General features: G+C 59.9%; 72 protein-coding genes, 3 pseudogenes and 1 riboswitch (1 of these 76 running past the window's edge). Of the genes and pseudogenes, 32 read left to right on the top strand and 43 right to left on the bottom strand.

The features are described from left to right. The 5 genes from yegD to K5R89_RS15650 form a co-directional block, all read left to right on the top strand. Positions 1–1,273 carry the 3' portion of a molecular chaperone gene (yegD, locus tag K5R89_RS15630; protein WP_217259312.1) on the top strand. The gene continues 80 nt to the left of window position 1, outside the view, so only the last 1,273 of its 1,353 coding nucleotides appear in the window; its start codon lies off the left edge, out of view; its stop codon occupies positions 1,271–1,273. A gap of 289 nt (positions 1,274–1,562) precedes the next feature. Further along, positions 1,563–3,419, top strand: a complete 1,857-nt coding sequence (locus K5R89_RS15635) for a sensor histidine kinase (RefSeq protein ID WP_217259319.1) — start codon at positions 1,563–1,565, stop codon at positions 3,417–3,419. 14 nt (positions 3,420–3,433) lie between these two features. Beyond that, a complete protein-coding gene (locus tag K5R89_RS15640) occupies positions 3,434–4,138 on the top strand; it encodes a response regulator transcription factor (RefSeq protein WP_217259313.1) in 705 nt (234 codons plus the stop codon). A 237-nt stretch (positions 4,139–4,375) separates the two neighbouring features. Then, entirely contained in the window at positions 4,376–4,516 is a 141-nt protein-coding gene (locus K5R89_RS15645) for a small membrane protein (RefSeq protein WP_048297885.1), read from the top strand. Positions 4,517–4,632: 116 nt separating this feature from the next. After that, positions 4,633–5,244 (top strand): transcriptional regulator, encoded by a 612-nt coding sequence (locus K5R89_RS15650; protein WP_023290390.1) that lies wholly within the window; start codon positions 4,633–4,635, stop codon positions 5,242–5,244. A gap of 274 nt (positions 5,245–5,518) precedes the next feature. Here the strand turns inward: K5R89_RS15650 and K5R89_RS15655 are convergent, their stop codons facing one another. Beyond that, on the bottom strand, positions 5,519–6,793 hold the full coding sequence (locus K5R89_RS15655) for a dicarboxylate/amino acid:cation symporter (RefSeq protein ID WP_032453470.1): 1,275 nt from the start codon (positions 6,791–6,793) through the stop codon (positions 5,519–5,521). Positions 6,794–7,093: 300 nt separating this feature from the next. Between K5R89_RS15655 and K5R89_RS15660 the strand changes: the two genes are divergently transcribed. From K5R89_RS15660 to yegS, 8 genes are all read left to right on the top strand, one after another. Beyond that, the gene (locus K5R89_RS15660) at positions 7,094–8,332 is read left to right on the top strand and encodes an MdtA/MuxA family multidrug efflux RND transporter periplasmic adaptor subunit (RefSeq protein WP_217259314.1); all 1,239 of its coding nucleotides are present in this window, start codon (positions 7,094–7,096) and stop codon (positions 8,330–8,332) included. Beyond that, positions 8,332–11,454: an MdtB/MuxB family multidrug efflux RND transporter permease subunit gene (locus tag K5R89_RS15665; RefSeq protein ID WP_023290393.1), complete on the top strand. Its 3,123-nt coding sequence runs from the start codon at positions 8,332–8,334 to the stop codon at positions 11,452–11,454. Before K5R89_RS15660 ends, K5R89_RS15665 begins: the two co-directional genes overlap by 1 nt. After that, a complete protein-coding gene (gene mdtC, locus K5R89_RS15670; RefSeq protein WP_112201383.1) occupies positions 11,455–14,532 on the top strand; it encodes a multidrug efflux RND transporter permease subunit MdtC in 3,078 nt (1,025 codons plus the stop codon). A gap of 1 nt (position 14,533) precedes the next feature. After that, entirely contained in the window at positions 14,534–15,949 is a 1,416-nt protein-coding gene (locus K5R89_RS15675) for an MFS transporter (RefSeq protein ID WP_060589978.1), read from the top strand. Beyond that, complete coding sequence (gene baeS, locus K5R89_RS15680; RefSeq protein WP_044524172.1) at positions 15,946–17,442, top strand: two-component system sensor histidine kinase BaeS; 1,497 nt, start codon at positions 15,946–15,948, stop codon at positions 17,440–17,442. Before K5R89_RS15675 ends, baeS begins: the two co-directional genes overlap by 4 nt. Continuing rightward, positions 17,439–18,161 carry a two-component system response regulator BaeR gene (gene baeR / locus K5R89_RS15685; protein WP_023290397.1) on the top strand — a complete coding sequence of 241 codons (723 nt, stop codon included), beginning with the start codon at positions 17,439–17,441 and terminating at the stop codon, positions 18,159–18,161. The genes baeS and baeR overlap by 4 nt, the downstream gene beginning before the upstream one ends. A gap of 320 nt (positions 18,162–18,481) precedes the next feature. Continuing rightward, positions 18,482–19,843: a tRNA 5-hydroxyuridine modification protein YegQ gene (yegQ, locus tag K5R89_RS15690; RefSeq protein ID WP_048983268.1), complete on the top strand. Its 1,362-nt coding sequence runs from the start codon at positions 18,482–18,484 to the stop codon at positions 19,841–19,843. A gap of 242 nt (positions 19,844–20,085) precedes the next feature. Then, on the top strand, positions 20,086–20,982 hold the full coding sequence (gene yegS / locus K5R89_RS15695; protein ID WP_072413722.1) for a lipid kinase YegS: 897 nt from the start codon (positions 20,086–20,088) through the stop codon (positions 20,980–20,982). On the opposite strand, the gene K5R89_RS15700 is transcribed toward yegS, so the two are convergent. The 12 genes and pseudogenes from K5R89_RS15700 to dalD all read right to left on the bottom strand — a co-directional run bounded on the left by K5R89_RS15700 (position 20,983) and on the right by dalD (position 34,204). Next, complete coding sequence (locus K5R89_RS15700) at positions 20,983–21,453, bottom strand: hypothetical protein (RefSeq protein ID WP_165457861.1); 471 nt, start codon at positions 21,451–21,453, stop codon at positions 20,983–20,985. It abuts the gene before it with no gap. Continuing rightward, positions 21,440–22,247 (bottom strand): annotated as a pseudogene (locus tag K5R89_RS27790) (transcriptional regulator). The gene K5R89_RS15700 and the pseudogene K5R89_RS27790 overlap by 14 nt, the downstream one beginning before the upstream one ends. 418 nt (positions 22,248–22,665) lie before the next feature. Then, the gene (locus tag K5R89_RS15710; RefSeq protein WP_023321305.1) at positions 22,666–23,439 is read right to left on the bottom strand and encodes an ABC transporter ATP-binding protein; all 774 of its coding nucleotides are present in this window, start codon (positions 23,437–23,439) and stop codon (positions 22,666–22,668) included. Between the two features lie 10 nt (positions 23,440–23,449). Next, a complete protein-coding gene (locus tag K5R89_RS15715) occupies positions 23,450–24,313 on the bottom strand; it encodes an ABC transporter ATP-binding protein (RefSeq protein WP_217259320.1) in 864 nt (287 codons plus the stop codon). After that, complete coding sequence (locus K5R89_RS15720) at positions 24,285–25,190, bottom strand: ABC transporter permease (RefSeq protein ID WP_004103766.1); 906 nt, start codon at positions 25,188–25,190, stop codon at positions 24,285–24,287. The genes K5R89_RS15715 and K5R89_RS15720 overlap by 29 nt, the downstream gene beginning before the upstream one ends. After that, positions 25,187–26,224, bottom strand: a complete 1,038-nt coding sequence (locus tag K5R89_RS15725) for an ABC transporter permease (RefSeq protein ID WP_049592941.1) — start codon at positions 26,222–26,224, stop codon at positions 25,187–25,189. The genes K5R89_RS15720 and K5R89_RS15725 overlap by 4 nt, the downstream gene beginning before the upstream one ends. Beyond that, positions 26,221–27,843 (bottom strand): ABC transporter substrate-binding protein, encoded by a 1,623-nt coding sequence (locus tag K5R89_RS15730; protein ID WP_087849491.1) that lies wholly within the window; start codon positions 27,841–27,843, stop codon positions 26,221–26,223. The genes K5R89_RS15725 and K5R89_RS15730 overlap by 4 nt, the downstream gene beginning before the upstream one ends. Positions 27,844–27,962: 119 nt before the next feature. After that, the gene (locus K5R89_RS15735) at positions 27,963–29,117 is read right to left on the bottom strand and encodes a mandelate racemase family protein (protein ID WP_032728516.1); all 1,155 of its coding nucleotides are present in this window, start codon (positions 29,115–29,117) and stop codon (positions 27,963–27,965) included. A 234-nt stretch (positions 29,118–29,351) separates the two neighbouring features. Then, positions 29,352–30,014 carry an HAD family phosphatase gene (locus K5R89_RS15740; protein ID WP_217259315.1) on the bottom strand — a complete coding sequence of 221 codons (663 nt, stop codon included), beginning with the start codon at positions 30,012–30,014 and terminating at the stop codon, positions 29,352–29,354. 48 nt (positions 30,015–30,062) lie between these two features. Further along, positions 30,063–31,340: a D-arabinitol transporter gene (gene dalT, locus K5R89_RS15745; RefSeq protein ID WP_048336184.1), complete on the bottom strand. Its 1,278-nt coding sequence runs from the start codon at positions 31,338–31,340 to the stop codon at positions 30,063–30,065. Between the two features lie 69 nt (positions 31,341–31,409). After that, positions 31,410–32,827 (bottom strand): annotated as a pseudogene (gene xylB, locus K5R89_RS15750) (xylulokinase). 9 nt (positions 32,828–32,836) lie between these two features. Next, entirely contained in the window at positions 32,837–34,204 is a 1,368-nt protein-coding gene (dalD, locus tag K5R89_RS15755; protein WP_072422118.1) for a D-arabinitol 4-dehydrogenase, read from the bottom strand. A 206-nt stretch (positions 34,205–34,410) separates the two neighbouring features. On the opposite strand from dalD, the gene K5R89_RS15760 reads away from it, so the two are divergent. After that, positions 34,411–35,352, top strand: a complete 942-nt coding sequence (locus K5R89_RS15760; protein WP_044524179.1) for a sugar-binding transcriptional regulator — start codon at positions 34,411–34,413, stop codon at positions 35,350–35,352. 81 nt (positions 35,353–35,433) lie between these two features. Here the strand turns inward: K5R89_RS15760 and fbaB are convergent, their stop codons facing one another. The 3 genes from fbaB to thiM form a co-directional block, all read right to left on the bottom strand. Beyond that, positions 35,434–36,486, bottom strand: coding sequence for a class I fructose-bisphosphate aldolase (gene fbaB, locus K5R89_RS15765; protein ID WP_004201578.1), 1,053 nt, complete (start codon positions 36,484–36,486; stop codon positions 35,434–35,436). A 147-nt stretch (positions 36,487–36,633) separates the two neighbouring features. Then, entirely contained in the window at positions 36,634–37,434 is an 801-nt protein-coding gene (thiD, locus tag K5R89_RS15770; protein WP_009307429.1) for a bifunctional hydroxymethylpyrimidine kinase/phosphomethylpyrimidine kinase, read from the bottom strand. Beyond that, positions 37,431–38,204, bottom strand: a complete 774-nt coding sequence (thiM, locus tag K5R89_RS15775; protein ID WP_217259316.1) for a hydroxyethylthiazole kinase — start codon at positions 38,202–38,204, stop codon at positions 37,431–37,433. The genes thiD and thiM overlap by 4 nt, the downstream gene beginning before the upstream one ends. Positions 38,205–38,238: 34 nt before the next feature. Next, a riboswitch (TPP riboswitch) is annotated at positions 38,239–38,336 on the bottom strand. 238 nt (positions 38,337–38,574) lie between these two features. On the opposite strand from thiM, the gene K5R89_RS15780 reads away from it, so the two are divergent. Next, on the top strand, positions 38,575–40,551 hold the full coding sequence (locus tag K5R89_RS15780; RefSeq protein ID WP_023290409.1) for an alkyl/aryl-sulfatase: 1,977 nt from the start codon (positions 38,575–38,577) through the stop codon (positions 40,549–40,551). A gap of 65 nt (positions 40,552–40,616) precedes the next feature. Here the strand turns inward: K5R89_RS15780 and K5R89_RS15785 are convergent, their stop codons facing one another. Continuing rightward, on the bottom strand, positions 40,617–41,252 hold the full coding sequence (locus K5R89_RS15785; RefSeq protein WP_044524189.1) for a helix-turn-helix domain-containing protein: 636 nt from the start codon (positions 41,250–41,252) through the stop codon (positions 40,617–40,619). Between the two features lie 201 nt (positions 41,253–41,453). Here K5R89_RS15785 and K5R89_RS15790 point away from each other — a divergent pair, with 201 nt between their 5' ends. Both K5R89_RS15790 and K5R89_RS15795 read left to right on the top strand, forming a co-directional pair. After that, entirely contained in the window at positions 41,454–43,430 is a 1,977-nt protein-coding gene (locus tag K5R89_RS15790) for an alkyl/aryl-sulfatase (protein ID WP_217259321.1), read from the top strand. 139 nt (positions 43,431–43,569) lie between these two features. Next, positions 43,570–43,992 (top strand): universal stress protein, encoded by a 423-nt coding sequence (locus K5R89_RS15795; RefSeq protein WP_023290412.1) that lies wholly within the window; start codon positions 43,570–43,572, stop codon positions 43,990–43,992. Here K5R89_RS15795 and K5R89_RS15800 read toward each other — a convergent pair. Further along, positions 43,989–44,903, bottom strand: coding sequence for a LysR family transcriptional regulator (locus K5R89_RS15800; RefSeq protein WP_044524193.1), 915 nt, complete (start codon positions 44,901–44,903; stop codon positions 43,989–43,991). The two genes, K5R89_RS15795 and K5R89_RS15800, sit on opposite strands and share 4 nt — an antisense overlap. 120 nt (positions 44,904–45,023) lie before the next feature. On the opposite strand from K5R89_RS15800, the gene K5R89_RS15805 reads away from it, so the two are divergent. Together K5R89_RS15805 and K5R89_RS15810 are read left to right on the top strand one after the other, a co-directional pair. Then, entirely contained in the window at positions 45,024–46,835 is a 1,812-nt protein-coding gene (locus K5R89_RS15805; protein ID WP_023290414.1) for an adenine deaminase, read from the top strand. A gap of 2 nt (positions 46,836–46,837) precedes the next feature. Then, positions 46,838–48,181: an NCS2 family permease gene (locus K5R89_RS15810; RefSeq protein WP_023290415.1), complete on the top strand. Its 1,344-nt coding sequence runs from the start codon at positions 46,838–46,840 to the stop codon at positions 48,179–48,181. On the opposite strand, the gene K5R89_RS15815 is transcribed toward K5R89_RS15810, so the two are convergent. After that, on the bottom strand, positions 48,171–49,070 hold the full coding sequence (locus K5R89_RS15815; RefSeq protein WP_032453496.1) for a LysR family transcriptional regulator: 900 nt from the start codon (positions 49,068–49,070) through the stop codon (positions 48,171–48,173). The genes K5R89_RS15810 and K5R89_RS15815 overlap by 11 nt on opposite strands. Before the next feature lie 183 nt (positions 49,071–49,253). Here K5R89_RS15815 and K5R89_RS15820 point away from each other — a divergent pair, with 183 nt between their 5' ends. Together K5R89_RS15820 and K5R89_RS15825 are read left to right on the top strand one after the other, a co-directional pair. Next, the gene (locus K5R89_RS15820) at positions 49,254–49,571 is read left to right on the top strand and encodes an RcnB family protein (protein ID WP_004201590.1); all 318 of its coding nucleotides are present in this window, start codon (positions 49,254–49,256) and stop codon (positions 49,569–49,571) included. Beyond that, entirely contained in the window at positions 49,546–50,007 is a 462-nt protein-coding gene (locus K5R89_RS15825) for a GNAT family N-acetyltransferase (RefSeq protein WP_048336190.1), read from the top strand. The genes K5R89_RS15820 and K5R89_RS15825 overlap by 26 nt, the downstream gene beginning before the upstream one ends. Here K5R89_RS15825 and apbC read toward each other — a convergent pair. Then, positions 50,004–51,113 (bottom strand): iron-sulfur cluster carrier protein ApbC, encoded by a 1,110-nt coding sequence (gene apbC / locus K5R89_RS15830; protein WP_023290418.1) that lies wholly within the window; start codon positions 51,111–51,113, stop codon positions 50,004–50,006. The two genes, K5R89_RS15825 and apbC, sit on opposite strands and share 4 nt — an antisense overlap. Positions 51,114–51,266: 153 nt before the next feature. Here apbC and metG point away from each other — a divergent pair, with 153 nt between their 5' ends. Next, positions 51,267–53,300: a methionine--tRNA ligase gene (gene metG, locus K5R89_RS15835; RefSeq protein WP_087824210.1), complete on the top strand. Its 2,034-nt coding sequence runs from the start codon at positions 51,267–51,269 to the stop codon at positions 53,298–53,300. 110 nt (positions 53,301–53,410) lie between these two features. Here metG and K5R89_RS15840 read toward each other — a convergent pair whose 3' ends face one another. Genes K5R89_RS15840 through K5R89_RS15850 form a run of 3 tightly spaced genes read right to left on the bottom strand, consistent with a single transcriptional unit; the run spans position 53,411 to position 56,330 of the window. Beyond that, on the bottom strand, positions 53,411–53,881 hold the full coding sequence (locus K5R89_RS15840; RefSeq protein ID WP_023290420.1) for a DUF1456 family protein: 471 nt from the start codon (positions 53,879–53,881) through the stop codon (positions 53,411–53,413). Between the two features lie 47 nt (positions 53,882–53,928). Further along, positions 53,929–54,648 carry a two-component system response regulator BtsR gene (gene btsR / locus K5R89_RS15845; protein ID WP_023290421.1) on the bottom strand — a complete coding sequence of 240 codons (720 nt, stop codon included), beginning with the start codon at positions 54,646–54,648 and terminating at the stop codon, positions 53,929–53,931. Then, on the bottom strand, positions 54,642–56,330 hold the full coding sequence (locus K5R89_RS15850; RefSeq protein WP_004189065.1) for a sensor histidine kinase: 1,689 nt from the start codon (positions 56,328–56,330) through the stop codon (positions 54,642–54,644). The genes btsR and K5R89_RS15850 overlap by 7 nt, the downstream gene beginning before the upstream one ends. A gap of 229 nt (positions 56,331–56,559) precedes the next feature. On the opposite strand from K5R89_RS15850, the gene K5R89_RS15855 reads away from it, so the two are divergent. Beyond that, entirely contained in the window at positions 56,560–56,673 is a 114-nt protein-coding gene (locus K5R89_RS15855; RefSeq protein ID WP_002912762.1) for a protein YohO, read from the top strand. Here the strand turns inward: K5R89_RS15855 and K5R89_RS15860 are convergent. The 5 genes from K5R89_RS15860 to bglX form a co-directional block, all read right to left on the bottom strand. Then, positions 56,648–57,385 (bottom strand): ABC transporter permease, encoded by a 738-nt coding sequence (locus tag K5R89_RS15860; protein WP_087827399.1) that lies wholly within the window; start codon positions 57,383–57,385, stop codon positions 56,648–56,650. The genes K5R89_RS15855 and K5R89_RS15860 overlap by 26 nt on opposite strands. Next, positions 57,369–58,316 carry an ABC transporter ATP-binding protein gene (locus K5R89_RS15865; RefSeq protein WP_087827400.1) on the bottom strand — a complete coding sequence of 316 codons (948 nt, stop codon included), beginning with the start codon at positions 58,314–58,316 and terminating at the stop codon, positions 57,369–57,371. The genes K5R89_RS15860 and K5R89_RS15865 overlap by 17 nt, the downstream gene beginning before the upstream one ends. Continuing rightward, positions 58,309–59,466 (bottom strand): ABC transporter permease, encoded by a 1,158-nt coding sequence (locus tag K5R89_RS15870; protein WP_044524199.1) that lies wholly within the window; start codon positions 59,464–59,466, stop codon positions 58,309–58,311. The genes K5R89_RS15865 and K5R89_RS15870 overlap by 8 nt, the downstream gene beginning before the upstream one ends. A gap of 7 nt (positions 59,467–59,473) precedes the next feature. Next, complete coding sequence (locus tag K5R89_RS15875) at positions 59,474–60,391, bottom strand: ABC transporter substrate-binding protein (protein ID WP_023290425.1); 918 nt, start codon at positions 60,389–60,391, stop codon at positions 59,474–59,476. A 136-nt stretch (positions 60,392–60,527) separates the two neighbouring features. Next, positions 60,528–62,825 (bottom strand): beta-glucosidase BglX, encoded by a 2,298-nt coding sequence (gene bglX / locus K5R89_RS15880; RefSeq protein WP_065812293.1) that lies wholly within the window; start codon positions 62,823–62,825, stop codon positions 60,528–60,530. A gap of 194 nt (positions 62,826–63,019) precedes the next feature. Here bglX and dld point away from each other — a divergent pair, with 194 nt between their 5' ends. Both dld and K5R89_RS15890 read left to right on the top strand, forming a co-directional pair. Further along, complete coding sequence (gene dld, locus K5R89_RS15885) at positions 63,020–64,765, top strand: D-lactate dehydrogenase (RefSeq protein WP_023290427.1); 1,746 nt, start codon at positions 63,020–63,022, stop codon at positions 64,763–64,765. A gap of 85 nt (positions 64,766–64,850) precedes the next feature. Next, positions 64,851–65,405 (top strand): GNAT family N-acetyltransferase, encoded by a 555-nt coding sequence (locus tag K5R89_RS15890; protein WP_002912829.1) that lies wholly within the window; start codon positions 64,851–64,853, stop codon positions 65,403–65,405. Between the two features lie 1,082 nt (positions 65,406–66,487). Here the strand turns inward: K5R89_RS15890 and pbpG are convergent. Next, positions 66,488–67,438 (bottom strand): D-alanyl-D-alanine endopeptidase, encoded by a 951-nt coding sequence (pbpG, locus tag K5R89_RS15895; RefSeq protein WP_074194602.1) that lies wholly within the window; start codon positions 67,436–67,438, stop codon positions 66,488–66,490. Positions 67,439–67,626: 188 nt separating this feature from the next. After that, positions 67,627–68,214: a Yip1 family protein gene (locus K5R89_RS15900; protein WP_032453512.1), complete on the bottom strand. Its 588-nt coding sequence runs from the start codon at positions 68,212–68,214 to the stop codon at positions 67,627–67,629. A gap of 153 nt (positions 68,215–68,367) precedes the next feature. Between K5R89_RS15900 and K5R89_RS15905 the strand changes: the two genes are divergently transcribed. Next, the gene (locus K5R89_RS15905) at positions 68,368–68,937 is read left to right on the top strand and encodes a DedA family protein (RefSeq protein ID WP_023290430.1); all 570 of its coding nucleotides are present in this window, start codon (positions 68,368–68,370) and stop codon (positions 68,935–68,937) included. Positions 68,938–68,969: 32 nt separating this feature from the next. Here K5R89_RS15905 and mdtQ read toward each other — a convergent pair whose 3' ends face one another. Then, on the bottom strand, positions 68,970–70,409 hold the full coding sequence (gene mdtQ, locus K5R89_RS15910) for a multidrug resistance outer membrane protein MdtQ (protein WP_080901712.1): 1,440 nt from the start codon (positions 70,407–70,409) through the stop codon (positions 68,970–68,972). Between the two features lie 128 nt (positions 70,410–70,537). On the opposite strand from mdtQ, the gene K5R89_RS15915 reads away from it, so the two are divergent. Then, a complete protein-coding gene (locus K5R89_RS15915) occupies positions 70,538–71,272 on the top strand; it encodes a bifunctional 2-polyprenyl-6-hydroxyphenol methylase/3-demethylubiquinol 3-O-methyltransferase UbiG (RefSeq protein ID WP_102004377.1) in 735 nt (244 codons plus the stop codon). Positions 71,273–71,305: 33 nt separating this feature from the next. Here K5R89_RS15915 and K5R89_RS15920 read toward each other — a convergent pair whose 3' ends face one another. From K5R89_RS15920 to dusC, 5 genes and pseudogenes are all read right to left on the bottom strand, one after another. Next, positions 71,306–72,700, bottom strand: coding sequence for a glycoside hydrolase family 1 protein (locus tag K5R89_RS15920; RefSeq protein ID WP_048297900.1), 1,395 nt, complete (start codon positions 72,698–72,700; stop codon positions 71,306–71,308). Between the two features lie 15 nt (positions 72,701–72,715). Continuing rightward, positions 72,716–74,687 (bottom strand): annotated as a pseudogene (gene bglF, locus K5R89_RS15925) (PTS beta-glucoside transporter subunit IIABC). 29 nt (positions 74,688–74,716) lie between these two features. Next, positions 74,717–75,550 (bottom strand): transcriptional antiterminator BglG, encoded by an 834-nt coding sequence (gene bglG / locus K5R89_RS15930; RefSeq protein WP_048336199.1) that lies wholly within the window; start codon positions 75,548–75,550, stop codon positions 74,717–74,719. Between the two features lie 155 nt (positions 75,551–75,705). Beyond that, positions 75,706–77,070 (bottom strand): carbohydrate porin, encoded by a 1,365-nt coding sequence (locus K5R89_RS15935; protein ID WP_032453519.1) that lies wholly within the window; start codon positions 77,068–77,070, stop codon positions 75,706–75,708. 355 nt (positions 77,071–77,425) lie between these two features. Then, positions 77,426–78,358, bottom strand: a complete 933-nt coding sequence (gene dusC / locus K5R89_RS15940) for a tRNA dihydrouridine(16) synthase DusC (protein ID WP_023290437.1) — start codon at positions 78,356–78,358, stop codon at positions 77,426–77,428. A 358-nt stretch (positions 78,359–78,716) separates the two neighbouring features. Between dusC and K5R89_RS15945 the strand changes: the two genes are divergently transcribed. The 4 genes from K5R89_RS15945 (at position 78,717) to sanA (ending at position 81,882) form a co-directional block, all read left to right on the top strand. Further along, positions 78,717–79,121 carry a CidA/LrgA family protein gene (locus K5R89_RS15945; RefSeq protein ID WP_023290438.1) on the top strand — a complete coding sequence of 135 codons (405 nt, stop codon included), beginning with the start codon at positions 78,717–78,719 and terminating at the stop codon, positions 79,119–79,121. After that, positions 79,111–79,806: a CidB/LrgB family autolysis modulator gene (locus tag K5R89_RS15950; RefSeq protein ID WP_004201621.1), complete on the top strand. Its 696-nt coding sequence runs from the start codon at positions 79,111–79,113 to the stop codon at positions 79,804–79,806. Before K5R89_RS15945 ends, K5R89_RS15950 begins: the two co-directional genes overlap by 11 nt. Positions 79,807–79,934: 128 nt before the next feature. Further along, entirely contained in the window at positions 79,935–80,819 is an 885-nt protein-coding gene (cdd, locus tag K5R89_RS15955) for a cytidine deaminase (RefSeq protein WP_217259318.1), read from the top strand. A gap of 346 nt (positions 80,820–81,165) precedes the next feature. Further along, complete coding sequence (gene sanA, locus K5R89_RS15960) at positions 81,166–81,882, top strand: outer membrane permeability protein SanA (RefSeq protein ID WP_004201624.1); 717 nt, start codon at positions 81,166–81,168, stop codon at positions 81,880–81,882. A gap of 70 nt (positions 81,883–81,952) precedes the next feature. Here the strand turns inward: sanA and mglC are convergent, their stop codons facing one another. The 6 genes from mglC to folE all read right to left on the bottom strand — a co-directional run bounded on the left by mglC (position 81,953) and on the right by folE (position 88,932). Beyond that, the gene (gene mglC / locus K5R89_RS15965; RefSeq protein WP_002912871.1) at positions 81,953–82,963 is read right to left on the bottom strand and encodes a galactose/methyl galactoside ABC transporter permease MglC; all 1,011 of its coding nucleotides are present in this window, start codon (positions 82,961–82,963) and stop codon (positions 81,953–81,955) included. A gap of 15 nt (positions 82,964–82,978) precedes the next feature. Further along, the gene (mglA, locus tag K5R89_RS15970) at positions 82,979–84,499 is read right to left on the bottom strand and encodes a galactose/methyl galactoside ABC transporter ATP-binding protein MglA (RefSeq protein WP_002912876.1); all 1,521 of its coding nucleotides are present in this window, start codon (positions 84,497–84,499) and stop codon (positions 82,979–82,981) included. A 118-nt stretch (positions 84,500–84,617) separates the two neighbouring features. Continuing rightward, positions 84,618–85,616: a galactose/glucose ABC transporter substrate-binding protein MglB gene (gene mglB / locus K5R89_RS15975; protein ID WP_023290441.1), complete on the bottom strand. Its 999-nt coding sequence runs from the start codon at positions 85,614–85,616 to the stop codon at positions 84,618–84,620. A 296-nt stretch (positions 85,617–85,912) separates the two neighbouring features. Beyond that, on the bottom strand, positions 85,913–86,935 hold the full coding sequence (gene galS, locus K5R89_RS15980; RefSeq protein ID WP_023290442.1) for an HTH-type transcriptional regulator GalS: 1,023 nt from the start codon (positions 86,933–86,935) through the stop codon (positions 85,913–85,915). Between the two features lie 155 nt (positions 86,936–87,090). Next, positions 87,091–88,248, bottom strand: coding sequence for a DUF418 domain-containing protein YeiB (gene yeiB, locus K5R89_RS15985; RefSeq protein WP_044524213.1), 1,158 nt, complete (start codon positions 88,246–88,248; stop codon positions 87,091–87,093). 15 nt (positions 88,249–88,263) lie between these two features. After that, positions 88,264–88,932: a GTP cyclohydrolase I FolE gene (folE, locus tag K5R89_RS15990; protein ID WP_023290444.1), complete on the bottom strand. Its 669-nt coding sequence runs from the start codon at positions 88,930–88,932 to the stop codon at positions 88,264–88,266. A gap of 360 nt (positions 88,933–89,292) precedes the next feature. Here folE and fghA point away from each other — a divergent pair, with 360 nt between their 5' ends. After that, complete coding sequence (gene fghA, locus K5R89_RS15995) at positions 89,293–90,126, top strand: S-formylglutathione hydrolase (protein WP_072413739.1); 834 nt, start codon at positions 89,293–89,295, stop codon at positions 90,124–90,126. Positions 90,127–90,183: 57 nt separating this feature from the next. Here the strand turns inward: fghA and cirA are convergent, their stop codons facing one another. Then, complete coding sequence (gene cirA, locus K5R89_RS16000) at positions 90,184–92,157, bottom strand: catecholate siderophore receptor CirA (protein ID WP_023290446.1); 1,974 nt, start codon at positions 92,155–92,157, stop codon at positions 90,184–90,186. Positions 92,158–92,674: the final 517 nt, after the last annotated feature.

Genomic DNA, 92,674 nt, shown 5'->3' on the forward strand with positions numbered 1-92,674 from the left:
GGAAAACGGCAGCGCGCTGCTGCCCTCCATGCTCTGCGCGCCGACGCGCGAAGCGGTCAGCGAGTGGCTCTATCGCCATCACGAGGTGCCGACCCACAGCGACGCAAACCAGGCGCTGCTGCGCCGGGCCATCGCCGCCAACCGCGACGAAGACATCGAGGTGCTGCGCAACAGCGTGCAGTTCGGCCTCGCCTCCCTGCATCAGTATGTTGAAGATCCGGAAGAGGTCTACTTCGTCAAATCGCCAAAGTCCTTCCTCGGCGCCAGCGGCCTCAAGCCGCAGCAGGTGGCCCTGTTTGAAGACCTGGTCTGCGCCATGATGTTGCACATCAAGCTGCAGGCGGAAAGCCAGCTGCCCGAGCAGATCGACCAGGCGGTGATAGGCCGGCCGATCAACTTCCAGGGCCTCGGCGGCGACGAAGCCAACGCCCAAGCGCAGGGGATCCTTGAGCGGGCCGCCCTTCGCGCCGGTTTCCGCGATGTGGTCTTCCAGTTTGAACCGGTGGCCGCCGGGCTGGATTTCGAAGCCACCCTCAGTGAAGAGAAGCGGGTGCTGGTCGTCGATATCGGCGGCGGGACCACCGACTGCTCCCTGCTGCTGATGGGCCCGCAGTGGCGGGAGCGCGCCGACCGCCAGCAGAGCCTGCTCGGCCACAGCGGCTGCCGCATCGGCGGTAACGACCTCGATATTGCCCTGGCCTTCAAATGCCTGATGCCCCTGCTCGGCATGGGCGGCGAAACGGAAAAAGGCACCGCGCTGCCGATCCTTCCGTGGTGGAACGCGGTGGCGATCAACGACGTCCCGGCGCAGAGCGACTTCTACAGCACCGCCAACGGCCGTCTGCTTAACGACCTGCTGCGCAGCGCCCGGGATGCCGATAAAGTGGCCCTGCTGCTGAAGGTCTGGCGTCAGCGCCTGAGCTATCGTCTGGTGCGCAGCGCCGAAGAGAGCAAAATCGCTCTCTCCAGCGCGGACAGCGTCGAGACCGCGCTGCCGTTTATTCAGGACGAGCTGGCCACCGCCATCGCCCGGCAGGGGCTGGAAGCGGCGCTGGATCAACCGCTGAGCCGCATTATGGAACAGGTGCAGCTTGCCCTCGACAGCAGCCAGACCACCCCGGACGTGATCTATCTGACCGGCGGTAGCGCCCGCTCACCGCTGATCAAAAAGGCGCTGGCGGCCAAGCTCCCGGGTATTCCGCTGGCCGGTGGGGATGATTTTGGCTCAGTAACCGCCGGGCTGGCCCGCTGGGCGCAGGTGGTTTTCCGCTAGCCCTTGCCCGGCGCTGCCGCGCAGCAGGTCTGTCCTGATCGCGGCGTTGCAGATTACGCTGGAATATTCCTGGTCTCCCACGCAAAATGGCCTGTTCGTCCGGACAGGCCTGTCCACTTTCCTCCGCTTCCGGGGGCGTATTATCCATACCGTAGCCAGTCGTCTGCGGTCAGTAATCTTTGCATGCCGCAAGGGGGCGTGATTGAAAAGGGTGTCTGCGATCTTCGCAGCGGTCCGGCGTTGCCGGCCGCGGTTCCTGGCAGGCTGGCTGGTCAGCTGCGGATTGCTCTTGCTGCTGATCGCCCCGCAGGCGCAGTCGGCGCCCCGACAACTGGGAACAGATATCCCCGTCGAGTGGTACGCGGACGACAGCGGCCAGATGACCATCGATCGCTTTGCCGACCTGCCCGTGGACCAGCTCGCCACCACCCGGCAAATCCCCTCCTTCGGCTATTCACGCAAAACCCTGTGGCTGCGCAGCGAGCTGCCGGGTGATTGGTTTGCCGGCGAGTCGCGCTGGCTGCAGATTGGTCCCTCTTTCGTCGACCACCTGACTCTCTATTACCGGCCACTGGGCAGCGACGCGCCGTGGACCGCGCGGACCTTTGGCGACCGTGACATCGCCCGGGAGAGCGATCTCCACTATCGGGAAAGCGTGCTGATCCTCCCTCCGCCGCCCACCGCCGCCGGCTATGAGATGGTCTTTCGCCTGCAAAGCACCAGCACCCTGATCCTGCTGGCCTCCCTCTCTTCTCCGCAGGCCTATCTGCAGCGGGCCACCGCCGACACCGCCTTCTGGAGCTTCTATTTTGGCCTGGCGGCGGTCGCCAGCGGCGTGGCGCTGTGGCTGGCCATGGCCCTGCGCCGGCGTCTGCTGTGGGGCATCTGCTTCTTCTCGCTCAATTATCCGCTGGTGGCCGCCCTGCACGGCTTCCCGGAGTGGTTCTTCGGCCGCGCCGCGCTGCCCTTCCAGGACTTTATGATCAGCAGCCTCTCCCTGTTCAGCTATGCCACCGCCCTGTGGCTGCACAGCGAGATATTTGATTTGAAGAAAAATATGCCGCGGCTTTACCGGCTGCTGATCGCCGCCGTGGCGCTCAACCTGCTGCTGCAGGTCAGCATTCCGCTGGGGTTTTACGGCCTCGCCATGCAGATTGAAGGGGTGATCTTTATCATTATCACTCCGGTGCTGCTGTTCACCTCCTGGTGGCTGTGGCGCAAAAAAGCTATCGACCGCAACACCCTCCTGCTGGGGCTCCTGCCGCCGTTCTATGTCGCCGCCGCGGTGCTGGTGCAGCTGTCGATCCACGGTATTATCCCGTTTCATATGGCGATCTATTCCCTCTGGCAGTATGCGCTGATCGTCCACATCATTACGGTGCTGATCATTGCCATCCTGCGGGTGCGCGCTGAAAACCGCCAGCTGGAGCAGAAGCAGCGCCTGGCGCGCGAGCTGCAGATCGAGCGCGAGGCCAGCTTCCACCAGCGGCAGTTTATGGGCATGGTGGCGCATGAATTCCGCACCCCGCTGGCGGTGATCCAGGCCGCGCTGGAGAATCTCCGCCTCTCGGCGGCGTCGGCCAGCCAGGAGGCGCGCTTCGATCGCATCGGCCGCGCCGCCACCCGTCTGGTGCAGCTCACCGATAACTGCCTCGCCGACGCCCGCCTCGCTTCCCACGATCTGCACGTCGACCGCCAGCAGACCGCCCTGCTGACGGTGATCACTATGGCGGCCTCGGTAGTGGCTATCTCTCACGACCATTACCTGAACATTCGCCATCACGGCGCGGTGGAAAGCCCGCAGCTACAAGCCGACGCCGGCCTGCTGTGCATCGCCATCGCCAACCTGCTGGATAACGCGGTCAAGTATTCGCCGCCGGGCGAAATCACCATCGATATTCACGCCGATGCCGGGCAAACAGAGCTGCGCATTCGCGACTACGGTCCTGGCCTCCCCACCGGACAGGCGGAACTGATCTTTGAGCGCTATCGCCGCGGGGAACATACGTCGCCGGTGCCGGGCGGCACCGGTCTCGGACTGTATGTTGCGCGTCAGATCGTGCAGGCTCATGATGGCAAACTGTGGCTGGCCGAGCATGGCCCGGACGGCTGCACCTTTATTCTCACCCTCCCCACAGTTGCTTAAGAGGAGAACGACGCATGGCTTTACGGCTGGCGATAATTGAAGATAACCCCGATCTGCTGGATGAACTGCTGGCCTGGTTGGGCTATCGCGGCTTCGAGGTATGGGGGACGCGGAGCGCTGAGGCCTTCTGGCGGCAGCTGCACAGCCATCCGGTGGACATCGTGCTGATTGATATCGGTCTGCCCGGCGAGGATGGCTTCAGCGTGCTGAGCTACCTGCACGAGCTGGGGCACTACGGTCTGGTGGTGGTCAGCGCCCGCGGCCAGCAGCAGGATAAACTGCAGGCGCTGAGCCTCGGGGCCGATGCCTATCTGATCAAGCCGGTTAACTTCGCCCATCTCGCGGAGACCCTGACCGCCCTCGGCGCCCGCCTGCAACAGGATCGCCCGGCGGCCTCCCCGTCGCCGGAGACGGCCAGCGCCGTCTCTCCCCCCGCCACCGGGCTGTGGCGTCTGCACGAAGATAAACTGATCTCACCCGACGCCCGGACGCTGGAGTTAACCCAGCAGGAATATCGCCTGGTGGAGCTCTTAATGCGCAATCGCAACGAAGTGTGCAGCAAGCTGGATCTCCATGACTGCCTGTTCGCCCATGAAAGCGAGCCTGACCTGCACCGCATCGACGTGGTGGTTAGCCGCCTGCGCCACAAGGCTCGCCAGCAGGGGATCCACCTGCCCGTACGCGCCATCTTTGGTAAGGGGCTGGCCTTTATCTCCTGATGGACGGGGTATGTCGGCGGCCATGCTGGATATGAATGACTCGCAAGTGTTAATTTTTCTCATTTTCTGAGAGAAATGAGAGGAATGAGACTGACGATGACCTTAAGAACTTTCTTATAGTGCTACCACATAAGGATGATGACGTATGATTTTCAGCGGACAGAAAAACATATAACAAAACGTATTAGCCGTTCGCGGCAAATTCTGACACCATGCAACACAAACAAGGTATAAACAATGGCCATGCAAACGTGGTTAGTTTTATTGCTATGCATTTTTTTCTTCAGCATCTCTGTATACAGTTTTATTTCCTATCTGAAAGACAGGAGACGGCAGAAATTTACCTTTAACGATAAGCGTTCGACGCGTCGTAAATAATTCACTTTAGAATAATAAAAACATATTGCAGGTACTTTAATACAGTCAACACACCGCATACGCCCGGAGGATGTATCACAGCATGGCGTTATGTTTTTGCGTAAGGAAATAACGCCATGAGAAACATTAATGTCACCATCAATACCCGTAACACCTTTGTCCGTGAATCGCTGGTCGCCATGGTCAATGACCTCACCCGGGGCGATCAGCGGGCACGCTTTTCCTGGCGGAATAATGACCTGTCAGGGGAAGACATCATCATTTGCGAAGTGATCCCCGGCGAAATCTACCTGTGCAATACGCTGATTAAAAACAGGAAAAAAGGCAGTTCGCTGATTATCCTCCACAGCTACGACCAGCTTCCGGAAGAGGATTTCATGATTAACTGCCTGAAAGGGGTCATTTTTGTCTCGCTCAAGACGGCCAGTATTCCGCAACTGCTGACGATTATTAAAAGCGAGCTCCAGCATTGTATGGCGCCTTCGGCCACCGACGACGCGGGCCGGGAGCTCAGCTGCGCCAGCTGCCCCCATCGCGTGCTGTCGCGATCCCAGACCGCCGTGGTGCACGGTATTCTCGAAGGTCTCGATATGAGTAAAATCGCCGCCCTGCAGCGCGTCAGCCCCCGCACCGCCGCTTATCATAAGAATAAGATAATGGAAAAATACAGCCTGAATAATAACCACGACTTTTTCCAGTTTATGAATCTGTTACGTGAGCGCTGGTAGGCAAATAGCGTGCAGAAGAAAATAAGATTTTCACCTGGCTATATTGTCGGAAATCTGAAAATAGCCGCTGAATGCTAAAAAAGCGCCAGCGCTGCCAGACATAACGTTAAACTCTGACGCTTCCTCGGTATAAAGACGTTACCGCGCGCCTTTATATAAGAAAAAAGACTATTTACGAGGAAAACTGATACTTCGTCACATTGCCCCTGACGTGCCTGTCAGGGGTCTTTTTTTCCATGTGGAATGGCGCCCTCTGCGCGAGGGCGCGGCAGGATCAGGCTTCCACTTTCTCCGCTTCCCAGTCCGGCTGCGCTTCCTCGTCGGTGAGCAGACCTTCGTTTTTCGACAGCATGGCGGTGGCGATGCCGTTGCCCAGCACGTTGATGGCGGAGCGACCCATATCGAGGAAGTGGTCGATGCCCATCAGCAGCAGGATCCCGGCAACCGGAATATGGAAGCTGGGAATGGTGGCCGCCAGCACCACCAGCGCCGAGCGCGGCACCCCGGCGATGCCTTTTGAGGCCAGCATCAGGGTCAGCATCATGACCGTCATCTCGCTGAAGCTCAGCGACACGTTATAGGCCTGAGCGATAAACATCGCGGCGAAGGAGCAGTAAACCATCGAGCCGACGAGGTTAAATGAGTAACCAATCGGCAGGACGAACGAGACGATATTTCGCGAACAGCCAAACTTCACCAGCCGCTCGAGGGTCTTCGGATAGGCCGCTTCCGAGCTGCTGGTGGTAAAAGCCACCAGCACCGGATCTTTCAGCATGTTCAGCAGGCGGAAGACCTCTTTCTTGAGCACCATATAGCCGACGGCAATCAGCACCGCGCTGGTCAGCAGCACCGCCAGGTAATAACCGCCAATGAACGAAGCGTAGTTGAGCAAAATTCCCAGCCCCTGCGAGGCAATCACCGACGAGATGGCGGCGAAGATGGCCAGCGGCGCAACGTACATCACATAGCCCGTCACCTTCAGCATAATGTGCGACACCACGTTAAGGGCCGCCACCAGCGGCGCATTAAACTTCTCCCCCAGCGACGCGCCGGCGATGCCAAAGAACATCGAGAACACCACAATCTGCAGGATCTCGTTGTTGGCCATCGCCTCGGTGATGCTGGTGGGAATGGTATGCGACAGGAACCCTTTCAGGGTCATGCCGCTGACCGCCAGGCCGGTATCCACCGCCTCTTTCGGTACCGTCAGGTTTAGCCCGGCGCCCGGGTGCTGGAAGGTGACGATCACCAGCCCGACGAGAATGGACAATACCGACGAGGTGATAAACCACACCATCGCCTTACCGCCCACCCGACCAATGGTCGCCGTCTCGCCGAGGCGCATAATACCGACCGTCAGGGTGCTGAACACCAACGGCGCGATGACCATTTTGATTAAGCGCAGAAACAGATCGGTCAGCAGCGTGATGTTGTCTGCCCATGCGGAGATGGTGGTCGGCGTCGCGTAGGCATGGATAGCCGCGCCGGAGAGGATCCCCATCAGCATAAAAATGACGATGAAGAGCGTGAGTTTGTTTGCGTTTGCCACAGCAATGCCCCCTGATTATTCAACATGTTGATTTTTAAGTACATATTTTATTATTATGGAAATGCACTGATTTATTCACCGCATAAATCTAATTAAAGCCCTTGCGGATACAACTATTTTTTACTTTTTTAAACTAAAAGTTGATATCACCCCGGAAATCGGCGGCGAGACCGCCCGCCATCGCCGCCGTTATCCAGACATTTCTCAACCTTCTTTTCATAATTCCTCCATTTTTACGGCCCCTTCCCTCACTAAACTAGTATCATTCAGCGAAACGCTTCAGGATGAGACCGTAAACTAATGAAAGGCAGTAACATACGTCGTTGGGGCGCCGCGCTGGCGGTAGTGATTATCGCCGGGGCCGCCTACTGGTTCTGGCACGATCGTGGAACGAGCGGCAGCGGGACGCCCGCCGCCGGGCAGGGTCCGCAGGGGCCGGGCGGCGCGCGCCATGGTCGCTTTGGCGGCGCGCTGGCGCCGGTGCAGGCCGCCACCGCGACCGAACAAACGGTGCCGCGCTATCTTACCGGGCTGGGTACCGTGACGGCGGCCAATACCGTCACCGTCCGCAGCCGGGTCGACGGCCAGCTGCTGAGCCTTCACTTCCAGGAGGGGCAGCAGGTCAAAGCCGGCGATCTGCTGGCGCAGATCGACCCCAGCCAGTTTAAGGTGGCCCTCGCCCAGGCGCAGGGTCAGCTGGCGAAAGATAACGCCACCCTGGCCAACGCCCGCCGCGATCTGGCCCGTTACCAGCAGCTGGTGAAAACCAACCTCGTCTCCCGCCAGGAGCTCGACACCCAGCAGTCGCTGGTGGTGGAATCCGCCGGCACCGTGAAGGCCGATGAAGCGGCCGTCGCCAGCGCCCAGCTGCAGCTCGACTGGACGCGCATCACCGCGCCGATTGACGGCCGCGTCGGCTTAAAGCAGGTGGATATCGGCAACCAGATTTCCAGCGGGGATACCACCGGGATTGTGGTTCTCACCCAGACGCACCCGATCGACGTGGTCTTTACCCTGCCGGAAAGCACCATCGCCACGGTGGTGCAGGCGCAGAAAGCGGGCAAAGCGCTCAGCGTCGAAGCCTGGGACCGCACCAATAAGCAGAAAATCAGCGTCGGGGAGCTGCTGAGCCTCGACAACCAGATCGATGCAACCACCGGGACCATCAAGCTGAAGGCGCGCTTTAGCAATCTGGACGACGCCCTGTTCCCCAACCAGTTCGTTAACGCCCGCCTGCTGGTGGATACCCAGCAGAACGCGGTGGTGATCCCTGCCGCCGCCCTGCAGATGGGCAACGAAGGGCATTTTGTATGGGTGCTGAACGATGAGAATAAGGTCAGCAAACACAGCGTCACTCCGGGGATTCAGGACAGCCAGAAAGTGGTGATCAGCGCCGGGCTTTCCGCCGGGGATCGCGTGGTCACCGACGGGATTGACCGCCTGACCGAAGGGGCGAAAGTGGAAGTTGTCACCGCCAGCAGCGGCGAGCAGGCGCAGCCCGCCCCGCGCCAGAGCGGTAAACACGGAGCGCGTTCCTGATGCAGGTGTTACCCCCAGGCCGCACCGGCGGCCCGTCCCGGCTATTTATTATGCGTCCGGTGGCCACCACGCTGCTGATGGTGGCGATCCTGCTGGCCGGGATCATCGGCTACCGTTTTCTGCCGGTCTCCGCCCTGCCGGAGGTCGATTACCCGACCATCCAGGTGGTCACCCTCTATCCGGGCGCCAGCCCGGACGTGGTGACCTCCGCCATCACCGCCCCGCTGGAGCGCCAGTTCGGCCAGATGTCCGGCCTTAAGCAGATGTCCTCCCAAAGCTCCGGCGGCGCCTCGGTCGTCACGCTCCAGTTCCAGCTGACCCTGCCGCTGGACGTCGCCGAGCAGGAAGTGCAGGCGGCCATTAACGCCGCCACCAACCTGCTGCCGAGCGATCTGCCCAACCCGCCGGTCTACAGCAAGGTCAACCCGGCGGATCCGCCGATCATGACCCTCGCCGTCACCTCCTCGGCCATTCCGATGACCCAGGTGGAGGATATGGTGGAGACCCGGGTGGCGCAGAAGATCTCCCAGGTTTCCGGCGTCGGTCTGGTGACCCTCGCCGGCGGCCAACGCCCGGCGGTGCGGGTCAAGCTGAACGCCCAGGCCATCGCCGCCCTCGGCCTGACCAGCGAAACCGTGCGCACCGCCATCACCAGCGCCAACGTTAACTCCGCGAAAGGCAGCCTCGACGGCCCGGCCCGCGCGGTGACGCTTTCCGCTAACGATCAGATGCAGTCCGCTGAGGATTACCGTCGGCTGATTATCGCTTATCAGAACGGGGCGCCGATCCGCCTTGGCGATGTCGCCAGCGTCGAACAAGGCGCTGAGAACAGCTGGCTGGGGGCGTGGGCCAACCAGCAGCGGGCCATCGTGATGAACGTCCAGCGTCAGCCGGGGGCCAACATTATCGACACCGCCGACAGCATTCGCCAGATGCTGCCGCAGCTCACCGAGAGCCTGCCAAAATCGGTGAAGGTGCAGGTTCTTTCCGACCGGACCACCAACATTCGCGCCTCGGTGCGCGACACGCAGTTTGAGCTGATGCTGGCCATCGCCCTGGTGGTGATGATCATCTATCTGTTCCTGCGCAACGTCCCGGCGACCATTATTCCCGGCGTCGCGGTGCCGCTGTCGCTGGTGGGCACCTTCGCGGTGATGGTGTTCCTTGATTTCTCCATCAACAACCTGACGCTGATGGCCCTGACCATCGCCACCGGCTTTGTGGTGGATGACGCCATCGTGGTGATCGAGAACATCTCGCGCTATATCGAAAAAGGCGAGAAACCGCTGGCCGCCGCGCTGAAAGGCGCAGGGGAAATTGGCTTCACCATTATCTCCCTCACCTTCTCGCTGATCGCGGTGCTGATCCCGCTGCTGTTTATGGGCGATATCGTCGGCCGCCTGTTCCGCGAATTCGCTGTCACCCTTGCCGTCGCTATTCTTATCTCGGCGGTGGTCTCCCTGACCCTGACGCCGATGATGTGCGCCCGCATGTTAAGCCACGAATCGCTGCGAAAGCAGAACCGCTTCTCGCGGGCCAGCGAGCGCTTCTTTGACCGGGTGATCGCCGTCTATGGCCGCTGGCTGAGCCGGGTGCTGAACCATCCGTGGCTGACGCTCGGCGTCGCCCTGAGCACCCTGGCGCTGTCGATCCTGCTGTGGATCTTTATTCCCAAAGGCTTCTTCCCGATCCAGGATAACGGCATTATCCAGGGCACCCTCCAGGCGCCGCAGTCGGTCTCCTTCGCCAGCATGGCCCAGCGCCAGCAGCAGGTTTCCGACATTATCCTCAAGGATCCGGCGGTGGAGAGCCTGACCTCGTTTGTCGGCGTCGACGGCACCAACCCGGCGCTGAACAGCGCCCGCCTGCAGATCAACCTCAAGCCGCTGGATGAACGCGACGACCGCGTTCAGACGGTGATTAGCCGTCTGCAGCAGGCGGTGGCCGGCGTCCCCGGCGTGGCGCTCTATCTGCAGCCGACCCAGGATCTGACCATCGACACCACGGTGAGCCGCACCCAGTACCAGTTCACACTGCAGGCGAACTCCCTCGAGGCGCTGAGCACCTGGGTGCCGCCGCTGCTCAGCCGCCTGCAGGCTCAGCCGCAGCTGGCCGACGTCAGTAGCGACTGGCAGGACAAAGGCCTGGCCGCCTACATCAAGGTGGACCGGGACAGCGCCAGCCGCCTCGGCATCTCGATGGCGGACGTCGATAACGCGCTGTACAACGCCTTCGGCCAGCGGCTGATCTCCACCATTTACACCCAGGCGAATCAGTATCGCGTGGTGCTTGAGCAGGATACCGAAGCGACGCCGGGCCTGGCGGCGCTGGATAATATCCGCCTGACCAGCAGCGACGGCGGCATTGTGCCGCTGACCGCCATCGCCACGGTGGAGCAGCGCTTTACCCCGCTGTCGGTGAACCACCTCGATCAGTTCCCGGTGACCACCATCTCGTTTAACGTGCCGGACAACTATTCGCTCGGCGAAGCGGTGGAGGCGATCCTCGCCGCCGAACAGTCGCTGGATTTCCCGACCGATATCCGCACCCAGTTCCAGGGCAGCTCGCTGGCCTTCCAGTCGGCGCTGGGCAGCACCGTCTGGCTGGTCGTGGCCGCGGTGGTGGCGATGTATATCGTGCTGGGGGTGCTGTATGAGAGCTTTATCCATCCGATCACCATTCTCTCCACCCTGCCCACCGCCGGGGTCGGGGCGCTGCTGGCGCTGTGGCTGGCGGGCAGCGAGCTGGACGTGATCGCCATCATCGGCATTATTCTGCTGATCGGCATCGTGAAGAAGAACGCCATCATGATGATCGACTTCGCGCTGGCCGCCGAGCGCGAGCAGGGTATGCCGCCGCGGGAGGCGATCTATCAGGCCTGTCTGCTGCGTTTTCGCCCGATCCTGATGACCACCCTGGCCGCCCTGCTCGGCGCCCTGCCGCTGATGTTGAGCACCGGCGTCGGCGCCGAGCTGCGGCGTCCGCTGGGGATCGGCATGGTCGGCGGTCTGATGCTCAGCCAGGTGCTGACCCTGTTCACCACCCCGGTGATCTACCTGCTGTTCGACCGCCTGTCGCTGCATCTGAAGCGCCGCTTCCCGCGTCAGGAAGAGGAGGCGTAAGTGAAGTTTTTCGCCCTCTTCATTTACCGCCCGGTGGCGACGATCCTTATCTCGCTGGCCATCACCCTGTGCGGCATTCTCGGCTTCCGGCTGCTGCCGGTAGCCCCGTTGCCGCAGGTGGATTTCCCGGTGATCATGGTCAGCGCCTCGCTGCCGGGGGCCTCGCCGGAGACCATGGCTTCGTCGGTGGCCACCCCGCTGGAGCGCTCCCTGGGGCGGATTGCCGGGGTCAATGAGATGACCTCCTCCAGCTCGCTGGGCAGCACCCGCATCATTCTCGAGTTTAACTTCGACCGCGATATCAACGGCGCGGCGCGCGACGTCCAGGCGGCGATCAACGCCGCGCAAAGCCTGCTGCCGAGCGGGATGCCCAGCCGGCCGACCTACCGCAAAGCCAACCCGTCGGATGCGCCGATCATGATCCTGACGCTGACCTCGGACACCTACTCCCAGGGTGAGCTGTATGATTTCGCCTCCACCCAGCTGGCGCAGACCATCGCGCAGATCGACGGCGTCGGCGATGTCGACGTCGGCGGCAGCTCTCTGCCGGCGGTGCGCGTCGATCTCAACCCGCAGGCGCTGTTTAACCAGGGCGTGTCGCTGGACGCGGTGCGCACCGCCATCAGCGACGCTAACGTGCGCAAACCGCAGGGGGCGCTGGAGGACAGCGCCCACCGCTGGCAGGTGCAGACCAACGATGAGCTGAAGACCGCCGCCGACTATCAGCCGCTGATCGTCCACTACCAGAACGGCGCCGCGGTGCGGCTGGGGGATGTCGCCACCGTCTCGGATTCGGTGCAGGATGTGCGCAACGCCGGGATGACCAACGCCAAACCGGCGATCCTGCTGATGATTCGCAAACTGCCGGAAGCCAATATCATCCAGACGGTGGACAGCATCCGCGCCCGCCTGCCGGAGCTGCAGCAGACCATTCCGGCGGCCATCGATCTGCAGATCGCCCAGGACCGCTCGCCGACTATTCGCGCCTCGCTGGAGGAGGTGGAGCAGACGCTGGTGATTTCGGTGGCGCTGGTGATCCTGGTGGTCTTCCTCTTCCTGCGATCCGGGCGCGCGACGCTGATCCCGGCGGTGGCGGTTCCGGTTTCGCTGATCGGTACCTTCGCCGCCATGTACCTGTGCGGCTTCAGCCTTAACAACCTGTCGCTGATGGCGCTGACCATCGCCACCGGCTTCGTGGTGGATGACGCCATCGTGGTGCTGGAGAATATCTCCCGCCATCTGGAGGCGGGGATGAAACCGCTGCAGGCGGCGCTGCAGGGGAGCCGCGAGGTCGGCTTTACTGTCCTGTCGATGAGCCTGTCGCTGGTGGCGGTGTTTTTGCCGCTGCTGCTGATGGGCGGCCTGCCCGGCCGCCTGCTGCGCGAGTTCGCCGTCACCCTGTCGGTGGCGATCGGCATCTCGCTGGCGGTCTCCCTTACCCTGACGCCGATGATGTGCGGCTGGCTGCTGAAAAGCGGCAAACCCCACCAGCCGACGCGCAACCGCGGCTTTGGCCGCCTGCTGGTGGCCATGCAGGGCGGCTATGGTAAGTCGTTAAAATGGGTGCTGAAGCACAGCCGCCTGACCGGCCTGGTGCTGCTGGGCACCATCGCCCTCAGCGTCTGGCTCTATATCTCGATCCCGAAAACCTTCTTCCCGGAGCAGGACACCGGGGTGCTGATGGGCGGCATTCAGGCCGACCAGAGCATCTCCTTTCAGGCGATGCGCGGCAAGCTGCAGGACTTTATGCAGATCATTCGCGAAGATCCGGCGGTGGATAACGTCACCGGGTTTACCGGCGGCTCGCGGGTCAACAGCGGGATGATGTTTATCACCCTCAAACCGCGCGACCAGCGCCACGAGACGGCGCAGCAGGTGATCGACCGGCTGCGCAAAAAGCTGGCCAACGAGCCCGGGGCCAATCTGTTCCTGATGGCGGTGCAGGATATCCGCGTCGGCGGCCGGCAGTCGAACGCCAGCTATCAGTACACCCTGCTGTCCGATGACCTGTCGGCGCTGCGCGAATGGGAGCCGAAGATCCGCAAAGCGCTGGCGGCGCTGCCTGAGCTGGCGGACGTCAACTCGGATCAGCAGGATAATGGCGCCGAAATGGACCTGGTCTATGACCGGGATACCATGTCGCGCCTTGGCATCAGCGTTCAGGACGCCAACAACCTGCTGAACAACGCCTTCGGCCAGCGGCAGATCTCCACCATCTACCAGCCGCTGAACCAGTATAAAGTGGTGATGCAGGTCGACCCGGCCTATACCCAGGACGTCAGCGCCCTGGATAAGATGTTTGTCATCAACAGCGAGGGCAAGCCGATCCCGCTGGCCTACTTCGCCAAATGGCAGCCGGCCAACGCCCCGCTGTCGGTGAACCACCAGGGGCTGTCGGCGGCGTCCACTATCTCCTTTAACCTGCCCACCGGCCGCTCGCTGTCGGAAGCCAGCGAGGCGATTAACCGCGCGATGACCCAGCTCGGGGTGCCGTCCACCGTACGCGGCTCCTTTGCCGGTACCGCTCAGGTGTTCCAGCAGACCATGAACGCGCAGGTGATCCTGATCCTCGCGGCCATCGCCACGGTCTATATCGTGCTGGGGATGCTCTACGAGAGCTATGTGCATCCGTTGACCATCCTTTCGACGCTGCCCTCCGCCGGGGTGGGCGCGCTGCTGGCGCTGGAGATATTCGATGCCCCGTTCAGCCTCATCGCCCTTATCGGGATCATGTTATTAATTGGCATCGTGAAGAAAAACGCCATCATGATGGTTGATTTTGCCCTTGAGGCGCAGCGCACCGGCAACCTGACGCCGGAAGAGGCGATTTTCCAGGCCTGCCTGCTGCGTTTCCGACCGATTATGATGACCACCCTCGCCGCGCTGTTCGGCGCCCTGCCGCTGGTGCTCTCCGGCGGCGACGGCTCCGAGCTGCGCCAGCCGCTGGGGATCACCATCGTCGGCGGTCTGGTGATGAGCCAGCTGTTAACGCTCTACACCACGCCGGTGGTCTATCTTTTCTTTGACCGTTTGCGGCTGCGTTTTTCGCGTCATTCCACTCAACCGGTAAGCGAATAAGATGACAGACCTCCCGGCCAGCGTGCGCTGGCAGCTATGGATAGTGGCGTTCGGCTTCTTTATGCAGTCGCTGGACACCACCATCGTCAACACCGCCCTCCCCTCGATGGCCAAAAGCCTCGGGGAGAGTCCGCTGCATATGCATATGATCATCGTCTCCTATGTCCTGACGGTGGCGGTGATGCTCCCGGCCAGCGGCTGGCTGGCCGACCGGGTCGGGGTGCGCAATATTTTCTTTACCGCCATCGTGCTGTTTACCGCCGGATCACTGTTTTGCGCCCAGGCCAGCACCCTCGACCAGCTGGTAATGGCCCGGGTGCTGCAGGGGGTCGGCGGCGCAATGATGGTGCCGGTCGGCCGCCTGACGGTGATGAAGATCGTCCCGCGCGATCAGTACATGGCGGCGATGACCTTCGTTACTCTGCCGGGGCAGGTCGGCCCCCTGCTCGGCCCGGCGCTGGGCGGGGTGCTGGTGGAGTACGCCTCCTGGCACTGGATCTTCCTTATTAACATTCCGGTGGGGATCGTCGGGGCCATCGCCACCCTCTGCCTGATGCCCAACTACACCATGCAGACCCGGCGCTTCGATCTCGCCGGCTTTGCGCTGCTGGCGGCCGGGATGGCGACCCTGACCCTGGCCCTGGACGGCCAGAAAGGGCTCGGCATATCGACACGCTGGCTGGCGGGACTGGTGGCCATCGGCCTCGCCGCCCTGCTGCTGTACCTGTGGCATGCCCGCGGTAACGCCCGGGCGCTGTTCAGCCTCAACCTGTTTCGCAACCGCACCTTCTCCCTTGGCCTCGGCGGCAGCTTCGCCGGGCGCATCGGCAGCGGCATGCTGCCGTTTATGACCCCGGTGTTTCTGCAGATCGGCCTCGGCTTTAGCCCCTTCCACGCCGGGCTGATGATGATCCCGATGGTGCTCGGCAGCATGGGGATGAAGCGGATCGTGGTCCAGGTGGTCAACCGCTTCGGCTATCGTCGGGTGCTGGTCGCCAGCACTCTGGGCCTGGCGGCGGTCAGCCTGCTGTTTATGTTTAGCGCCCTGGCGGGCTGGTATTATGTGCTGCCGCTGATCCTGTTTCTGCAGGGGATGATCAACGCCAGCCGCTTCTCCTCGATGAATACCCTGACCCTGAAAGATCTCCCCGACGATCTGGCCAGCAGCGGCAACAGTCTGCTGTCGATGGTGATGCAGTTGTCGATGAGTATTGGCGTGACCATCGCCGGGCTGCTGCTGGGGCTGTACGGCCAGCAGCATCTGAGCCTCGACGCCGCCGGCACCCATCAGGTCTTTCTCTATACCTATCTGAGCATGGCGGCGATCATCGCCCTGCCAGCGCTCATCTTTTCCCGGGTACCGGATGACGTCGGCAGTAATACCGTCATTCGTCGACGCAACAGGAGTGGATCGTGAAATTTTGGCGCCCGGGCATTACCGGCAAGCTGTTCCTCGCTATTTTCGCCACCTGCATCGTGCTGCTGATCAGCATGCACTGGGCGGTGCGCATCAGTTTCGAACGCGGGTTTATCGATTACATCAAGCGCGGCAATGAGCAGCGGTTAACCATGCTCAGCGACGCGCTGAGCGAGCAGTATGCCCAGCACGGCAGCTGGGCGTTTCTGCGCAACAACGACCGCTTTATCTTCCAGCTGCTGCGCACCTTCGAACGGGATAATGACGACCGCTCGCCGCCGGGGCACGCCATGAAGCCGGGGGCGATGGACGCGCCGGACGCCGCTCCGGACGGGCCGCCGCCGGATGGCCCCCCTGACGGCCCGCGCCCGAGGCCGGAAATGCCGCCCCACGGCTGGCGCACCATGTTCTGGGTGGTCGATCAGTCTGGCCGCGTGCTGGTGGGCCCCCGCGAGCGCGTGCCGGAGGACGGCAGCCAGCGCAGCATTATGGTCAACGGCGTGGAGGTAGGCAGAGTGATCGCCTCGCCGGTGGAAAGGCTAACCCGCAATACCGACATTAACTTCGACCGGCAGCAGAAGCGCACCAGCTGGCTGATCGTTGCCCTTGCCACCCTGCTTGCCGCGCTGGCCACCTTCCCGCTGGCCCGCGGCCTGCTGGCGCCGGTGAAGCGGCTGGTGGAAGGCACCCATAAGCTGGCGGCGGGCGACTTTTCCACCCGCGTGACGGTGACCGGCGGCGATGAGCTCGGCCGCCTGGCGCAGGATTTTAACCAGCTCGCCAGCACCCTGGAGCGCAACCAGCAGATGCGTCGCGATCTGATGGCCGACATCTCCCATGAACTGCGTACCCCGCTGGCGGTGCTGCGCGGCGAGCTGGAGGCGATTCAGGACGGGGTCCGGCGCTTCACTCCTGAGTCCATTCCCTCCCTGCAGGCCGAGGTCGCCACCCTCACCAAGCTGGTGGACGACCTTCACCAGCTGTCGATGTCCGATGAGGGCGCGCTGGCCTACCAGAAAACCTCGCTGGATATCATCACCCTGCTGGAGGTGGCCGCAGGCGCGTTTCGCGAGCGCTTCGCCGGCCGGCAGCTGAGCATTCAGGTGTCGCTCCCGGAGCAGGCGATGATCTTCGGCGACCGCGACCGCCTGATGCAGCTCTTCAACAATCTGCTGGAGAACAGCCTGCGCTATACCGACAGCGGCGGCAGCCTGCACATTACCGCCCGCCGCAGCGGACGGATGCTGGTGATCGACTTCGCCGACAGCGCCCCCGGGGTCAGCGATGAGCAGCTGGCCCGCCTGTGCGAACGCTTTTATCGGGCGGAAGGATCGCGCAACCGCGCCAGCGGCGGCTCCGGCCTCGGGCTGGCGATTTGCCTCAATATCGTAGCGGCCCACGGCGGCGCCCTGCGCGCCGACCATTCGCCTTTTGGCGGGGTTAGCATTAAAGTTGAGTTACCTCTGGAACATGATTTACCGAGAGACGTATGACTGAATTGCCTGTAGATGAAAACACCCCGCGCATTCTGATCGTGGAAGATGAACCCAAGCTCGGCCAGCTGCTGATTGATTATCTGCAGGCCGCCGGCTATGCGCCTACGCTGATTAACCATGGCGATAAGGTCCTGCCCTACGTTCGGCAGACCCCGCCGGATCTGATCCTGCTGGATCTGATGCTGCCCGGCACCGACGGCCTGACGCTGTGCCGGGAAATCCGCCGCTTCTCCGACGTTCCGGTGGTGATGGTGACGGCGAAAATCGAAGAGATCGACCGCCTGCTGGGGCTGGAGATCGGCGCCGACGACTATATCTGCAAGCCCTACAGCCCGCGGGAAGTGGTCGCCCGGGTGAAAACCATTCTCCGCCGCTGCAAGCCGCAGCGCGACCTGCAGGCGCTGGACGCCCAGAGTCCGCTGATTGTCGACGAGGGGCGTTTTCAGGCCTCATGGCGCGACAAGCTGCTGGACCTCACCCCCGCCGAGTTCCGGCTGCTGAAAACCCTCTCCCAGGAGCCGGGGAAGGTCTTCTCCCGCGAACAGTTGCTCAACCATCTGTATGACGACTATCGGGTAGTGACCGACCGCACCATCGACAGCCACATCAAGAACCTGCGGCGCAAACTGGAGGCGCTGGACGCCGAACAGTCGTTTATCCGCGCCGTATACGGGGTTGGCTATCGCTGGGAAGCGGACGCCTGCCGGCTGGCGTAGTTAGCCTTTTCCCGGCTCGCGCTGCGCTTAGCCGGGCTACACGTTCACCGCCGTCTGCAATCCGCAGCCCGGGTAAGGCGTTTACGCCGCAACCCGGGGGAATTCCATAGAGCCTATCCCACCAGGCGTTATTAGTGCTGTCAGTATGAGCACTGCCCAGGTTCAAAATGGCAAACAAATTAGCCATGCTGAAAGATACCCAACTGATATTTACTCCCCTTCGCCGCGGCGCTACAATGCCCGCCCTTAATGTGGGGACACTCCCCCAACTCGCCGCACCGGGTGCGGCGAATCTGACCTGTCATCAGAACGAGAACACCATGTTTAAACCAGAACTCCTTTCCCCGGCGGGAACGCTGAAGAATATGCGTTACGCTTTCGCCTATGGCGCCGATGCCGTTTATGCCGGCCAGCCGCGCTACTCGCTGCGCGTGCGTAACAACGAATTCAATCACGAAAATCTGCAGCTCGGCATCAATGAAGCCCACGCGCTGGGTAAAAAATTCTATGTGGTGGTCAACATCGCCCCGCATAACGCCAAGCTGAAAACGTTTATTCGCGATCTGAAGCCGGTGGTGGAGATGGGTCCGGACGCGCTGATCATGTCCGATCCGGGTTTAATCATGCTGGTGCGGGAAAACTTTCCGGCTATGCCGATCCATCTTTCGGTGCAGGCCAACGCCGTCAACTGGGCGACGGTCAAATTCTGGCAGCAGATGGGCCTCACCCGCGTGATCCTGTCGCGTGAACTGTCGCTGGATGAAATCGAAGAAATTCGCCGCCAGGTGCCGGAGATGGAAATTGAGATTTTCGTCCACGGCGCGCTGTGCATGGCCTACTCCGGCCGCTGCCTGCTCTCCGGGTATATCAACAAGCGCGACCCGAACCAGGGCACCTGCACCAACGCCTGCCGCTGGGAATATAACGTGGCGGAAGGCAAAGAGGACGACGTCGGCAACATCGTCCACAAATATGAGCCGATCCCGGTGCAGACCGTGGAGCCAACCCTCGGCATCGGCGCGCCGACCGATAAAGTCTTTATGATCGAGGAAGCCAAACGCCCGGGCGAGTACATGACCGCCTTCGAGGACGAGCACGGCACCTACATCATGAACTCGAAAGATCTGCGGGCTATCGCCCACGTTGAGCGCCTGACCCAGATGGGCGTTCACTCGCTGAAGATCGAAGGCCGCACTAAATCCTTCTATTACTGCGCGCGCACCGCTCAGGTTTACCGCAAGGCGATCGACGACGCTGCCGCCGGCAAACCTTTCGATACCAGCCTGCTGGAAACGCTGGAAGGACTGGCCCATCGCGGGTACACCGAAGGCTTCCTGCGCCGCCATACCCATGACGATTATCAGAACTACGAGTACGGCTACTCCCTCTCCGAGCGCCAGCAGTTTGTCGGCGAATTTACCGGGGAGCGTAACGGCCCGCTGGCGGCTGTGGCGGTCAAAAATAAGTTCAGCGTTGGCGACAGTCTCGAACTGATGACCCCGCAGGGTAACGTCAACTTCACCCTCGAGCAGATGGAAAATGGCAAAGGCGAAGCCATGCCGGTGGCCCCGGGCGACGGCTATACCGTATGGTTGCCTGTGCCGGATGACCTGCCCCTGCAGTATGCGCTGCTGATGCGCAACTTTACTGGTCAGACAACCAGAAATCCGCACGGTAACTAGTTAATTTGCGTTATTTTTTCACGATGTAAGGATATTAGAATCGGATCACATACCGTTTCGATCGAAACAGGTATCATCCATTTCGCTGAAAAACATAACCCATAAATGCTAGTTGTACCAGGAACCACCTCCTTAGCCTGCGTAATCTCCCTTACGCGGGCTTATTTTTTTGTCTCTCCTCCGGCCTTCGCTGGCGTCATGCGGTACACTTTATGCAACATTGAGCAATAAAGGTTCCCTTGATGATGTCTACGTTTACTGCCAGCTTACTGATCCTTAACGGCAAAGGTGCCAATGAACCGCAGCTACGCGAGGCGGTTAACCTGTTGCGCGACGAAGGGATCGATATCCACGTCCGCGTCACCTGGGAAAAGGGCGATGCCGTACGGTTTATCGATGAAGCCCTGCAGCTGAACGTTGAAACGGTGATCGCCGGCGGCGGCGACGGCACCATTAATGAAGTGGCGACGGCGCTGGTGGAGCGCGGCAGCAGGATAGCGCTGGGGATTTTACCGCTGGGCACGGCCAACGACTTCGCCACCAGCGTCGGTATTCCGCAGGATCTGGCCAGCGCCCTGAAGCTGGCGATCGTCGGCCGCGATGTGCCGATAGATATCGCCCGGGTTAATGATAAGACCGGCTTTATTAATATGGCGACCGGCGGGTTCGGCACCCGGATCACCACCGAAACGCCGGAAAAACTCAAAGCCGCGCTCGGCGGTGTCTCTTATTTAATCCACGGCCTGATGCGCATGGATACCCTGAAGCCGGACCGCTGCGAGATCCGCGGGGAGAACTTTCACTGGCAGGGCGATGCGCTGGTCATCGGCATCGGCAACGGCCGCCAGGCGGGCGGCGGCCAGCAGCTGTGTCCGGAGGCGTTGATTAACGACGGCCTGCTGCATCTGCGCATTTTCACCGGCGAAGAGCTGATCCCTGCCCTCTTCAGCACCCTGGCGAATCCGGAAAACTCGCCGAATATTGTCGACGGCGTCTCCTCGTGGTTTGAGATCACCGCCCCCCATGAGATGACGTTTAACCTCGACGGCGAACCGCTGACCGGCAAAACTTTCCGCATGGAGCTGTTACCGGCGGCCCTGCGCTGCCGGCTGCCGCCCGACTGCCCGCTGCTACGTTGATCAGGTTTCGCAAAGCAAAGACGGCGCCCGGCTGGTATACAGCAGCCGGGTTCGTTGATTGAGCCGCTGAATATTAAGGTAAAACGGCACCTGCGGCTGCAGGAAAAACTTGGGCAGGATGTTGTTAATATGCTTCTCCTGCTCGGTTTCGCCGATGCTGACAGAGACGGCTTCCGATCGCAGGAAGTAGTGCTGGCCGTCGCGGGTAAAGCTAAACCAGATGTTCTGGTTGATGGTAAACGATTCACCCTGCGGCGGCGTAATCTCTCCCCGGACAATCACCAGCCCACGGGTGCTATCAAATACGAAGCGTAATGAAATATCGCCCTGATAACCTGAGTTTAATAGCCGCATCTCACCGCTGCACTGGAAATGATTGCGCTGCCAGTATTGCCAGGATTTTATCGTCATACCGCTTAATACTCCGATAAATACGATAGCGATTAACCATTTAATTTCACGCCGGCGCATTGACTACCTCCTTAATGTGATATTTGGTGAGGCATTGATTATCACGCCATTGACTAAATGGCTGACGGCAGCGAATCACCGACACCCGCGCTTGCCCGGGATAAAGCGTCAAATAAATCCATGGATATTCTTCGCATTCAAATTTACTGCGCTTGATAAAATTGACATGACGAACATGGTCAACTACGTCATTATTGGCAAAGAAGTGACATTGTTGCGAAAATTTAGCAATTATGGGCGAATAACTTTGCAAATAAGATTCGAATTCTGTTTGCCACGCAACAAATCCACAAACCAGACAACTCAGCAGCGCCGCAAGCCCCCACAAAAGAGAGCGTCGCGGCCTTAACCGCTTTTTTTCGGGCAAACTCGCAGCTGCGACCTCCTTATGAACAGGCTCGTCAACGGGCGCTTGTGGCTCCTCCGCCGTCGGTGCCTTCTACATCGCGCGGCTGAGATTCCGTAACCGTTAATGTTGCATCCAGCCTGACGCCTACCCTCGGCACCGTAATAATAATATCCTCGTCTACCCCCAGCTCCTTAAATGCCCGACGTAACAGGGAAATATTCTGGTAAAAACCGTTGCTGGTTACCTGGGCGCCATGCTTTATCCACACTTCCTCAAAAAAGGTTTCGCGGGCAACAGTATTGCCATCATGCTGAATAAGCAGTAATAAACAGCGGCTGGCCGGCATATTTAAGGAAACCGTTTTCGTCTCGTCAACAATAAGTATTAGAGCGCTACGCTGAGGAAAAAAGGCAATTCTTCCATTAATCGTATATATTTTTTCCATCCTGTTCTCTGAGAATAGTAATCACGTGGATGAGCGGCAGGGGGTACCCTACTATAAATAGGGTAATCCGCCATGACGTTGATGACATCTTAAGATTATTCGCAGGCGAGTTTACTCTATTACTCAGCAGATCTGGAGGCGTAATACGCAGTTTTTCCTAGTTATTAGCAAGGTTTAAATGAATTTACAGAACGGAATATTTTGTACTTCGAATTGAAATTGCCTATTTATTTCAAAAAAAACAATAAATACAAGTTATAATTCGTAAAAGATGCATTCACACAACAGATACTTTCATTTTAGATCTAAATACCACATTTACATTAATAGACGATATTTATAACTATAACTACATATCGTTTCAAAGTTTTATCTATAAAATGGGCGCATTTCCCGCGTGACAAATGCGCCATAAAGCTTAGTATGCCGCCACCTCGCGCGCCATTTCGCGCGTATATTGCCGACTGGCGTTGACCAGCATCTGCGTATAGGCCGTCCGCGCCTCGCCGCTGACCAGCGCATCGACCGTCAGGGTTTCAAGGATCTTCCCGTACTGCATCACCGCCACGGTCTGGCATAAATGGGCAATAACCCCGAGATCGTGAGTAACCATCAGGTAAGTGAGCTTAGCCTCCTGCTGCAATTCTGCCAGCAGATTGAGGATCTCCGCCTGCACCGACACATCCAGCGCCGACGTCGGCTCATCCAGCAGCAGTACCTGAGGCTCAAGAATCAGCGCTCTGGCTATCGCCACGCGCTGCCGCTGCCCGCCGGAGAGCTGATGCGGATAGCGCTCGCGAAAGGCACGGTTGAGGCCAACTTTGTCCAGCAGCGCATTGATCCGCCGGTCGCGGTCGTTGATACGATGGATCTGCAGCGGCTCTTCGAGGATATCGCCAATGGTGTGACGAGGATGCAGCGATCCGTAGGGGTCCTGAAATACCATTTGCACCTGACGGCAGCGCCTGCGGCTAATTTCATGCCCTAAGCGCTGACCATCGATGGCCAGCGCCCCCTGCCAGTGGGTAAACAGCCCCGCCAGGCACTTGAGCACCGTCGTTTTACCGGAGCCGGACTCGCCTACCAGACCGTAGATCTCGCCGGGCTTAACGTGGAAACTGACGTCATACAGCACCTGGTTACGCTTCTCCCCCTCGCCAAACGCGAGGTTGAGATGTTGAACTTCAATCATCATCCGCTCCTTATTCCGTTAACCAGCTGGCCTGACGCTGCAGCACCGGCAGTATCGGGCGACGATGCTGCATATCCGGCAGCGAGTTAATCAATCCCTGAGTATAGGGATGACGGGCGTTATCGAGATCTTTAGCAGCGATGGACTCCACTACCCGTCCGGCGTACATCACCAGTACGCGGTCGCAGAAGCTGCGCACCAGGTTGATATCGTGGCTGATAAAAATCAGCCCCAGCCCGCGCGACTGAACCAGGTCATCCAGCAGGCCCAGCACCTGCAGGCGCACCGACACATCCAGCGCGGAGGTCGGCTCATCGGCAATGATCAGCTCCGGGTCGGTAATCAGCATCATGGCGATCATGATGCGCTGCCCCTGTCCGCCGGATATTTCATGCGGATAAAGCTGATAAACGCGCTCCGGCTGGCGAATACGCACCACCTCCAGCACCTCCAGCGCCCTGGCTTTCGCCTCATCTTTGCGCCCGGGATGATGAGTAAGCCAGGCCTCGGCGATTTGCTTACCCACGCAGACCACCGGATTAAGCGAATATTTCGGGTCCTGCATAATCATAGAGATACGTTTGCCGCGTACGCCGCGCATTTGCGCTTCGCTAAGATGCTGCAGATCGAGGTCGGCAAACTGCATCCGGCTGGCGCTGATGCGGGCCTTTTTCGGATGCAGCTGCAGCAGCGCGCGCCCAACGGTGGACTTACCCGAACCGGACTCGCCGACAATCGCCAGCTTTTCGCGCCCCAGCTGGAAGGAGACGCCGCGCACGGCATAGGTCACCGCGCTGCCGTTAACAAAGTCGACGCACAGATCGCGCACGTCGAGCAGCGGAGCATTATTCACTGCGGGGATCGAGGATGTCACGTAGGCCATCTCCTAAGAAGTTGAACGCTAAGCTGTTGATCAGAATCGCCAGCCCCGGAATTGTTACGACCCACCAGCACTCCATCATATAAGTGCGCCCGCTGGAGATCATCGCTCCCCACTCCGGCTCCGGCGGCTGCGCGCCGAGCCCGAGAAAGCCGAGACCGGCCGCGGTCAGAATGATCCCGGCCATATTCATGGTGATACGGATAATGACCGAGGGCAGACACAGCGGCACGATATGGCGCCAGAGGACGCGGGACGATGAAGCGCCCTGCAGACGCACGGCGGAGATAAAATCGGCCTGGCGCAGAGAGAGCGTTTCGGCGCGCGCCAGACGGGCTATCGGCGGCCAGGCGGTAAGCGTGATGGCGATAACCACATGCTCCAGCCCCGGCCCTAAGGCGGCGACAAACGCCAGCGCCAGAACCAGACTCGGGAAGGAGATGAAAATATCGGTGACGCGCATCAGCACCATATCGACTTTACCGCCGAAATAGCCGGCGCTGACGCCCAGCAGCAGCCCGAGCGGACCGACGGTCACCGAGACCAGCAGCACGATATAGAGCGTGATGCGCGAGCCGTACACCAGGCGACTAAAGATATCCCGGCCAAACTCATCGGTGCCGAACCAGTGCTGCGCATTCGGCGCGACCAGCGCGCTGTTCAGGTCCTGCACCAGCGGGTTATAAGGCGCAATCAGCGGCGCGAAAATCGCCACCACCAGCAGCAGAAAGATAATTCCTCCGCCGATGGCCGTTAGCGGGTTGCGCGCCATTTTGCCGATAAACCCGACGGCCCGCGCCGCCGCGCGTTGCAGCCGCTGACGGCCTTCGCCCGCACCGCCCGAAAGCGGCGAATCCAGAGAAACGGTCATGATTTTGTCCTCGGGTCAAAGAATTGATACAGCATGTCGGAGAGCAGGTTGAGCATCACGAAGATCACTCCCACCAGCAGCACGCAGCCCATCACCGCATTCATATCGCCCAGCAGCAGGCTACCGGTAAGATAGGAGCCGAAACCCGGCCATGAGAAGACGGTTTCAATCAGCACCGCGCCTTCCAGCAGCGCGCCGTAGGCCAGCGCCACCACCGTCAGCAGCTGCACGAGGATGTTACGAAACGCATGGTTCCAGATAACCTGACGCTCGGTCAGCCCTTTCACCCTCGCGGTAATAATGAACTCCTGCGACAGCTGGGCCAGCATAAAGCTGCGGGTCATACGGCTGATATAAGCCAGCGAGTGAAAACCCAGCAGCGAGGCGGGAAGAATCAGATGATTAATGGCGTTCCAGAACACCTGTCCGTTTCCTGCCAGCAGCGCATCAACGGTCATCAGGCCGGTACGGCGCGGCACAATGCCGTCCAGACCGAGGTCTACCCGCCCGGCGCCGCCCACCCAGCCGAGCCAGGCATAGAAAACCAGCAGCCCCATCATTCCGACCCAGAAAATCGGCGTCGAGTAGCCCGCCAGGCTGATAATGCGTACCACATAATCGGAGAAGCTATTGCGTCGCGCCGCCGCCAGCACGCCCAGCGGAATTCCGAGACCCGCGCCGACGAGAATCGCCATCGTCGCCAGCTCCATGGTGGCCGGGAAGACGCGGATAATATCGTCCACCACCGGTTTCCCGGTCAGCAGCGCATTGCCCAGATCGCCGTGCAGCAGGTTGACGAAATAGATGCCAAACTGGGTGGCCAGCGATTTATCAAACCCCAGCTGCTGGTAAACCTGCTGATAGGTACTCTGGTCAGCATCCGGACCGACGATCGCCAGCACCGGGTCGATAGGCATGACGCGGCCAATGGTAAAGGTCAGCAGCAGCAGGCCGAACAGCGTAATCACCACCTGCAGCAGCCGTTTGGATAAGCGCCGGCCGCGTGAGCCGGGCGCAAGGATTGCGGTACTCATCCTTTCTCTCCTTCGCGGACTTTATAGACGTCACGCAGAAAAGTGGTGGCGGAGGGGTGCGGCTGATACTCTCGTACCTCGTTGCGCACCACCACGGAATCGACCATCTGCGAAAGCGGAATTAAAGCCGGAACCAGCTGGTCGTAGCGCGCCTGGATGGCCTGGTAGTCAGCCACCTGTTTTTGCGGATCGCGTTCCAGCAGGGCCTGGTCAATCATCGTATTGAGCTGCGGGTCGTAAAAACCGGTACGCCAGCCCTGAAAGTTGGTCAGACGCGCCTCATCGCTGTTATCCGGGTTATAGACCAGCGCGCGCAGGCTGGAGTGCGGATGCGGCTCCATTCCGCTGCCGCCGCGTCCCACCAGCAGGTCAAATTTACGCTCGCGCATGGCGCCGTAGATCTGGTTACCGGTGCCGGTGATGATTTTGGCGTTAATCCCCGCCTGCATCAGCGTCGACTGCACGGCGATAGCGATGTTAAGAAATGGCTGATCGGAGAGGACCCGCAGCGTGGTATCAAAGCCGTTGGGATAACCCGCTTCCGCCAGCAGCTTTTTCGCCCGCGCCACGTCCAGCTTATAGCCAGGGTCAGGCAGCGTAGACGGCATGCCCGCCTTAATCGGTCGCTGGTGCAGCACACCGTAGCCCGGCATCAGCGCTTTATTGATACCCTGGTAATCAATCAGATAGCGCACCGCTTCGCGCACTTTCGGTTGGGCGAAGTGCGCCTCTTTCATGCTCATCGCCACGTAGTACATGGTGCCGCGCTGCACCGCATCGACGGTCAGCTGCGGGTCGCTGCGCAGGGCGTTAATATCGGAAACCGCCATATTGTTGGCAATATCGAGGTCGCCTTTTTCGATCATCAGACGCAGGGTTTGCGACTCCTGGAAATGGCGCAGCACCACGCGGCTCATTTTCGCCTCGCCGCGCCAGTAGTCAGGATTGCGCTTCATGCGCAGCACATCTTTTGCCTGCCAGGTTTCCAGCGTAAACGGCCCGGAACCGGCTTCATGGGTGGTCAGCCAGCGGTTACCCCAGTCGTTATCCTGCTGGTGGCTTTGCACCGTTTTACTGTCCAGCACCCCGAGGTTGCCCAGCGCCGCCAGCGAGTAAATCACCAGCTGCGGATCGTTATCTTTGGGTAACTCGATTTGCACCGTGAAGCGGTCCGGCGCGCTGACCTGGCTGTCGATATTTTTCTTACTGAAGCCATAGGATTTCCATACCGAGGCCTGAGCCAGGTTGAGGTGCAGGATGCGCCGCATTGACCACACCACGTCAGCGGCGGTCAGCGGGTTGCCGGAGTGAAACTTAACGTCGTCGCGCAGATGAAAGGTCAGGGTTTTGCCGTCGGGGCTGATATCCCAGGATTTCGCCAGCGCGGGCCTAACGTCGGTGAGCTGTTCAGGGTCAAGCTCTACCAGCGAGTCGTAGAGGTTGACCACGATTCCCACCACTTCGTTACCGGTCATCGCCGCCGGGTCAAGGGTGAGCAGGTTATTCATATTCATGCCGATGATAAGCTGATCGGGCGGCGTTTTCGCCACCGCCGCCCCGCTTCCCATCGACACGGCGAGCGTGAATAAGCACGCTGCCAGTAGGGAGTTTTTTTTCATATCTCTGTTTGCCTGTACTGTAGGGTACATGTTGCCGGATGGCGGCATTTTCGCCTTATCCGGCCTACCGGGCCGCAGACCCGATAAGCGCAGCGCCATCGGGCATATATTTTTTTGAATCAGTCGTGGCTAACGGTATTGGCTTCGATATACGCAAAATTAATGTCTTCGCCGAGGCCCGGACGTTGTGACAAATGCACAAATCCCTGGTCATCCATCGGGTCAACAATGCTATTGAGATAAGCCGCCGGTTCATCGTAGTCGAGGAACGGATGCAGCAGGCCGCGCTCGTACCAGCGGCAGTTGCGGATCGCGCCGACCACCGCCAGGCTTGCCGCGCCGTTGCCGTGGACTTCGCAATCCATGCCGAAAGATTCCGCCAGCGCCGCGACCTTCATGGTCGGGGTAATACCGCCCACGCCGTTAGCGCCGGCGCGCAGAATGTCGCAGGCTCCGGCTTTCACCCATTCGGCGCGCATGTGGTGCTTGCCGCCGAAGCTCTCCGGCCCGACGATGGGGATCGACAGGTTTTCCGCCAGCCACGCGTAGGAGGACATCGAATCCTCCTCCATCGGCTCTTCAAACCAGGCGAAATTGAGTTTTTCCAGCTCTTTGCCGATCCACAGCGCCTCGGCGCGGCTGTACCAGTGATAGCCGTCAATCATCAGGTCAATATCCGGCCCCACCGCTTCGCGCACCGCCGCGCAGGCTTTAATGTCCATTTTGGGATTGGGCGCAAAAGAGATTGGCGGCATCCAGGTGTGCAGCTTGATGGCCTTGTAGCCGCGGGCGACCAGCTTTTCGGCAAAGGCGGCATACTCTTCCGGAGTCGACAGACCACCCGGCAGATCGTCGCCGCACATCGTGCTGCCGTAAGCCGGGACGGTGTCGCGATAGCCGCCGAGCAGCTTGTAAACCGGCATCTTAAGGCTGCGGCCTATCAGGTCCCACAGCGCCTGTTCAATAAACGACAGCGCGCGCTCCGTTAGCTGATGTGCACTACCGCGCTGCCAGTGGTTAAGATCCTGCCAGATACGCTCGCGGTTAAACGGGTCCTGCCCCACCAGCACTTTGCGGAAAAAAGTATTCACCACGAACGGGCGCACGACTTCCGGAGGCGCAAATGAAAAACCCTGCGCCCCATCATCAGCGGTGATGGTCAGCATCGCCATTTTGGCCATGCTTTCAGCCCCCGGATGGGAGTGCCCGGCGCTGTCGGAAACCCGACGTGTGGGATACTGGAAAACGGTGACATTCACAGATTCAATTTTCATGCTCAATCCTTATCACGGCCAAATCCGATCGATAGAAGCAAATCGGCAAAGTGGTTTCACATTATTGAAAATACGTTTCAATATCTAATCTAAGCACAATTACGTAGCAGTGCCTCGGACAAACACCGCTAAGCAAGGCAATAAATTTGGGCATTGGCACAACAAGACGTGACTGTTTTCACAAAAGATGAGTGAAATGTGAGGCGGATCGGCATGGAGAAAAAAGGGCGTGAGTTATGCGACCGCCTCTGGCTCGGCGGTAAGCGCTTCCAGCAGTTCAGGCAGCGCCCGGTAGCGGCCCACGGCGGCCTGAAAACGCGCGTGCTGGCTATCTTCGGCAATCACTATCGTGGCAATCCCCGCCGCCCGGGCCGCGCTAAAGCCGTTTAAGCTGTCTTCGATCACCAGGCACCGGCTGGCGTCGAGATTAAGCTTATCCAACGTCGTCAGATACACCGCCGGATGCGGCTTGCCCTGCGCTTCATCGTCCGCGCTGCAAATCACATCAAAATAGTGCCAGAGCGAGAGCTTGTTCAGCACGGCGGCGATAACCTGCCGGGACGAGGAGGTGGCGAGGGCAATGTTATAGCCGGCATGGCGAAAATAGCGTAACGCCTCATGCACCCCGCGCATCGGCTCGCCTTCGGCGGCGATCAGGCCGGTGATGCGCTGCAATATGGCGTCTTCCAGCAGCGACGGGGCAAGGTTAAGCTGAAAATAGCGGCACCAGGTGCCGGCGATCTCATCGAGGCGCTTGCCTTTGGTCAGGGTTTCACACTCAGCCACGCTCGCCGTTGCCCCCCACTGCGCGAGGGCGTCGATTTGCGCCTGCCGCCACAGGCTTTCGGAATCAATAATCACGCCATCCATGTCAAAAATCACTGCCTGAATACTCATCATTCACCTCATTAAGGCTGGCATGCCTGGCACGCCAGCCGCATCACCTTAAGAGAACTCCACCTGCTCGCTGGCCGGCGCTTCCTTGTGGGAAAATCCCGGCTGCTCGACGCGGATAAACGCACAGAGGAAAAAGGCCACCACGTACAATGCGGTATAGGCGATAACGACCCCAATGGTGCTGAAGAACGGCAGCAGCACCACGGCGATCGCCGGGGCGAGAAAGTTCGACATCCCCGCCGACAGGTTATACACCGAAATCGCCGCGCCTTTGTGCTTCGGCTCCAGCGCCGGGAACACGGCGGCCAGCGGCACGAAGGCGGCGACAAAGATCCCCAGGGCGATGGCCGGGATCAGCGCCATCGCAAAGCTGTGGCCGAAGTGCTGAGGGATGTAGTAAAACGCCAGGCTGGAGAGCGCCATCCCGATGCAGCCGAACCAGCGCACCACCTTCATCCAGCCCAGTTTTTCGCCCAGAATGCCCCACAGCACGTTAGAGAAAATGGTGGTGAAGAAGAAGACCGCCCACACCTGGAGCCATTCTGAGGTGGTGAAGCCCAGCTCATCGACGAACATCATCGGCATAATCACCGCAAAGCCGAACAGCGAGAGCGTATTGATAATTCGCACCATGCTCGACAGCAGAATATTGCGGTTGGTATAGAGCAGCGTCGCGGCGCGGCCCAGCTCGGCGAACTTCTCGCGGGTGGTCAGATTCTGCATATGCTGCGGCGTTTTAATATGGCGCAGGGAAGCCAGCGCAATCACGCCCCCGGTAACGCAGAAGGCCAGCGCCAGCCACAGGGTGCCCATTTCGCCAATGTGCGGAATGGTGAAACTCGGAATATAGCTGCCGAAGACGCCGATGCCGATGGAATAGACCGCCCAGAACCAGCCGATGGCCGAGCTGGCGTTGTCGCTTTTGACGTTATGGACAATCGCCACGATAAACGAGTAGAGGAATAGCGGATACGCGAAGCCGCGAATGCCGTAGAAAACCAGGATCAGCGCATAGTTGGCGTGACCGAGGCCGAAAACGAGGAACAGCACGTGGAATACGCACCACAGCACGAAGCCAATCATCATGGTTTTCAGCGGCGTAATAATTTCCGCCACCACGCCGGAGATCCATGCCGACAGCGCGGCGGCCAGGCCATAGAGGGTAAAGGCAAAGGAGGCCTCCGCCGGGGAGAATCCGAGCGCTTTGATATAGTGCGAGAGAAAGGCTAATTCAAAACCGTCGCCGGTCATAAATACGGCAATGGCGATGTATCCCCAGAGCAGGTTCAGGGGTAAACCGAGCCACTGTTTATTATTGATAGACATAATGACCTCGTTTTCAGGGTACAGGAGGCCGCTCCGGTTAGTTCACCGGAGCGGTTATGGTGATAAAAATTAATGCTGCCGATAGTGCAGATCGTTTAAATACAGGGCCTTAAACTGCGCGTAGCGTTGCATCAGGGTGTGGTGGCGAACGGGATCCGCACGCCAGGTCTGCCAGACTTCCGGTTTTTCACATACCGCGGCGCGCCGCCGGTCTCTCCGCCTTTGTGGGTCACCACCGGCATAGCGAGAATATCGGCCAGCAGCTGGGCCCAGAACGGACTGCGGGCGCCCCCGCCCACCAGCGAGCATTGCGCGATCGGCGTCCCGCTCTCTTTCAATACCTGCAGGCCGTCGTTGATGCCAAAGCTCACCCCTTCCAGCACCGCGTAGCCGAGCTGGGCGCGCAGGCTGGAGTGGGTCATGCCCCAGAACATGCCGCGAGCGTCAGGATCGTTATGCGGGGTACGTTCCCCGGAGAGATAGGGCAGGAAGAACGGCGCGTTGGCCTTCTCCTCTTCGCTTAGCTCGGCAATCTCCGCCAGCAGCGCCACCTCCGTGGTGCCGGTCAGGCGGCAGAACCACTGCAAACAGCTGGCGGCGCTGAGCATCACGCTCATCTGATGCCACAGGTTCGGCAGAACGTGACAAAACGCATGGACCGCCGACTGCGGCGCCGGACGATAGGCGTCGGTCACCACAAACAGCACCCCTGAGGTGCCGAGCGAAATAAACGCGTCCCCCGGCGAGACCGCGCCGACGCCAATGGCGCTGACCGCGTTATCGCCGCCGCCCCCGGCCACCACCACCGAGGCGTTCAGCCCCCAGCGTTCGGCCACTTTCGGATCAAGGGTGGCGGAAACCTCGCAGCCTTCCACCAGCGTCGGCATCTGGCTGCGCGACAGACCGCACTTGTCCAGCAGCGCATCGGACCAGTCGCGCTTCGCCACGTCCAGCCACAGCGTCCCGGCGGCGTCCGACATATCGGAGACTTTCTTCCCGGTCATCCGGTAGCGCAGATAATCCTTCGGCAGCAGCACCGTGGCGGTGCGCTGAAAGTTTTGCGGCTCGTGACGACGCACCCACAGCAGCTTCGGCGCGGTAAAGCCGGGCATCGCCAGGTTGCCCGCCACCTGATGCAGCTCCGGCGCCATCTCCTCCAGCTCCGCGCACTCTGCGGCGCAGCGGGTGTCGTTCCACAGAATGGCCGGACGGATCGTCTCCCCCTTTTCATCCAGCAACACCGCGCCGTGCATCTGTCCGGAGAGGCCAATCGCCTTGACGGCCGGCCAGTGCTGGGCGCATTTTTCCCGCAGCGTGGCCATCAGATACTCCGTCGCCTCCCACCATAACTCCGGTGATTGTTCTGACCAGTGCGGATGAGGCCGCTGAATGCTCAGCGGCGCGCTATGGCTGGCGATAACCTGATTGTTCTCATCAATGACCAGCGCTTTGACTTCCGATGTGCCAAGATCGATACCCAGATACATAGCCACCTCTTATTTAATCAGCGTGTAAACGGCGGCGACTTTCTCGCGCATCAGCGCCAGGAAATCCGCGTTGTCGGCCAGGTCACCAAACAGGGCTTTATCGCGGGCGAAGACAGCCAGCGGATCCTGAGCCTCATACATCTCATGCACCGCCTGCTCATCCAGGATGCCGTCCTGGTACTGATACGGCAGGGTTCCCTTATGCCACTGCTCCATAAAGACGAAGAACAGCGCCGGCAGCATGGCGGTGGCTTGCGGGCGGACGCCGCGCTGATAGCACTCCTGCAGGGTTGGGGCGATCATCGCCGGAATTTTCGAGAAACCGTCGGCGGCGACGCGCTGGTTGGTGTCCTGGATATGCGGGTTGGTAAAGCGCTTGAGCACCACATCGCGGTAGGTCGGCAAATCAATACCGTTATCGCCCAGGCATGGGATCACATCTTCCGTGACGTAGCGGTCGGCAATGGCGTAGATAACATCGGTGAGTGTGCTTTCGTGAATATACTGCTGGCCGATTAAGGTCCCCGCCCACGCAATGCAGCTGTGCGACGCGTTCAGGATGCGGATTTTCGCCTCTTCATACGGGATAACCGACTCGACCATCTCCACGCCGACCGCTTCCAGGTTCGGGCGGGCATCGCGGAAGTTGTTCTCCACCACCCACTGGATAAAGGTCTCGCCCATGACCGGCGCCTTATCGTCAATGCCGGTTTGCGCTTTGATACGGGCCGGCAGATCGGCCGCCGGACGCGGGGTGATGCGGTCCACCATGGTGTTCGGACAGGTGGTATTGGCCGCCATCCAGTCAATCACCGCCTGTTTGCCGGTGAGTTGCAGGAACTCCACCATCCCGTCGTGGAAGCGCTCGCCGTTATGACGCACGTTGTCGCAGTTGAGCAGGGTCAGCGGCCCGGCGTTGTCCGCCATGCGCTTTTCCAGAATTCGCGCGAGGGTGCCGTAAATAGTTTTGCATTCGCCTTTCAGGTCAGCCTGCAGGTCGGGGTTGCTGGTTTCCAGCTGATGGCGGGTATTCAGGTAGTACCCCCCTTCCGTCACGGTAAAGGCGATAACTTTGGTTTGCGGGTTGGCCCCTTCGTTAATCAGCGGCTGCAGCCCGGCCTGCCACGGCAGCAGTTTCTGAATTGAGGTGATCTCTTCATATTCACGCGCCCCTTCCGGGCTGACGGTCTCCAGGACGTAACGTCCGCCCTGCGCCGCCAGCGCCTGCACCACCTGCTCGGCGTCGTTGCGAATATTGCCCGCCGCGATGCGCCAGCGCTTATCGCCGGAAGCGATCAGACGATGCAGATACCACGCCTGATGCGCGCGATGAAAAGAACCCAGACCGATATGAAGCCATGTGAATTGATTGTTCATGTTCTGCTCTCCTTGAGTGGATGGCGCCACTGTAATTGATCATTTGACCAAAATAAGAGCCACGGATCACAAAAGAGCAATTACCCAATTAAATTACAAATGACCAGTAAAGAGCAAAAGCTTGCCAGTTATGGCAACCACGGCGAGAATGCGGATATTCGCCGGGCCAATTGCGTGCCCTGGCCAGCAACTTAGGGCGGGAAACCATGAGTAAAGAAGACGATATCCGGTTGGATCAGAAGGTGCGTGCCGCATGGATGTACTACATCGCCGGCCAGAATCAGAGCGAGATCGCCAGCCAGTTGGGCACCTCCAGACCGGTGGTGCAACGGCTGATCGCCGCCGCGAAAGAAGAAGGGATTGTGTCGATTAATCTGCACCATCCGGTGGCGAACTGCCTCGATTATGCGCAGTTGTTGCAGGAAAAGTACCGGCTTATCGAGTGCAATGTGGTCCCCGCCTTTAGCGAAGAGAGTACCCTCGACAGCGTGTCGTTTGGCTGCTATCAGCTGATGGCTCGCTATCTGCAGGATGATAAAGAGAAAATCATCGGCCTGGGCTCGGGCCTGACCCTGAAAAAAGCGCTGCAGCGCATCGATTTCGACAGCCTGAATACCCGCTGCGTGGCGCTGATCAGCGCCATGGACGCCGACGGGCAGTGCAACTATTACGATGACGTGCCCCTGCTGCTCACCCGCAAAATTAAGGCCAAGTACTATCAGTGGCCTGCGCCGCGCTACGCCCAGACCGCGGATGAGTATGAGATGTGGTGCACCAATCGCTTATTCCGCAGCGTCTCTGGCGTCGCCCGGGAGGCGGACGTCATTTTTGTCGGCATTGGTCCGCTGGGCACGCAAAGTCCCATCTTTAAAGACGGCTTTATCAATCAGGCGCAGATGGATGAGGTGACCGCCCGCGGCGGCATCGGGGAGATCCTCGGGCGGTTTATCGATGCAGAAGGCGAGGTGGTAGACAGCGAGATCAACCGCATGATCACCAGCTATGATATCCGCCAGAACCACTGCCCGCGGATTGCCGCGGCCTGTGGAGAATACAAACGACCGGCGATCCTGGCCGCCCTTAAAGGCGGCTGGATCAACGGTCTGGTGACCGATGAACATACCGCGCGCTGGCTGCTGACGCGCTAACGGCGCGGACTGAGGACACATACAAAACGGTAACCCCGGTGCGCGTCGCGCCACCGGGGAACCCAACGATACTGGTGCTTATCAGGCGATAGTCACTTTCCCGTCGAGATAGACATCCTGCACGGCATTGATCAGCTTCACGCCGTCGGCCATCGATTTCTTAAACGCTTTGCGGCCAAGGATCAGCCCCATGCCGCCGGCGCGTTTATTGATCACCGCCGTGCGCACCGCGTCGGCAAGGTCGGTCTCCCCGCCCGCCGCGCCGCCGGAGTTAATCAACCCGGCGCGGCCCATGTAGCAGTTGGCCAGCTGGTAGCGCACCAGATCGATGGGGTTATCGCTGGTCAGTTTGCTGTACACCCGGTCATCGGTATAGCCGAAGTTAACCGCTTTGTAGCCGCCGTTATTCTCCGCCATCTTTTGCTTGACGATATCGGCGCCGATGGTGGCCGCCAGGTGGTTGGCCTGACCGGTCAGGTCAGCGGAAACATGGTAGTCGACACCGTCTTTCTTGAATGCCGAATTGCGCAGATAGGCCCACAGCACGGTGACCAGGCCCAGCTCATGGGCCCGCTCAAAGGCCGCGGAGATCTCTTCTATCTGACGACGCGATTGTTCCGAGCCGAAATAGATCGTCGCGCCCACGGCCACCGCCCCCATATTGAACGCCTGCTCAACGCTGGCGTAGAGGGTCTGGTCGTACTCGGTGGGGTAGCTCAGCGTTTCGTTATGGTTGAGCTTCACCAGGAAAGGAATACGATGCGCGTAACGGCGCGACACCGAGGCCAGCACGCCGTAGGTCGATGCCACGCAGTTACAGCCGGCTTCGATCGCCAGCTCGACGATATTTTTCGGATCAAAGTACAGCGGGTTGGCGGCGAAGGAGGCCCCTGCCGAGTGCTCCACGCCCTGGTCGACCGGCAGAATGGACAGGTAGCCGGTCCCCCCCAGTCGTCCGGTGTTGTACAGGGTTTGCATATTGCGTAGCACCGCCGGCGGCCGGTTGTTATCCACCATCACCCGATCAACATAATCTGCGCCAGGCAGATACAGCTGGTCGGCCGGAATGGTTATACAACGGTGCTGCAAAAGGCTCTCGGCATCTTTGCCCAGCAACTGCGTAATATCAGTCATAGCAATCTCCCGTAAGGCCGGCCGGAGCCGGCATGCATTATCCCAACCCAATTATTTTGGGCAGGTTAAGCCTGGTACCGACTTAGCCTATTTTCCAGCCGGGAGGGCATTTTTTCAGGAGATTCTGCTGTCCCGTTACGCTGCCATTTACCACCAGGCGTGGAAATGGTGTACCGGCCCGATGCCGTGGCCCACCTCCAGGGAGTCGGCCTGCGCCAGGGCCGCCGACAGCCAGGCCTTGGCCTCGGTAACGGTGGCCGCCCAGTCGGCGTGACGCGGACGCAGCGCCGCCAGCGCCGCCGAGAGCGTGCAGCCGGTGCCGTGCGTGTTTTTGGTCTGTACTCGCGGCGCGGTAAATCGCTGTTCCCCTTCGCGGGTGAAGAGCCAGTCCGGGCTCTCGGCATCGTCGAGATGGCCGCCCTTCATCAATACCGCGCCGCAGCCCAGCGCCAGCAGCGCCCGCCCCTGCTCCAGCATTTCGCGCTCGTTGCGCGCATGGGGTGCATCAAGCAGGGCGGCCGCTTCCGGCAGGTTCGGGGTGATCAGCGACACCTGCGGCAACAATCGTTGACGCAGGGTCTCCACCGCCGAGGCCGACAGCAGCGGATCGCCGCTTTTCGCCAGCATGACGGTATCCAGCACCACGTTGGCCACCCGGTAGCGCGCCAGCCGCTCGGCCACGGCTTCCACAATATCGGTTTCCGCCAGCATGCCGATTTTGGTGGTATCGATGCGCACATCGCTGAACACCGAATCGAGCTGCGCCGCCACAAAGTCCGGTTCAATACGATAGACCGACTGCACGCCGCGGGTGTTCTGCGCCACCAGGGCGGTGATCGCCGAGCAGCCGTAGGCCCCCAGCGCGGAGAAGGTTTTCAGATCGGCCTGGATACCGGCCCCGCCGCTGGGATCGGTGCCGGCGATGGTCAGAGCATTGATGCGTTTCATGCGCGCACCTCCTGATACAGCGCGTCGAGAAACGCCGGAACAAAGCTCCCGGGCCCCCCGTGACGGGCAGCGATTTCCCCGGCCTGCTTCATGAGCCCGCAGGCGGCGGCCACGTTTTCCAGCCGGTCTCCCGGCAGCGCCGCGCTCGCCGCCACCACCGCCGACAGCGCGCAGCCGGTGCCCACCACCCGGGTCATCAGCGCACTGCCGCCCGCCACGCTGAGCACCCGCTCGCCGTCGGTGACGTAATCCACCTCACCGGTGACCGCCACGACGGTGGTCAACTGACGAGCCAGCGCCTGGGCCGCCGGCAGCGCCGCGGCGGCCGTATCGGTGGTATCCACCCCGCGCCCGCCGGCGCTCATCCCGGCCAGCGCCAGAATTTCGGAGGCATTCCCGCGAATGGCCGCCGGCTGGAAGGCCAGCAGCGCGTGACAAAAGGCCGTGCGCACGGTCAGGGCGCCGACCGCCACCGGATCCAGCGTCCAGGGCTTGCCGGCCTGGCGGGCCTGCTCCACTGCAGCACGCATGGCCACTGCGCGATCTTCGGTCAGGGTGCCGACGTTGATTAACAGCGCATCGGCGATGGCGGCGAACTGCGCCGCTTCGCGGGGATCGATCACCATCGCCGGCGAGGCGCCGACGGCCAGCAGGACATTGGCGGTAAAGGTCTGCACCACGTCATTGGTCATGCAGTGCACAAGGGGGGGATGGGCGCGCAGCAGATGGCGCAGGTGCGCGACAGGCGCGGGATTCAACAGCTCAGGCATGGTTTGCTCCCGCCAGACGAGGTAGAAGCAATGACCCTGCGGTCTCTGACTTCCCTACGCTGGCATTATCCAGATCAGGTGGTACGGGTATTTCTCAGCCTTCAACGAAGAAGGGCACCCCGAGTCATAAAAGCGGTACAACATTTTCCTGAAGCAGGATATGAAATGTGGCGGTGTAACACAAGCTGACCGGCTTTTTTCCCCGTCCGCCAGCTAATACAAAAGGCGTAATTTCTGATTAAAAATATGTTTTTTGCAAGCAAAACTGGATGAATGTAAATGTGTGGTTATATTTAAAAAATCTGTAACAAACAGTCACCTGCGTTAAATCGGTAAAACCGAACGAACCATGCAATAAATGAGGATTCCAATGAAATTAACCCCGATAGTGAAAGGGTTAGCGTTAGCGGGCATGTTGAGTAGTCTCGCTTTCGCCGCCTGGGCAGATACGTCAGCCAAAGAGGCAACCGAAGCGACCAAAAAAGCGAACGATGCCCTCTACAACCAACTCCCCTTCTCCGATAACACCGATTTCACCAATGCGCATAAAGGCTTTATTGCCGCCCTGCCGCCAGAGGTCATCAAAGGCGAACAGGGCAATGTCATCTGGGATCCGGGCCAGTACGCCTTCATTAAAGAAGGGGAAAAAGCGCCAGAAACCGTAAACCCGAGCCTGTGGCGCCAGTCGCAGCTGATCAACATCAGCGGCCTGTTTGAAGTCACCGACGGGGTCTACCAGATCCGCAACCTCGATCTCTCCAATATGACAATCATTGAGGGCAAAGAGGGGATCACCGTCGTAGACCCGCTGGTCTCTGCTGAAACCGCCAAAGTTGGCATGGATCTCTACTATAAAAACCGGGGTAAAAAACCGGTCGTCGCGGTGATCTACACCCACAGCCACGTTGACCATTACGGTGGCGTGCGCGGCGTGGTTGATGAAGCCGACGTCAAAGCGGGTAAAGTAAAAATCTACGCGCCGTCCGGCTTTATGGAAGCGGCGGTGGCGGAAAATATCATGGCCGGGAACGTCATGAGCCGCCGCGCCAGCTATATGTACGGCAACCTGCTGAAGCCGGACGCTAAAGGCCAGGTGGGCGCGGGCCTGGGGACGACCACCTCGGCAGGCACCGTCACCCTGATTGCGCCAACCAACATCATTGATAAGGATGGCCAGAAAGAGGTGATCGACGGCCTGACCTATGACTTCATGCTGGCGCCAGGCTCCGAAGCGCCGTCAGAAATGCTGTGGTATATCGAAGAGAAGAAATTGATCGAATCCGCAGAGGATGTCACCCACACTCTGCATAACACCTACTCGCTGCGCGGGGCGAAGATCCGTGAACCGCTGCCGTGGTCGAAATATATCAACCAGGCGATCGTTCGCTGGGGCGATAAGGCTGAGATCATTATGGCCCAGCACCACTGGCCGACCTGGGGCAACGAGAACGTGGTTAACCTGCTGAAGAGTCAGCGTGACCTGTATCGTTACATCAACGACCAGACCCTGCGGATGGCTAACGAAGGCCTGACCCGCGATGAAATCGCCGCTAACTTTAAGCTGCCGGACGGCCTCGCCAATACCTGGGCTAACCGCGGCTACTACGGCTCGGTCAGCCACGATGTGAAGGCCACCTACGTGCTGTATCTCGGCTGGTTCGACGGCAACCCGGCCACCCTTGACGAACTGCCGCCGGAAGAAGCGGCGAAGAAGTTCGTCGAGTACATGGGCGGCGCGGATGCCATCCTGAAGAAAGCGAAAGAGGATTACGACCAGGGTAACTACCGCTGGGTTGCTCAGGTGGTGAGCAAAGTCGTCTTCGCCGACCCTAACAACCAGCAGGCGCGTCATCTGGAAGCCGATGCCCTGGAGCAATTAGGCTATCAGGCGGAGTCCGGCCCGTGGCGTAATTTCTACCTTACCGGCGCCCAGGAACTGCGCAATGGCGTGGTGAAAGGTCCGACCCCGAACACCGCCAGCCCGGACACCGTCCGCGCCATGACCCCGGAAATGTTCTTTGATTATCTGGCGGTCCATATCAATGGCGAAAAAGCGGGCAATGCGAAGTCGGTCTTCAATATCGATCTGGGCAATGACGGCGGTAAATATAAACTGGAACTGGAAAACGGCGTGCTGAACCACACCGCGAATGCGCAAGCCAAAGAGGCGGATGCCACCCTGACGCTGGATCGCGCCACCCTGAATAAAATCATTCTCAAAGAAGAGACCCTGAAGCAGGCGGAAGATAAGGGGGAAGTTAAAATCAGCGGTAACGGGGCTAAACTCGATGAGATGTTAGGCTATATGGACCCGTTTGACTTCTGGTTTAACATCGTGACGCCGTAATGATTCGCTGACGGCTATCCTGGTAACAAGGCGGTGCTCCCGCCTTGTTACCCTCTCCTGCCCGGTCAGTACTCCGCAGGCAGCGGTCGATCGATAGAGATCAGTTTGCCACGTTTCATCGTGATATATCCCCCCGCCTTTAAGTCCGCCAGCACGCGAAACACATGAGTGCGCGAAAGATTGGTACGCCGGATGATAAATAACGCCAGCCCCTCATTTTCACCCTCATGCGTATGCTGCCGATACAAATAGCGATACAGCATCGGACGAATCGTCTGGTAGCTGGTGACCTGGCGACGTTCATTGTGCAGGTCGATGGTAAAGATACTCATGAACACCAACACCTTCGCCAGCGCCTCAATGCGCTGCGGGTGGGTTGCAATAAAAAGGCGATCAAAAGTGGCGTAGGAAATTTTACGCAGCGTCACGGTTGCGCTTCCGGTATATTCAAATTTCGCCAGCGGGCAATACCGTTCCATCAGGCCAATCGGCATATGCTCAATAGTATTACCGATATTCAACCCATCATCCGGCATTAATATGGATAGCGAACCCTCGGTACAAAAATAAATATACCCCGGTTGCGGGCACCATTTTTTATTGGCGGCGAGAATAACCTCTTCACCTTCCACGAGGATATCGGCAAAAAAGTCGGCTATGGCTAACGTCTTATAATAACTATGTATTTCCTGGAAATTCATTCTCTGCCCTCGCCTGCGCCGTTAGCGACAGTATAGCAGCCCTCGCCTGCTAAAGACGAGGAGATCCTTTAGCGGCGCCGCGCCAGTCCCATATGGGACTATTCAGCGGAATATTAGTCTTTAGAATAAACGACAAGCCATTCACTTTTTAAGCGGGAGATATTTTTTATTTCCGCATAATAAATTACCTGAGAGGTAGTGATGAATTTAAATCAGATAGCCAAAAATCTGGCGCTGGCCGGAATGTTATCGTCTTTGTCGGTAACCGCCTTTGCCGCCGCGCAACAACAGGATGCCACACCGGCCACGCGGGAGGCGAACCAGGCGCTATACCGTAAACTGCCGTTTGCGGATAAAACCGACTTTAACAACGCCCATCAGGGATTTATCGCGCCCCTGCCGCCGGCGATGCTCAAAGGTGACCAGGGAAATATTATCTGGGATCCGGCCAAATATAATTTCGTCAAAGAGGGCGAAAAGGCGCCGGACACCGTCAATCCCAGCCTGTGGCGACAGTCGCAGCTGCTTAATATCGGCGGTCTGTTCAAAGTCACCGACGGCGTTTACCAGATCCGTAATCTCGATCTTTCCAATATGACCATTATTGAAGGCAAAACCGGGATCACCATCATCGACCCGCTGCTAAGCGCCGAACCGGCCAAAGAGGCTCTGGCGCTCTATTTTGCCCACCGGCCGAAAAAACCGGTGGTGGCGGTGCTGTTTACCCACAGCCATGTGGACCACTACGGCGGTATCCGCGGGGTGGTGGATGAAGCCGATGTCAAAGCCGGAAAAGTGAAGATTTACGCCCCGGACGGCTTTATGGAAGAAGCGGTTTCCGAAAATATCATGGCCGGTACCGCAATGAGCCGCCGCGCCAGCTATATGTATGGCAACCTGCTGAAGCCGGACGCCAAAGGTCAGGTTGGCGCCGGTCTCGGCACCACCACCTCGGCGGGTACCGTCACGCTGATCCCGCCGACCAACTACATTACCCATACCGGTCAGCAGGAAGTGATCGACGGCCTGACCTATGACTTTATGATGGCGCCGGGCTCGGAAGCGCCGTCTGAGATGCTGTGGTATGTCAAAGAGAAGAAAATGATCGAGGCGGCAGAGGATGTCACCCATACCCTGCACAACACCTACTCGCTGCGCGGCGCCAAAATCCGCGATCCGCTGGCGTGGTCGAAATACATCAACGCCGCCATCGACCGCTGGGGCAACGATGCGGAAGTGATTATCGCGCAGCACCACTGGCCGACCTGGGGCAACGACAATATCGTTAAGCTGATGAAAGGTCAGCGCGATATGTATCGCTATATCAACGACCAGACTCTGCGGATGGCGAATTTGGGCATGACCCGCGATGAGATCGCCGCCAACTTCAAGCTGCCGGAGTCCCTTGAGAAACAGTGGTCCAGCCGCGGCTACTACGGTTCCGTCAGCCACGATGTGAAAGCGACCTACGTCTTCTACCTCGGCTGGTTCGACGGCAACCCGGCCACCCTCGACGAGCTGCCGCCAGAGCAGGCGGCGAAGAAGTTCGTGGAATATATGGGCGGCGCCGATGCCATCATGCAGAAAGCCAAAGCCGACTACCAGCAGGGGAACTACCGCTGGGTGGCGCAGGTGACCAGCAAAATCGTCTTCGCCGATCCGAACAATCAGCAGGCGCGTCATCTGGAAGCCGACGCCCTGGAGCAGCTCGGGTATCAGGCGGAAGCCGGGACCTGGCGCAACTTCTACCTCACCGGCGCTCAGGAGCTGCGTAACGGCGTGCAGAAACTGCCGACGCCGAACACCGCCAGCCCGGATACCGTGCGGGCGATGACGCCGGAAATGTTCTTCGATTACCTCGGGGTGCATATCAACGGCGAAAAAGCCGGGGCGGCTAAAGCGGTCTTTAACATCGACCTCGGTAAAGACGGCGGCAAGTACAAACTGGAGCTGGAAAACGGCGTGCTTAACCATACCGCCAATGCGGTAGCCGACAACGCAGACGCCAGCATCTCGCTCAGCCGCGACACCCTGAATAAGATCATCCTGAAACAGGAGACGCTGAAGCAGGCTCAGGCCAACGGCGAGGTTAACATTAGCGGCAATGGCGCTAAGCTCGACGAAATGCTGAGCTATATGGACACCTTTGCCTTCTGGTTCAACATCGTCACCCCGTAAGCGCAACGCGCCCCACGCTCCCCCGCCGCCTGCCAGGCCGCGGGGGAATTTTATCTTCAGGCAAACGCGCCGAGGGTTTGCCATCCCCCCGCCCGCGGCTCAAAATACGCTGAGGACAACTTTTTGCGCGGAGGTATTTATGGCGCTTTATCACCATGCGCTGGTACTGATTAACAGCAGTCAGGACGGCGTCCCGCTGCTCGAGCATGCCGCCAGAATGGCGGAAGAGAACGGCATGCGCATCACTATCGCCCACATCAGCACCGACTACCGGGCGCTGAACTATGTTTCCGACAGCCTGCGCGACGATCAGGTCTCGCAGGAGGTGATCCAGGCCAAAGCCCTGCTCAACGAGCTGGCCTGCACCGTCTCCCTGCCGGTGGATACCCTCTCGCTGGTGACCACCCGCCGCTTTGAAGATGTCGAAACCTGCGTTCGACAGCGGCAGATCGATTTAATTATTGCCGGACACCATAACCGGCTGCTGGGCGTCCTCTCCTCACACTCGCTGGAGTACATCAACCACTTAACCATAGACGTGCTGATCAAGCACCTGCCCTAGCGCAAGGCGGCCTGCAGCAGGGAAAAACAGTCTTCGATAAGCGGCGGCAGCGCCTGCGGCCCGCGCATCAGGGCCACCGTGCGGGTCAACGCCGGCTGCTGCAGCTGGGCGACCTTGAGCGCCGGGTCCTGCAGATGGGTGGTGTACAGCTCCGGCAGTATCGCCACGGCTAAGCGCGAGCGCACCAGGCCATACAGGGTTTCGATATAGTCCACCTGGTAGCGGGTGGTCAGCGTCAGGCGATGGCTCTCCACTAATGCCGCTACCAGCCGCTGAATATTGCCCTTCGAGAAGACGGCAATGTCCCGCCCCACCAGCTGTTTCCACGGCAGATGCGCCTGCGCGGCCAGCGGATCGTCGCGGTGCAGCACCGCCACGAAGGGATCGTCGCGCAGCGGATAGACCAGCAGTTCTGCGGGCAGTGAGCTGTCGATCGCCCCGATGCCGAAATCAATCTCGCCGCGCAACAGCGCCTGGATGAGCGCATCGTTAGTCTGATCGTGAAATTCAATACGCAGGCGGGGAAAGGCCTGGGCCAGGGTCTGCGGCAGCAGCGGAAACAGCAGCGAACTGACCGACGGCACCAGGCCGATGCGCACCGTCCCGTCGCCGCCCGCCTCGACGATCTGCTGCATATCGAAAAAGGCCGCCTGCGCCACGCTGAGGATCCGCTGGGCGTGGGGTAAAATCGCCGCCCCCAGTTCAGTCAGGGTGACCGCCGAAGCGGTGCGGTTGACCAGCTTGCCGCCGAGCACCGTTTCAATCTGCCGCAGAGCGCTGCTCAGCGCCGGCTGGCTAATCGCCAGCCGACTGGCGGTATCGGTAAAATGGCGCAGCTGGGCCAGGGTGACGAAATACTGAAGCTGTTTAAGAGAGAGCGCGGGCAGCCGCTGCCAGGGTTCGTTCATCATCGGGTTCGCTACGGTGGTCCTGCACAATAACCCGAGCTTATCGGGTGATAAATTTATTCATCTGGGCAAACGTTTGCTGTGCCCCTAGAGTATCCGCATTATCCTTGTGCCGGAGTGGTTATGTCCAGCAATGCTCAAGTCCGCCGTCGCGCCGTGCAGGCCGCGCGCGGCGAATCCCCGTTTGATCTGCTGTTGGTCGATGCGCAGATCGTCGATATGGCCACGGGCGAAATCCGCCCGGCTGACGTCGGTATCGTCGGCGAGATGATCGCCAGCGTCCACCCGCGCGGCAGCCGCGTCGACGCCCATGAAGTGCGTTCCCTGTCCGGCGGCTACCTGTCGCCCGGCCTGATGGACACCCACGTGCACCTTGAAAGCTCCCACCTGCCGCCCGAGCGCTACGCCGAAATCGTCCTCACTCAGGGCACCACCGCGGTGTTCTGGGATCCGCATGAGCTGGCCAATGTGCTCGGCGTCGAGGGCGTGCGTTACGCGGTAGACGCCAGCCGCCACCTGCCGCTGCAGGTGATGGTCGCCGCGCCGTCGAGCGTGCCCTCCACCCCCGGCCTCGAAATGTCTGGCGCCGATTTCGCCGGCGCGGAAATGGAGACCATGCTCGGCTGGCCGGAAGTGCGCGGCGTGGCGGAAGTGATGGATATGCATGGCGTGCTGCACGGTAGCGAGCGGATGCAGGAGATTGTCCAGGCCGGTCTCAACAGCGGAAAACTGATTGAAGGCCACGCCCGCGGGCTGAGCGGCGCCGACCTGCAGGCCTACCTCGCCGCCGGCGTCACCTCCGATCATGAACTGACCTCGGCGGACGACGCGCTGGAAAAACTGCGCGCCGGGCTGACGATTGAGATCCGCGGCTCGCACCCCTACCTGCTGCCGGATATCGTGGCGGCGTTGAAAACGCTGCCGCACCTCTCCTCGCAGATCACCGTCTGCACCGATGACGTGCCGCCGGATATGCTGCTGGAGAAAGGCGGGATCATCGCCCTGCTCAACCTGCTGATCGAGCATGGATTACCGGCGGTCGATGCGCTGCGTTTCGCCACCCTCAACGCCGCTATTCGCCTGCAGCGCCACGATCTCGGGCTGATTGCCGCCGGGCGTCGCGCCGACCTGGTGGTGTTTGATTCCCTGGAGAAACTGGCGGCCCGCGAAGTCTACGTTGGCGGGGAACGGCTGGCCCATGCCGGCCGCCTGCTGAAGCCGATCGCCCCGGCGCCGGGCGTGACGCCGCCGCGCGATACCTTGCAGATAGCCCCCCTCGCCGCCGATGACTTTATCCTGCGCATCAAGGGCATTCGCCACGGCGTCGCCCGCCTGCGCCATATCCGCGGCGCGCGCTTCACCCAGTGGGGCGAGGTCGAAGTGCAGATCCGAGACGGCCAGGTCCAGCTGCCCGCCGGCTTCAGCCTGATCTGGGTCAAGCACCGCCACGGCCGCCATCAGGCGACGCCGCAAATCGCCCTGCTTGAAGGCTGGGGCGAGCTGCGCGGCGCCATCGCCACCAGCTATTCCCACGATTCACACAATCTGGTGGTGCTCGGGCGCAATGCTGAGGATATGGCGCAGGCGGCCAACCAGCTTATCGCCTCCGGCGGCGGGATGGCGCTGGCGCAACGGGGCGAGATCCTCGCCCATGTGGCGATGCCGATTGCCGGCATGCTGTCGGATCTCCCGGCCGCCGAGCTGGCGCGTCAGTTCCGCGAGCTGCGCGATCTGAGCAGCAAAGTCGCCGACTGGGAGCCGCCGTACCGGGTCTTTAAGGCCATTGAAGGCACCTGTCTTGCCTGTAACGCCGGGCCGCATTTAACCGATTTGGGTCTGACCGACGGCGGCAGCCGCCAGATAGTCGACCCGTTGATAGCCTGCCGGGAAACCCCGGCGCCAACGCCTCACAACAATAATCCTCAGGGAGCCTGAGCATGGCCGATAACACACTTCACTCTTCCGCCCGCGATAACTGGCTGGAGCGCCGCTTTGCGCTGCGCTCGCGCGGCGGCACGCTGCGCAGCGAATGCCTGGCCGGGATCACCGGTTTTCTCGCCGCCGCCTATTTACTGGTGGTCATCCCGGGACTGCTGGCGATCGGCGGAATGGACAAAGGCGCCGCCACCACCGGCACCATTCTGGTCTTCGTCGTCGGCTCGCTGCTGATGGCGTTTTACGCCAACCTGCCGTTTATCGTCGGCCCGGGCATTGGCGGCTCGGTGCTGGTGGGGGTCACGCTGGCCGGTAGCGAGGGGATTGGCTGGCAGACAGGCCTCGGGATCGCCTGCTGGTCGGGGGTTCTCTTCTTCCTGCTGACCCGCTTTGGCCTGCGCGAAGTGGTCACCCGCTCGGTGCCGCAGTCGATCAAGCTGGGGCTGACGGCCTCCATCGGCCTGTTCGTCGCCGTCCTCGGCTTTCGCAACGCCGGGCTGGTGCTCGCCAATGCCAAAACCAACGCCCTGATGCTCGGCGACTTCCTCGCCCCCGGCGCGCTGGTGGCGCTGTGCGGCCTGTTCCTGGCGATAGCCCTGCAGGCGCGTAAGGTGCCGGGCGCCATTTTGTGGGCCATTCTGTGCGCTACCCTGGTGGGGATCCCGTTCGGCGTCACGAAACTGCCGACGCATTTTATCGATGTCCCCCACTCGCTGGCCCCGGTGCTGGGAGAGGTTGACCTGCTGGGGGCGTTAAACATCGCCTTCCTGCCGTTCCTGTTCGTCTTTTTCGCTTCTGAGTTTTTCTCCACCATGGGGACGACGCTGGCGGTGGGCGGCGAGGCGGGTCTGCTGGATGAAGAAGGCAACATGCCGCAGATTAATCGCCCGTTTATGGTCGATTCGATTGCCGCGGCGCTCGGCCCGTGGGTAGGTATTCCGGCGGCGACGGCGCTGATTGAGTCCTCGGCGGCGGCGGAAGCCGGCGGCAAAACCGGCCTCACCGCGCTGTCAGCGGCGGTGATGTTCCTGCTGATGCTGCTGTTCACGCCGGTGGCGCTGATGATCCCGAAGGAGGCCACCGCCCCGGCGCTGATCCTGATCGGCCTGAACATGTTCAGCGGCCTGCGCAAAGTGGATCTCGGCAACTTCACCGACGGCCTGCCGGTGCTGATGATGGTGATGATCACCCTCATCGCCAACAGCTTCGGCACCGGCATCGCCGGCGGGCTGCTGTTTTACATTGTGATCAAGGCCATCGCCGGCAAGTGGCGGGAAATCCCGATTGGCCTGTGGGTGCTGGCCGTCCCGCTGGTCTACTACTTCGCGACCTTAGTTAGACATTAAGCCCTTCACAATGTGATTTCACCTCTTCATATAACAAACGCACCGCGGCAGAGAGCTGTTTGCGGTGCGGACAAATCAGGTTCAACGGCACCACATCCCCCTGGTAACGCGGCAGCAGGCGCCGCAGGCGACCCGCCCGCAGATCGTCGCTGACGTCGAGCATCGATTTATAGGCAATGCCCTCCCCGGCCACCGCCAGCCGGCGGATCACCTCCGCGTCATCGCTCATCACCGTGCCGGAGACCTTCTGCTGCAGGACTTCGCCGTCGAGGCTCAGCGACCAGCGGTCGAACGGGCGGCCGCGCAATATGTAGATCAACGCATTGTGCTGGCCGAGCTCCTCAAGGGTCTGCGGCTCGCCGTGGCGGGCGATCCACTCGGGAGAGGCCACCAGCACCCGACGATTTTCCGGCGCCACCGGCAGCGAAATAAACGAGGCGTCATCGTTATTGCCATAGCGAAACGCGACGTCCACCGGATCTTTAAACACGTCGGTCAGCTGGTCGGAAAAGAGCAGCCGCAGGCGCAGCGCCGGGTGGCGTTGCCGAAAGTCGCGGAACAGGGTCAGGAGCAGGTTACGCCCGAGATCCGACGGCACGGCGATCTGCAGCATGCCGCGAATTTCATCGTCCGGGGTCTGGATCTTCTGCAGGCCGGCCTCGAGGGTATCGAGCATCTGGGTGGCATACGGCAGCCAGGTCTCCCCCTCCGGCGTCAGGCGCAGGCTGCGGGTCGAGCGGGCGAACAGGCGAATATTGAGGATCGTCTCCAGACGCTTAATCGCCGCGCTCACCTGCGCCGGTTGCTGCCCCGCCTCGCGCGCGGCGTCGCTAAAACTGCCCAGTGCCGCGGCGCGGACAAATAAGGTCAGATCTTCCAGCCTGAACATGCCGATTCTCCCCTGCTTCAGATTGCTCCCAAAATAGGCATCACCGTCGCTGCAACGCAAGCGGCGCAGGACTTGCGCCGTGTTTTGCTTACACTTTTTAAAAATCCAGTGCTTGCCATTTCAGCAACGCATCAGGAATGATACGAGGCTGCTATTTTGAGTCCAGGTAATATTGAGGAAACTATGCGTAAAACAAAAATGATGCTTCTGGGCGTACTCCTTGCCACCGCCGGCGCCAGCTGGACGGCTTCTGCCGCGGGGATCGATCAGTATGCGCTGAAAGAGTTCACCGCCGACTTCACCCAGTTCCACATTGGCGACACCGTTCCGGCGATGTACCTCACCCCCGAATACAACATCAAAGGGTGGCAGCAGCGTAATCTGCCCGCGCCGGACGCCGGCAGCCACTGGACCTATATGGGCGGTAACTACGTGCTGATCACCGACACCGAAGGCAAAATCCTCAAGGTGTACGATGGCGAGATCTTCTATCATCGCTGATCCGCTCAAACTCCGCATCCGCCCCGGCGAACCAGCGGACTCTCCGGCGCTGCGCCAGCTCTTTCTGCGGGCGCGCAGTATGTCGTGGACCTGGCTTCCCTCCACGACGTGGCGGCTGGAAGATTTCGATGCCGCCACCGCGGATGAACAGCTGTGGGTCGCGGAATACGACGGCCTGCCGGTGGGCTTTGCCGCCGTATGGACCGCCGATAACTTTCTTCACCATCTGTTCGTCGACCCGGACTGGCAGGGCAAGCATATCGGCAGCGCGCTGCTGGCGCAGGTCGAACGGACCTTTACCGCCAGCGGGACGCTGAAGTGCCTGATGGAAAATAAAAACGCCCTGCGCTTCTACCAGCGTCACGGCTGGACCATCGAAGCACAGGGCGCCTCGCCCGAGGGCGGATACTGGCTGATGCGCTCGCCGCGGCCTTAAACGGCGCGGAAGGCAATCTCACCCGGGATCACTTCTCCCTGCCAGTACATCTGGGCCGCCACCCGACCCGCCAGCTGGCGGTAGATGTCGGTAAATTCGCTTTCCGGACGCGCCACCACCGTCGGCGTGCCGTTATCCAGATCTTCCCGCAGCGTAATATGCAGCGGCAACTGGCCCAGCAGCTGGGTGTGGTATTTCTCGGCCAGTTTTTGCGCGCCGCCGGTGCCGAAGATCGGCTCATGGTGCCCGCAGTTGCTGCAGATATGCATGCTCATGTTTTCCACGATCCCCAGCACCGGCACTTCCACTTTTTCGAACATCACGATGCCTTTTTTGGCGTCGATCAGCGCGATATCCTGCGGCGTGGTGACTACCACCGCGCCGGTGACCGGAATGTTCTGCGCCAGCGTCAGCTGGATGTCGCCAGTGCCCGGCGGCATATCCAGCACCAGGTAGTCGAGATCCGGCCACAGGGTCTCCTGCAGCATCTGCATCAGCGCCTTGCTGGCCATCGGCCCGCGCCACACCATGGCGTTGTCGTCGGTCACCAGGTAGCCGATGGAGTTGGTGGCCAGACCGAACTTCATGATCGGCGCCATATGGGTACCGTCCGGCGAGGTCGGGCGGCTGTCTTCCGCGCCAAGCATGGTCGGAATCGACGGGCCGTAGATATCGGCATCCAGAATGCCCACCTTCGCCCCTTCCGCGGCGAGCGCCAGCGCCAGGTTTACGGCAGTAGAAGATTTACCGACGCCGCCTTTCCCGGAGCTGATGGCGATAATGTTCTTCACGCCGTTGATGCCGGGCTGGTTTTTCACGCGCTTGAGGGTCGCGATGCTGTGGGTCAGCTTCCAGTCGATGGCCTTCGCGCCAGTGATGCGCAACAGCTCGGCGCTGCACTGCTCTTTGAGCGCTTCGAAGGCGCTGCTCCAGACGAACGGCATTTGTAGCTCGATATGAACGGTATCGTCCAGCCAGGCGACATGGTGCAGCGCCTTGAGGGTGGTGAGATTATGCTTCAGGGTTGGGTGCTGGAAATTGGCCAGCGTCCCGGCGACCATCGCGCGGAGGCGCTCGGGGGATTTGGCCTGGGATTGCGAATTCATCCCGACTCCTTTGTTGTTTTGAGATGCTTTCAGTAATCACAGAGTTTATCACAGTAAAGGATTATCCATATATGGGCAGCCATTTATGGCGCACCCACAGCCCTTTTGGTAATATCGGAAGCCCTTTTTACAACAGAAGATGTAATGCTCACTATGACTCAAGTCGCGAAGAAAATTCTGGTAACGTGCGCCCTGCCGTACGCCAACGGCTCCATCCACCTCGGCCACATGCTGGAGCACATCCAGGCTGATGTCTGGGTCCGTTACCAGCGAATGCGCGGCCACGAGGTCAACTTCATCTGCGCCGACGACGCCCACGGCACGCCGATCATGCTCAAGGCGCAACAGCTCGGTATCACCCCGGAGCAGATGATTGGCGAGATGAGTCAGGAGCATCAGACCGATTTTGCCGGCTTCAACATCAGCTACGATAACTATCACTCGACGCACAGCGACGAGAACCGCGAGCTGTCGGAGCTTATCTACACCCGTCTGAAAGAGAACGGTTTTATCAAAAACCGCACCATCTCTCAGCTCTACGATCCGGAAAAAGGCATGTTCCTGCCGGACCGTTTTGTGAAAGGCACCTGTCCGAAGTGTAAATCTCCGGACCAGTACGGCGATAACTGCGAAGTGTGCGGCGCGACCTACAGCCCCACCGAACTGATCGACCCGAAATCGGTGGTCTCCGGCGCCACGCCGGTGATGCGTGACTCCGAACACTTCTTCTTCGACCTGCCGTCGTTCAGCGAAATGCTGCAGGCGTGGACCCGCAGCGGCGCGCTGCAGGAGCAGGTGGCGAACAAAATGCAGGAGTGGTTCGAATCCGGCCTGCAGCAGTGGGACATCTCCCGCGATGCGCCGTACTTCGGCTTCGAAATTCCGAACGCGCCGGGCAAATATTTCTACGTCTGGCTGGACGCGCCGATCGGCTACATGGGCTCTTTCAAGAACCTGTGCGACAAGCGCGGCGACACCACCAGCTTCGACGAATACTGGAAGAAAGACTCCACGGCCGAGCTGTATCACTTTATCGGCAAGGACATCGTCTACTTCCACAGCCTGTTCTGGCCGGCGATGCTGGAAGGCAGCCAGTTCCGTAAACCGACCAACCTGTTCGTGCATGGCTACGTGACGGTCAATGGCGCGAAGATGTCTAAGTCGCGCGGCACCTTCATTAAGGCCAGCACCTGGCTGAAGCACTTTGATGCCGACAGCCTGCGCTACTACTACACCGCCAAGCTCTCTTCGCGCATCGATGATATCGACCTCAACCTGGAAGACTTTATCCAGCGCGTTAACGCCGACATCGTCAACAAGGTGGTTAACCTCGCTTCGCGCAACGCCGGCTTTATCAGCAAGCGTTTTGACGGCGTGCTGGCCGCTGAGCTGGCCGACCCGGCGCTGTACAAAACCTTCACCGACGCGGCGGAAAGCATCGGCGAAGCGTGGGACAGCCGCGAGTTCGGTAAGGCCATCCGCGAAATCATGGCCCTCGCCGACGTGGCCAACCGCTATGTCGATGAGCAGGCGCCGTGGGTGGTGGCGAAACAGGAAGGCCGCGACGCCGACCTGCAGGCCATCTGCACCATGGGCCTGAATATGTTCCGCGTGCTGATGACCTGGCTGAAGCCGGTCCTGCCGCAGCTGGCCGCGCGCGCGGAAGCGTTCCTCAACAGCGAGCTGAGCTGGGACGCCATCCAGCAGCCGCTGCTGGCGCATAAGGTCAATCCGTTTAAGGCGCTGTACAACCGCATCGAGATGAAGCAGGTGGAAGCCCTGGTGGAAGCCTCTAAAGAAGAGGTGAAAGCCACCGCGGCGCCGGTCAGCGGCCCGCTGGCGGACGATCCGATTCAGGAAACCATCACCTTTGACGATTTCGCCAAAGTCGACCTGCGCGTGGCGCTGATTGAAAACGCGGAATTCGTCGAGGGCTCCGACAAGCTGCTGCGCCTGACGCTGGATCTTGGCGGCGAGAAGCGTAACGTCTTCTCCGGCATCCGCTCCGCTTATCCGGATCCGCAGCCGCTGATTGGCCGCCTGACGGTGATGGTCGCCAACCTGGCGCCGCGCAAAATGCGCTTCGGCATCTCGGAAGGGATGGTGATGGCCGCCGGCCCTGGCGGGAAGGATATCTTCCTGTTAAGCCCTGACGACGGCGCGAAGCCGGGTCAGCAGGTGAAATAATAAAAAAGCCGGAGAATATCTCCGGCTTTTTTTTGCCCGGCGGCGCTACCCTTGCACGGGCCGACGGGTTTTGTAGGCCGGGTAAGGCGAAGCCGCCCCCCGGCTAACCATCACGCCTTCGGGTTATGTACCCGCTGGGTCAGGCCGCGCAGGAAATTGCGCAGAAACTGGTCGCCGCACTCGCGGTAGTTTTTGTGGTCAGGCGACCGCATCATGGCGGTCACTTCCGGCACCGAAACGCGGTATTTCTGCTCGCTCATGATCGCCACAATATCGTCCGTTTTCAGCGAGAAGGCGATCCGCAGCTTTTTCAGCACCGTATTGTTATTCACCCGGCGCTCCAGCGCCAGCTCCGGCGCCGAATCGTCTTTACCGCGCTTGTCATAGATAAGGCCGTTGAGGAACCCCGACAGAATAATGTCCGGGCAGCGGACAAAGCCCTCTTCATCCTCTTTCGTCGTCCAGGTGTCGAAGCTGGCGGAGGTGGATTCCATATCGGATAGCGCAAGAATGCGCACCATATCGTTATTATTGACTTTCAGGGTGTAGCGCAGGCTACGAAGAATATCATTACTGAGCATGAGTGCCTTTTACTGTCGATGATGCAATGGGGCGCAGTGTAGCAGCTTTACAGGCCAATCGCCTCTTTCAGACTTTTTAAATAGCGCCGGCTCACCGGCACCGTTTGCCCGGCGCGCATCAGCAGCTCCGCCTGACCATTCTCCTCCAGGCGAATCTCCTTCAGGTGCGCCATATTCACCAGATACTGGCGATGACAGCGCAGCAGCGGCGTGCGGCTCTCAAGGGTGCGCAGGGTCAGCTCGGTAAACCCCTCCTTGCCCTCGCGGTCGGTCACGTAGATCCCGCTCATCCGGCTGCTGACGAAGGCCACATCCTCCATCTGCAGCAGCCAGATACGACTGTGTCCGGTACAGGGTATGTATTTCAGCGTCTGCCGGGCGTCATCCAGCAGCGACACATCCTGCAGATTACGCTCCTGGCGCAGACGGGCGAGGGTTTTCTCCAGCCGGGCAGCTTCAATCGGCTTGAGCAGATAGTCAAAGGCGTGCTCCTCAAAGGCTTTCACCGCGTATTCATCAAAGGCGGTGAGAAACACAATATAGGGGCGGTGCTCCGGGTCGAGCATCCCGACCATCTCCAGGCCGCTGATGCGCGGCATCTGGATGTCGAGAAACAACACGTCGGGACGCAGCTTATGGACCGCGCCAATCGCCTCCACCGCGTTGCCGCATTCGCCGACGATCTCGATATCGCGCTGAGTCTCCAGCAAAATACGCAGGTTTTCCCGCGCCAGCGGCTCATCATCGACGATCAATACTCTCAGCATGCATTCTCCTCCAGGGGCAAACGTAGGGTGACACGGGTAAAGCGCTCCGGTTCGCAGGTGACGCTGATACCGCAGTCGGCGCCAAAACGCGCCCGAAGCCGCCTGTCCACCAGATTCATCCCCAGCCCGCTGGCCTGAGGGTTGGCCCGGTACAGCCCGGCGTTATCTTCGATATCCAGCTGCAGCCAGCGATCGTCCTGGCTGGCGCGAATGGTAATTTCGCCGACGCCAAGATGTTGCGATGTGCCATGCTTAATGGCGTTCTCCACGATCGGCTGCAGGGTAAAGGCCGGCAGCTGGTGATGCGCCAGCCCTTCCGGCACCGCCATCTGGATCTGCAGGTTAGCCTGAAAGCGGGCCTTCTCAATCTGCAGGTAGGCGTTAACATGCTCGATCTCATCGGCGAGGGTGACGATTTCTGTCGGCCGCTTCAGGTTCTTGCGAAAGAAGGTCGACAGATACTGCACCAGCTGGCCGGCCTGCTCGCTGTCGCGACGGATCACCGCCTTCAGGGTGTTGAGCGCGTTAAACAGGAAGTGCGGGTTGACCTGGGCATGCAGAAGCTTGATTTCGGATTGCGTCAGCAGCGCCTTCTGCCGCTCGTACTGCCCGGCGAGGATCTGCGCCGACAGCAGCTGGGCAATCCCCTCCCCGAGGGTGCGGTTGATCGAACTGAACAGGCGGTTTTTCGCCTCATACAATTTGATGGTGCCGATCACCCGCTGGTTCTCGCCGCGCAAGGGGATCACCAGCGTCGACCCCAGCTTACAGTGCGGATGAATCGAGCAGCGGTAGGGCACCTCGTTGCCGTCGGCATACACCACCTCCCCGGTCTCTATCGCCCTTTGCGTATACGAGGAGGAGATAGGTTTGCCCGGCAGGTGATGGTCGTCGCCGATGCCGGTAAACGCCAGCAGCTTGTCGCGGTCGGTGATCGCCACCGCGCCGATATCCAGCTCCTGGATAAGCACCTGGGCCACCTTCATGCTGTTCTCTTCGTTGAACCCCTGACGCAGGATCCCCTCGGTGGACGCCGCCACCTTCAGCGCCGTGGCGGAAAAGGCGGAGGTGTACTTCTCGAACATCGCCCGCTTGTCCAGCAGAATGCGCATAAACAGCGCCGCACCGACGGTATTGGTCACCATCATCGGCGCGGCAATGCTCTGCACCAGATGCAGGGCGTCCTGGAACGGGCGGGCGATCAGCAGAATAATCATCATCTGCACCAGCTCGGCCACGAAGGTGATCGCCCCGGCGGTCAGCGGGCTAAAGACTTTGTCCGGCCGGCCGCGCTTGACCAGCACGCTGTGCACCAGACCGCCCAGCAGCCCCTCGACGATGGTGGAGACCATGCAGCTTAAGGCGGTCATCCCCCCCAGCGAGTAGCGGTGCAGGCCGCCGGTCAGCCCCACCAGCCCGCCGACCACCGGGCCGCCGAGCAGGCCGCCCATCACGGCGCCGATGGCGCGGGTGTTGGCGATAGAGTCTTCGATATGCAGACCAAAATAGGTCCCCATAATGCAGAAAATGGAGAAGGTGACGTAGCACAGCAGCTTGTGCGGCAGGCGAACGGTGACTTGCATCAGGGGGATAAACAGTCGGGTTTTGCTCATCAACCACGCGATGACCAAAAATACGCACATCTGCTGAAGCAGCAGCAACACCAGATCAAACTCGTACATACCCGCAAACCACACATTCCTGAAAGCGCGTACCTTACACTGCCTGGCGGAGACTTTCTTTGAAGCCCTGCATAAAAATGAAAAATGACGGGCAGGATCACACTTTTTTGCGGCGTGTGACGCAGCGAAAGCGGCAAAAAGCCCGGCGCGGCGCGCTAAACCGCAATTAATGTTTCATTAACACCTGTGCTTCACCGTATAATCCCCCTGTTAACATCAGGAGCCTATTATGAAGCCAGCGAAAATCGCGGTCGTCACTCTCTTCTTACTTATGGCCATCGGCGGGATCAGCGGCGTGATGCTGGCCGGCTATTCCTTTATTGTACGTGGCGGTGTCGGCTGAGCCAGCGGGCCAGGCGCTCAAATGCGCGGTCGACAATAATCGCCGCCAGCGCCACCAGCAGCGCCCCCTGCACGATATAGGCGGTATTAAACCCGCTCAGGCCGATGATGATCGGCGTCCCAAGCGTATTGGCCCCCACCGTCGAGGCTATCGTCGCAGTACCAATATTGACGATGACCGAGGTGCGGATCCCCGCCAGGATCACCGGGGCCGCCAGCGGCAGCTCCACCTTGCACAGACGCTGCCAGCCGGTCATGCCCATCCCTTCTGCCACATCTGACACGCCCGACGGTATCGTCCCCAGACCGGCCAGAGTCCCTTGCAGCACCGGCAGTATGCCATACAGCGCGAGGGCGATCAGCGCCGGCAGCCAGCCAAAGCCCAGCACCGGCACCGCCATCGCCAGCACCGCCACCGGCGGAAAGGTCTGCCCGATAGCGGCGATGGTCTCCACCAGCGGACGAAACGCGCTGCCCGCGGGCCGGGTGACCGCCACCCCTGCCCCCAGCCCGACAGCGGTCGCCGCGAGGCTGGACGCCGCCACCAGCCACCCGTGATCGACAGTGAGCGCCCAGAAGCTCTCCTGCTGGTAGACCGGCCGCGGCAGTTCCGGAAACAGCCGGCTGAACAGCGGCGCGCTGTAGGGCAGCCCCGCCAGCAGGCCGATAAACAGCGCGCTAAGCCACCACAGCGGCTCACGAAGCGCCTTCATGACTCGCCTCCTGGCGCAGCAGATCGGCAAAATGCAGCGTGCCGCAGGGGTGCCCCTCGGCATCCACCACCGGCAGCGCCTCGCAGCGCCGGGCGACAAACTGCGACAGCGCTTCCCGCAGGGTCATGGTGACGGTCAGCCCCTCGCCCGCCAGCCGCTCGTCGGGACGCAGATAGTCCCGCACCTCGCGCAGCGACAGCAGGCGCACGCCCAGCTCGCTGCGGCCAAAAAAGGTTTGCACAAAGCGATTCTCTGGCCGCAGGAGCATCTCCAGCGGCGCCCCCTGCTGGACCACCTCGCCGCCGTCCATCAGCACCAGGTGGTCCGCGAGACGCAGCGCTTCGTCAATATCATGGGTCACCAGGACAATCGTCCGCCCCAGCAGGCGATGGATGCGCAGCATCTCCTGCTGCAGCGCCTCACGGGTCACCGGGTCGAGGGCGCCGAAGGGCTCATCCATCAGCAGTACCTCCGGGTCTGCCGCCAGCGCCCGCGCCACCCCGACCCGCTGCTGCTGGCCGCCGGAGAGCTGATGAGGGTAGCGGTCGCGCAGCGTCGCCTCCAGCCCCAGCAGCGCCATCAGCTCGTCGACCCGGTCGGCGATCCTCCCCCGCGGCCATTTTTGCAGCTGCGGCACGGTGGCGATATTCTGCGCCACCGTCCAGTGGGGAAACAGGCCGATGGACTGGATGGCATAGCCCATCCGCCGCCGCAGGGTCAGGAGCGGCTGCTGGCGGATGTCTTCGCCGGCAAAGCGAATCATGCCCCGGTCCGGCTCCAGCAGGCGGTTGATCATTTTCAGCGTCGTCGACTTGCCCGAGCCGGAGGTTCCCACCAGCACCGAGAAAGCACCTTCGCGCAGCCGCAGGGTCAGGTCCTTCACCGCCGGATGACCGGCAAACGCTTTGCTGACCCCTTCAAATTCAATCATTGGCCTCTCCTTTCAGCCAGGCGCCCCACAGGGCGAACAGAGCATCCACGACCACCGCCAGGGCAATGGTCGGCACGACTCCGAGCAGCACCAGATCCAGCGCGCTGCTCAGCAGCCCCTGGAACACCAGCGCGCCAAAGCCGCCGGCGCCGATCAGCGCCGCCACCACCGCCATGCCGACGGTTTGCACGCTGACCACCCGCAGGCTGCGCAACAGCACCGGCATCGCCAGCGGGAGCTGCACCTGACGAAAACGCTGACCGGCGCTCATGCCCATCGCCGTCGCGCTCTCCAGCGCATCCCGCGGCACCTGCTGCAGGCCGGTCACCACCCCGCGCACCAGCGGCAGCAGCGCATACAACGTCAGGGCGATCAGGGCCGGCGCCACGCCGGTCCCGGAGACGCCCAGCTCGCCCAGCGCCGGGAAATAGCGCGCCAGACCGGCAAGCGGGGCAATCAGCAGGCCGAACAGCGCCACCGACGGGATAGTCTGGATCACATTGAGCACGGTGAAGGCCGGCGCCTGCCAGCGCGGACGCCGCCAGAGCCATACCCCCAGCGGCAGGCCAATGATCAGGCCCGGCAGCAGGGTGCCAAACAGCAGAAGCAGATGCTGGCGCAGGGCGTCGTCAAACACCTCCTGGCGGTTGGCATACTCCTTCAGCAGCGAGAGCTGATCGAGCGCCCCGGCGGCGAGCAGGATGATGGGCAGAAGCCAGACTTGCGCATTGAGCAGCCAGCGCCACAGCGGCCGGGCGGTAAGATGACGAATGGCCTCGCTGGCCAGCAGCAGGCAGAGCGCCAGCGACAGCCACAGACCGCTGCCGGGCGAGGTGCGCGCCAGCGGCGAGCCGTGCCGGGAGAGCTCAATCGCCGCCTGGCCGCTGCCCCAGATAAGCAGCGGGAAAAGCAGTTCGGCCAGCAGCAGATGGAGAAGCGGCGCAACCCTGCCCGGCAGCCAGCAGAGCAGGATCCCGGCGAGGGCTGCCGCCAGCTGAACGCCGGCGAGCCAGGGCATCACCTGCCACAGCCCGCGCCCTTCCCCGGAGAGTAAGCGATTCGGCGCGTAAGCGATAAACGGCAGCGCCAGCGTAACCAGCAGCAGGCCTGTCAGCAGCAGGCCGACGCGGTGAGTACAGCGAATGGTCACCGGTGGCTTACTTCAGCAGGCCTTTCTGCTGCAGATAATCTGCCGCCACGCGCTTAGCATCCTGGCCTTCCACCGCGATGCGGGCGTTGAGCTGCTGCAGGGTCTTTTCATCGAGGCTGGCGAAGACCGGCTTCAGCCAGTCGGCGATCTGCGGGTAGGCTTTAAGCACCGCCTCGCGCACCACCGGCGTCGGGGCGTAAATCGGCTGCACGCCCTGCGGGTCGCTCAGCGTCTGTAACCCCAGAGCCGCCACCGGGCCGTCGGTGCCGTAGGCCATCGCCGCGTTGACGCCGGAGGTCTGCTGCGCCGCCGCTTTGATGGTCACCGCCGTATCGCCCCCGGCCAGCGACAGCAGCTGGTTCTGGTTGAGTTTGAAGTCATACGCTTTTTCAAACGCTGGCAGCGCGTCCGGGCGTTCAATAAACTCCGCCGAGGCCGCCAGCTTAAATTCGCCGCCCTGCTGCAGATAGCGGCTGAGGTCGGCCAGCGAGGTCAGATGATTTTTCTCCGCCAGCTCCTGGCGCACGGCGATGGTCCAGGTGTTGTTAGCCGGCGCCGGGGTGAGCCATACCAGCTGATGTTTCTCCTGATCCAGGCGTTTCACCTTCTCATAGCCCTGCCGGGCATTCTTCCATGCCGGGTCGTTTTCATCTTTAAAGAAGAAAGCGCCATTGCCGGTATACTCCGGGTAGATATCCAGCTCGCCGGCGACAATCGCCCCGCGCACCACCGGCGTGGTGCCGAGCTGGATTTTATTAATCGTTTTGACGCCGTGGTTTTCCAGCACCTGCTGGATCATATTGCCCAGCAGCGCCCCTTCGGTATCAATTTTCGAGCCGACCTTCACCGGCTCCGCCGCCTGCAGCGGCACACTTATCAGGGCGGCCAGCGCCAGCGCGCCGGACCATTTCGTCGCCATCTTCATCCCGCTTCCCTCAGTTCTTTTGCGCTTCGCTTACAGAAGCTTAAGAGAAAAGCGTAGTCCATTTGCCAGCGATACGAAAAAGAAAAGGCCGATTAATCGGCCTTTAACGTGTGACGTTGGGCTTAAGGGCTCTGCCTTACAACAGCTCAAACTCGCTCTGCTGCACGCGGGCGGAGTCCACGCCGATAAAGACATTGAATTTGCCCGGCTCAGCGACGTATTTCATCTGCTGGTTCCAGAACTTCAGCGCGTCGACGTCGATCGGGAAGCTGACGGTTTGCGTTTCACCCGGCTTGAGGGTGACCTTTTTAAAGCCGCGCAGCATTTTCACCGGCCGGCTCATGGAGGCGGTGACGTCCTGCAGATACAGCTGAATGACCGTCGCCCCTTCGCGTTTGCCGGTGTTGGTCACCTGCACGCTGGCGGTCACGCTGCCGTCGCGCGGCAGGGTGGCCGACGACATGGTGACATCGGAGACGCTAAAGGTGGTGTAGCTCAGACCGTAGCCAAACGGGTACAGCGGGCCGTTGGCCTCATCGAAGTAACGCGAGGTGTACTTGTTCGGCTTCTCCGGATTATACGGCCGACCGGTATTCAGATGGCTGTAGTAGGTTGGGATCTGCCCCACCGAGCGCGGGAAGGACATCGGCAGCTTGCCCGACGGGTTATAGTCGCCAAACAGCACGTCGGCGATGGCATGCCCGCCTTCGGTGCCGGCAAACCAGGTCTCCAGCAGCGCATCGGCTTGCTGATCCTCTTTCACCAGCGCCAGCGGACGGCCGTTCATCAGCACCAGCACCAGCGGTTTGCCGGTGGCTTTGAGGGCGGCAATCAGATTGCGCTGGCTCTGCGGCAGGGTGATGTCGGTCCGGCTGGAGGCCTCATGGGCCATCCCCTGCGCCTCGCCCACTACGGCGACCACCACGTCGGCTTGCTTCGCCGCCGCGACGGCTTCGTCGATCATTTCCTGCGGCGAGCGCGGGTCAACCTGCACTGCTTTCTCATACAAATTGAGGAAATCGACAATGCCTTTGTCGTCGGTAACGTTCGCCCCTTTGGCGTAAATCACTTTGCCGTTATCGCCCAGCGCTTCTTTGATGCCGGTCAGGACGGTCACCGACTGATCGGCCACGCCCGCCGCCGACCAGCTGCCCATCATGTCGCGTTTGCTGTCCGCCAGCGCGCCCACCACCGCGATAGTGCCGGATTTTTTCAGCGGCAGCGTATCGAGACGGTTTTTCAGCAGCACCAGGCTCTCGCGGGCCACTTCGCGCGCCTCTTTACGATGCAGACGGCTTTCCGCGTTGGTGTCCTGCGGGTCAGAATCTTTTGGTCCCAGGTGGCTGTACGGATCGTTGAACAGCCCCATGTCATATTTGACGTTGAGCACGTGACGGGTGGCGTCATCCAGCTCAGCCATGGTCACCTTGCCGGATTTCACCAGCCCCGGCAGGTATTTGCTGTAATACTCGTCGCTCATGCTCATGTTGATGCCGGACTTCAGCGCCACGCGCACCGCGTCTTCCGGGTCGGAGGCCACCCCGTGCTTGATCAGCTCTTTGATGGCGCCGTGGTCGGAAACCGTGATGCCTTTAAAGCCCCACTGGTCGCGCAGGACATCTTTCAGCAGCCAGGAATCGGCGGTCGCCGGGGTGCCGTTCAGCGAATTCAGGGCCACCATCACCGCGCCGCTGCCGGCATCGAGTCCGGCTTTATACGGCGGCATATAGTCGTTGAACAGGCGCTGCGGGCTCATGTCGACCGTGTTGTACTCTTTCCCGCCCTCCACCGCGCCGTAGGCGGCGAAGTGCTTGACGCTGGTCATCACCGAATAGCGGTCAGCAGGGCTCTTGCCCTGCATCGACGCCACCATCGCCTGGCCCATCATCGTGGTCAGATACGTGTCTTCCCCGAAGCCTTCGGAAGCGCGTCCCCAGCGCGGGTCGCGGGAGACGTCGACCATCGGCGCCCAGGTCATGTTCAGCCCGTCATCGGCGGCTTCATAAGCTGACACGCGGCCCACGGTTTTCACCGCGTCGAGGTTAAACGACGAGGCCAGACCGAGGCTTATCGGGAAGACAGTGCGCTGGCCGTGCAGCACATCGTAGGCAAAGAACAGCGGGATCTTCAGGCGGCTAAGCTGCATCACCTGATCCTGCATGACGCGGATATCCGGACGGGTGACGGTGTTAAAAATCGCTCCCACCTGGCCCGCTTTGATCATCTCGCGGATCGCTTCTTTCGGGTTATCCGGGCCGACGCTTATCAGACGCAGCTGCCCGATTTTCTCGTCCACGGTCATTTTTTTCAGCAGGTCGGTAACAAAGGCATCCCGCGCCTGCGGGGTCAGGGGGTGGTTACCAAACAGTTCATCCGCCAGCGCGGGTTGCAGCGCCAGACTCACGGCGACGCCTACAGTGCAGAGCCATTTCATTGTTATCTCGCTTTTTCTCAGACGGGGACTTGGTAAAACATAATAAAAACCGCAGTTTGCCATATATATAAACAACGCGCCCGCAGAATGCTAAGGTTCTTCTCTGATTTTTGCGAAACATTCATGCATCAAATTGTCATACAAAGCGCTATGCTTATCCTCGATATTTCGCGCACCACCACAAGGAGTGGAACATGTCATCTGCACCCACTAACACCCATAAAACGTTTCTGGCTGACCTGGCGCGCCTGGTTGGCCCTTCGCATCTGCTGACCGACCCGGCAAAAACCCAGCGCTACCGCAAAGGCTTCCGCTCCGGCCAGGGCGAAGCGCTGGCGGTTGTCTTTCCCGGCACCCTGCTGGAACTCTGGCGCGTGCTCAACGCCTGCGTCGACGCCGATAAAATCATTTTGATGCAGGCGGCCAACACCGGCCTGACCGAAGGCTCCACCCCCAACGGCAATGATTACGATCGCGAGATCGTGATTATCAGCACCCTGCGCCTGGATAAGCTGCATCTGCTGGACAAAGGCGAGCAGGTGCTGGCCTGGCCCGGCACCACTCTCTATTCACTGGAAAAAGCGCTGAAACCGCTGGGGCGCGAGCCGCACTCGGTGATCGGCTCATCGTGCATCGGCGCGTCGGTGATCGGCGGGATCTGCAACAATTCCGGCGGCTCCCTGGTGCAGCGCGGGCCAGCCTATACCGAGATGTCGCTGTTCGCGCAGATTGACGCCGACGGTAAGCTGAAGCTGGTCAACCATCTGGGCATCGACCTCGGCAGTACGCCGGAGCAGATCCTCAGCCGACTCGACGACGAGCGGATCAGCGATAGCGATGTGCTGCACGATGGCCGTCACGCCCACGATCACGACTATGTTACCCGCGTGCGCGATGTCGATGCCGACACCCCGGCGCGCTACAACGCCGACCCGGACCGCCTGTTCGAATCCTCCGGCTGCGCCGGTAAACTGGCGGTTTTCGCCGCGCGTCTCGATACCTTCCCGGCGGAGAAGCGCCAGCAGGTGTTTTACATTGGCACCAATCAGCCGCAGGTATTGACCGAGATCCGCCGCCATATCCTCGCCGAGTTCCAGCATCTGCCGGTGGCCGGGGAATATATGCACCGCGATATTTACGATATCGCCGAGAAGTATGGCAAAGACACCTTCCTGATGATCGACAAGCTCGGCACCGACAAAATGCCGTTCTTCTTCACCATGAAGGGGCGCACCGACGCGATGCTGGAGAAAGTGTCGCTGTTTAAGCCGCACTTTACCGACCGCTTTATGCAGAAGCTCGGCCACGTCTTCCCGGCGCATTTACCGGAGCGGATGAAAACCTGGCGCGACAAATATGAACACCATCTGCTGCTGAAGATGGCCGGCGACGGCATCGAAGAAGCGCAGCGCTGGCTGACAGCGTACTTCCAACAGGCCGAGGGGGAGTTCTTCGCCTGCACGCCGGAGGAAGGCAGCAAAGCGTTCCTCCATCGCTTTGCCGCCGCGGGCGCGGCGATCCGCTATCAGGCGGTGCATGCTGACGAGGTGGAAGATATTCTGGCGCTGGATATCGCCCTGCGCCGCAACGATACCGAGTGGTTCGAACATCTGCCGCCGGAGATCGACAGCCAGCTGGTGCATAAGCTCTACTATGGCCACTTTATGTGCCATGTGTTCCATCAGGATTACATCGTCAAGAAAGGGGTCGACGCCCATGCGCTGAAGGAGCAGATGCTGGCGTTGCTGAAAGCCCGCGGCGCCCAGTACCCGGCGGAGCATAACGTGGGTCATCTGTATGAAGCGCCGGAGAGCCTGCAGCAGTTCTATCGCCAGAACGATCCGACCAACAGCATGAACCCGGGGATCGGCAAAACCAGCAAGCAGAAATACTGGGGTGAAGCGGCCCCGGCGCCAGTCTCCCCGACGGATCCGCAATAATCGGCGGCAGGACTATTCAGCCTGGCGCTTCTGTATTACGCTGCACGCCGGAGAATGTCTCTCCGGCAGATTCAGGAGCGCCGCCATGCCTGCAGAGGCCCCGTTACTCGACAGTGATTTAGAAATTCGTGAAGCGCTGCCCGACGATGCGCACGCCATCGCCGCGCTGTATGTCTGGCACGTGCTCAATGGCCGCGCCTCCTTCGAAGAGATCCCCCCCACCGTTGACGAAATGCGTAAACGGATCCAGACCGTGCGCGATAACGGGCTGCCCTGGCTGGTAGCGCTGTGGCGCGGGGCTATCGTCGGCTACTGCTACGCCACTTTCTATCGCCCGCGCCCGGCCTATCGCTACACCCTCGAAGAATCGATCTACGTGGAATCCGGAATGGGCGGGCGCGGCATCGGCAGCGCGCTGCTGTCGCGGCTGATCGCCGAATGCGAGAAAGGCCCATGGCGGCAGATGCTGGCGATCATCGGCGATGGCCATAACAATGCCGGCTCGCTGGCGATCCATAAAAAGTTCGGTTTTACCGTGGCAGGTCAGCTGCGCAGCGTCGGCTATAAGATGGGCGACTGGCGGGATACGTTGATTATGCAGCGCGCGCTGGGTGACGGCGACTGGACGCTGCCGGAGTAATATTCGGCGTCACATCCCGCGGCTCGCGGCATAAACGCCCCAGCCCGATTGCCCGGCGGCGCTGCGCTTGCCGGGCCTACTTAGGGGGCGAACCCGGCGCCAAATAATGTAGGCCGGATAAGGCGTTAGTCGCCATCCGGCACAACGCGGCACTCGGCGTGATTGCCCTGCGGCGCTGCGCTTGCCGGGCCTGGGAAGGGGCGGAACCCGGCGCCAAATAATGTAGGCCGGATAAGGCGTCCGCCGCCATCCGGCACAAACACGGCACGGTGCCGGGTATATTGCCCTGCGGCGCTGCGCTTGCCGGGCCTGCGAAGGAGGCGAACCCGGCGCCAAATAACGTAGGCCGGATAAGGCGTCAGCCGCCATCCGGCACAACGTGGCACAGTATATTGCCCGGCGGCGCTGCGCTTGCCGGGCCTACTAAGGGGCGGAACCCGACGCCAAATAATGTAGGCCGGATAAGGCGTCAGCCGCCATCCGGCACAAACGCGGCACGGTGCCGGGTATATTGCCCGGCGGCGCTGTGCTTGCCGGGCCTACTAAGGGGCCGAACCCGGCGCCAAATAACGTAGGCCGGATAAGGCGTCAGCCGCCATCCGGCACAAACGCGGCACGGTGCCGGGTATATTGCCCGGCGGCGCTGCGCTTGCCGGGCCTACTAAGGGGCGGAACCCGGCACCAAATAACGTAGGCCGGATAAGGCGCGAGCCGCCATCCGGCACAAACGCGACACTCGGCGTGATTGCCCGGCGGTGCTGCGCTTGCCGGGCCTACTTAGGGGGCGAACCCGGCGCAAAATAATGTAGGCCGGATAAGGCGCGAGCCGCCATCCGGCACAAACGCGACACTCGGCGTGATTGCCCGGCGGCGCTGCGCTTGCCGGGCCTGCGAAGGGGGCGAACCCGGCGCCAAATAATGTAGGCCGGATAAGGCGCGAGCCGCCATCCGGCACAAACGCGGCACTCGGCGTGATTGCCCGGCGGCGCTGCGCTTGCCGGGCCTGCGAAGGGGCCGAACCCGGCGGTAAATAATGTAGCCCGGATAAGGCGCAATGCGCCGTTATCCGGGGCATATGCAGATTAATCGTTCTGCGCGGTCTGGGCGCCGCCTTTCAGCATCGCCTCCGCCATCTGCGCTTCGCGCTGCTTTTTATAGCTCAGCGCCGAAGCCGGGACTGGCATCACCTTCCCGGTCTCGATCCACGTCCGCAAACGGCTGGCGTCGGCGAAGTGGGTATATTTGCCGAAGGCATCCATCACCACCAGCGCCACCGGACGTTGGTTAATCACCGTGCGCATAATCAGGCAGTGGCCGGCAGCGTTGGTGAAGCCGGTTTTGGTCAGCTGGATGTTCCAGTTGTCGCGATACACCAGATGGTTAGTGTTGCGGAACGGCAGGCTGTAGGCCGGATGGGCAAAGGTGGCGGTCTCTTCTTTGGTGGTGCTCAGCTGGCCAATCAGCGGGTACTGCTCGCTGGCGATCAGCAGTTTGGTCAGATCGCGGGCGGTGGAGACGTTATGCACCGACAGACCGGTGGGCTCCACATAGCGGGTATGGGTCATACCCAGCGCCTGCGCTTTGGCGTTCATCGCGCGAATAAAGGCGTCGTAGCCCCCCGGATAGTGATGCGCCAGGCTGGCGGCCGCGCGGTTCTCGGAAGACATCAGCGCCAGCAGCAGCATATCGCGGCGGCTGATCTGGCTATTGAGACGCACGCGGGAGTAAATCCCCTTCATTTCCGGAGTATGGCTGATATCCACCGTCAGCATTTCGTCCAGCGGCAGATGGGCATCGAGAACCACCATGGCGGTCATCACCTTGGTGATCGACGCCATCGGGCGCACCAGATCCGGCTGGCTGGCGTAGATGATTTTTTTGGTGGCCAGATCGACGATCATGGCGCTGCCGGAAGCGATGTCCGGCTGCGAGGCGGTTACCGCCGTCGGGGTTTTTGCTAACGCCTGGGGCGCAAAAGGCACAGCCAGCAGCAAGGTCAGGCTGAGCAAAGAGACTCGGAATTTCGGCATCATGGGCATTCTGAAAAGTATTTTTGCACGTTATGGAACGTACGCCGCGAGGTTAAGTGGGCAACTTCGCTGGCAAACGCCATCATACCGCGCCGTAAGGCCCTGTGCCTAATAAGAATCGTGAAGAAATGCTGCATTGCCGACATAAAATACATATTTGCCGGCAATGCATATTGACCCGTTTCGTCCGATCAGAACAGTCGGTAGCCATACCCCCATAGCACCACGGTGATCGCCAGCAGTACTTCCAGCACCAGCACCCCGATGGCCAGGGTCGAGCTGGCGAAACTGAGCCCCTCTTCCCGGTTAATGCTCAGGAAGGTCGGGATCCCGAGATAGAGCAGATAACCGGTATAGAACAGGGCAACGGTACCGATCAGCGCGCACAGCCAGACCAGCGGATAGAGCGCCACAATCCCGCTCAGGAACAGCGGCGTGGCCACATAGCCGGCAAAGACCATGCAGCGTTTCAGGGAAGGCTGCTGCGGATATTGCCTGGCCATCCACCAGATAACCCGCCCCATGATCGCCACCCCGGCCAGCATCACGGCATAAAACAGGACAGCCAGTGCCAGCCCGGTCCACATCGACAGTTTAATAATGGTGCCGTCACCGAAGTTCCAGCCCAGCTGCGTGGTGCCGATAAAGGCGCAAACCACCGGAACCGCCGCCATCAGCAGCACATGATGCGTATAGTGATGAGAAATGGTTTCATTCTCGCTCTTTATCACGCTCATCTCCCGATTGGGATGAGCGAAGAGCCCCCAGACATGGTTCATAGCGTCCCCCTTGTCACGGCTTCGTACTGCACTGATCCAAGTATAATTCACCCTGTAGATTATTTTGTGTACAGCACAAAAAATCTGCGTCGACGCGTTTTGGTCTGCAGGGTGTATGATTAACAGGTGATGAGGTAAGGAGATAAGCTGTTTATGGATATCAATCACCTGATTTCCCAGTATGGCTACGCGGCGCTGATCGTCGGCAGCATGGCGGAAGGTGAGACCATTACCCTGCTGGGCGGCGTCGCGGCGCATCAGGGACTACTGAAGTTTCCCCTGGTGGTGATCGCTGTCGCCCTCGGCGGGATGATTGGCGATCAGTTGCTCTATCTGCTTGGTCGCCGCTTCGGCGGGCGCATTCTGCGCCGTTTCGCCAGCCAGAAGGCGCGGATCAGGAAAGCCCAGCGCATGATCCAGCACCGGCCGTGGCTGTTTGTCATCGGCACCCGCTTTATGTACGGCTTCCGGGTGATCGGCCCCCTGCTGATCGGCGCCAGCCGCCTGCCGCCGCGCATTTTCCTGCCGCTGAATATTGCCGGGGCGCTGGTGTGGGCTCTGCTGTTTACCACCATAGGCTATCTTGGCGGCGAGGTGGTTGGCCCGTGGCTGCACCACCTCGACGCCCATCTGAAGCACTGGATCTGGCTGATCCTCGCGGTGGTGGTGGTCGTGGCCGCCCACTGGTGGTTCAGGCGGCGCGAAGGGAAGAAGAAAGACTGAGCGGCGCGCCCGCTAACGCGCCGGGTGGCCGGTTACTTCACCGCCTGGTGGTAGCCGCCGCCGAGAGCCGAGGTCAGCTGAATGCTGGCGTCAATCCACTGGCCGTGCAGGCGCAAGGCGGTGATACGCTCCTGCAGCGCCGGGAGCTTCGCCATACTGACCCGGGAGCCGGGCAAGATCCCCGCCGCCATCCGGGCCTGCGCCAGGTCCACCACCCGCTGGGCGTCTTTTTCAACCTGCTGCTGCTGTTGGCTCTTGGCCATCAGCGTCTCGACCTGGCTGGCGGTTTTCGCCACCTGGTTGACGGCGTCCACCACCGCTTTGTTGTACTGGGCGATGGACAGGCTGTTCTGCGCGCTGGCGATATCCAGATTGGCATTGAGGCGACCGCTGTCGAAGATCGGCAGCGTCAGTCCGGCGGTGACGCCCATCTGCTGCGCCGAATGGCGGAAAAGATCGCTTAAGTGCAGGGCATCCTGCTGCAGGAACGCCATCAGATTGATGTCCGGGTAAAACGCCGCCTTCGCCGCGTCCACTTCGCTCAGCGACGCCTCGATATACCAGTGAGCGACCTGCAGATCCGGGCGGCGCGCCAGCAGCTCATAGCCAAGGGTGTCCGGCAGCTGCGCGCTGACCGTCGGCAGGCTGGCGGGTTTGAGGTTTAGCGACTGGCTCTGGCTGTTGGTCAGGGCCATCAGCCGCGCTTCAATCTCTTTCATCGTGCCCGCCACGTCCGCCAGCTGCTGGTCGGTTTTGCTGACGTTAATATCGTTTTCCGCCCCTTCGGCGGAGTTGGTGATCCCGCGCTGATACAGGGCCTTGTCGACCGTCACGATATTATTTTGCTCGTTTTTCACCTGCTGCAGCACCGCTTTGATCGCCGCTTCCGTCTGCCACTGCCAGTACAGGCGCGCCACGCTGCCGGAGAGCAGCTCGCGGGTCTGAGCCTGCTCGGCCACCTGGGCTTTCAGCTCGCCGATGCGGGCTTTCACCAGCGCACGGTTTTTGCCCCACAGATCGAGATCCCAGCCGGCGGTCAGGCCGAAGGTACCGTTGGTGTACCACGGGCCGGTATTGCCGTCGGTGTCGGTGGCGAACGGCCCCATCAGGCCTTCGGCCGACATGCGTTGACGTTCGATGTCAGCGGAGAAATCCATCTCCGGGCCAAGATTCGCCTGCGACATTCTGGCCTGCGCTTCGGCAAGCCTGATGCGCTGTTCGGCAATCTGCATATCCGGTGCGTTGGCGAGCGCGCGCTGAATCAAATTATCCAGTTGGGCATCGTGGTAGTCTTTCCACCAGTCGGTCTGCGGCCAGCCGTTTTTGACGGCGGCGGGAAGATCCATGGCAACGTGGGAAGCCGGAATTTGCTGCTGCGGCGGACGAGCAACCTCATGGGAAGGCGCGCAGCCTACCAGCGCGATGGCCAGGGGCAAGGCCGCCAGCGCGCTATTATTTAATCTCAATTTCATTAGACAGGTCAGATAACATAATCAGGTGAGTGATCATAAGTTAATTGAATTAAACGCGTTTAGTAAAGCGTGTGACTAAATTATTAGTTTGCTAAAAATAAACAAACTTATCAATTCAAGGGATGAATATGAGCCAGAATATTTATGACGATCCGCACTTCTTCGCCGGCTATGCAACCCTCGATCGTTCGGTGAAAGGGCTGGATGGCGCACCGGAGTGGCCTGCCCTGCAACAAATGCTGCCGCCGCTAGCCGGTTTGCGGGTGGTGGATCTCGGCTGCGGCTACGGCTGGTTTTGCCGCTGGGCGCAGCAGCAGGGAGCCAGCCAGATAATGGGGTTTGATATCTCCCGGCGTATGCTGGCGCAGGCACGGGAAATGACCCGCGGGGATGAGATTGACTACCGCTGCGCCGATCTGCAAACCTTGACGCTGCCCGCCAACAGCTGCGATCTGATCTACAGCTCGCTGGCTCTGCATTATTTACCCGACATCGCCCCGCTCTTCTCCACCCTGCAGCAGGCGCTGGTCCCTGGCGGTATCCTGGTCTTTTCTGCCGAACATCCCATCTATACCGCGCCGCTGCAGCAGGGATGGCAGGTGAATGAACAGGGGCAAAAGAGCTGGCCGGTCAGCCACTATCAGCAGGAGGGGGAGCGCGTCAGCAACTGGTTTGCCGAGGGCGTCATTAAACAGCACCGCAAACTCTCGAGCTGGATAAACGCGCTTATCGCCGCCGGTTTTGTGCTGGAGCAGCTGGATGAGTGGGGACCAGGCGCCGAACAGATTGCTCAACAGCCCGCCCTGGAGGAAGAGAAAGAGCGGCCGATGATCTTTTTACTGCGCGCGCGTAAACCGGCTTAATCCCCCGCCCGACGATGGCCGGGCGGGGAAACGTTACGCTTTCAGGCTGGCGCCGCGGCTGGCAATCACCTCTTTATACCAGTCAAAGCTCTTCTTCTTACTGCGCGCCAGGGTGCCGGTGCCGTCATCATGGCGGTCGACATAGATAAAGCCGTAGCGCTTCGACAGCTCCGCCTTCGAGGCGCTCACCAGGTCAATCGGTCCCCAGCTGGTAAAGCCCATCAGCTCAACGCCATCGTCAATGGCCTCCCGCGCCTGCACCAGATGGTCGTTCAGGTAGCTGATGCGGTAGTCATCGTTAATGCTGCCGTCGGCTTCCACCTTATCTTTGGCGCCCAGACCGTTTTCCACGATAAACAGCGGCTTCTGATAGCGATCCCACAGCACGTTCAGCAGCGTACGCAGGCCCAGGGGGTCTATCTGCCAGCCCCACTCCGAGCTCGCCAGGTGCGGGTTCGGCACCATGCTGAGAATATTGCCGCGCGCCTGCTGGTTCAGCGCCTCATCGGCGGTGACGCACCCGGTCATGTAGTAGCTGAAGGAGATAAAATCGACGGTGGTTTTCAGCGTGTCGCGATCGGCCTCGGTGATGTCGAGCGTGATGCCGTTGTCGCGGAAAAAGCGCTGCATATAGCCCGGGTACGCCCCGCGCGCCTGCACGTCGCCGAAGAACTGCCAGCTGCGGTTCTCCTGCAGCGTCTCGAACACATCTTCCGGTTTGCAGCTCAAGGGATACATCAGCCCGCCGAGCAGCATATTGCCGATTTTGCCCTCGGGCACCAGCTCGTGACAGGCTTTGACCGCCAGGGCGCTGGCCACCAGCTGGTGGTGAATGGCCTGATATACCTCGCCTTTGCTGCTGCCGGCCGGCAGGCCGACGCCGGTCATCGGGGCATGCAGCGACATATTGATTTCGTTAAAGGTCAGCCACAGTTTGACCCTGTTTTTATAACGGCTGAACACCGTCCGGGCGTAGCGCTCAAAGAAGCCAATCACCTCCCGGCTACCCCAACCGCCGTAGTTTTTCACCAGCGCCCACGGCATTTCATAATGCGACAGCGTCACCAGCGGGGTGATGTTGTGCTTCGCCATCTCGTCGAACAACTTGTCGTAGAACACGAGTCCGGCTTCGTTCGGCTCGGCGTCATCGCCGTTGGGGTAGATACGGGTCCAGGCGATGGACACCCGCAGGCAGTTAAAGCCCATCTCGGCAAACAGGGCGATATCTTCCGGGTAACGATGGTAAAAATCGATCGCCACATCCTTAATCCCGCTGTCGCCGGGTACGCGCTCGACCACTTCGCCGAAGACGCCGTGCGGCTGCGCATCGGAGGTGGATAACCCTTTGCCATCTTCCAGGTAAGCCCCTTCCACCTGATTCGCCGCGGTCGCGCCGCCCCATAAAAAATCTGCCGGGAATGTTTTCATCTCTCTCTCCTGTGATTAATGGCTGACTGACAACAGCGGCTGACCGGCTTCGACGGCGCTGGGCGCCACCGTGTCGATCTCACGATAGTCATCGCTGTTGCTGATAATAATCGGGGTCGCCAGGTCGTAACCGGCGTCCAGAATTGCCTGACGATCGAACTCAATCAGCAGATCGCCGGCCTGTACTCTGTCGCCCTCTTTCACATGCGCGGTAAACGGCACGCCGTCGAGTTTGACCGTGTCGATGCCGACGTGGATCAGCAGCTCAATGCCGCTGTCGCTCTGCAGGCCGATGGCGTGTTTGGTCTGAAACAGAGAGGCCACTTCGCCGGTGAACGGGGCGATGACTTTGCCTACCGCCGGGATAATGGCGACCCCTTTCCCCAGCAGGCCGCTGGCGAAGGTGCTGTCCGGCACCTGATCGAGGACGATGACGCTGCCGCTTATCGGCGCCAGAATGTCGTTTGCCGAGACCGGCGCTACCGCCACGGCGCCCGGCGCGGCGCTGGCGCGCGGCAGGCCGGCGAAGAAAGTTAAGCCACAGGAGATAATCAACGCCGCGAAGATGCCCACTATGCCGCCCCAAACGGTGCTATCAAGCCCTTGGGGCGGGATCATTTGCGCCACGGTAAAGATGTTCCCGAAGCCGAATGAATAGACGTTGGCGTTACTGAAACCCACAATAGCGCCGCCGATGGCGCCCGCCACGCAGCCGAAGATAAACGGCCGGCGCAGCGGCAATGTTAAGCCATAGATAGCGGGCTCGGTAATGCCGAAGATGCCCGCTGAAAACGCAGAACCGGCCAGCACTTTCTGACGGGCATCGCGGGTTTTCAGCAAAATACCCAGCACCGCGCCGACCTGCCCCATAACGGCCGGCAGCAGCATGGGCAGCATGGAATCATGGCCAAGCACCGTCAGATTGTTAATCATCAGCGGAATCAGTCCCCAATGCAGGCCGAAGATCACACAAACCTGCCACAGCGCGCCCATCGCCGCTCCCGCCAGCCACGGCGCCACCGCGTAGATAATCTGATACCCCTGGGCCAACAGATGACTGAGCCAGGTCGCCAGAGGGCCAATCAGCAGAAACGTCAGCGGAACCACAACGGCGAGACAAATCGCCGGCGTAAAAAAGTTTTTCATCGATGACGGCAGCAGCGCGTTGCTCTTGCGCTCCAGCCAGCAGCAGACCCATGAGGCGAGAATAATCGGGATCACCGATGAGCTGTAATTAATAAAGGTCACCGGGATGCCGAGAAAGTGCTCCACCGCCGCGCCCGGCGCCTGGCTGGCCTCAAAGGCCTGAATCATCAGCGGGTGGGTTAACGCCCCGCCGATCACCATCGAGACAAACGGGTTACCGCCAAATTTTTTACCGGCGGTGTAGCCGAGAAACAGCGGGAAGAAAAAGAACAGCGCGTCGCTGGCGGCAAACCAGATTTTATAGGTTCCCTGTTGCGGGGTCAGCCAACCGCAGACGACCGCCAGCGCCAGCATCCCTTTCAGGATACCGGAGGCCGCCAGCACGCCGATAAACGGCGTGAAAATTCCCGACACGACATCGATGATCTGCCCCAGCAGCGACCCTTTTTCAACGCTTTCCGCCACCGGTTCGCTGTCGTCGCTTAACCCTGCCTCCTGACGCACCGCCAGCCAGACGTCGTGAACGTGGTTGCCAATCACCACCTGAAACTGGCCGCCGCTCTCCACCACCATAATGACGCCCGGGTTGGCCTTCAGCCCTTCGGCATCGGCTTTGCCGTTATCTTTCAGCTTAAAACGCAGACGTGTCGCACAGTGAACCAGACTCACAATGTTCTCTTTGCCGCCGACGCGGCGGAGAATGTCCTGCGCGAGTGCTTTATATTCCATGCTCTTTTCCTTACTGCCGCTGCCCGCAGACAACCGGCGACTGAGTAGTAAAAATAAAAAAAACCCGAGAACCACGCCGGTAGGCGTCGCGCTCAGGTTTTGCCTGCATCATGCAGTAACAATCCAGTTTTGTCGGGAGACTTAGCGTCCCTCTTTTCTTACCCGTTCAATATGAATGGCAAGAAACATAATTTCTTCGGTGGTCAGCGCCCGCTGATACTGCTTTTGCAGATGCGTCGCCACCGTTTCCGCGCACTTCCACGCTTTGGCGTAGTTGTCTTTCACCGCGCTGTGCAGCGAGACGTCGTCATCTTCCACCACCGTGCGGGTCAGCATCCGCTGGGCGAAAAACTTCAGGTGGGTGACGAAACGCTGATAGCTCAGCGACTCCTCGTCGTAATTCAGATGCAGCTGATACTTCACCAGCTGCAGGATCTCCTGCATCACCCGGGTCACGTGCATGACCTCCGGCATTTCGCTGTTGAGCTGCGCCGTCACCAGATGGAGGGCGATAAATCCGGCTTCATCCTCCGCCAGCGCCACGCCGAGCCGTTTGCCAATAATGGCCCTTGCCTCCTGGCCCAGCGCGAACTCCTTCGGATAGAGCCGCTTGATCTCCCACAGCAGCACGTTACGCAGTGCGATGCCCTTTTTCTGCCGCTCGATAGCAAAGTGACAGTGATCCGTTAACGTGATGTACAAACTTTCCTGTAACTTGCCCAACCGCCCGCGCGCCAGGTCGATAATGCGATCGCAGGTGGTCATCACTTCTAACGGAATCTGACTGAGCAGTTCACCTAAGCGGCCGACCAGTTCATCGCTTTGTAAGGCGAAGACTTTTTCAATTTTGCTGTCGTCCAGCGCGTCGCCCGGGCGTTTCTGAAAGGCCAGCCCTCGCCCCATCACCACCTGTTCGCGCTGGTGTTCGTCAAGAACCACCACCACATTGTTATTGAGTACTTTGGCGATTTGCATATTGACCCCAGAAACAAAAAAACCTGACCCCCGACGAAACGCCAGGTAATCAGGTTTTGCCTGCCACAGCAGTTGCAATCCAACGCCAGCACTGTAACAACTTCTGCTGCGTGCTCAACCTGACAAGTGAAAAAACGTGATTAAGATCGCGACTATCAGAAGGTGACGACGGTTTTCCACTCCACCACCCACGCGTCCTGGGTCTGCGCAACGCCGCCCGGACGGTGCCAGTACTGCAGGCCCGGCTGCAGCTCCAGCCAGGAGACCGGGCGGAAGCGATAATAGAGTTCGCCGTTCAGCGAGTGGCCGGCCACCGGCTGCCAGGCCGGATCGTTATAGTCGGCGGCGCCGCTGAGCTGGTTCATATAGCGCTGATTGCGCGCGTAGTGGCTGCTCATGTCGATCCACGTCAGGCCGAAGCCGATCCAGTCCTCCGGACGGGCGTCAAACAGCCCGCGGTAACGCATCGAGGCGGCGACGGCGGAGTGGATATAGTTGCTGCGCTGGTCGCTGAGGCTGCCGCTCAGCGAGACGCTCATTCCCCGCAGCGGATCGTCGGCGTGGCGGGTAATCTGCTGGTTCAGGCCGGCGTACATAAACCAGGTGCTGTCGTGCTCGGCGTAGCCCTGCGGGTCCGTCGCCCCGGCGCCGCCGGATTTGCCGCTGTAGAGGTCGCTTTGCGGCGCGTTAGTCCAGACCACGCCGAGGTTATAGGCTCCCGGCAGGCCATTCATCAGCGGACGGGTTTCGATCTCCATCGGCAGTAAAATGCCTTTGCTGCCCTTCGTCGACCAGCTCCAGGCATGGCTGCGCGAGGCGGCCTGCGGGTTTTGCTCCATCACCCCGCCTTTGAGGGTCACCGTCGGCGTCAGCTTGTACTCCAGGGTGGTGCCCCAGGTGTGGATGTTCCAGTTATTCCAGGTCAGCGAGTTGGCCGATTTGCCGCCGCACTGGGTCAACAGCTGGAAATCGCAGGGAATGATCTGGTCGAAGGTTTGCACCTTGTTCATCATGCCGATGCGCCAGGTCAGACGACGGTCGTCAAAGCTGCGGGCGAAGGTCAGCCAGCCGAGACGGGTGATCGACCCGCCGCCCCAGCTCTCCTGCGACAGATCGTTGAAGCTGACCCGCGGATCCTGCAGCCGTTTCGTGGTGAGGTTATCATCGTGGTTGCGGTTGACGATGTTGCCCTCGAGACGGGCGTCCGGTATGCCGGTCCAGCGCTCAAGATCCTGGGTAAAGGTCAACGACACCTGGTCAATATAGGCCAGATGTTTATCGTGGTTATAACCGCCGCCGGCGTTGTAGGCCATCTCGTTAAGATAGCCGAGATTATAATGAAAGCCGTTCTCTTCAAGGATTGGACGAATACCCAGCATATCGCCCAGCAGCCCTGGCTGTCCGGCTTCAAACCCCAGCACGCTGCCGTTCCACGCCGGGGTTTGCGCCGCGTTCACGACGGGCGCCATCGCCGCCAGCGCCGCGCCGATAAAAAGCTGATTTATTTTTTTGTTATACATTGTGATCTCCACCGTGACTGAATAAAAACAAAGGGGATCCCCAGGCTATTTATTTACCTGTTTTCTTTTTTAAAAAATGAATGGCAGGGGCCTCCTTCGGTAATAAAACCGCGACCGCGCCAGAGAAAAGATGAATGACAATCTCTTGTTTTACGTCATCATTTACCCACCGTTAAATTTTGGCCAAAAAAAAACCTAAGCACTTGCCGCCACGAATGACGGAAGTGCTTAGGTTTTGCCTGCGTTCAGTAGCAATCCTGAATTGATTGACCGCACAGTATCACTTTATTTCACTCATGCCTATCATCAATAGGCAGGCAAGTAATAATATGTGAAGCGAATAACAATATGGCGCTTAATAGCGGGCGATCGCCGCCGCTATTTCAGCAGAGGTTTGCAGGGCGCGAATTTCATTAAACAGCGTCAGCGCCTCGGTATATTCCTTGCGTAAATAGCCTAGCCACTGCTTAATTCTCGCCACATGATACAGGCCGGTATCGCCCTGCTTTTCCAGACGGGTATATTTTTGCAACAGCTGAACCACCTGCGGCCACGGCATGCGCGGTTCGTTGTATTTGATCACCCGGCTGAGGTTCGGTACGTTGAGCGCCCCGCGGCCAATCATCACCGAATCGCAGCCGGTGACGGCCATACAGTCCTGAGCGCTTTGCCAGTCCCAGATTTCGCCGTTGGCGACTACCGGAATGGTCAGGCGCCGGCGGATCTCGCCGATGGCCTGCCAGTTGATGCGCTCCGCTTTGTAGCCATCTTCTTTAGTGCGGCCGTGGACCACCAGCTCGCTGGCCCCCGCCTGCTGCACCGCGTCGGCGATTTCAAAGCGCCGTTCGCCGCTGTCCCAGCCGAGACGAACTTTCACCGTCACCGGCAGATGTCCGGGCACCGCCTCGCGCATCGCCTTCGCGCCGCGATAGATAAGCTCCGGATCTTTCAGCAGCGTCGCCCCGCCGCCGCTGCCGTTCACCAGCTTCGACGGACAGCCGCAGTTTAAATCGACGCCCCACGAGCCCAGCGCCACCGCGCGGGCGGCGTTTTCCGCCAGCCACTCGGGATATTGCCCCAGCAGCTGGACGCGCACGCGGGTACCGGACGGGGTGCGGCTTTGATGATGCAGTTCCGGGCACAGCCTGTAGAACGATTTAACCGGCAGCAGTTGATCCACCACCCGCAGAAACTCGGTGATGCACAGATCGTAATCGTTCACTTCGGTCAGCAGCTCGCGCACCAGCGAATCGAGCACGCCTTCCATCGGCGCCAGTAGTACACGCATATCGTTACCCGGAAAAAAAAGAGGCGCTATGGTAGCGCCTCCGGGCGTTGGTTGAAAGTGCTCAATGCGTCCCGCCTGCCGTACGCCATTCCCCATTCGGCGAATGCGGCAAAGCGAGGAGATAATCTCTATGCTTTACAGGAGTCTGCGGCATCTCATACCGCCTTCATTTGCCGCTTCTCTTCCAAAAAGGTAGCGTGGGACCCGATATACCCAAAGCTGCGAGCTGTCAGGTCCTGCCGGGAGAGGCTATTGTTCCCGTACGCTATCAGCGCTATGCATAGAATTCATGATGTGATCGGTAGCACATTTTAGGGATTAATTGTATGATGAATGCACTTCATCAAGGGTTATTACCATGAGTAAATCGCTGACTATTATCTGGCACTACCTGCGGGCTTTCGTCCTGATTTACGCCTGCTTATACGCCGGAATATTTATCGCCGGGCTGCTGCCCATCACCATCCCCGGCAGCATCATCGGCATGCTGATCCTCTTCGTGCTGCTGGCGCTGCAAATTATGCCGCCGCAGTGGGTCAACCCCGGCTGCAATATCCTGATCCGCTATATGGCGCTGCTGTTCGTGCCGATCGGCGTCGGCGTGATGCAGTACTGGGATCTGCTGCGCGCCCAGCTGGGGCCGGTCGTCATCTCCTGCGCCATCAGCACGCTGGTGGTGTTTGTGGTGGTGAGCTGGAGCTCTCACCTGGTGCATGGCGAACGCAAAGTGATTGGGCAAAAGGAAAAGAAAAATGATGCATGAAATCTGGTGGTCGCTGCCGCTAACCCTGATCGTCTTTTTCCTCGCCCGCAAACTGGCGGCCCGCTTTAAGTTCCCGCTACTCAACCCGCTGCTGGTGGCGATGGTAGTGATAATCCCGTTTCTGCTGCTGACCGGGATCTCCTATGAGCGTTACTTTGCCGGCAGCAAGATCCTGAACGATCTGCTGCAGCCAGCGGTGGTCGCGCTGGCTTTCCCGCTGTATGAACAGCTGCACCAGATCCGCGCGCGCTGGAAATCGATCATCACCATCTGCTTTATCGGCAGCTGCGTGGCGATGATCACTGGCACCACCGTGGCCCTGCTGATGGGCGCCACACCGCAGATCGCCGCCTCTGTTCTGCCCAAATCGGTGACCACGCCGATTGCCATGGCGGTAAGCGGCAGTATCGGCGGCATCCCGGCCATCAGCGCCGTGTGCGTGATTTTTGTCGGCATCCTTGGCGCGGTATTCGGCCATACCCTGCTCAACCTGATGCGTATTCGCACTAAAGCGTCGCGCGGCCTGTCGATGGGCACCGCCTCGCACGCCCTCGGTACCGCCCGCTGTGCGGAACTGGACTATCAGGAAGGGGCGTTCAGCTCGCTGGCGCTGGTGCTGTGCGGGATCATCACCTCGTTGATGGCGCCGTTTTTATTCCCGCTGATCCTTGCGGTAGTGGGATAAAATGTGACTCGTATCACATTTATTAATGCAACGATGAAAAGTTGCATTAGCAATGGGACGTAAATCACATTTGAAACCCCTTGACGCCCGTACACTGGTTTCCCATTACACTGTTATGAGGCAACGCTATGCACTCACGTTTTCAAGCTGCTTTGACGACTCTGGCAGCAGACCTGCAGGCGGCCATCGCCCCGATGCTCGCCGACCCGCACTTCCCGGCGCTGCTCGAGGCCGATCAGGTGGCGACGCTGCAACAGGCGACAGGTCTGGACGAAGACGCGCTGGCCTTTGCGCTACTGCCGCTGGCCGCCGCCTGCGCGCGCGCCGACCTTTCCCACTTTAACGTCGGGGCTATCGCCCGCGGCGTCAGCGGCCGCTGGTACTTTGGCGGCAACATGGAGTTTGTCGGCGCCACCATGCAGCAGACCGTCCATGCAGAGCAGAGCGCCATCAGCCACGCCTGGCTGCGCGGTGAAACCTCCCTGCGCGCTATCACGGTGAACTACACGCCGTGCGGCCATTGTCGTCAGTTTATGAACGAACTGAACAGCGGACTGGCGCTGCGCATTCATCTGCCCGGTCGCGAAGCCCATGCGCTGCAGCACTATCTGCCGGATGCCTTCGGCCCGAAAGACCTGGAGATCAAAACCCTGCTGATGGACCACCAGAACCACGGCTTCCCGGTCAGCGGCGATGCCCTGTCCCAGGCGGCGATTGAGGCCGCTAACCGCTGCCACGCGCCTTACAGCCACTCGCCTTCCGGCGTAGCGCTGGAGCTGAAAGGTGGCACCCTTTTCAGCGGCAGCTATGCGGAAAACGCGGCGTTCAACCCGACGCTGCCGCCGCTGCAGGGGGCGCTGAATCTCCTCAGCCTCAACGGCTATGATTATCCGGACATCCAGCGGGCGATCCTGGCGGAGAAAGCCGATGCGGCGCTGATTCAGTGGGACGCCACCGTCGCCACCCTGAAGGCGCTGGGCTGCCACAATATCGAGCGCGTGCTGTTAGGTTAATCAGCCTGCGCGCCTGAGCAGATGGCCGGATGGCGGTTTCGTCTAAATCCGGCCGACCTTTTATGCCGTTATGTTGTCGGGTGGCGCTCCGCTAACCCGACCTACCGTTCGCGCCATTGCGAGCTGAAGATCGCGATGGCTGCTGAAACTGCCGACCTGACAGCCTCAAAGTCGCTGAGACGTTCCCGGAGGGCCGGAGAACAGGTTGCGGCTACGCCTTACCCGGTCTGGGATCGGCGATCGGTCCATATTGCTGAAAATCCCCGCAATTAAACGCGGGTTTCTTGCGCTTACCCGGCGGGTAAAGTAGCCTGAAGACTCCGTTGTCTATTATTGAGCCAAGTTCATGTTAAAGCGTGTGTTCTACAGCCTGTTAGTCCTGCTCGGCCTGCTGCTGTTGACCGTGCTGGGTCTTGACCGCTGGATGAGCTGGAAAACCGCGCCCTATATCTATGACGAGCTGCAGGACCTCCCCTACCGCCAGGTCGGCGTGGTGCTGGGCACCGCTAAATACTACCGCACCGGGGTGATCAATCAGTATTACCGCTACCGCATCCAGGGCGCGCTCAACGCCTACAACAGCGGCAAGGTCAACTATCTGCTGCTGAGCGGGGATAACGCCCTGCAAAGCTACAATGAACCGATGACTATGCGCCGGGACCTGATTAAAGGCGGCGTCGATCCGGCGGATATCGTGCTGGACTATGCCGGTTTCCGCACGCTCGACTCGATCGTCCGCACCCGCAAAGTGTTCGACACCAACGACTTCATTATCATCACCCAACGCTTCCACTGCGAACGGGCGCTGTTTATCGCCCTGCATATGGGGATCCAGGCTCAGTGCTACGCGGTGCCGTCGCCGAAGGATATGTGGAGCGTGCGGCTGCGCGAATTCGGCGCCCGCTTCGGCGCGCTGGCGGACCTCTACATCTTCAAACGGGAACCGCGCTTCCTCGGTCCTTTAATTCCGATTCCGGCGCAGCAGCACGACGTGCCGGATGACGCCCAGTCCTACCCGGCGGTCACCCCGGAGCAGCTACTGGAGCTGCAGAAAGAAAAGTAGCCTCCATCAACGCATCCGTTTCAGGTATAAAAAAACCCGCGCCAGGCGCGGGTTTTTACTCAGGCAAAAATTACTTCTTACGGGCGTATTTCAGGGAATCCAGCGCCACGGCGAAGATAATGATCGCCCCCTTAATGATGTACTGCCAGTAAGGGTTAACGCCGATATAGGTCAGGCCGTAGTTGATCACGGTGAAGATAATCACCCCAGTCACCACGCCGAATACGGTCCCTACCCCGCCGCTGAACGATACGCCGCCCACCACGCAGGCGGCGATGGCGTCCAGTTCGTACATAAAGCCGAGGTTATTGGTCGCCGAGCCGATACGACCGGCTTCCAGCAGGCCGCCGAAGGCGTAGAACACGCCGGAGAGGGCGTAAATCATCAGCAGGTTCAACGCTACGTTGACCCCGGAGACCTTCGCCGCTTCCGGGTTACCGCCGATAGCGAAGATGTTTTTGCCAAAGCGCGTCTTGTTCCACAGGATCCAGACAAAGAAGACGGCAATCAGCGCGTAGAAGGTGATGTAGGACAGGCGGAACGAGCCCAGCGCCACAAACCCCTGCGCGAAATGGGAGAAATGGCTGTCGAAGCCGGAGATCGGCGACGCGCCCACGAAGTCGTAGTACAGCGAGTTAATGCCGTAGACGATGATCATGGTCCCAAGGGTGGTAATAAACGGCGTCACGTTCAGATAGGCAATGACGATCCCGTTAATCAGGCCGATGACCGCCCCGATGGCGCATACCAGCAGGATGACCAGCGGGATCGGCATGGTCGCCATATCCGGGAACACCTTGTTGGCATTATCCACCGCCTGCAGCATGGTCGCGGCAATCACCGCCGCCAGTCCCACCTGACGGCCGGCGGAGAGGTCGGTGCCCTGCGTGACGATCAGTCCGGCCACCCCGAGGGCAATAATAATACGCACCGAGGACTGGGTCAGAATATTACTCAGGTTGAGCAGACTTAAAAATGTCGGATCCTGGAAAATAATAATGGCCAACAGGACCAGAAGGACGACATATATCCCACCCTCTTTCAGGTAAGTGAGAAAACTCTTTTTATTTAACGCACTCATGTGAAGCCCCTGATCTTAAAGGTGCAATGACGCAAGACGCAGTATTTCGTTTTGCGTGGTGGTTTTAGTCTCAACAATGCCCGCGACCAGGCCGTTGCTCATCACCAGAATGCGGTCGGTAATCCCCAGCAGTTCCGGCATTTCGGAGGAAATAATAATGATCCCTTTATCTTTTTTAGCCAGCTCGGCAATCAGCTGATAGATCTCGAATTTGGCGCCGACGTCGATACCGCGCGTCGGCTCGTCCAGCATCAGGATCTCCGGCTGGGTCAGCAGCCAGCGGCCAATAATGACCTTTTGCTGGTTACCACCGGAAAGCGAACCAATCTGCGTATGCTGGCCGGGGGTTTTAACGCGCATAGAGTCAATGACCCATTGGGTATCGCTCTTCATCCGCGAGTTATCCAGCAAGCCGACGCTGTTTTTATATTTCTTAATATTGGAGATCAGCGAGTTAAAACCGATATCCAGATAGGCGTAAATCCCGGTGGAGCGCCGCTCCTCGGTCACCAGCGCAAAACCGTGGTTAATCGCCTCATTGGCGCTGTGGTTGTTGATCTTCTTCCCGTGCAGGGTGATGGTGCCGCTGGCCTTCTCACGGATCCCGAACAGGGTCTCCACGATGTCGGTCCGCTTCGCGCCCACCAGACCGGCGATACCGAGAATTTCGCCCTTATGCAGATCGAAGGAGACATCGCGAATGGACGGCTGGCGCAGGGAGGTGAGATTGCGCACCTGGAGGATCACTTCTCCCGGGGTGTTTTCGCGATCCGGAAAGCGCTGGTTGAGCGAACGCCCGACCATCATGGCGATGATCTTGTCCATATCCAGCCCTTCCAGCGGCTGGGTGGCGATCCACTGGCCGTCGCGAAGGATGGTAATTTCATCGCACAGCTGGAAAATCTCTTCCATTTTGTGCGAGATATAGACGATACCGCAGCCGCGATCTTTCAGCTTGCGGATAATCTTAAACAGATGGTTGACCTCTTTTTCCGTCAGCGACGACGTCGGCTCGTCCATGATGACGATTTTGGCGTCATAGGAAAACGCCTTGGCGATCTCAATCATCTGCATCTGGGATACCGATAAGGTACCGACGCGGGCGCGCGGGTCGATATCAATATCCAGCTCATCAAATATGGCCTTGGTGTCCCGGTACATTTTGTCCTGATCGACAAACATACCTTTAGTGGGATAACGCCCGAGCCACATGTTGTCCATGACCGAACGCTGTAAGACCAGGTTTAATTCCTGATGTACCATCGAAATACCGTTTTCCAGGGCTTCTTTCGCCGAATGGAAATCGATCTCTTTTCCCTGAAAAAGAATGCTGCCGGAATCTTTTTGATAGATCCCAAAAAGGCATTTTAATAATGTCGATTTACCGGCGCCGTTCTCACCCATTAACGCATGAATGGAGTGCGGACGAACCTTCAGGTTGACATTATCAAGAGCCTTGACGCCAGGAAACGATTTGTTGATGTTGCTCATCTCCAACAAATATTCGCCTGACCGTTCGCTATTATTGCTGACCATAGTTATACCTGGCTGCGTTCATGCACGCCCCGTCCGGCGCAATAACGCCAGCAGGAGTCTGGTTCTGTATCAGGAATAATCGGGCGTGGATAACCCACGCCCGCAACTCACATCACGATTATTTGCCGGTAAACTGGCTCAGGTTGTCTTTATCGACGCCCACATAGGGGACGCGAACAATCTTGTTGTCAATTTTCCAGTTGGTGCCTGCCGCAGCGTCTTTCCCGTCGGCCAGGTTTTTCGCCAGATCGAAGGTCGCTTTCGCCTGGTTGTTAGCATCGTTCAGCACGGTACCGGCCATCGCGCCGGATTTCACCAGCGCCAGGGCTTCCGGCAGCGCATCCACGCCGAACACCGGAATGCTGCTCTTGTTGTGCGCTTTCAGCGCTTCAACCGCGCCCATCGCCATGGCGTCGTTGTTAGCGATCACCACTTCAATCTTGTTCGCATTCGGGCCGGAGAGCCAGGCGTCCATTTTGTCTTTCGCCTGGGCGGTATCCCACATGGCGGTGTCCATCTGCAGCTGCTGGGTCTTCAGGCCTTTATCATTCAGCTCTTTGATAACGTAGGTGGTACGCGCTTCCGCATCCGGATGGCCCGGCTCGCCTTTCAGCAGGACGTACTGGATCTGGCCGTCTTTATTCAGATCCCAGTTCGGGTTGGCTTTCCAGTGCTTGGCGATCAGATCGCCCTGAATAATCCCGGACTCTTTCGAGTCGGTACCGACGTAATAAGCTTTGTCATAGCTATCCAGCGCTTTACGGGAAGGCTCTTTGTTGAAGAACACCACCGGAATGTTCTGCCCGCGCGCTTTTTCGATGACCGTTCCCGCCGCAGCCGGGTCAACCAGGTTGATCGCCAGGGCTTTCACGCCTTTCGCCAGCAGCACGTCAATCTGATCGTTTTGTTTCGACTGGTCGTTCTGCGAGTCATTCATCAGCAGCTGGACGTCAGGCGCGGATTTGCCATCTTTTTCAATCGCCTTACGCACCACCGACATAAAGTTGTCGTCATATTTATAAATCGTCACGCCGATACGGGTATCTGCTGCGTGTGCTGCGGCGCCAAATAACAGACCAGCCATTACAGCAGAGAGGGTAAACACCTTCTTATTCATGGAATCTCCGGTTTTATTATGCAGGGTCATTTTTGTGAAAAAGTGCGGGCGGGATTTGTTGCATTAGTGTTACCGCACAACGCATTTCACGACGAAAATTCGGTCTTCCGTGTCGGGTAACGCTCCAGAAAAATACGACTCTAATACTCGTTTAACGCCTTGTTCCTACTGAAGAAAGTGAGGATTTCCCATCACCTCGCGGTTCAGACTGGTAAACGCTGCCATCATAATCAGGTGAATGTTAATATACTGTGAATTTACTCACAAATTGAAAGCGGTTACATCCCGCCGCCGCTTCAGTTAGTGATCGGCCCCACAGTTTGCCGCTGGGCAACGGAGTGACGTCGCACCAGGGTGGGCATAAAGCAGTGCGTCGCCTCGCGATCCAACTTGCCGGCCGCCCCCAGCAGCGCCAGCTCGGTGGCCAGCTTCGCCATCGACATCACCGGATAGCGCACGGTGGTCAGCTGAGGATCGGTGTAACGGGAAATAGGAATATCATCAAAGCCAATCAGCGACAGATGCTGCGGCACGACAATGCCGTTGTCCTTCAGCGTGGTCAGCGCGCCGGCCGCCATGCTGTCGTTATAGGCGAACACCGCAGTGAGGCCGAGATTCCGCCCCAGCAGTTCGACCATCGCCGCTTCGCCGCCCTGCATGTCCGGGGAGCCGGAGCCGACCCAGCTGTCCGGGGCGATGATGCCCTGCTCCTGCAGCGCTTTGCTCCACCCTTCCCGCCGCATATCGTCGTCTTCAATGCCGTGATTGGAGGAGAGATAACCGATGCGCTGGTGGCCGTGATTGAGCAGCATGCGGGTAGCCATCAGCGCGCCGCTAACGTTGTCGAGGCCGACGCAGCGATGGGCAAAGCCCGGCACGATGCGGTTGATCAGCACCATCCCCGGGATATGTTGCATAAAGTCGCTCAGTTCAGCATCGCTGAGCGCTTTAGAATGGACGATCAGCGCCGAGCAGCGCTGGCGGATCAGCACCTCGATGGCATGGCGCTCTTTTTCCGCCTCGTGATAGCTGTTGCCGATCAGCACATACTTATGATGCTGCTGGGCGACGGTATCCACCGCTTTCACCAGCGCGCCGAAGAAGGCATCGGAGACGTCCATCACCACCACGCCGATGGTATCGCTGACCTGGGTGGCCAGCGCCTGGGCGTTGGCGTTGGGCCGGTAGCCCAGCTGGGTTACCGCTTTCATCACCACGTCGCGCGTATCCGGACTCACCAGCGCGCTATTGTTCAGCACCCGCGACACGGTGGCCACGGATACGCCCGCCTGGCGGGCGACATCACGAATGGTGATCATACTCAGCGACCTTAAGAGAATTACAGCACGTCACATTCACCTCCTGTGCTCAGCAAGGAGGCTATTCTGGCAGCGACCCGCGGTCCGCTACGTGAGTGAGGTCACACGGCTGGAAACGTTTACATCCGTTTTGTTAATGATTGTGATCGAGATCGTTATCTGGATGTGTCTTTCAATGATGTCCCTGACGCACGCAGGGTTAACTGACGCCACAGCCATTCCACCGGCCCCTGGCGGAAGCGGCGCAGCCAGAGTGATGACACGAGGAGGTTGACGGCCCAGATGGGGGGAACAAAGGCCAGCAGCTGCAGACGATCGAAGCGCATAAACAGCCCGAGATGATAAAACAGGGTGGTGCAGATCAGGGTCTGCAGCAGGTAGTTGCTCAGCGCCATGCGTCCGACGCAGGCGATAGCCCCCACCAGGCGGAAACGGCAGAGCTGCGGCCAGTAGCCCCAGGCCAGCGAGGCATAGCCGATAGCCTGCAGCGGGGCGCTCAGTTCACGCGGCGCCTGCAGTAAAAACGCGCACCAGCGATAGTCCCAGGCCAGATACCACTGGGCGACAATAGCCGGCACATTCACCGCCATCCCGGCTAGCACCAGCAGCGCGCCGGTGCGCCGATAGTGACGCTGGCTGAACTGCCCTTTCAGCCAGCCGCTGCGCATCAGCGCCGCGCCTATCAGCATCATCCCCGCCAGCTGCCAGCCATACTGCGCGCCGAGCGCCAACAGATTGTCCGACAGCATATCCGCCCGGTTGCTGACCGCCTCCATGCCGCCGTGCAGCTTCCAGTACTGCTCATACTGCAGATTGGCCGCGTCCGGGACCCAGGAGCGATTCGCGGCCGTCCCCGAGATAATCCCCAGCAGGACCAGCACCGCAATACCGGTGAGGTAGAGCACCACCCCGGTGTTAAACAGCGATTTAACATGCTGCGCCTCGCGCACCATGCGCCAGCTCACCAGCCCCACCAGGGCGTAGGCCAGCAGAATATCGCCATCCCAGAAGAAGAGACCGTGAATGAAACCAAGCAGCGCCAGCAGGGTCAGCCGCGACTGGATCCAGCGTTTGCCGCGGGGGAGCAGGAGCTGCAGACCGGCGCCAAACAGCAGCGCGAACAGGGTAAGAAACTTCACCTGCGCCAGCAGGTCAAGGATCGCCCAGGTCCAGGCGTCGCTGAGGGTCGCGCTTCCTGACCAGGCCGGATTGAGGTAAGCGGCCTTCGGCAAGCCGAAGGCGCTGATATTGAGAAGCAGGATACCGAGGATGGCGACGCCGCGGACAAAGTCCAGCGTGACATTTCTCTCCATGTACCCTGCTCCGTTTTAGTTGTGGTGACGTACTGCGCGCAGGAATTCCTGGCGGGTATTCTGGCTGGATTTGAACAGGCCACCGAGGGAGGTGGTGGTAGTGGCGCTGGTCGCGTCGCGGATGCCGCGCGCTTTCACGCAGTAATGCACCGCGTCAATGGATACCGCCACGTTGCTGGTGCCGAGCAGCGTCTGCAGCGCGATCAGGATCTGCTGCGTGAGACGCTCCTGGACCTGCGGGCGCTGGGCGAAGAACTGCACGATGCGGTTGATTTTCGACAGGCCGATCACCGAATCTTTCGGGATATAGGCTACCGTCGCTTTACCATCGATGGTGACAAAGTGGTGTTCGCAGGTGCTGGTCAGGGTGATATCGCGCACGGTGACCATTTCATCGACCTTCATTTTGTTTTCAATGACGGTGATTTTCGGGAAACGGGAGTAATCCAGTCCGGAGAAGATCTCATCGACATACATTTTGGCGATGCGATGCGGGGTCTCCATCAGACTGTCATCACTCAGATCCAGATTCAGCAGTTGCATAATCTCGGTCATATGACCGGTAATCAAACGCTTGCGTGTTTCGTTATCAATTTCTTGTACTGGCGCACGCATCGGCGTCTCCAGCCCACGAGCGACCAGCGCTTCATGAACGAGGACGGCTTCTTTACTCAGTGATGACATTTGGGTTTCTCCTGCAGGTGTGGCGCTCTTTGCTTTTTCTGGGGGCAAAGTTTGTATTCATTGTGCGTGAGGTGGCGCACAGAATCCAGTAGCCGTAACGATAATTATTGAAATTGGCGCTGCCTTTTATTAAGGCGCGAAGCCACGCCTCAGGCGCGACGCCAAATCCCTATCGCCGAATCCGGAATGATCCAACCGCTGTACGCATCCATAAGCGCCATCGCTACACCGGCATGTTGGCTATAAGTTGCATTAATGATGCAGTAAGTTCTCAAAAGGAGAAAGTGAAAGTTGCTCACCGGCTAATGAAATATCTGTATTATGAACGTTTACGCGCACATCCCTTCCGAGGAGCCTTGCATGGAACTGCTTGAAGAGCATCGCTGTTTTGACGGCCGGCAACAACGCTGGCGTCATCACTCCCCTGTCCTGAACTGCGCCATGACGTTCAGCATTTTTTTACCGCCTGAGCGCGAAACGCCGCCGCCGGTGCTGTACTGGCTGTCCGGGCTGACCTGTAACGATGAAAACTTTACCACCAAGGCGGGCGCTCAGCGCATTGCCGCCGCGCTGGGCATCGCGCTGGTGATGCCGGATACCAGCCCGCGCGGTGACGAGGTGGCCAACGATGACGGTTACGATCTGGGGCAAGGCGCTGGCTTCTACCTGAACGCCACCGAGGCGCCGTGGTCGGCGCACTACCGGATGTACGATTACCTGCGCGACGAACTGCCCGCGCTTATCCGCAGCGAGTTTACCGTCGGCGAACGCTGCGCCATCAGCGGCCACTCGATGGGCGGTCACGGCGCGCTTATCATGGCGCTCACCAATCCCGGCCGCTACGCCAGCGTCTCCGCCTTCGCGCCAATCGTCAATCCCTCCCAGGTGCCGTGGGGCAAGAAAGCGTTTACCGCCTATCTCGGCGCCGATGAATCGACATGGCGCGCCTGGGACAGCTGCGCCCTGATGCAGGCCAGCCAGCCGGCGGACGCGGTGCCGACGCTTATCGATCAGGGCGATAACGATCCATTCCTCGCCGGACAGCTGCAGCCCGCGGTGCTGGCGGAGGTCGCGCGACAGAAGGCCTGGCCGTTAACGCTGCGCATCCAGCCCGGTTACGATCATAGCTACTACTTTATTGCCTCGTTTATCGAAGACCATCTGCGTTTCCACGCGCAGCATCTCTTTAACTAAACGCAACCTGCGCCGTGACTCCACGTCGCGGCGCAGGCCATCGTTAAGCGCCAACGATCAGAAGCGATAATCCACGGCCATAAAGTAGCGACGGCCCTCTTCGGTATAGCTGTAGTCGTCCCGGTTGAGATCTTTATCGCCCACGTTCTGCACCCCGGAGCGCAGTTTCACATTTTTGGTGACCTGCCACGCCGCGCCGACGTCAAACAGGGTATAGCCGCCCGGCGTTTTGCCGGTGGCGCTCACCGCGCGCTGCTGGCCGGTATAGTTGGCCGTCACGTAGAAGGACCAGTCGTCCAGCGGTTTCCAGTCAAGCGTGCCGTTGGCGGTATGGAACGGCAGCGTCTGCAGCGGTTTATCGCCGCCGTTGCTCAGATCGCGACCATCGTTGTAGGTGTAGTTCACCGTCAGCTTCCACTCATCGCCGAACGGGATCTTCACCTCGGTCTCCACCCCTTTGATGCGCGCTTTGTTGACGTTGAAATAGCGGAAGATCGGCACGCGCTTACCGTTGACGGTTTTCCAGCCGACAAAGTTCGGGTAGCCCGGCGCTTCGCTGGCGCTGGAGGTGCGCAGAACATCAATCATATCGTCGACATTGTTCTGGAAGGTGGTGATGCTGCCTTCAACATCCTGCAGCCAGCCCTCTTCCCCACGATAGTAGAGACCAAGCTCGAAGCTTTCGCTGGTTTCCGGCTTCAGATCCGGGTTACCGATGATGCTGCACGAGCCGCGGCAGGAGTTGGTGGTCCAGTCGGGGTTAAGCTGCAGCAGCGACGGGGCTTTAAACGCCGTCGCCCAGCCGCCTTTGACGGTGACGGTATCGGTGGCGTTATACACCAGATAGGCGCGCGGGCTCCAGTGATCGCCATAGGTCTGATGGTCGTCCATACGAATGCCGGTGGTCAGCGCCAGCGGCTCGATGATGCGCCATTCGTCTTCAATAAACAGGGCGTACTGGCTGGCGGAGGTCGACTGGCCGCCGCTGCTCAGGTTGACCGGATCTTTCAGCTTGTCGTGGCGCCATTCGCCGCCGAAGGTCACCAGCTGGTTAATCATGTCCAGTGGCAGGACATACTTGCCGTCGATGGCATTGCTTTCCGAGGTGATGGTGCCGTTCTGCCCCGGATTTTTGTTATCCACCTTTTCGCCGTAAAACTTGAGCTCGCTGTTGCCCATCTCCCAACGGCCGTTATGGCTCAGAGAGTAGTTCTCACGCTCAAGGCGGTTGCGGTCAAGGGAATCGGAGTCGCGATCCTGGCGGTCAAAGCCATAGCCCGCGGTGAAATCGTGGTTGTCGTTCGGCGTCCAGGCGAATTCGACATTGCCATCGCGGCTGGTGAAGCCCTCGATGCGCGGCGTTTCGCCGGTGGCATTGCTGGAAGACTGCGGATCGTCCTTGGCGCGCTTCGCCAGGCTGCCGTAGGCCTTCATCCCGAGCACGCCGTCGATCAGCGGGCCGCTGGTGAAGAACTGGCCGTTCCAGGTATCGCCGCGGTCGCGGTGTTCCTGAATGGTGGTATCGGCGCTCAGCGTCCCGGTCCATTTCTGGCCGATTTTTTTGGTAATAATGTTGACCACGCCGCCGAGCGCATCGGAGCCGTACAGGGAGGACATCGGGCCGCGCACCACCTCGATACGTTCGATGGCATCCACCGGGATCCAGTTCAGGTCGAAGTCATTGTGGCGGAAGACGGCGTTCCGGGAGTTGACGCGTTTCCCGTCGACAAGGATCAGGGTATAGCTGCTGCTCAGACCGCGAATGCTGACGCCCTTGCGGTTATCCCCTTCGTTGGTGAGCTGGACCCCGGGCACATCGCGCAGTACGTCTTTCAGGTTCTGCACCGGTTTGCGCTGCAAATCCTGCTGGGTGATGACGCTGATGCTCGCCGGCGCGTCTTTGACGCTCTGTTCAGTGGCCGAGGCGGTCACCACCAGCGTTTCTTCATTCACATCGGCCAGGGCCGGAAACGCCAACGATACGACGGACGCAGACAATCCCGCCCGGATAAAAGGGTTTAACCTGAACATTCCAAATCTCCATGAGGTGTACAACCAAACAAACAAAAAAGGTGCTGCTCACACGCGCTGGCGGCCTGCCGCTCTGTCGGCGGTAGACTCGCGCTGTTTTCTCGTCGATGTGGCTGGTCGCCCGATGTCAGTCTGTACACATGGCAGAGACGGGGGGAGTGGCTTCATCCGTAATGGTCGGAAATGATAAAGATAATGATTTCTATTATCAATCTAATTATGAAGAATTGTGTCAGGCTGTAACCGTGTGGACATAAAAAAAGCCCTCTTTACAGAGGGCTTCCGGGTGATACAAACCTGTTTTCGTTATCGTACTCATCTGTCTGCCGGGTGGCGGCTTTCGCCTTACCCGGCCTACGAAAAATTGCAATATCAAACAGTTACGCAAATATCTGTAGGCCCGCGCAAGCAGCACCGCCGGGCAATTCCTGAAGATTGCGCCTGGCCAGCACGATGAAGCCCTCTTTTCAGAGGGCTTCCGGGTGATACAAACCTGTTTTCGTTATCGTACTCATCT

The organism is Klebsiella sp. TF21-TM (genome assembly GCF_019753495.1).
GTDB classification, from domain to species: domain Bacteria; phylum Pseudomonadota; class Gammaproteobacteria; order Enterobacterales; family Enterobacteriaceae; genus Klebsiella; species Klebsiella quasipneumoniae.

Coding starts and splice junctions, on each gene's coding strand:
- K5R89_RS15640 (WP_217259313.1), top strand. CDS start 3,434: ATGGCTTTACGGCTGGCGATAATTGAAGATAACCCCGATCTGCTGGAT.
- K5R89_RS15645 (WP_048297885.1), top strand. CDS start 4,376: ATGGCCATGCAAACGTGGTTAGTTTTATTGCTATGCATTTTTTTCTTC.
- K5R89_RS15650 (WP_023290390.1), top strand. CDS start 4,633: ATGAGAAACATTAATGTCACCATCAATACCCGTAACACCTTTGTCCGT.
- K5R89_RS15660 (WP_217259314.1), top strand. CDS start 7,094: ATGAAAGGCAGTAACATACGTCGTTGGGGCGCCGCGCTGGCGGTAGTG.
- K5R89_RS15665 (WP_023290393.1), top strand. CDS start 8,332: ATGCAGGTGTTACCCCCAGGCCGCACCGGCGGCCCGTCCCGGCTATTT.
- K5R89_RS15675 (WP_060589978.1), top strand. CDS start 14,534: ATGACAGACCTCCCGGCCAGCGTGCGCTGGCAGCTATGGATAGTGGCG.
- baeR (WP_023290397.1), top strand. CDS start 17,439: ATGACTGAATTGCCTGTAGATGAAAACACCCCGCGCATTCTGATCGTG.
- yegQ (WP_048983268.1), top strand. CDS start 18,482: ATGTTTAAACCAGAACTCCTTTCCCCGGCGGGAACGCTGAAGAATATG.
- yegS (WP_072413722.1), top strand. CDS start 20,086: ATGATGTCTACGTTTACTGCCAGCTTACTGATCCTTAACGGCAAAGGT.
- K5R89_RS15700 (WP_165457861.1), bottom strand. CDS start 21,453: ATGCGCCGGCGTGAAATTAAATGGTTAATCGCTATCGTATTTATCGGA.
- K5R89_RS15710 (WP_023321305.1), bottom strand. CDS start 23,439: ATGATTGAAGTTCAACATCTCAACCTCGCGTTTGGCGAGGGGGAGAAG.
- K5R89_RS15720 (WP_004103766.1), bottom strand. CDS start 25,190: ATGACCGTTTCTCTGGATTCGCCGCTTTCGGGCGGTGCGGGCGAAGGC.
- K5R89_RS15725 (WP_049592941.1), bottom strand. CDS start 26,224: ATGAGTACCGCAATCCTTGCGCCCGGCTCACGCGGCCGGCGCTTATCC.
- K5R89_RS15730 (WP_087849491.1), bottom strand. CDS start 27,843: ATGAAAAAAAACTCCCTACTGGCAGCGTGCTTATTCACGCTCGCCGTG.
- K5R89_RS15735 (WP_032728516.1), bottom strand. CDS start 29,117: ATGAAAATTGAATCTGTGAATGTCACCGTTTTCCAGTATCCCACACGT.
- K5R89_RS15740 (WP_217259315.1), bottom strand. CDS start 30,014: ATGAGTATTCAGGCAGTGATTTTTGACATGGATGGCGTGATTATTGAT.
- dalT (WP_048336184.1), bottom strand. CDS start 31,340: ATGTCTATCAATAATAAACAGTGGCTCGGTTTACCCCTGAACCTGCTC.
- dalD (WP_072422118.1), bottom strand. CDS start 34,204: ATGAACAATCAATTCACATGGCTTCATATCGGTCTGGGTTCTTTTCAT.
- K5R89_RS15760 (WP_044524179.1), top strand. CDS start 34,411: ATGAGTAAAGAAGACGATATCCGGTTGGATCAGAAGGTGCGTGCCGCA.
- fbaB (WP_004201578.1), bottom strand. CDS start 36,486: ATGACTGATATTACGCAGTTGCTGGGCAAAGATGCCGAGAGCCTTTTG.
- thiD (WP_009307429.1), bottom strand. CDS start 37,434: ATGAAACGCATCAATGCTCTGACCATCGCCGGCACCGATCCCAGCGGC.
- thiM (WP_217259316.1), bottom strand. CDS start 38,204: ATGCCTGAGCTGTTGAATCCCGCGCCTGTCGCGCACCTGCGCCATCTG.
- K5R89_RS15780 (WP_023290409.1), top strand. CDS start 38,575: ATGAAATTAACCCCGATAGTGAAAGGGTTAGCGTTAGCGGGCATGTTG.
- K5R89_RS15785 (WP_044524189.1), bottom strand. CDS start 41,252: ATGAATTTCCAGGAAATACATAGTTATTATAAGACGTTAGCCATAGCC.
- K5R89_RS15790 (WP_217259321.1), top strand. CDS start 41,454: ATGAATTTAAATCAGATAGCCAAAAATCTGGCGCTGGCCGGAATGTTA.
- K5R89_RS15795 (WP_023290412.1), top strand. CDS start 43,570: ATGGCGCTTTATCACCATGCGCTGGTACTGATTAACAGCAGTCAGGAC.
- K5R89_RS15800 (WP_044524193.1), bottom strand. CDS start 44,903: ATGATGAACGAACCCTGGCAGCGGCTGCCCGCGCTCTCTCTTAAACAG.
- K5R89_RS15805 (WP_023290414.1), top strand. CDS start 45,024: ATGTCCAGCAATGCTCAAGTCCGCCGTCGCGCCGTGCAGGCCGCGCGC.
- K5R89_RS15810 (WP_023290415.1), top strand. CDS start 46,838: ATGGCCGATAACACACTTCACTCTTCCGCCCGCGATAACTGGCTGGAG.
- K5R89_RS15815 (WP_032453496.1), bottom strand. CDS start 49,070: ATGTTCAGGCTGGAAGATCTGACCTTATTTGTCCGCGCCGCGGCACTG.
- K5R89_RS15820 (WP_004201590.1), top strand. CDS start 49,254: ATGCGTAAAACAAAAATGATGCTTCTGGGCGTACTCCTTGCCACCGCC.
- K5R89_RS15825 (WP_048336190.1), top strand. CDS start 49,546: ATGGCGAGATCTTCTATCATCGCTGATCCGCTCAAACTCCGCATCCGC.
- apbC (WP_023290418.1), bottom strand. CDS start 51,113: ATGAATTCGCAATCCCAGGCCAAATCCCCCGAGCGCCTCCGCGCGATG.
- metG (WP_087824210.1), top strand. CDS start 51,267: ATGACTCAAGTCGCGAAGAAAATTCTGGTAACGTGCGCCCTGCCGTAC.
- K5R89_RS15840 (WP_023290420.1), bottom strand. CDS start 53,881: ATGCTCAGTAATGATATTCTTCGTAGCCTGCGCTACACCCTGAAAGTC.
- btsR (WP_023290421.1), bottom strand. CDS start 54,648: ATGCTGAGAGTATTGATCGTCGATGATGAGCCGCTGGCGCGGGAAAAC.
- K5R89_RS15850 (WP_004189065.1), bottom strand. CDS start 56,330: ATGTACGAGTTTGATCTGGTGTTGCTGCTGCTTCAGCAGATGTGCGTA.
- K5R89_RS15855 (WP_002912762.1), top strand. CDS start 56,560: ATGAAGCCAGCGAAAATCGCGGTCGTCACTCTCTTCTTACTTATGGCC.
- K5R89_RS15860 (WP_087827399.1), bottom strand. CDS start 57,385: ATGAAGGCGCTTCGTGAGCCGCTGTGGTGGCTTAGCGCGCTGTTTATC.
- K5R89_RS15865 (WP_087827400.1), bottom strand. CDS start 58,316: ATGATTGAATTTGAAGGGGTCAGCAAAGCGTTTGCCGGTCATCCGGCG.
- K5R89_RS15875 (WP_023290425.1), bottom strand. CDS start 60,391: ATGAAGATGGCGACGAAATGGTCCGGCGCGCTGGCGCTGGCCGCCCTG.
- bglX (WP_065812293.1), bottom strand. CDS start 62,825: ATGAAATGGCTCTGCACTGTAGGCGTCGCCGTGAGTCTGGCGCTGCAA.
- dld (WP_023290427.1), top strand. CDS start 63,020: ATGTCATCTGCACCCACTAACACCCATAAAACGTTTCTGGCTGACCTG.
- K5R89_RS15890 (WP_002912829.1), top strand. CDS start 64,851: ATGCCTGCAGAGGCCCCGTTACTCGACAGTGATTTAGAAATTCGTGAA.
- pbpG (WP_074194602.1), bottom strand. CDS start 67,438: ATGATGCCGAAATTCCGAGTCTCTTTGCTCAGCCTGACCTTGCTGCTG.
- K5R89_RS15900 (WP_032453512.1), bottom strand. CDS start 68,214: ATGAACCATGTCTGGGGGCTCTTCGCTCATCCCAATCGGGAGATGAGC.
- K5R89_RS15905 (WP_023290430.1), top strand. CDS start 68,368: ATGGATATCAATCACCTGATTTCCCAGTATGGCTACGCGGCGCTGATC.
- mdtQ (WP_080901712.1), bottom strand. CDS start 70,409: ATGAAATTGAGATTAAATAATAGCGCGCTGGCGGCCTTGCCCCTGGCC.
- K5R89_RS15915 (WP_102004377.1), top strand. CDS start 70,538: ATGAGCCAGAATATTTATGACGATCCGCACTTCTTCGCCGGCTATGCA.
- K5R89_RS15920 (WP_048297900.1), bottom strand. CDS start 72,700: ATGAAAACATTCCCGGCAGATTTTTTATGGGGCGGCGCGACCGCGGCG.
- bglG (WP_048336199.1), bottom strand. CDS start 75,550: ATGCAAATCGCCAAAGTACTCAATAACAATGTGGTGGTGGTTCTTGAC.
- K5R89_RS15935 (WP_032453519.1), bottom strand. CDS start 77,070: ATGTATAACAAAAAAATAAATCAGCTTTTTATCGGCGCGGCGCTGGCG.
- dusC (WP_023290437.1), bottom strand. CDS start 78,358: ATGCGTGTACTACTGGCGCCGATGGAAGGCGTGCTCGATTCGCTGGTG.
- K5R89_RS15945 (WP_023290438.1), top strand. CDS start 78,717: ATGAGTAAATCGCTGACTATTATCTGGCACTACCTGCGGGCTTTCGTC.
- K5R89_RS15950 (WP_004201621.1), top strand. CDS start 79,111: ATGATGCATGAAATCTGGTGGTCGCTGCCGCTAACCCTGATCGTCTTT.
- cdd (WP_217259318.1), top strand. CDS start 79,935: ATGCACTCACGTTTTCAAGCTGCTTTGACGACTCTGGCAGCAGACCTG.
- sanA (WP_004201624.1), top strand. CDS start 81,166: ATGTTAAAGCGTGTGTTCTACAGCCTGTTAGTCCTGCTCGGCCTGCTG.
- mglC (WP_002912871.1), bottom strand. CDS start 82,963: ATGAGTGCGTTAAATAAAAAGAGTTTTCTCACTTACCTGAAAGAGGGT.
- mglA (WP_002912876.1), bottom strand. CDS start 84,499: ATGGTCAGCAATAATAGCGAACGGTCAGGCGAATATTTGTTGGAGATG.
- mglB (WP_023290441.1), bottom strand. CDS start 85,616: ATGAATAAGAAGGTGTTTACCCTCTCTGCTGTAATGGCTGGTCTGTTA.
- galS (WP_023290442.1), bottom strand. CDS start 86,935: ATGATCACCATTCGTGATGTCGCCCGCCAGGCGGGCGTATCCGTGGCC.
- yeiB (WP_044524213.1), bottom strand. CDS start 88,248: ATGGAGAGAAATGTCACGCTGGACTTTGTCCGCGGCGTCGCCATCCTC.
- folE (WP_023290444.1), bottom strand. CDS start 88,932: ATGTCATCACTGAGTAAAGAAGCCGTCCTCGTTCATGAAGCGCTGGTC.
- fghA (WP_072413739.1), top strand. CDS start 89,293: ATGGAACTGCTTGAAGAGCATCGCTGTTTTGACGGCCGGCAACAACGC.
- cirA (WP_023290446.1), bottom strand. CDS start 92,157: ATGTTCAGGTTAAACCCTTTTATCCGGGCGGGATTGTCTGCGTCCGTC.